The organism is Rhodococcus sp. NPDC003348, assembly GCF_053589375.1.
The window spans coordinates 113,965-209,575 of the sequence record NZ_JBSFRT010000004.1; the positions used below are offsets into that span (position 1 = coordinate 113,965).

Below are 95,611 nucleotides of genomic sequence, written 5' to 3' on the forward strand. Positions count from 1 at the left end.
CCACTCGAGCGGACCCGCGAGTACATCGCGATCATGCGGGCGGTGTGGGCCCGGGACGAGCCGGTGACCTTCGAGGGCAGGCACTACCAGCTGCCGTACCAGGGCGGCACCGGCCTGGGGAAGCCGCTGAAGTCGATCGTGCACCCGCTGCGCCGCGAGATCCCGGTCTACATGGGCGCGGAGGGACCGAAGAACGTGGCCCTCGCCGCCGAGATCGCAGACGGATGGACGCCGCTCTGGTTCTCCCCGAAGACCGACGACTTCTACCGCGCTGCCCTCGCCGAGGGTTTCGCCCGCGAGGGTGCCCGCCGCACCGCGGACGACTTCGAGGTGGCCAACGTGTGCTGGCTGGTCGAGGACGACGACGTCGAGCGGGCGGCCTCCCGGCTCAAGCCGGTCGTGGCGCTGTACGCGGGCGGCATGGGCGCCAAGGACGCGAACTTCCACAACGACGTGTTCGTGCGGATGGGCTGGGGTGACGCGTGCGCCGAGATCCAGGAGCTGTACCTCAGCGGCAGAGCGGATCTGGCCGCGCAGGCGGTGCCGACGGCGATGGTCGAGGACGTCGCCCTCGTCGGTCCCGCGGACAAGATCTGCGAGGACATCGAGAGGCGTTGGAAGAAGACCTGTCTGACCACCCTGATCCTCGGGGGATGGCCACGTCCGGGGAGTAGGGAGCGGATTCTCGACGCCATTCGCTCCTGACCGCAGTTCCGCGCCGGCGTCGTTCCATCCCGTGGCCCGCGCACCGAGATTCGTGATCTCGGTGCGCGGGCTTTGTCGTTCCACCAGAAGCCCTTCCGCTGTTGACTTCAAATACTAATGGCTCTAGTTTATTGCATGACGCAGGTCACAGTCGAGCGTTTCGGTGCGGGCGACCTGCGGTGTCATCGGTTTCGCGCGGAAAGTGAGGTCGACGTGACAGTCGACGTGGACATCAAGAGCATTCGCGATCACGCCCTTCGGGACCTGCTGGGCCATCTCGCCGGCTCCGTCACCGATCAGTGGGAGCGGATCGAACCGTTCGACGCGGGCGACTACCGCGACCCGATGCGAGCGGAGCTGGAGCGGGACAGGATCTTCGGCGAGGTCCCGTTCATCGTTGCGCACTCGTCGGAGCTGGCAGCCCGGCACGACTTCGTGTCGGTCGAGTTGCCGCGCAACAACGTTGTGGTGGTGCGGCAGAAGGACGGCACGGTGAAGGCGTTCGTCAACGCATGCCGCCACCGGGGAGCGCAACTGGTCACCGAGGAGTCCGGCAAGTGCCGCCTCTTCTCCTGTCCGTACCACCGTTGGTCCTACGATCCGGACGGTCAGCTGCGGACGGTCACGCTGGACGCGACGTTCGGCGAGTTCGACCGATCGAAGTACGGGTTGGTGGAACTCCCGGTGGAGGAACGCCACGGCTTCGTCTGGGTGATCGACAATCCGGCGCGCCGGATCGACGTCGCCTCCTGGCTCGGTCCCGAGGTCGACACGATCATGGCCGACTACCGCCTCGGCGACCTGGTCAGCGTCGATCCACACACCTATCGCCGCCCCGTCAACTGGAAGATCATGCAGGACGGCTTCCTCGACAACTACCACGTCAAGTATGCGCACCCGAACACCGCTGGAAAGATGTTGCACACCAACGCCGTCACACTCCGCGACTTCGGCAGCTCGTTCTGGTTCCTCACGGCGCGTAAGAGCATCGACCAGTTCATCGGGACCGAGGTCGAATGGGACGAGTCGATGGAGGGCCACACCATCGAGAGTTGCTTCCTCGCGCCGAACGCGATGTTGCTCAAGCACGCCACGCATTTCGAGTTGCTGACGTTCCGTCCGGTCGGCGCCGACCCGAACGAGTCGATCATGCAGATGCGGATCATGGCACCGACGGTCGAGGCGAGCGGGCTGACCGAGGAGCACTGGTCGAAGCGGTGGGCCAAGAACTGGAACATCCTGATCTCCATCCTCCACGACGAGGACTTTCCGATTCTCGACAGCTCCCAGCGCTCCATGAACAGCCTTGACGCCGGCGAGATGTTGTTGGGTCGCAACGAGATAGCGAGCCATCTGTTCCGCCGGCGCATCGACGAGCTGATCCGCTGCGAGCCGCGGTCGTGATCGCCGATCACACGGAACCTCCCCCGGCGCCTCCCGACATCGAGATCCGCTGGCAACGGGGCCTTCCCACGGGGGAGCCCGCGGCACTGCGGTCCGCGGCGATCGCCGCCGACGACGAGATGGGGTACTCGGCCGCGCTGGCGGGAGAGGTCTGGCGGTCCGACTCGGCCGCGACCGCTTCGGTCTACACACACCTGCGCCGCCACGACATCCCGGCGGCGCCCCGCGGGCATCTGGCCGCGGTGCTGACGGTTGCGCCGCTGGGCGACGGCGTCGGTGCCGCCGATCTCCTCGTCGCACCGGCCTTCCGCTCGATGGGCGTGGCGACATCGGTGGTCGAGTCGCTCCTCCGAGACGCCGCGACCGCAGCGCCGTTCGAGCGGGTGCTGCTGTGCGCGTACGGCTCCCATCCGGCGACGTCGCGAATTGCCGCACGGTTCGGCGTGATGCCCGCGGGCAGCCGGACCCACCTGATCCTTCCCTCTCGGTCGGACTTGGACGCGTCGCGAGCGGTCGGGATGCCGCGGCCCGGGGCCGTGAGAACACGCCTCGTGCGGCAGGGGGCCCGCCCCACGCCGGACGAGTGGTCGGTCTTCGGCGAACCGGTCCGCGATCGAATCCGGATCGAGGTCGCGGGCGCCGACGACCAGGCGATCGGATATGCCGACGTGAGCCGCACCGGCGAGATCGGTGCCGTTCACGACGTGCGCGGTCCTGACGGTGATCCGGCCGCCTTCGACACCGCCGTACAGGTCGTGTGCCAGGCGGTTCGGTATCTCGCGGACGGCGGCGCCGCCGCCGTGCACACCAGCGTGCGCTCCGCGTCAGGTGCGGAGTTCGACGCCTTCCGGGCGGCCGCCTTCCAGCGGGACCGCACCGACTTGCTCTTCAGCGGCGCACCGCAGGCGATGCGCCGCCGACTCCGTGCACACGACGTGCCGGAGTGACAGACCGAACGAAAGGCACAGAAGTGGAATCGAACATCCTTCGCCCGCTTGCCGCATGGACGTCCCGGATGCCCGACGAACCGGCGGTCGAGTGCGAGGGCCAGGTGCTGACGTGGCGGGAACTCGATCGCCGTGCCGGCACCGCCGCCGCCCGCCTGATCGGACAGGGGATCGGCGCGGGCGACCGCGTTGCCGTCGTTGGCCGTCCCTCGCTGACCTGGGCCGCCGCCGCGATCGGAATCCTCCGCGTCGGCGCGGTCGTGTGCCCGCTCAACGAGCGGAACAGTGCGACCGAACTCGGGGAGGCGCTCGCTCGCCTCGAGGTGGCCGCGATCGTCACCTCGGCCGCGTGCCGCGCGAACCTGGAAGCCGCCGCACCGGCGACCACCGTCCTGGACCTCGAGGACGTGGCCGCCGACGGCGGCCCGCAGGCACCCCCCATCGGGACCGCGCGGGAGACCGACGCCGTCTGCATCCTGTCGACCTCGGGGTCGACGGGGCTGCCGAAGGGAGTCGTCTACACCCATCGCACGCTCTCCGCAGCCTTCTTCGAGTGGTGCCTGCAGGAGCCGGGCTTCCTGCGCGCTCGATCACTGAACGTCAGCTCGATGTCGTTCGCGGCCGGCCTGCTCAACGGTTTCCTCGGGCCACTCGTGCTCGGGGGAAGTGTGGTGTTCCTCCCGGAGTGGGAGCCGCGCGCAGCGCTCGCACTCATCCGGGACAAGAAGATCAATCAACTGGGTGCGACGACCATCTTCTACGAACAGATGGCGGCGGTCCCGGAGTTCGCCGAGGCGGACCTCTCGTCGTTGACCGTCGCGTTCACCGGGGGAAACCCCGTCACGGCCAACCTCATCCGTTCGTGGTCCGACAAGGGTGTCGGTCTTCGGCAGGTGTACGGGATGACCGAGTCGCAGTCGAACGTCTCGGTCCCGAGCGTTCAGGCGTCGATGGACAACCCGGATTGCGTGGGCAGGGGCGGTGTCACCAGCGAGATTCGGGTCGTCGCGCCCGACGGCACGCCCTGCCCGACCGGGGAGCGGGGCGAGGTCGTGATCTCGGGGCCCGGTCTCGCGGCGGGCTACTGGAACGATCCCGCGTTGACGTCGGAGTACTTCACGCCCGACGGGTTCCACACCGGTGACGTCGGACAGTGGGAGCCGGACGGGTCGCTGCGCATCGTCGGGCGGACGAAGGACGTCATCATCTCGGGCGGGATCAACATCTACGCCGCGGAACTCGAGCGCGCGATCATGGAGCTTCCCGGCGTGCTCGAGGTGGCGGTCATCGGCGTGCCCGATGTCGAGTTCGGGGAATCGCCCGCCGTGCTGATCCGGGGAACGGATCACGTCGGTCCCGAGGCGGTGGTCGAGCACTGCCGGATGCGCCTCGCACGCTACAAGTCGCCTCGATACGTTGAAATGCTGGCGGAGCCGCTGCCCCGGACCGCCGGGATGAAGGTGGACAAGGCCGCGCTTCGTCGGCAGTTCGGCAGTCTGCCGGACTGGGGTACCCGGCTCGGTGGAACGGTCCCACGCCCCGCAGTGGGCGAGTGACCGCGGCCGCCGGGCGGCGGCGGTGCCGGTGGCCCGTCCAACTAGGGTTTTCCTGACCGGCGCGCCGCGGCGGGATGGGCACCGGGGAGGCACCGATGGGCAGAAGGCCACTGATCCAGCGGGACGCAGTGGTCCGCACGGCGATCGAGATCGTGGATGCCGAAGGCCCGGGGGCACTCAGTGTGGAGAAGATCGCGTCCAGGATGGGGGTGCGCGGCCCGTCCCTGTACAACCACTTCGCGGACAAGGCGGAGATACTCGCCGAGACGGCCCGCGCGATCATCCTGGACACGCCGCGTCTGCCCGATCCGGTCGATCCGGGGGAGGGACGATGGAAGGACTGGCTGATCGAGTCGTCGGTCCGGTTCCGGGCGACGCTGCTCGCTCATTCCCGGGCAGTGCCCCTCGTTGTCGAGTACTTCCCCCGTGCCCTCCTGGAGACGCTGTACGCGCAGCACTGCAAGGTCCTCGACGCGGGCGGAGTTCCGATCGACCGACAGATGTTCGTTCTGGAATCGGTGCACCGCATGACGGTGGGGTCGGCGATGTGCGTGGCGACGGGACGTCCGGCGATGGCTCCGTTCCTGGAGCCCGCACGGTTCGACCCTCGGCTGAACGATGCGCTCGAGTCGGGTGGCTGGTCCGACGAGCGCCTGTTCGTCGAGATGCTCAGGGTGTTCCTCGACAACGTCGGGTGACCGCAGCACCGGGCTGCGTCCGGTCGGCGTTCACGACCGCTGATCCGAGCGAACGCGCGGGGGCTCTCGACAACCACCACGGCCCACCTTAACCTAAAGGCATTAGCTACTGGGTCGATCGCTCCGGCGACGTCCCGACGAAGAGATCCTGGATGGTGCCCCTGTGTCTGCCCACTCTGCCTCGCTCGACCCGCGAACCCCTGTCCTCGTCGGTGGTGGTCAGATCAACGACCGGGACGGCGGCCGCGAGCCGGTGGACCTGATCGCCGGCGCCGCCCGCCGGGCCGCCGACGAGGCGGGCAGCGCACGGCTGCTCGAACTCGTCGACTCCGTCCGGATCGTCGGCCTGCTGTCGTGGAAGTACCGCGACCCCGGCGCGCTCGTAGGTGAACAGATCGGGGCCGCGCCGCGACACACGGCCTACACCGGCAGTGGCGGCAGTACACCGCAGGTGCTCGTGAATGCCGCGTCCGAGGACATCGCGGCCGGCCGGTCCGACGTCGTGCTGATCGGCGGGGCCGAGTCGTGGCGCACCCGGATGAAGCTGCGCGGTCAGGGAATTCGTCCCGACTGGACGGTGCAGGACGAGTCGGTGCCGAAGGCGCCGCTGGTCGTGGACGAGGTGCCGATGCAGTCGGCCACCGAGATGCGCGCCGGACTGGACCGCCCCGCGTACATCTACCCGCTGTTCGAGCAGGCGCTCCGCATCACCGCCGGCCGATCCGTGGCCGAGCACCGGGATGCGATCGGCGCCCTGTGGTCCGGGTTCAGCAAGGTCGCCGCGACCAACCCGCACGCCTGGACGCAGCGCGAGTACACCGCGGACGAGATCGTCACCCCCTCGGCGGACAACCGCTGGATCGTGTCGCCGTACACCAAGCTGCTGAACTCGAACAACATGGTGGAGCAGGGCGCCGCACTGCTGCTCTGCTCGGTGGAGGTCGCGACCCGGCTCGGGATCCCGCGCGAGAACTGGGTGTTCCCGCAGTCCGGCACCGAGTCGCACGACACCTACGACATCGCCGAGCGCGGCGCGCTGGACCGCTCGCCGGCGATCCGCATCGCCGGTGCCCGGGCGCTGGAACTCGCCGGCATCGGGGTGGACGACGTCGCGCACGTCGACGTGTACTCCTGCTTCCCGTCCGCGGTCCAGGTCGCGGCGCGGGAACTGGGGCTGCCGCTGGATGATCCGGGGCGACCCCTGACCCTCACCGGTGGGCTCACCTTCGCCGGCGGGCCGTGGAACAACTACAGCACCCACGCGATCGCCACCCTGGCCACCCGGCTGCGGGAGTCGCCGGGCAGCTACGGGCTGGTGACCGCGAACAGCGGGTACCTCACCAAACACGCCTTCGGGGTGTATCGGACCGAACCGCCCGCCGCCGGGTTCCGTCGCGAGGACGTGCAGGCGGCGGTGGACCGCGAGCCGACGACGAAGGCGCATCCCACGTACGAGGGCCCGGCGACGGCCGAATCGTGGGCGGTGCTGCACGACCGGTCGGGTGCGCCGGAGCGCGGCTTCCTCGCGGCTCGCACCCCGGACGGGGGCCGCACGCTCGCGTCCACGACGGAGCCCGCGGCGCTGGAACGTCTGCTTGCCGACGAGGAGGCGGGGGCGGGTGTCGTCGTCGCCGAGGACGGTGGGTTCGGGTTCGCCTGAGCCCGGCCGGCGTCTCGGATGTGCCCGCCACCGTTGACGGGCCAATACCTAAAGGCATAAGGTAAAACGCATACCCGGCGCGCTGCGCCGAGCCGGCGCCGACGGCGCCCGTGGATCAAGGAGAATCGAATGTCGGCAGAGGACTTTCGGACGCTGTACGAGCGTCACGTGGGCTACGTCGTGTCCGGGAACATGAAGGCGGCCATCGCCGACATGGTGCAGGAGAACATCCCCGCCGTCTTCGACGGAGTCTCCGTTCCGCGCGGCGCAGTCAACGCCTTCGAGATCAAGGACGTGCGCCTCGAGGGCGACCGGCAGATCGGTGAGACCGTCTACGACACCCCTGACGGCGTGATCGGGCTGCGGTCGATCTGGGAGCTGCGTGACGGGCAGTGGAAGGCCGCGGCGCTGGAGAACTTCGCGGTTCCCGGAGCCCCGGCATGAGCGGTGACATCGCAGTCGAATTCCCCTGGGGCCCGGCCGCGGACGGACTCGACCTGCCCTACTGGGACGGACTGCGCGAGGGCGAACTGCGACTGCAGCGCTGCGGCAACTGTGCCGAGTGGATCTGGGGTCCGCAGTGGATCTGCGGGCGCTGCCACACCTTCGACCCCGGCTGGGAGACGGTCGAGCCGGTCGGCACCGTCTACAGCTGGGCGCGCAGCCACTACCCGTTCATCACCGAGCTCGCGGACCGGGTTCCCTACGTCACGGTCCTGGTTGAACTTCCCGGCGCCGGAAACCGCAGGGTCCTGGGCATTCTCACGGGCGACGACACCGACGTCCGGATCGGCGACCCGGTGGTCGGACACATCGAACTGGACGAGGGCGCGACCTGGCCGTTGCTGCGGTGGCGTCGACGTGAAGGAGCACAGGCATGAGCGGGGCAGCAACACGCGGCTCGACCGCGATCGTGATGCGCGGAGCCGCGGCTGTCGTCGGCGTGTCCGAGCTGCACTACAAGCGTGGTGAGGCGCCGCACGGCGAGCTGCGGATGACGCTCGAGGCGATTGTCGCGGCCTGCGCCGACGCAGGCATCTCCCCACGCGAACTCGACGGCTTCGTCTCCTACGCGGGCGGCGGGTACGACGGCGCGACCATCGGCGGCGCCCTCGGCGTCGACGACGTGCGCTGGTCCAACATGATGTGGGGCGGGGGAGGCGGCACCGTCGCCGCCGCCGTCAACAACGCCGCCGTCGCCATCGCGGCGGGCCAGGCCGAGTGCGTGGTCGTGTACCGCTCGATGGCGCAGGAGGACACCGGACGCCTCGGGTACGCCAAGTACTTCTACGGACCGCACTATCTCGCGCACGGTGTCGGCTCGCCCGCCCAGGTGTGCGCGCTGCGCACCCAGCGGCTGCTCGAACACGACGGCGTGCCCCGCGAGGCGATGCGGGCGCTGGTTCTGGCCGCGTACCGGCACGCCCAGAACAACCCCACCGCTGCCGGTTACGGCCGGCCGCTCGACGAGGCGACCTACGACGCGTCCCGGATGATCACCGAACCGTTCCACCTGTTCGACTGCTCCCGGGAAAGCGACGGCGCGGTGGCGCTGGTGCTGGTCTCGGGCGAGCGCGCGAAGCGCATGCGGCCCGACGCCGCCTACGTGCTGGCCGGTGCGCAGGGCGCACCCGGCGGCTACTCGTCGATCATCGACAACGACGATCTGTACACGAGTGCGGGATTCGCCGGCCGCCCGGGCCGACCCGGGGTCGCGGAGAGGCTGTGGACCGCAGCGGGTCTCGGCCCCGACGACGTCGACGTGGTGCAGGTGTACGAGAACTTCAGCGGGCCCGCCGTGGCTGCGCTGATCGACCACGGGCTGGCCCCGACCGGTCCCGCCGCCGGCGAGGTGCTCACCGTGGACAACCTCACCGCGGGGATCGGCAAGCTGCCGGTCAACACCAGCGGCGGCAACATCGCCGACTCGTTCGTCAACGGCATGGGCCTGGCCGTCGAGGCCGTCCGGCAGATTCGCGGCACCTCGACCAATCCCGTTGCCGGAGCACGCACCTCACTGTTCATCGGCGGACCGATGGCGCCGCTGGTCAGCTCGACGCTGTTCGGCCACGAAGAAACCCTCTGACCGAGACATCTGCCCGGCTCGGGCGAGAAACCTGCCCGACCCGGGCGCGACCGCACTACCGGAGGATCCTCAATGGACACCACCCTGGACCGGCGCACGTTCTTCATCGACGGCGAGTGGGCCGCACCGCACTCGAACGCGACCTACGACGTGATCGAGGCCGCCACCGAGAAGGTGCTGGGCATCACCGCGCTGGCCGACAACTCGGACGTCGACGCGGCGGTGGCGGCCGCCCGCCGGGCGTTGACGCCCTGGCGCGCCCTGACGGCCGAGCAGCGCGCCGACCACCTCGACCGGTTCGCCGCGGCGCTCAAGAGCAGGGCGAAGCAGACTGCCGTGTTGAGCAGCCGCGAGAACGGCATGCCGATCTCGCTGTCGATCGGTGCCAACGGTTATGCCCCGGGCCTGATGGTCGGCTACTACGCGGACCTGATCCGCCGCGCGGAACGCGAGGACGTGCGCCCCAGCGCGTTCGGGGGACGCACGGTGGTCCGCCGGGATCCGGTCGGCGTGGTCGCGGCGATCACCCCGTGGAACTACCCGCAGTCGCTCGCGGCGATGAAGATTGCCCCCGCCCTCGCCGCCGGCTGCACCGTGGTGCTCAAGCCGGCACCCGAGACGGCGCTCGACGCCTTCGCCTTCGCCGACGCCGCCGTGGAGGCCGGGCTGCCCGCCGGCGTGCTGAACGTCGTGCCCGCCGGCCGGGAGGTCAGCGCGTACCTGGTCGAGCACCCGGGCGTCGACAAGGTCGCGTTCACCGGTTCGACTCCCGCGGGACGGGCCATCGGCGAGGTCTGTGGTCGGCTCCTGCGTCCGGTGACCCTGGAACTCGGCGGCAAGTCGGCCGCGATCGTCACGGCCGACGCCGACCTCGACGTGTTCACCGCGAACCTGCTCGAGGTCTCGCTGGTCAACAACGGGCAGACCTGCCACGCCAGCACCCGCATCCTCGCGCCACGCGGCCGGTACTCCGAGGTCGTCGACGCGGTGACCGAGACCGTGCGGGCGTTGCGGATCGGCGACCCGCTGGACAAGGCGACCCAGATCGGCCCCCTGGTCAGTGCCGCCCAGCGCGACCGGGTGCTCGGCTACATCGAGGCCGGCCGCGCGGACGGGTACCGCATCACCGCCGGTGGCGGAACGCCCGCCGACCAGTCCGTCGGGTGGTACGTCGAGCCGACCGTCTTCGAAGGCGTGGACAACGCGGCGCGGATCGCGCAGGAGGAGATCTTCGGCCCCGTCCTGACCGTCACCCCGTACGGCGACGAGGAGGAGGCGATCGCGATCGCCAACGACTCCGAGTACGGTCTCGGCGGCACGGTGTGGACCACCGACGAGGAGCACGGTCTGGCGATCGCGGACCGGATCCACAGCGGCACCGTCGGTGTGAACCACTACGCGCTGGACCTGGCGGCCCCGTTCGGCGGCGTCAAGGCGTCGGGCCTCGGCCGCGAACTGGGCCCGGAGGGCCTCGCCCCGTACTACAGCGCGAAGTCCGTCTATTTCGGCAGCCGCTGAACCACAGGCAATCACCGATCGAACGGAGCCAACGATGACCCTTCCGCTGGACAGCGTCCGGGTGCTGGACCTCACCGACGGTCTCGGCGAATCCTGTGGCCGCTACCTCGCCGACCTCGGTGCCGAGGTGATCCGGATCGAGATGCCCGGCGGATCACGTTCGCGTGCCGCCGAACCCGTCGTCGACGGCGTGAGCATTCCGTTCGCGCTGCGCAATGCCAACAAGCTCGGGATCACGCTCGACCTGGACACCGACGCCGGCCGGGGGCGACTGCGGGAACTCGCCACGAGCGCGGACATCCTGATCGAGTCGCTGCGCCCGGGCCGGCTGTCCGAGTGCGGTGTCGGCGCGAACGAGATTCGGGCCCTCGTACCGGGACTGGTGTGGGTGTCGGTCAGCGGATTCGGCCAGACCGGACCGTACCGGGACTGGGTGGCGACCGAGCAGGTGCTCTACGGACTGTCCGGAGTCCTGTCCCGCTCCGGTGCCCCGGGCGCGGAACCGCTGCTGCCGCCGGGCGGACTGGTCGAGGAGACCGTCGGCGCGCACGCCGCCTGGGCCGCACTGCTCGCGTACCACCGCCGATTGGGTACCGGTCGCGGCGAAACCGTCGACGTGTCCGCGTTCGAGGCGATCGTGCACGGATTCGACCCCGGATTCGGCACCCAGGGGTCCGCGGCCGCGGCGCGGTCCGAGGATTTCCCGCGGGGCAGGCCGAACGCCGCCAACTTCTATCCGGTGTTCCCCTGCAAGGACGGTCACGTCCGGATCTGCCTGCTCGCCAAACGGCAGTGGCGGGGCATGTTCGAATGGCTCGGTGAGCCAGAGGAGTTCGCGGATCCGAAGTACGACACCATCCCTGCGCGATTCGTCGCCGCGGACACCCTGCACCCCCTGATCGAGCAGCTGTTCTCCGCATACACCCAGGCGGAGTTGGTGGCGGAGGGGGCGCGCCGCGGCGTGCCGGTCGGTGGTGTGCACACCCTCAGCGAGGTGCTCACCACCGAGCACTTCGCGGCGTCCGGTTCCCTCGTCGACGCGGAGATCGCGCCCGGGCTCCGGGCCCGCGTGCCGTCGGGCTATGTCCGTGTCGGGGGAGATCGTGCCGGGATCCGAACGCGGGCACCGCAACTCGGCGAGCACAACGACCTGACCTTCGCGGCGCGGGACATCATTGCCGGTACGGGTGACCCGTCGGCCGCGCCGCTGGCCGGGCTGCGCGTCCTCGACCTAGGGGTGATCGTGTTCGGCGCCGAGTTGAGCCGGCAGTTCGCCGACTACGGCGCCGACGTCATCAAGATCGAGAACGCGAACTTCCCCGACGGGCTGCGCCAGTCCAAGCGCGGCGCGGCGCTGGCCGCATCCGTCGCCTGGGGGCACCGCAACAAGCGCAGTCTCGGGATCGACCTGCGCAGCCCCGAGGGCGTCGACCTCTTCCGGCGACTGGTCGCCGATGCGGACGTGGTGCTGGCCAACTTCAAACCCGGCACCCTGGCGTCGATGGGCTTCTCGTACGAGACCCTCGCCGAGATCAATCCCCGTGTCGTGGTGTCGGAGTCGAGCGCATTCGGCAGCACCGGACCGTGGAGCACCCGGCTCGGCTACGGCCCGCTGGTTCGGGCCTCGTGCGGCGTATCCGCCCTGTGGCGGTACCCGGACGACGAGGAACTGCTCTGCGACGGGCAGACCGTGTACCCCGACCACATCGCCGCGCACGTCGCCGCCATCGCGGTGCTCGCCGCGCTGATCGACCGGCGTCGGACGGGACGGGGAACGAACCTCGAGGTGGCCCAGGCGGACACGGCATTAGTGCAGCTCGGCACCCAGCTGGTCACCGAGGGACTCCGGCCCGGGACGATCACCGCGCCCGGCAACGTCGATCCGTACGCCGCGCCGAGTGGCGTGTACGCGTGCGCCGGTGACGACGAGTGGTGCGTGGTCACCGTCCGCGACGACGACGAGTGGGCGGCGCTGTGCGGTGTGGTCGATCGTCCGGACCTGGTGGGGGACAGGCGGTTCGCCACCAACCCGCAGCGGATCGCGAACCGCGTCGAGGTGGACGGCATCATCGCGGCCTGGCTTCGGGACCGGGACCCCCAGGAGGCGACGGCGGTGCTGCAGGCCGCGGGAGTCCCCGCGGGGGCGATGCTGCGGCTGCCGCAACTGCTCACCGACCCGCAGCTGACCGCTCGTGCCACCTACACGGCGGTCGAGCACGAGCTGCTGCCGACACCCCTATCCGCCACCGCCCGGGTCGCCGTGTTCGGCGAGATCGCCGACCCGCCCACCCGTCAGGCTCCGCTGGCCGGCGAGCAGACCCGGCAGATCTGCGCCGAACTGCTCGGCCTGGAGGACGCCGAGATCGATGCGCTGGTGCGGTCCGGGGTTTTGCAGCCTCCGGCGACCGACCCTGCCCTCGTGCGGGAGGTGGCGACCGGCTAGCCCGGACAGCACCGGCCGGAACGCCTTGAAATTGCGACGACAGCAGGTCATCTCGGGTGACGTGCTGTCGTCGCAGTTTGCTTCCGGATGGACGCAGTATTGTGGAACCGGCAGACCTGCAACGGTATTCACGTGCTGGTGACGGAACTTCGAACCTTGCCTCCCCGCTGCGGGCACGATCATGCCGCCGTCACCTGCGCGGCCGGAGTTCCGATTCGACCCGAACAAGCGGGCCTGCGACCAGGCCCGCACGTCGTGCGTCACGCATACGAGTCCGTCCTGGGCTCGCCGGATGTCGAATGGAGTTCAACTTCCGATCGAAATAGATGGTGGTTGCATACATTTGGCGCCAAGTCGAGCGCAAGAATCTTCCGTAGACAAATCTAATGACTATTGGTTAATGTGTTGCGCATCACAGGACATTCCGGGTGATCGCCCGGCCTTACACACATCGAGGTGTGCATGACCGAGACCAGAACCGAAGTCACCGAAAACCTCACGGACTCGAGCCGGGCGCGCTCCACCGCGGACTCGCGCCGGGCCAGCCGCGCCGCCTTCGTCGGAACCCTGCTCGAATACTACGATTTCAGCCTCTACGCTTCTGCGGCCTCGGTGGTCTTCGCGAGCGTGTTCTTCTCCGGATCGAGCCCGTTCCTGGGGACCCTGCAGGCGGTCGGCACCTTTGCGGTCGGCTTCCTGGTCCGCCCGATCGGCGGGGTGGTCCTCGGAAGTCTCGGAGACCGTATCGGGCGCAAGCGAATTCTCGTGCTGACCCTTGTGCTGATGGGCGCGGCCACCATGCTTGTCGGCGTGCTGCCGGGATACGCCCAGATCGGATGGCTCGCACCCGTCCTGCTGGTGTTCCTCCGGATCCTCCAGGGCATCGGCGCGAGCGCCGAGTACGGCGGTGCCACGCTGGTTGCGGTGGAGTTCGCGCCGGAACGCAAGCGGGGACTGCTCGGTTCACTCCCCGGTATGGGTTCGGCGCTCGGTGGCGTCCTGGGTACCAGTGCACTGCTGCTGGTGTCGACCCTGCTGTCGAAGGAGGACTTTCTCGACTGGGGGTGGCGGATTCCGTTCCTGCTCAGTGGTTTGATCCTCGCCTACGGGCTGTGGCTGCGGCGGTCGCTGCCGGAGACACCGGAGTTCCGGCGAATCGAGAACGCGGATGACACGGCTCGGACTCCGGTCCGCGACGTGATTCGCCAGCAGCCGCGGGCACTGCTCGCCGTGATGGTGATGGCCATCGGCATGACGGGCATCGGCTACTTCTTCATCGTGTTCATGGGCACTTTCGGCGCCAACCAGCTCGGGCTGGGCAAGACCGACATCCTCATCGGCCTGATTCTTGCCCAGGTCGCCAACGCACTGCTGATCCCGCTGTTCGGTGGCCTCTCGGATCGGATGGGCCGACGGCCGGTGATCATCTTTGGCTTCGTCTACAGCGCCGTCTTCGCGTGGCCCGCGTTCTGGCTGCTCTCGAACCACGGCTCCGCAACCGTGTTCTGGCTCGTCCTCGCTCTGGGCAACGGCATCGGGGTCGCGTCGATCTTCGGCCCGATGGGCGCCTACGTCACCGAACTGTTCGAGACCCGGCACGCCTACAGCGGACTCGGTCTGGGCCGGGAGACCGGTAACGCCCTCGGCGCGGCCATCGTGCCGGTGGTCGCGGTGCCACTGGCCTTCCATGACACCACCGCCTGGCTGAGCCTGCTGCTCTGCGGCATCGCGATCCTCGGCCTGGTCGCGGCGGCACTCTCGCGGACGCGATCGGAATCGCTCGAGGCGGGCGGAGACGTCGAGACTCTGCCGGTGTAGCCGCACCCGGACGTCACGGCACGGGTTCCGATCGCGGGGATCGGAACCCGTGCCGTTCTCGGTCGGGACGATACTCTGGCCTAAAGGAACTAGATCTTCGACGCGCGACGGCCGGTGCTGCCGTGGCGTAGGATTGGAGCACTCCGATGTCCACCGTCCCCCTGCTCGTCGACGCCGACTGGCTCGTCGCCCACCGTTCGGATCAGAACATCCGGATCTACGACGTCAGCATCTCGCACGGGAAGACCCAGGCGGGCGAACCGTTCACCACGTCCGGGCGGGAGACTTACGAGGCGGAGCACATCCCCGGCGCCGCGCACGCCGACGTGTTCGGCGACCTCGCCGACACGCAGTCACCGTATGCCTTCACCAGCCTCGACCACGACACCTTCGCGCAGCGGGCCGGTGCCCTCGGCATCGGACCGGACACCCATGTCGTTCTCTACGACCAGGGCGGGAACCTGTGGGCGACCCGGCTGTGGTGGAACCTGCGGCTGGAGGGCTTCGACCGGGTATCGGTCCTCGACGGCGGTCTCGGTGCCTGGAAGGCCGCAGGGCACGAGATCGAGCAGGGCGGGAGCAACACCTACCCGGCAGCAGCCTTCTCCGGTGAGCGCCGGCCCGAACTGCTCGCGACGAAGGAGAGCATCCTCGCCGGGATCGGTAACCCGGCCGGCGTCCTGGTGAACTCGCTGGAGCCGCAGACGTTCCGGGGCGAGGTGGACACCTACGGGTACGGGCGTCCGGGCCGGATCCCGGACAGCGTCAACGTCTTCTTCGGCGACCTGGTCACCGAGGGCGGCAGGGTCGGCGGGCTGGAGCTGGTCCGGCCGCTGTTCGCCGAGGCGGGTGCGCTCGACGAGGACAAGTCGGTGGTCACCTACTGCGGTGGCGGCATTGCCGCGACCTTCCTCGCCTTCCAGCTCGCCCGGCTCGGCCGCGAGGACGTCGCCGTCTACGACGGGTCGATGAACGAGTGGGTGTCCGACGAGTCGCTGCCCCTCGAGGTCGGTGAGCCGACCGCCTGAATCGGCGAAGGGCGCGGACAGCAGTGGGGCGGACCGTCACGGTCCGCCCCACTGCCGTATTCGCAGGGCACGGACACAATGCGAGGAGCTCCCCGGGATGCGGTGCACACCCGGGGAGCTCAGTGCTGTCTCCGGCGTCCCCGCGAGAGCTGCTGACAAAAATCGATTGACGTCAGCTGTCATTCGCTGTAACGTCAGTCACAGGCCGCGAGAAGAACACCTCCGGTCAGAGTCTTCAGGTCGCCCGGGTTCGGGCGACATCTCTCCACGGCAACGACCGCTGTGGCTCACCATGCACTCCCTTTCACACAAGGAGCTCGTATGAAACTCAACGGTAAGGTCGCTCTCATCACCGGCGCGGGGTCCGGGCTCGGACGGCGGTCTTCGCAGCTGTTCGCCTCCGAGGGCGCCACGATCGCCGTCGTCGACATCGATGCCGAACGGGCCAAGGGCACGGTCGCGCTCGTCGAGGAACAGGGCGGTACCGCGATCGCGATCACGGCGGACGTCCGGAGCGAGAAGCAGGTCGCCGACGCCGTCGCGACGACCGTCGACGCTTTCGGTACCGTCGACATCGCATTTGCCAACGCCGGCATCGTTTCTCGCGGCGGAGTGCCGTCCGTGGCCGGAGGAGAGCAGGTCGACTTCGAGGACCTCACCGACGCCGACTGGCAGGATGTGGTCGGCGTGAACCTCTCCGGTGTCTTCTACACCGCGAAGGCCGTCGTTCCCACGATGCGCAAGCAGGGTGGCGGCGTCATCCTCGCGACCTCGTCGGCCGCGTCCCTGGTGGCCTACCACAGCATCGCGATGTATTCGGCGACGAAAGCCGGCGTGAACGGGCTCGTTCGCGGGCTGAGCCTGGACCTGGGCAAGTACGGCATTCGCGTCAATGCCATCGCGCCCACCCACGGCATGTCGCCGAACTTCCTCGCGCCGGAGGGCACTCCGGTCGTCGGGAAGTCCTACGAGGAGGTCGCCGGCCCCTGGGATCCGGGAGTCTCGCCGATCCCGCTCAAGCTTGGCCGTCCGCCGTCACTCGACGACAACGCCCGAGCGGCCCTGTTCATGGTGTCGGACGACTCTGCCTACATGTCGGGTGTCGTGCTGCCGACCACCGACGGCGGAACACTGTCCCGCGTCGGCATGTGGTTCCCGGAGGATCTGGAACCCTCGACAGACGGCCACGGCGCATGACCGCAACGACCGCCGCCTCGTCCGGCCACAGCAGCGAAAGCGGGACAGGATTACGCCTGAACGTCGATCGTTCCGCCTGCGCCGGTCACGGCCTGTGTTACGGCGGGTATCCCGAGGTGCTCGATTGCGACGATCAGGGTGATCCCGTGATTCTGCGCGATCCGCTCGACACCGCAGCCGAGATCGACGCCGCCCGGGCCGCCGTGCAGGTGTGTCCGGAACGCGCCCTCACCGTCGAATCCGTCTGATCAGAAACAGTTCCGAGGAAGGAACGACATGACCACCACCACTCTGGACGACGCGCCCAGCGATCTCGTCGTCGACTTCGACATCTACGACCCGGCCCTGACCGCGCCGGTCGACACGATCCAGGATCGCGTCGCCGAGCTTGCAGGCAAGGGCCCGGTCGTGTACTCCACCGCTCACGGTGGGCACTGGATCGTCACGCACTACAAGGAGATTCACGAGGTCCTGCGCGATCCGGAGACCTTCTCGAGCTACCCGAACAACCTCGTCACCGGGCCGGGCGGCATGGGCAAGTTCATTCCGATCGAGCTCGACCCGCCGGAGCACACCGGCTACCGACTCGCCCTGCAGCCGCTGTTCTCCCCCAACCGGATGAAGGCGCTGACCGAGCAGATCCGGGATCTGGTCAACGAGCTGATCGACGGCTTCGCCGCGAAGGGTGAAGCGGAGTTCATCAGCGAGTTCGCGCACGAGCTGCCCACCCGCGTGTTCCTGGCGCTGATGGACTGGCCGGTCGAGGACGCCCCGATGTTCACCGCGGCAACGGACACCATCCTCGTCGGCAAACCCGGTGGAACCGAGGAAGAGTCGCAGCAGGCTCGGGCCATGGCCGGCTTCGAGATGCTGGGCTACTTCCAGAAGATCGTCGACGAGCGGCGGAAGAATCCGGGTGACGACGTCACCTCGGCGCTGATCCACACTGAGGTCGAGCTCGAGGACGGCAAGCGGCTGCTGACCGACGAGGAACTCAACCGGATGTTCTTCCTGCTCCTCATTGCCGGGCTGCACACGGTGCAGGGCTCTCTCGCCTGGGCCGTCATCCATCTCTACAACAACCCGGAGCAGCGCGCGGAGCTGATCGAGAACGACGATCTGATCGCGAGTGCGGTCGAGGAGATCCTCCGAATCGAGGCGGCGGTCGTGCCGGGGCGGTGTGCCACCCGCGACGTCGAACTCGGCGGCGTCCAGATCAAGGCGGGTGACCAGCTCATCCTGATGCTGTGCTCCGCCAATCGGGACGAGGGCGAGTTCGATGACCCGAACGACCTTCAGCTGGAACGGCATCCGAATCGGCACCTCTCTTTCGGCTCGGGCGCGCACCGCTGCCTCGGATCGCACCTCGCGCGGATCGAACTGTCCATCGCTCTCGAGGAACTGCACCGGCGGATCCCGGACTACCGCCTCGTGGAGGCGGATCCGCCGATCCTCCACGGCAGCCAGGTGCGTGGCTGCGCGCGCCTTCCGATCCAGTTCACACCGGCGGTGTGAGCGAGCCTGCCCGGCAGGAGAAGACCAGCATCGCAGGGTAGGGGTCGGCAGAGGGGGCCGGACGCCACCCGGGTGTCCCGGTGCGGCCGCAAGGGGGCGGCCACGCCGGGACACTCCTATGGGGTGGATGCGGCCGAGATACGCTGCGCCCGTGCCTCCTACGGCGCCGAGGGTGCAGTTGTCCCTGGTACCCTTTCCAGAGCCGCATGGCAGTGTCGAACCGGTGAAGTGGAGGGTCGAATGGCGCGCAGGCGCGTCGGCGTCCTGGGTGAGAGCGTGGACGATGCGCGTGCCCAGATCTTCACCGCGGCCGAGTCCGTCTTCCAGCGCTACGGAATCGTCAAGGCCACGATGGGCGACGTCGCCAAGGAGGTGGGCGTGTCGAGGCCGACGGTCTACCGCTACTTCCGGGACCGGGACACGCTGATCTCGGCCATCGTGGAGGCGCGGTCGCGCCGGCTGTTCGACACGGCGCGTGCGTTTCTCCGCGAGCGGCCGACGTTCGGCGAGCAGGTCGTGGACGGAATCGTGCACCTCGTGGACCGTGGCCGGCGCGACCCGATCATGCGGTTGCTGGTCACCCCCGAACACATGGACACCGCCACCGCCCTCCTCGGCACGTCGGGTCTCGCGACCCGGCTGAACACCGAGATGTGGTCACCGCTCATCGACGAGGCCCGCGACCGGGGCGAGATCCGACCCGGAACGACGGACGAGGAGATCTGCGACTGGATCACGATGGTGCAGCTGATCCTGATGGGGCGTAATGACTTCGGTGACAGTGACGATCCGGAGCATCGGCGCATGCTCACCCGGTTCCTGCTGCCCGCGATCGTCCGTGAGCCGGCACGCACGAGTGCCGGCCCGGCTGCGGTGTGCGGTTGAGGGCACCGTGGAATCGGTCGCCGCTCCCCGGCTCCGGCCGGTCGCCGTTTCGGTGACGACTCGTCTCGACCGGAGGTGACGGAGATGGCACGACGACGGGCGGTGAGCGTCCTCGGCACGGACGCGGACGAAGCGCGCACACGGATTCTCGATGCCGCCGAGGCGGCATTCGAGCGGTACGGCGTGGTCAAGTCGACGATGGACGACATCGCCAAGGAGGCGGGCGTCTCCCGCCCCGCCCTCTATCGATACTTTCGTGACCGTGACGCCCTCGTCTCGGCGCTCATCGCGGCCCGGTCCCGGCGCCTGTTCGCGGAGACGCACGCCTTCCTCGCCGGCTGCGACGGCCTCTCCGAGCAACTCGTCGAGGGGCTCGCCCAACTCGTCGACCGCGGGCGCAGGGACCCGCTCATCCGCCTGATCGTCGGCCCGGAACAACTGGGCTGGGACACCGCGTTGACCGGCAGCTCGGGACTGGCGGCGCAACTGACACACGAAATGTGGGCGCCGGTACTCGATGCCGCCCGTGAGCGCGGCGAGATCCGTCCCGGCCTGACCAACCGCGAGATCACCGAGTGGATCGTCGTCGTCGAACTGATCCTGGTGGGGCGCATGGATTTCGGTGCCGCGAGTGACCCCGACCATCGACGCATGCTGGCCAAGCTGCTGCTCCCCGGCATCGTGGCAGATCCGGCACCTCGGGGGCCGGAACCGGGCGCGTGACGGTCGGCCGGGCCGACCCGCGTGCCCGGCGATGTGCTTGTTGCGTGTCCCGCATCACATGCCGTAACGTATGACACAGATTGTTATTTGTAAACCTGTTGTCGGGGCAGGTTCGGGGCCGTGAACGGCTCCGCAAAGACACGCATGTCCACCAGATTCTCCGAGTGCACACCGAGTTCTCCCCGCGGCGTTCAGCCGGCGAATACGAGATCCGGGCAACAACGTCAGGAGCGACCATGGCGCACGTGATCACCCAACCGTGCTGCAACGACGCGAGTTGCGTCGCGGTATGTCCCGTCGACTGCATCCATCCGTCCCCGCGCGAGCGTGCATTCGTCCGGACAGAGATGCTGTTCATCGACCCGGACGCGTGCATCGACTGTGGCGCATGCGTGGACGAGTGCCCCGTGGACGCGATCGTGCCGCCCGAGGACGTCACGCCCGCACTCGAACCCTTCGTCGCGATCAACGCGGCCTACTACTCGGATCGGCCCGGGTCGGCCGCACCGGATGTCGTCGAACCCGTGACCGTGGCCGCGACGAGTGGCCCGCTCCGGGTCGCTGTCGTGGGAAGCGGCCCGTCGGCCTGCTATGTCGTGGACGCTCTGAACACGATTCGAGGACTCGACGTCGAGATCACCGTCCTCGAACGGTTGCCCGCGCCCGGAGGGCTCGTCCGCTACGGAGTCGCACCCGACCACGCCGCCACCAAGAGCATCGCGACGTTGTTCGGCCGTACCCTCGGCAAGCGCGGATGCACCGTGCACCTGAACACCGAAGTGGGCGTGCACGTCACGCATGACGAGGTGTTGCGTCATCATCACGCCGTTGTGTACGCATCGGGTGCGAACGGAGATCGCCCGCTCGGTGTTCCGGGGGAAGGCCTTCCCGGCAGCGTCTCCGCGCGCGACTTCGTTCTCTGGTACAACGGCCATCCCGATCATGCCGATGCCACCTTCGATCTGTCCGGGGAGCGCGCGGTGGTGGTGGGCAACGGCAACGTCGCCCTGGACGTCGCGCGGGTGCTCGCCGGTGACGTGGCCAGGCTGATCGGCACGGACATCGCCGCCCACGCCCTCGAGGCCCTTGCGGCGAGCCGCATCCGGGAAGTGGTCGTGCTGGGCCGGCGAGGTCCCGAGCACGCGGCCTTCAGCACTCCCGAGTTGCTGGGCCTGGGCAACCTCGCCGGGGTCGATGTCACGGCCTCGCACTCGTTCGAGTCCGCTCACGCGAACGACGAGCTCACCAGGATCCGCGCGTCCGTCCTGAACCGCTACGCGGCGGCACAGCCGACTCCAGGCAACCGCCGGATTCACTTGCAGTTCTTCGGATCACCGACCGGGATTCTCGGCGACATCCGTACGGAGGGCCTCCGCATCGATGTCAACGAACGAACCGCCGAGGGCGGGATCTCGGCGTCCGGCCGCAGCGAGACCGTTCCCGCCGATCTGGTGATCAGGTCCGTGGGATTCATGGGCAGGCCCGTCGAGGGATTGCCCTTCGACCACGCTCGTGGGGTGCTGCCCAACCGCAACGGAGCCGTCGTCGATCCCGACTCCGGCGTACAGGTGCGTGGGGTGTACACGGCCGGCTGGCTCAAGCGTGGGCCGAGTGGTGTGATCGGATCGAATCGCGCCTGCTCGGAAGCCACCGCGGTGCAGATCGTGGCTGACTTCGCATCCGGCAAACTGGCTGTGCCGGAAGGAACTTCCGAACAGTTCGCCGACCTGGTGGAGCAACGGCAACCCGAGAGGCTGGACCTCGCCGGCTGGAAGCGTCTGGATTCCCACGAGCGGAAAGCGGGACGGAAGGTGGGACGCCCTCGCCTCAAGGCCGTCGATCGCTCGGAGATGGTCGACATCGCTCTCGGTCGACAGGCTTCACCGATCGGCTGAGGCTGCCGGCGCCCCAGTGCGCCGCGCGTGATGAACGGGCGACTTCGTGTTGCCCGACAACGTCCTCGGGGGGACGAACGGTGACGGAGAGGCCGTGAGACGGCGTCCGTGACCGTGCTGGTGCATGTCACAGGGACCGTTTCGCTCGAGGCTCTGCTGGCGTGCACGTATGTCCACATGAATCGAATGTGTTGTGCACAAGGGTTGACGGGGTGGGAAGGAGCTTTTGAGTGGGTATCGAAGTTGCTGTGGAGGGTCTGACCAAGTCATTCGGCTCCCAGCAGATCTGGCGAGACGTGACGATGACGTTGCCCGCTGGTGAGGTGAGTGCGCTCCTCGGACCATCGGGCACGGGAAAGTCGGTCTTCCTCAAGTCGCTGATCGGCCTGCTCCGACCAGAGCAGGGATCCATCGTGATCGACGGCGTGGACATCATGACGTGTTCGGCCAAGGAACTGTACGAGATTCGCAAGTTGTTCGGGGTGCTGTTCCAGGACGGCGCGCTGTTCGGATCGATGAACCTGTACGACAACGTGGCATTCCCGTTGCGGGAGCACACGCGCAAGTCCGAGTCCGAGGTCCGGAAGATCGTGATGGAGAAGCTCGAACTCGTCGGTCTCCTCGGGGCGGAGGACAAGCTTCCCGGTGAGATCTCCGGCGGCATGCGCAAGCGCGCCGGGCTGGCGCGGGCACTGGTCCTCGAGCCGCAGATCATTCTGGTGGACGAGCCCGACTCGGGCCTCGATCCCGTTCGTACGACCTATATCTCGCAGACATTGATCGATATCAACGCCGAGATCGACGCGACGATCCTCATCGTCTCGCACAACATCAACCTGGCCCGGACGGTGCCGGACAACATCGGAATGCTGTTCCGGCGTGAGCTGGTGATGTTCGGACCCCGTGAGGTGCTGCTGACGTCGGACGAGCCGGTGGTCAAGCAGTTCCTGGGCGGAGCGATGATCGGTCCGATCGGGATGTCCGAGGAGAAGGACGAGGCGCAGATGGCGCACGAGCAGGCGCTGGTCGATGCCGGTCACCACGCGGGCGGCGTCGACGGACTGGACGGAATCGTGCCGCAGATGAGGGCGACTCCGGGTATGCCGGAGCGTCGCGCGGTAGCCCGGCGGCGGATGCGGGTTCGGCGAATTCTGCACACCCTTCCAGCTCGAGCACAGCGCGCAATCCGTGACGACCTCGAGGACGACATGCCCACGCAACGCCTGGAGGTGGTGGCCCGATGAGGATCCAGTTGACGTCACCCGCCCCGGCCACCGTGCCGGAGGAGCCGCGGAGGCAGAGCGGTGTCCGGCAGCGGGCCGGGGCGGTACTCGCCTGGCTGAGCGCGTACCTCCGGGTCAGGCCGGCACAGAGCCTCGCCACGATCGGGCGGTCCGCTCGACTCGCCGGCAACGTGATCCGGTACTGCGTGACCGATACCGTCACCGGTCGTCTGCCGGTGGGGGAGGTCGTCGAGCAGATGTGGAAGTTGCTCAAGGTGACCGCCCTGCCTGCACTGCTGATGGCGGTGCCGATCGGTGCCGAGGTGTCCGTCCAGGTCGGCGGCATCATGAACCAGGTCGGTGCGAACTCGCTCGCGGGCGCCGCGAGTGGTCTCGGTGTCGTGGGGCAGGGTGCGCCGATGGCGGCAGGCCTGCTGATGAGTGGCGCCGCGGCCTCGGCCATCGCGTCGGACCTGGGTGCCCGCTCCATCCGCGAGGAGATCGAGGCGATCCGCGTGATGGGTATCGACCCGGTTCAGCGGCTCGTCGTGCCCCGCTTCATCGCGATGATCCTCATAGCACCGATGCTGTGCATCATCATCATCGCGGCCGGTGTCGCTGCGGGCCTGCTGATCTCGGCCAACGTCAACGACGTCGTGCCCGGTAGCTTCTGGCAGTCGTTCGGCGCCTTCGCCACCCCGACCGATCTCGCGTTCTCGGTGCTCAAGTCCCTGCTGTTTGCGGCGACCGTGGTGATCATCGCGAGTCTGCGTGGCCTCGAGGCCAAGGGAGGCCCGACCGGTGTGGCCAACGCGGTCAACGCCTCCGTGGTGCTCAGCGTCTTCTGCATCTTCGCCACGAACCTGCTCGTGAGCCAGCTGCAGATGATGTTCTTCCCGGCGAGGCTGGCGTGATGGCGACCCGGACACCCGCGCACCGCGGGTCGCCGGTGGCGTCACTGGTCACCACGGTGACCGGCCCGCTCCGGAACGTGGCCGCGGAACTCGGCCAGATCACTCTCTTCGTCGGCAAGACGATCGGCCTGCTGCCCAAGACCGTTCGGCACTACCGGAAGCAGACCGTCACGACCATGAACAACATGGCCTGGGGCAACGGCTCGCTCGTCGTCGACGGCGGCGTGATCAGCCTGATGTTCTTCCTGGGCATCGCGGTCGGCGCGGTGGTGGCGATCCAGGCGTTCATGGCGTTCGACCTGCTCGGCTTCGGCGCGCTGACCGGCATCATCGGATCCTTCGGCAACGTCCGGGTCATCGCGCCCATCATCACCGGTATCGGGTTCGCCGCGCAGGCGGGCTGCCGAATGACGGCGGAGATCGGTGCGATGCGGATCTCCGAGGAGATCGACGCCACCGAATCGATCGGCCTGCAGGCCATTCCGTTCGTCGTCGGCACTCGGCTGATCGGCAGCATGCTGGTGGTGCTGCCCGGATACCTGATGGCGCTGATGGTGAGCTTCGTGACCGGCGGAATCGTCGTCAAAACCTTCCACGATCAGCCGTCCGGCACATACGACCACTACTTCGGGCAGTTCCTGACGATTCCCGACCTGGTGGCATCGGTGGCGAAGGTGCTGATCTTCTGTGGTGTCGTCACGCTGATCCACTGCTACTACGGGTATTTCGCCTCTGGCGGCCCGGCCGGCGTCGGTTCGGCGTCGGGCCGCGCGATCCGAGCCAGTCTCGTCGCCATCGTCGTGATGAATTTCGTGATGACGGTCGTGATCTGGGGGCTGAGCCCGGAACTGGTGTTCAAGGGATGAGGGCATGAGCATTTCGAGGAGTCAAGACTTTATCCGCGGTTCCGCCGAGCATCAGTCACGTCTGCTGAGCGGAACCGGTGTGGGAGTGTTCGCGCTCGCGTGCGCGGCTGCGATCGCCGGGGTCACGCTGTATCCCCGCCTGACGGCGCCGGAGGGCGTCGAGGTCGGTCTCGAGGTTCCGTACGTGGGGCCCGGTGTCGCGGCAGGGACGAAGGTCGTCCTGCACGGGCAGACGGTGGGCCGTGTCATCGAGCTCGACCGCACCGCCTCCGATTCGGTCCGGATGCAGCTGGTCCTGGATGAGGGCCAGATCGACGGACTGACCGATACATTCGAGGTCGACTACCGTCCCGAGAACTACTTCGGCACCTCCGCGGTGAACCTCGTCGCGATGAACGGGGGCAACGAACTCGAGTCGGGTCTGGAGCTGCAGCGGACGCCGCGCGGTGACTTCACGATGTCGACCATGATCGAGCAGGGATCCTCCACGATCGACGGCACGCTCACCAGCGACATGATCAGGTCGCTGGACAAGTCGGTGCACTACCTCGGCGGGGTCACACCGTGGGTGGAAACCGGTGTACTGCTCGCCGACCGCGTTGCCAAGACCCAGTACGCACTGCCGACCGACCTGCTGGCCAGGTTCGACGACATACTCGAAGCCGCACCGGAATTCAGTGACCAGGCAATCCGATCGCTGATGAACATCTATGACAGCCCGTCCTACAATCGCCTGCCCGACGGCTCCGTCGGCGTCGACGAGGGCGTCTTCGACGAGTCCGACGCCGGCCTCGCGCTCGCGGGCGACCAGCTGTTCGGCCAGGCCGGCGCCCTACTGGCGTCACACGGTGACGATCTCACCCCGCTCATCCAGTCGGTCACCGAACTCTCGGACGTCTTCCCGCATCTGAGCAGCGGAGGATTGACCCCGGAGTCGGCGCGCGACGTGGTCCGCGCACTGGACTCGGCCTTCGTCGACGTCCCGGGCGGGAAGCGTCTGCGTCTGCGCGTCGTGCTCGACGCCTTTCCCTCGATGAACGCCGCGCTCGGTCTCGGGCCCGCGGTGTCCGCGGAAGGAGGTGTGCGATGACCTCGCGTGGGGCGCTTGTCGCAACGGTCGTGAAACTTGCGGTGGCCGTGGTGGTCTCGGTCTTCCTGTTCGTCCTGGTGATCGCCGCGATGCGTAGCCCGGTCTCCGGGGAGACCCGGAGTTACACGGCGGAGTTCTCCGACGTCTCGGGTCTGGGGGACAATGGCGACATCCGCACCCGTGGTGTCCGGATCGGCAAGGTCGAGTCGATCGAGCTCGTGCGCCGCGACACCGGGACGATCGCCGAAGTTCGGTTCTCCATGGAGAAGCCCTACGAGCTGACCGGGGACACGGTGCTGTCGGTCAAGTACCAGAACCTCACCGGTGTCCGGTACATCGACGCCGACTTCGGTGACGGGTCCGCGCCGGCCACCTCGCGCCTCGGTCTCGACGGCACCAGGCCGTCCTTCGACATCACCGAGCTGTTCAACGGGCTGCAGCCGGTGCTCGCGACGATGAGCACCGAGGACATCAACCGGTTCTCGGAGAACGCGATCGCCGTCCTCCAGGGCGACGGCGGGGGACTGGAACCGATGCTCGCCGACGCCAAGAAGCTGGCCGACCTCGCCTCCAGCCGGGAACAGGTGATCTCGACGCTCACCGCCAACCTGGCACGCATCTCCGACACGATGGGCGGCCGCTCCGGCGCGGTGGTCGAGTTCATCCGCTCGGTCGACTACCCGATATCCAGCGCCATGACCGTGATCGACGAGTTCGCGAAGACCGCGAGTTACGGCCCGTACTTCCTCACGCCCATCAAGAGGCTGCTCGACGCGTATCACCTCGAACCGGGCGTGAACGTGGAGGACCAGGTCGCTCAGGTGTTCGGCTCGATCGAGGAGGCCGCGCAGGCGTTCCGTCTGCTCCCGGCGTCCATCGCGGGTATGCAGATGCCGGCGAGCGAGGGGGCGCACGGGTGTGCGAACGGTGTCGCCCAACTCCCCACCGACGTCGAGGTTCTACTCAATGGCAGTGAGGTGGTCGTATGCAGCGCCCGATGAACACCCGCACTCCACGCGGCCGGTTCGGTCGGCTGTTCTCCTGGTTCGACAACGATCTTCGGATCGGTGCCGCGGTCGCCGTTCTCGTCGCCGCGGCGCTCGTCGCCACCGCGGTGCTGTACCTGCGTCCGCCGGGACGGACCAAGGTCTCGTTCGAGACCACGGACGTGTCCGCGATATCCGTGGGCCAGGACGTCCGGGTCGCGGGAATCTCGGTCGGCTCGGTGTCGGACATGACGCTCGGCGCGGACTCGGTGCGCGTGACGATGGACATCGAGAAGGACGTCGTGGTCGGAGCGGACTCCCGCATCGACGTGCGCATGCACACCCCGGTCGGGGGATACGCGATCACCATCGTCCCGGTCGGTGACACCCCCGTGGGGGACCGGCCGATTCCGGCGGGACAGGTGTCGGTGCCCTACTCGATCGGGGACGTCCTGCAGGCCGCTCCGAACGTCACCGACAACGTCGACGGCGGTACCGTCGACGCGAACCTCGCGCAGGTTGCCCAGGCGTTGCAGTCGAATCCGGACTCGGTCGGCTCGGTCATCTCCGGAATGTCCTCCATCGCACGGGTGATGGACCAGCAGCGCGAGCAGGTCCGGACCATCACCGCACTCGCGTCGGAGTACCTGAACACCTTCGACGCCAACCGCGACATGATCTTCGACGTCGTCCGGAAGATGGACATCGTCTTGTCCACCTACAACACCAATCACGCCGGCTTCAACGAGGCGTACCGGTTGCTCGGATATGTGCTGATGACCGTGTCGCCGTACGCGGAGTACTACCTCGACCACAGCGAGGATCTGGCCGGCGGGATCGCGCAGGTGCGGGCGACCATCGAGGAGTTCAACGCGACGATGGGCCCGTCGATCGACGCACTGACCGCGGCGCGGGACCAATTGGCCAACTGGCTCACCCCGGAGGGGATGGCCACGATCGGCGGAGGAACGCTCATGGCATCCGACATCTGCATGCCCGTCCCCGGACGGAGCTGCTGACGTGACCAACGTGAAGAAGTGGACGGCCGTCTCGGTGGTGACCGTCGCCGCCCTCGGCATCGGCACCGGCGTCACCACGGCCTCGGCCGACTCGGGGGCCGAGCCCGCGACGTACTGCGCGCAGTTGCCCGATTCGGTCGGTCTCTACACCGGTAACCCGGTGACCCAGATGGGGTTCGAGGTCGGAACGATCGACACGATCGTGGAGAAGGGTGACCACGTGGAGATCACTTTCACCACGAAGGTCGGCCGGAAGTTTCCGGCGGACGTGAAGGCGGTGACGCGGTCGAAGTCGATTCTGGCGGACCGGAGCCTGGAACTGGTCGGAAATTACACCAGCGGGCCCGTGCTCGAACCCGGGTCGTGCATTCCCCTCGAACAGGGGTACACGCCGAAGACCATCTCCGAGGTGGTCGGGTCCGCGGCGGACTTCCTCAAGGCGTTGTCCCCAGACGGCAGCGACACCGTCGCAGGTGCGATCGCGGGAGTCTCGGAGGCACTTCGATGGCAGGGCGAGCCGGCCAGGGAGATGATGCGGAGTGCGGCCGGCGCAATGGAGGACCCCGACACGCTGATCGCGAACATCGGGTCCGCGATCGGTGCCATGGCCCCGTTGAACGAGCAGGCGCTCGCCGACTGGGGTGCCATCACCTCGATCGCGAGCCAGCTGCCGGACATCGCCACCGCAGGCATCGACCTGTTCCCCGGCACCATCGACGTCTGTGTCGGCATCGGCTGGGTCGTTGCACTGCTCTACGACATCCAGACGCGCTATGGAGGCGACATCTGGCCGTTTGTACACGGACAGGTGGCCGACGCGATCGCTCTCGCGGCCGGACGTGCGGGCGACCTGTCCGGCCTGGCCGGATCGATTCCGTCGTTCACCGCCGCGCTCGACGAGCAGGCGAGCGGGACGAACGGCCTGACGATTCGGTACACGCCGCCGACGGTCGAGATCGGTGACGGGGCCCGGATCGATCCGGCGAACCTGCTGGGTGAGGTCCTCGGGACGGGAGCGGGACGGTGACCAGGAGACGTGAAGTGGCCCGGAGAGTGCAGCTGGCGGCGGCACTGATGCTCGTTCTGACTGCATCGGCATGTTCGCTCCGCCCCGAGGACCTTCCCTCGGTTCGCGGCGGAATCGGCAGCGGCTACGAGATCTCGCTCGAGTTCGAGAGCGCGCTGAACCTGCCCGCCGGCGCGGACGTGATCATGGACGGACTCCGGGTCGGAGAGGTTCGTGACGTCGCCGTCGAGGGCAACGGAGTCGCCGTCACGGCAGGCATCCGGGACGACACCCGGATCCCGGTGAGCATCCACGCGATCGTCCGGCAGAACACCCTCCTGGGCGACACATACGTCGCGTTGGTCCGTGATCCCGCCTCCCAGGTGACGGCCCATCTGTCCGACGGCGATTCGGTGCCGCTGGAGCGCACCGTCTCGCCGCCGCAGATCGAGGACACCATGGCGGTGCTGGCGACGTTCGTGAACGGCGGCAGCATCGCGCGCATCGAGGACGTGATGGCCAGGGTCAACGCCGTGATGCCTGCGGTGCCGGAGATCAGGAGCCTGGCCACGGTGGTCTCGACGGACCTTCGCGACCTCGGTGCCCGCACCGCCGAGATCGATCGCATGCTCGACGGAATGAACGCCACCGCGGTGACTCTGGGCGAGAACTCCGAGTCGCTGGCGACGATCTTCGACGGCTCCACCGTCCAGTACTGGCGGCGGCTGGCCGTCGACGTGGTCTCGCACATCGGGCAGATCCTGCCGTCCGTCGGCAGTCTCTACGCCGGCGGCCTCTGGCTCGTCCCCATGTTCGAGTCCCTGGCCGACACGACGGACACCTCCCTGAGCGGTGCCCCGTCGGCGGCCACACAACTGTCCGAGTTCCTTCGAACGACGCTGGTGCCGTTCGCGAGCAATCCGTCCGTCGACGTCGTCTCGGTCGAGACCTCGGACGGCGGCCGGTCGCTGGCCGACGCGGAGAACATCCTGCGCATGTTGGGAGCTGTGAAATGAGCAGGAAGACGGTTCTGTCCGTCCTCGGGATGGTCGCGATCGGCGCGCTGTCCTTCACGTACATGTTCCAGTCGGGCCTGCGCACCGGCGTGGCGGAGAAGGTGAACACCGCCACCGTGGGGATTCCCGACACCAACGGTCTCGTGGTCGGCGCCCGGGTCCTGCTGCGGGGAGTGGAGATCGGCGAGATCACCGACATCACCTCATCGGCGAACTCCGTCGACGTGGCGTGGAAGTACGACCGCGACCATCCCATTCCGGTGGACAGCACATTCCGGGTCGACAACCTCTCCGCACTCGGCGAACCCGTGCTCGGGGTCTGGCCGAGGTCGGCGGGTGCCCCGTACCTCCCGGACGCCGCGGTGGTCGCACCCGACCGGGTGGTGGTCCCGACGACCTTCGAGGAACTCTCGGAGCGCCTGACGAACCTGCTCACCCAGGTGGAGCCGGAGGCGGTCGGCCAGATCTTCCGCACCCTCGACGTGGCTCTGCCCGACGACCCGCGTGTGTACAGCGACATCAACGGGGCGGGGCAGAAGCTGGCCGACACCCTCACCCAGCGCTCCGACAGCCTCACCACGGTTCTGCGGACACTGCAGCCCCTGCTGCTCGAGAGCGGCCCGATCCCGCAGGGCATGCTCGAGGCGGCACCGCACCTCGCCGCTTTCGGGTCCGGATTCCAGGATCTGCTCACCGGCATCAGGTTCGCGGCCGATCGCGGTCCGCTCAACGCGGGCATCGCTCACGGCGCCAGCCCGTTCATCGGTGAACTCCAGACGTTCCTCGACGAAACCGCGTCCGATCTCAACCTCCTCGGAGTGAACCTGCTCCCGGCGGTGACCGAGGCGGCGAACGCCATCCGCTCGGTCGACATCGGACGGCTCCTCCAGAACGTCCTCGCCTCGACGGAATCCGGCGACGCGCTGACCGTGCACGTCACACCGGACGGCAACTGACCCCGCCGCACGGACACCGTGCGCGCAGACCCCACGACAACGGAAGGAAACGAGGCCACCATGTCGAACACCTCGCTGCTGCAGGACCAGGACCGGATCGACGAGGACGGCTCGGGCTCGCGGCCGTCCGCCGACGATCACGCACGCAACAACCGGTACCCGATACGGGCGATCGCAACGGGCGTCCTCGGCGCCGTCGCCGTGGCGGCGATCGGTTTCGGAGGCTGGAAGCTCTACGACACCTCCACCGAGCTCGACGCGATGCGCGCCGACGCGGACGCGCGCGCACACGCCGAACAGGTGGCGCTCGACTACGCGACAGGGGCGGCCCGGATGGACTTCCAGGACCTCGCCGGCTGGAAGCAGCGGCTCACCGCGGGCACGGCTCCCGAGCTGGAACAGCGGCTCACGCAGGCGTCGACGTCGATGGAGCAGATCATCGTTCCCCTGCAGTGGAACTCCGCCGCGCAGCCGATCACGGCCAAGGCCGAGGCGACCGGCGACGGCATCTACACCGTCGACTGCTTCGTCAGCGTGTTCACGTCGAACGCGCAGGCGCCCGAGGGGATCCAGTCGACGGCGACCTATCAGCTGACCATCGACAGCACGCAAGACTGGAAGATCACCGAGATCAGCGGTGTCGGACCCGATCTGGGCACGACCGGCGCGACACCGAAATGACGGGCGGTACACCCGCTCCCTGAGGGACGGACCGCGACAAGCGGCGGGGTGGACCGTGATGGTCCACCCCGCCGCTGTCGTTCGCCATGTTCGTCCTTCGGGAGCCGCTCAGCTCTTCATGAGATCGCGGTGGATGATCTCCTTCATGATCTCGTTGGTGCCGCCGTAGATTCGCTGGATGCGGTGGTCGAGATAGGCCTTCGCGACCGGGTATTCCATCATGTAGCCGTAACCGCCGTGGTACTGGACGCCGGCGTCGACGACCTGGCCCTGCAGTTCGGTCGCCCACAGCTTCGCCTTGGAGGCGTCCACCGCGGTCAGGGCACCCTTGTTGTATTCACGGATGCAGCGGTCGATGTAGCTCCGCGAGACCTCGATCGCGGTGCGCAGCTTCGCGAGATCGAAACCCATTCCCTGGAACTCGCCGATCCGCTTACCGAAGGCGGTCCGCTCCTTCACGTAGTCCATCGTCCACCCGAACACGGCCTCCGCCGAGACCTGCGCTGCGATACCGATGCCGAGACGCTCCAGCGGCAGCGACTGCATCAGGTACGCGAACCCGGCTCCTCGTTCGCCGAGGAGGTTCGCGGCCGGCACCCGCACGTTGTCGAAGAAGAGTTCAGCGGTGTCCTGCGCGTGCAGGCCCACCTTGTCCAGCTTGCGGCCGCGGCTGAAGCCCTCGGCCCCTTCCTCCACGACGAAGAGGCTGAAGCCCTTCGAACCGTCGTCGGGATCGGTCTTGGCGAAGACGATCACCAGGTCGGCGAGGATGCCGCTGGTGATGAAGGTCTTGGCGCCGTTCACAATCCACTCGTCACCGTCGAGAACCGCGGTGGTGGTGATCGCCCGCAGGTCGCTGCCCGCCCCGGGCTCGCTCATCGCGATCGCGCCGATCGTCCGGCCGGTCACGAACCCCGGCAGCCAGCGGCGCCGCTGCTCGTCGTTCGCATGGCGCAGAAGGTAGTTCAGCACGATGTCGTCGTTGGTGGAGAACCCGGACTGCAGCGCGGACGCACCGACCCGGGCGATCTCCTCCTGGATGACGACCCGGTAGCGGTAGTCCGTCTCACCGGGGCCGCCGAACTCCTCCGGCACGGTCAGCCCGAGCAGCCCCAGGCTGCCTGCGGCGAGCCAGGTGTCGCGATCGATCAGCCGATCGGCGTCCCACTTCTCGAGGTTGGGGACGACGTGCTTGTCGACGAAACCCCGGACCGAGTCGCGGAACAGTTCGTGGTCGTTTTCGAAGAGATCGCTCTCCACGTGAGCCTCCTACGGGCGGGACGCTCGAAGGCGCCCCGCCTTGGTGTTCGGTGTCAGTTCTCGCTGACGAGCTTCTGGATTTCCCGGCGGAAGACCTGGTTGGCGACCTCGTTGCGACCCAGGAGCATGTTGCCGGCGTTGGCGCTGGCCATGGCTCGTTGCGAGTCGCGCAGGATGGGGAAGTCCTCGTTGTGCAGGACCGCGACCAGAATCTCGACGTTCTTGTCCCAGAGCCGGTTCCAGCGCTCCTCGGCCAATCCGCTCTCCTCGACCGTCGGGCAGATCAGGCGGATCTCCATGCGGCACTGCTGCGGGTCGCTGGGATGCGGACGGAAGGTGAGCAACTGGAAGTGATCGGGCTGGCGGAGCAGGGTGCTGTTGGGCCCGATGAAGTAGGTTTCGGTGGTGTGCTCGGCCAGGCTGCGGTCGCCGGGGTCCTCCTCGATCCACCGGTCGATCGTCTTGCGCAGGTTCATGAACCGGCAGTGGTGTCCGAAGTCCTCGAAGGACATCACGTTGGTGTGAATGTGCTTGGCGGCGGTGTTCGGGTGCGCGTACTGGATGTGGTAGCCGTCGAGGAACGCGTCCTGCATCAGCTTCCAGTTGACCGGCTCCTCGAACACCTTGACACGGGTGGTCACCTTCGAGCCGAGCTCCTGCGAGGCCAGGATGGCGTCCATGTCCGGGCCGAGCCAGTCGGCGACGTCGATGGTCGCGGAGGCATCGTCGACGACCCAGATGAATCCGTGCCGTTCCTCGGTGGGCAGCTGCACGAGGTTGCGCTCGGAGCGGTCGGCCTCACCGAACGTGTTGTCACGGGTGATCGTGCGCAGCGTTCCGTCGGTGTCGTACGACCATCGGTGGTACGGGCAGGAGAACAGGCGGCACCGACCCTTCTCCTCCTTCTCGACCATGGCGCCGCGGTGGCGGCACTGATTCACCAGGGTCTTGACGCTGCCGTCACGCTGGCGGACGACGATGACGTTGTTCCGCGGCAGCTGGAGTGTGAAGAAGTCGCCCGCGCGGGGGATCTCGGAGCCGTGGGCGACGATGGTCGGAACCCGGCCGAAGACGCGATCACGCTCGCGCTTGGCGATCTCCGGATCGGTGAACTCGACGGGTTCGAACCAGGTGATGTGCTCGAACTCGTCGGTGGTGTCGTTGCGCAGGTGCTCCAGTGCCCGCCGAATGCGTTCCTCACGGGGTGCTCCGACCTCGGTCATCGCTTCGCCTCCTGTCGTTGGTCGCCGGCCCGGGTGGAGTCCAGGGGGCGTGCCCATCGTGTCGATGACGCTAAATCTAATTTATGTAGGTTTAGGTGTAAAGCCTCGGCTGCCGGTTCACCCTTGCGGCATTAACCGACAGTCATTAGATTGACACCAATCCGCTCGACGAGGAGTGAGGATGATCGCTTATCAGTGGTGCGAGGCGCTGAGCCCGGACGATCGGGGCGAGGTGCTCGAGCTCGTCCGGGTCGCGGCCGAGTACGACGACGAGGCCGGATTCTCGGCGATCGCCGAGTCGGACGTCGTCGACGGGGATGGTCGGAGCGCGGAGTCGGATTCGTCTTCTGCCGACGGTGCTCGCGTGCTGCACCTTCCGATCAAGGCTCGGCGCGGCCTCGCCACCGGGCCGGACGTGCCATGGATGCTGGTTGCCTACCTGCACCTCGCCGTCGGGTCCGACGGTCTCGGCGTGGCGCAGTTCGTCGTCCACCCGGACTACCGGTCCCGGGGAATCGCGACCCAGCTCGTCGAGGAGCTCGGCCTCGACGTCGACGCGGAGGGCGGGTGGGCCGGCACCGGCGCCCGGGCGCTGCGGGCATGGGCCTACGGCAGCCATCCGGCGACCGAACGGTTGACCGCGAGGTTCGGGGTGCCCGCGGTGAGCCGGCTGTGGACTCTGCTGCGCCACCTGTCCGGGCCGTGGGCCGAGCCGCTCCCGGAAGTGGAATCGCCGGAGGCGTACCGGATCGTCCCGTCCCGCCCGGTCGCCGACCCCGACGTCACGTCCGCGGTCGATGCGATCCTGGTGGATGCGTCGCTTCCGGCGCAACATCGCGAAAATCTCTCTGTTGCAGCGACTTCGGGTCAGGCGATGACCGCCATCGACGAGGCGGGACGACCCGTGGGCGTCGCGTGCTACGACCCCACCCTCCGTATCCGGGAGGAGCTGCGCGCTGCCTGGATCGGGGCGCTGGTCGTCACGACGGCCGCGCGCGGCTCGGGGCTCGGCTCCGTCCTGCTCGTGCGGGCACTCGAGGCCCTGCGCGAGGCCGGCGCGCATGTCGCCTTGCTGCGCATCGACCCCGACGACGAACGGGCCCTGCGCATGTGCCGGCTGCTGTCGTTCGAGCAGGACGAGGCGCACGCGTGTTTCCAGGTGGGTCGCTGGTCGCAGCCGGTCGAGTTCCATCGTTGATACGTAGAACAAAATACGATCTTTGTCTTGACGTCACCACCTGCTGTCGGTAGCGTGCTGTGTCGGGGGTCACACATAGGGCGCAGGTTCGCCCGCCCCGCCTGTCGGGCGCAGTTTCGCCCACCACTCGACAATCCGCCCGCAGATCCTCGTCCGCCGGCGTCAGATACCCGAATTACCCAGTGAGAGAGGGATACACATGAAGAGGCTCGAGGGTAAGGTCGCATTCATCACCGGCGTGGCGCGCGGGCAGGGTCGTGCGCACGCGGTCCGGCTCGCGGAGGAGGGTGCCGCGATCATCGGGATGGACATCTGCGCGCAGATCCCGACCGTGTTCTACCCGATGGCCACCGAGGAGGATCTCGCCGAGACCGAGCGGCTGGTCAAGGAGGCCGGCGGCCGGATCGTCACCACCGTCGGTGACGTGCGCAAGCGTGAGGACGTGCAGCGCGCGTACCACGCCGGCGTCGAACAGTTCGGGTTCGTCGACATCGTGGTCCCGAACGCCGGCATCATGCCGGTCATCGACCAGGGCGCCGAGCCCCAGGCGTGGCACGATGCCGTCGACACGATGCTCACGGGCGTCTGGCACGTGCTCGAGGTGACCGTGCCCGGCATGATCGAGCGCGGCGAGGGTGGATCCGTCGCGATCACGAGCTCTGCCGCCGGTCTGACGAGCATCGGCCTCAACACCTTCCCCGGTCAGGCCGGTTACTCGGCGGCGAAGCACGGTGTCGTCGGTCTGATGCGGCTGTACTCGAAGCAGCTGGCCAAGCACTTCATCAGGGTCAACACGATCCACCCGACCGGCGTGAACACCCCGATGGTCGCCAATGCGGAGTACGGCGCGTTCGTGAACTCGCACCCCGAGGTGGCGAACGACGACGCCTACAAGAACCCGATGCCGGTCGAGCTGATCGAGGCGGTCGACATCAGCAACGCGATCGTCTTCCTCGCCTCCGACGAGGCCCGCTACATCACCGGAGTCACCCTGCCCGTCGACGCCGGCTACAACAACCGCTGAGAGGCAACAGATGACCATCACCGACACCACCCCCTCGGCGCCCACGGTCGCCGACCGCGAGCAGGTCTTCATCGGCGGCCGCTGGGTCGATTCGACCGGCGACGAGTGGATCGACCTGATCGACCCCTGGAGCGAGCAGCGTGCCGCCCGGATCCGCAGTGCCACAACAGAAGACGTCGCCCGTGCCGTTGGCGCCGCGCGCACGTCCTTCGACGACGGCGCGTGGGCGGGCAGGTCGATGGCCGAGCGTGCCGACGTGATCGACGAGATCGCCACCCGGCTCGAGCGCCGCCTCGAGGAGCTGACCGCGATCGGCGTCATCGAGGTCGGGATCCCGGTCAGCGTCAGTGCCGGTACCCAGCAGATGACCGCAGGCCTGTTCCAGGCGGTCGCGAACGAGGCACGCGCGTTCGAGGTCCGGGAAGACCGGACCCGGGCGGACGGGGGAATCTCACGAATCCTCAAGGAGCCCACCGGAGTCGTCGCCGCGATCATTCCGTGGAACGGACCGATCGGCACCATCGCGTTCAAGGTCGCCCCGGCGCTCGCGGCCGGTTGTTCGGTGATCCTCAAGGGTGCACCCGACGCCCCGCTGTCGCCGGCCGTGTTCGCCGACGTGATCGCCGAACTGGTCGACGAGGGCCGCATTCCGGAGGGGGTGGTCAGCGTCCTGATCGCCGACCGCGAGGTGTCCGAGACGTTGGTGACCAACCCCGACGTCGACCACATCACCTTCACCGGTTCCACCGTCGCCGGCCGCCGCATCGCGGAGCTCGCGAGCCAGCGCATCGCACGAGTCTCCCTGGAGCTCGGCGGCAAGTCGGCCGCGATCATCCTCGACGACGCCGACCTGAACCACGTGCTGCAGTCGCTGCCCATGGGCGGCTGCATGCAGTCCGGGCAGGCCTGCATCGCGCTGACCCGCGTGCTCGTCTCCCGCAAGCGGCACGACGAGGTGGTCGAGGCTCTCAAGGCGGCGTACGGCTCGCTGCCGATCGGCAATCCCTGGGAGCCGACGAACTTCCTCGGCCCCCTGGCGGGGGAGCGGCACCGCGACCGCGTGCAGGGCTACATCGCCACGGCCGAGGCCGAGGGTGCGACGGTCGTGCTGGGCGGCGGCGCCCCCGAAGGCGTCGACCAGGGGTTCTTCGTCGCTCCGACCCTGATCGACGGGGTGCGCAACGACATGAGGATCGCGCAGGAAGAGGTGTTCGGTCCGGTCATCGCGCTGATCACCTACGAGGACGAGGACGAGGCGGTCGCGATCGCGAACGACTCGATCTACGGGCTTTCCGGTGCGGTGTACACGGAGGATCTGGACCGCGGGTACGCCCTGGCGCAGCGGATCCGGACCGGGACGATCAGCGTCAACGGCGCCGTCATCGACTTCACCGTTCCGTTCGGCGGATACAAGCAGTCCGGCGTCGGCCGTGAGGGCGGCGTCGAGGGTCTCGAGGAGTTCTTCGAGACCAAGACCGTGCACATGCCGGCTTAGGGCATGTCTCCCAATCCCCGTTTCGGCACACCTGGCGCCCAATCGCCGCCCAGCTGCGTTGTCGTCGGCGCCGATACAACAGCGGTATCGGCTTCTCCTCCGCCTTGCCGGACGACGATTGTTTCGCCGGGTGCATCCGAGAGGGATTAGGAGACACGCCCTGGCCGGCCGGCGATCGAAACAGGCGGTGCCCCGGAACATTTGGTTCCGGGGCACCGCTTGTGGCCGTTCCGCTGCTATTTTGAGGGGGTCGCACGGCGTGGACGTGCGCGGGAGCCTAGGCGGGAACAGTGAACAACACCGATGGCGTCGAAGCGGTCGACACCGGTGACGGCGTGGCCGAACGTGGTGTCGCGAACGTGACGACCACGATCGTGCGGCGGATTCGGGCGGGCCGCGACGACGAGTTCGCCGACTGGATCCAGAGCGGCCTCGGCCTCGCTCGGATCTTCCCCGGCTTCCTCGGCGGAGGGTGGCTCAAGGAGAGCAGCGTCTCGGATGTGTGCGTGATCGTGCTTCGATTCGAAACGCAAGATGCCCTTGACAACTGGCTCCGCTCGGCGCTGCGCGGCGGGTGGCTCCGCACCGGCGAGAACATTGCCGAGGAACTGCCGAACGACCGCGCCACGACGGCCGTCGACCTCTTCGAGCGCCCCTAGGCCGATCGGGTGCCGGCGTCGGTTTCGTTCCGCATGACGCCGTACAGGAAGCTGCGGACCATCTCCTCGTACAGCTTCTTCGACGTCAACTCGTTCTCGGCCAGTGCGTGCGCCAGGGTGGGCTGCGATTCGGGGTCGACGTTCGGGAAGATCGTCGTCCGCGTGCTGGGTCCGCGTACGGCCTCCGTGAGCGCCGCGCCGAGGGAGAGGCGTTCCATCCCGTCGAGGATCTGTACGTGCAGCCGGGCGGGGACTCCCGAGGCTTCCAGGAACCGGGCCGTCTCCTCGTAGCTGCCGATGAGCAGGTCGCGGGGCAGGTACTGCAGCAGGATCGGCGCCGCATTTCGGTGCTTGAGGATCGACTGCCGGAAGTTCAGTGCGAGAGACACGAAGAACTCCGGCCAGTCCGGACCTGGCTTGCGGCGCGGGATCGAGCCGGCGCCGGCGATCTGCCGGGCCACGGCCGAGAGGATCTCCGACTTGTCGGAGAAGTGGTGGTAGAGGGACGGTGCCCGGACGCCGAGGTGCTTGGCCAAACGCGGCAGGCTGAACGCCTCGAGCCCCTCCGTGTCGATGATCTCGATGGATGCTGCGACCGCGGAGGCGCGACTGATCAGCGGTTTCGACGGTCGTGGCATCTCGGGCTTTCCGCTCGGTGTCGCCGGGTCGGGCACCCGGCTCGGGTGGACCGATCGTAACGGGTGGTCGGCCTGCCACCGGTCCGGTCGATCACCGGGGCGGCACCGACCCGTCGAGGAAATCGATCAGACCCTCACCGAGCACGTCGTTGTCGTCGCCGCTGACCATGTGCCCCGCGCCGCCGACATCGATGTGCCGGGCGCCGGGAATCAGATCCAGGAGGTCGCGCGCGCCGTCGGGGCTGACCACGTCGGACTGGGCGCCTCGGATCAGCAGTGTGGGCACGGTGATCGCGCGTGCCGCCGACCGTGCCTGCTCCTCGCGGACCCCGGCCTGCTCCGGGCCGTTCTCCCGGTGGGTGAGCATCCGCGGATCCCAGTGCCAGTACCAGCGGCCGTCGCGCAGGCGAAGGTTCTTGCGCAGGCCGTCGGCGCGCGGGGGCCTGCGGCGGTGCGGGTTGTATGCGGCCACGGCGGCGGCGGCGTCCTCGAGGGTGTCGAACCCGGCGAGGCCGTCGTGCATGAAGGCGCTGATCTTGGCGAGGCCCTCCGGTTCGGCGCGCGGGGTGATGTCGACCAGGACGAGCGCGCGGCCCAGGCCCGGATGCGAGCCCTGCGCGATCAGCGAGGCCATGCCGCCCATCGAGGCACCGACCAGGACCGGGGGCTCGTCGAGTGCGCCCGCGACGGCGACCAGGTCGCGGGCGTGCGCCGCGATGGCGTAGTCGCCGTCGTCCGCCCAGTCGCTGTCTCCGTGACCACGCGCGTCCAAGGCGAGCGCGCTCCAGCCGTTCCCGGCGAGACGCTCCCCGGTGCGCTGCCACGAGTGCCGGGTCTGCCCGCCGCCGTGCAGGAGCAGCACCGTGCCCCGCACGGGTTCGTGGACCGGATCCCAGCGGTCCGCGACGAGGGTGAGGCCGTCGCCCGTCAGGCGTACTGCGGTGGTGGTGTCCGTCATGGTGCTCGTGCTCCTGTGGTGGTGTTCAGTGGCCCGACGTGCCGCCGTCGACGGCAAGCGTCGACCCGGTCACGTATCCCGATGCCGGGCTGGCCAGGAACACCACCGCGGCGTCGATCTCGCGCTGGGTGGCGGTGCGGCCGAGGGGACAGTCGCGCAGGAACTCGGCGAGGGTCTCCGGGGACATCTCACCGGTCATGTCGGTGTCGACGAAACCGGGGGCGATCGCGTTGACGCGAATTCCCTTTCGCCCAGACCACTGATTCGACAGATCGCGGGTCAGGCCGATCATCCCGGCCTTGCTGGACGCGTAGGCCGCCTGCGGCAGCACCGACTTGACCAGCCCGAGCATGCTCGCGACGTTGACGATGCTCGACCCGGGTCGCATCACCCGGGCGCAGGACTGGGCGGTCCAGTAGGCGCCGAAGAGGTTGACCTCGAGCACGTTCCGGTAGTCCTCGGGCCGTTCGCGGGTGGCGGGGGCGGCATGGGTCACGCCGGCGTTGTTGACCAGGACGTCGAGGCGGCCGAACTCCTCGATCGTCGCGCTCGCCAAGGCGTCGCACTGGTCGGGGTCGGTGACGTCGGTCGGCACGACCAGGCAGCGGCGGCCGAGATCGGTGACCGTCTCGGCGACCTGCTCGAGCTTGTCGCGACGGCGGGCGGCGACGACCACGTCGGCGCCCGCCTCGGCCAGTGCGCGGGCGAATCCGGCGCCGAGTCCGCTGCCTGCGCCGGTCACGACTGCGACGGCCCCGGACAGGCGGAACAGGTCGACGACCGATCCGGTGTCGGGAAGGGGGGTGTCCATGCTGTCACGGCTCCTGTCGAACATCGGCTAATGACTATAGGTTTAGACCTGGGAAGGGATGGAAGGCAAGCCCTCCTACGTCGCTCTTGCGTTCCATAAAACTAATCACTTAAGATTTAGGCAAGTTCAGTCCGAGTGGAACGGGTAGCCCGATGACCGACAACCAGACGTTCCGGCAGATGCGGGTGACGAGCAAGGAGCCGGCTGCGGCCGGGGTCGTGGCGGTGACCCTGGCGGACCCCGACGGTGCCGAACTCCCGACCTGGGAGCCCGGTGCCCACCTCGACCTCGTGTTCGGAGACATCACCCGCCAGTACTCGCTGTGCGGCGACGTCACCGACGAGACCTCGCTGACCGTAGCGGTGCTGCGGGAACCGAACGGCCGCGGCGGGTCGGCATATGTGCACGACAAGCTGGAGATCGGCGACGTGATCGGCGTCGGCGGACCCCGCAACAACTTCACGCTGACCGCCGCGTCGTCCTATCTGTTCGTCGCCGGCGGCATCGGCATCACCCCGCTGCGGCCGATGCTCCGGTCGGTCGACGCACAGGGCCTCCCGTGGCGGTTGCTGTACGGCGGACGCACCCGCGAGAGCATGGCCTTCGGGGACGAACTGGTGGCCGCGCATCCCGACCGGGTGGAACTGCGGCCGCAGGACGAGTACGGCGTCCTCGACCTCGCCGCCGCCCTGGACGCCGCGCCGGCGGGCACTGCGGTGTACTGCTGCGGACCCGAACCCCTGCTTCAGGCCATCGAGTCCGCATGCCGGGAGCGAGATCACGTGACCCTGCATGTCGAACGGTTCGCCGCCAAACAGATCGACGCTCGCGAGGACGGCGCGTTCGAGGTCGAACTCGGCAGCAGCGGTTCCGTCGTGGAGGTCGGCGCATCGGAATCCGTGCTCGACGCGTTGCAGCGCAGTGGGGTGGCCGTCGACTTCTCCTGCCGGGAGGGCACCTGCGGGACCTGCGAGGTCGCGGTTCTCGCCGGACGGCCCGATCACCGCGACTCGATCCTCACTGAGGACGAGCAGGCCGCGAACGACGCGATGATGATCTGCGTCTCCCGTAGCTGCACGCCACGGCTCGTCCTCGACCTCTGACCCACCCTTCGAGCGATCGACCCACCAGGAGACCCGCGTGAACCGGACCGAGCCCGCCGCCCTCTACGAGGTGCGCGACCACGTCGCGATCGTGACGCTGAACCGTCCCGACGCCCGCAACTCCGTCAACGCCGCGCTGTCGGCGGCGTGCAGCGCACGCACCCGGGTCGTGATGACCGGCGAGGACGCGAAGGAGGGGCCGCGCGCCTTCGCGGCCAAACGGACGCCGCAGTGGACCGGTCACTGACGGCGGCGGCTCGCGACGCCGCCCCGGCCTCCGCCGAAGCAGGCGTCTCGGGCGTTCGTGTCGTTGCTGCACTGTGCTTCTCGGTCATGACCCTGTCGATTCTGCAGGCCGCCGTGGTGCCGGTGATCCCGACGATGGCGCGGCAACTCGGGATCGGGCCGACGGCGGTCGGCTGGGTGTTGACCGCCAACCTGCTCGCCGCCGCGGTGACCACCCCGGTGCTCGGCAGGCTCGCCGATCAGCGCGGGGGGCGCCCGGTGCTGATCGGCGTGCTCACCGTGGTCGTCGTGGGGTCGGTGCTCTGCGTCGTGGCGCCCTCCCTGCCGCTGCTGATCGTCGGACGGGCACTGCAGGGCACCGCGTTCGCCCTGTTCCCGATCGGGGTGGCGGTGCTGCGCGCGGTGCTCGACGAGCGCCGGCTCGCCCATGCCATCGGCATCATGTCCGGAATCATGGCGGCGGGAGCCGGATTCGGGATGGTCGCGGCCGGCCTGCTGGTCGCAGGCGACGGAGGCTACCGCCCGGTTTTCGGGATGTTGTTGGCCCTGAGTCTGATTGCGCTCGTGATCTCCTGGATGTCGATCCCCCGCATCGGAGCCCCGCAACGACGCGGAGGCCTCGACGTCGCGGGTGCGGCCCTGCTCGCGGTCGGGCTGTCCGCCCTCCTGCTCGCGATCGCGGAGGGCGGCCGGTGGGGGATCGGACCGGCCCTTGTCCTGGCGGCCGGCGGCCTGTCGGTCCTGCTGTGGTGGTTCCGTCACGAAAAGCGTTGTACGGAACCACTGGTTTCGCCCCGGGTGCTCGTCGGACGTGCGGTGGCACCGGCGCATGTGGCAGCGCTGCTCGTCGGTGCGGCGATGTACGTCCAGTTCCTCGGCATCGCGCAGTTCGTCCAGGCCGGTCCCGACGTCGCCGGCTACGGGTTCGGTGCCTCCGTGCTGGAGGCCAGTCTGGTGTTCCTGCTGCCCGGCTCCGTCGCGGGAGCGCTGACCGCCGCCGTCAGCGGCAGGCTGGTCCATCGGTTCCGCGCGGACCGGGTCCTCGTCGCGATGTGCGCGGTGGGGGTGGCCGGATTTGCCGTCCTGATCTTCGCGCACGAGCGGCCGTGGCAGATGGTCGTGGCCGTGGTGGTGGTCAACGTGTTCGTGAGCGGTGCCTACGCGGCCCTCCCCGCCCTGCTCGTGGACGCGGTGCCTGCCTCCGAGACCGCAGTGGTGAACGGGGTGAACGCGATCGCACGCATCTTCGGCAGCTCGCTGGCGAGCGCCCTGGTCGCTGCCCTCCTCGCGGCGATGACGGTGCCGCGCACGGGCGCGGCGACCGAGTCGGCCTACGTGCTCGCCTTCGGCATCGGTGCGGCGGCCGCGGCCGCCGCCGGAGTGGCGGCGCTGTCGGCTGGATATCAAAGGACAAATTTTGATTGACGTCTCACAGTGTGGGGCGTAGCCTGGGTCACAAGCGCCGGAGGTCGTCATCGCCCCGGAATGCACTCTTCCGCACCGTGTTCCGAATCCGGTGCACGCCAACTTTATTCACGGTCAGATTTACGGACGCCGGTTGCCCGGCGATCCCTCCCGTCGGGCACAAGGAGCTCTCACATGAAACTCAACGACAAGGTCGCGATCATCACCGGAGGTGGCTCGGGTCTCGGGCGGCAGGCCTCCCAGCTGTTCGCTTCCGAGGGCGCCCGCGTCGCCGTCGTCGACATCGACCCGGAGCGCGCGGCGGGCACCGTGAAGCTCGTGCAGGAGCAGGGCGGCACGGCCATCGACATCGTCGCGGACGTCAGCAAGAAGGCGCAGATGGTCGACGCCGTCGCCCGCACCGTCGACGAGTTCGGCAAGCTCGACATCATGTTCGCCAATGCGGGCGTCGTCTCGCGCGGCGGCGTGCCGTCGGTCGCCGGCGGTGAGCAGGTCGCCTTCGAGGACCTCACCGAAGAGGACTGGCAGCACGTCTGCGGCGTCAACCTCAGCGGTGTCATCTACTCCGCCCAGGCTGCGGTGCCCGCGCTCAAGGCCAACGGTGGTGGCGTCATCCTCGCCACCTCGTCCGCGTCCTCGATCGTGTCCTACCACGGCATCGCGCTGTACCAGGCGACGAAGGCGGGCATCAACGGGCTGGTCCGCGGACTGAGCCTCGACCTCGGCAAGTTCGGCATCCGCGTCAACGCGATCGCACCCACCCACGGCATGTCCCCGAACTTCCTCGCCCCGGCGGGCACCCCGGTCGTCGGTCAGTCCTACGAGGAGACCGCCGGCCCGTGGGATCCGATCGTCTCGCCGATCCCGCTCAAGCTGAACCGTCCGCCGTCACTGGTCGACAACGCGAAGGCGGCACTGTTCCTCGTCTCCGACGACTCGGCCTACATGTCGGGTGTCACGATGCCGACCACCGACGGCGGCACCCTCTCGCGAGTCGGGATGTGGTTCGAGGAGGACCTGAACCCGACCGCGGCCTCCTGACCGAACACACCCTCACGAATCTCGACTGGAGAAGGACGACATGGCAGCCACGATCGGATCTGCACTGCACTGGTGGGCCGACACCAAGGGAGATCAGCGGGCGCTGATCGTCGACGACGAGGCGCTGACCTACCGGCAGCTGCAGGACTGGTCGAGCCGGGTGGCACGCCGGATCGCCGACGCCGGGATCGCGCCCGGCGATCGGGTGGGCGTCCTCGGACCGAACACGCTGACCTGGCCGGTACTCGCGCTCGGCGTGATCAAGGCCGGCGCCGTCCTGGTGCCGCTCAACCCGCGGCTCAAGCCGGCGGAACTGCGCAAGGTACTCGACGATTCGGGTGCGGCGATGACGATCGCGCCCAGCGAGTTCGCCGAGCAGATCGAGCAGACCCGGGCACTGGGAGGCGACTTCCAGGCCCTGTCGTTCGACGACTTCACCGGACTGCGCGACAGCGACCGCGACGACTTCCGCATCGACCGCGGGTACGACGAACCGGTCGCCATCCTCTTCACCAGCGGCTCGACCGGGCTGTCCAAGGGCGTCGTCTGCACCAACAAGACGCTGCTCAACATCGTCTTCGAGGCCACCCTCACCGAAGAGGGATTCCGTCCCGGCGGAACGTCGTTGCTGCTGCTTCCGCTCGTGTTCACACCCGGCCTCGTGTGGGGCCTGGTGATGTCGGTGGTGCTCGGAAACACCCTGGTGATCGAGAAGGAACTCAACCCCGGGCGTGCGGCGAAGCTGCTGGGTGAGCATCGGGTGAACGCCCTGTTCGGCGTGCCCCTGGTGTTCGAGGCGATCTCGCGCACGCCGGAGTTCGACGCCGCCGACATGTCGTCGCTGCGCACCGCGATCGTCGGCGGCGCCGCCGTCGCACCCGCGCTCCTGAAGTCGTGGGCGGACAAGGGTGTTCAGCTGCGTCAGATCTACGGCATGACCGAAGCCGGTGGCGTCGCGACCGCCACCACCCGGGAAGAGGCGTTCACGCATCCCGACACATGCGGGACGGGCTCGATCTTCACCGAGCTCAAGGTGGTTCGGCCCGACGGCACCCCCGCCGACCCGGGGGAGGAGGGCGAGATCGTGCTCCGCGGCCCCGGCGTGACTCCCGGGTACTGGAACGACGACGAGTCCACCGCGCAGGCCCTGCGCGACGGCTGGCTGCACAGCGGCGACCTCGGCACGCTCGACGACGGTGGCCGCGTGAAGTTCGTCGATCGGATGAAGGACCTCATCATCACCGGAGGCATCAACATCTCGCCGGTCGAGATCGAACGGGTGATCGGTGGCATCGACGGTGTCGAGGAGGTCGCGGTGATCGCCGCGGCCGACGAGCGGTTCGGCGAGACCCCGGCCGCCATCGTCACCGTCAGCGGCGACGTCGACGCCGCCGCGATCGTGGCCCACTGCGACGAGGTGGTGGCCGACTACAAGGTGCCCCGGTACGTCGTGATCCGGGACGAACCGCTGCCCCGGCTGCCCAGCGGGAAGCTGTCCAAGACCGCGATCCGTTCCGAATACCGTGACGTGGCGGAGCGATTCAGCAAGGTGCGTTGAGACGATGAGTGACGAAGGCGCGGTGACCGGCGGCCCGGTGGTGGTCGAGCGGGACGGGGAGATCGCGATCGTGCGGTTGCACCGGCCCGATCGACTCAACGCCTTCACCGACGAGATGTGCGAGCGCATCCTCGCGGTGATGGACGAGTGCGACGCGGACGACACCGTGCGCGCGGTGGTGCTCACCGGCACCGGGCGGGCGTTCTGCGCCGGCGCCGATCTCGCGTCCGGTGGCGACACCTTCGTCCTCGGCGACGACCCGGAGACCGGGGGCGCTCCCGCCGACCAGGGCGGGCGCGTCGCCCTGCGGCTCTATCGGTCCGCCAAGCCGGTGATCGCGGCGATCAACGGCCCCGCCGCGGGCGTCGGCGTCACGATGACGCTGCCCGCCGACGTCCGGATCGCCTCGGACACCGCACGCTTCGGGTTCGTGTTCACCCGGCGCGGCATCGTCCCGGAGGCGTGCTCGTCCTGGTTCCTGCCGCGGGTCGTCGGGATCTCCGCCGCGCTGCGGTGGACGCTCGGCGGCAAGATGGTGCCGGCTGCGGAGGCTCTCGAGCACGGCCTGGTCAGCGAGATCGTGCCCGCCGACCGGGTGCTCTCGCGCGCGATCGAGGTCGCGCGCGAGATGGTCGGTGGCACCGCGCCGGTGTCGGTCGCCCTGACCCGTCAGTTGATGTGGCGGATGCTCGGGGCGGACGGCCCGGAGTCCGCGCACCGGGCCGACTCGCTCGCGGTGTACCTGCGGGGGACCTCGGACGATGCGCGCGAGGGCGTCGAGTCCTTTCTGGAGAAGCGCGAGCCGGACTTTCCCGACCGGATTTCGACCGGATTGCCCGATCTCTTCGGCGAGTCCAGTTAGCCGTCGCCCACTCCCGCGGCGGTAACATCGTCGCGGGAGTAGGGCGCGGGGCCGTACACCTGGAGAAGGGTGACATGGCTCGACGGCGAACCGGCAGTGTCCTGAGTGAGAATCCGGAGGAGGCGCGGGGGCAGATCCTCGAGGCCGCGGAACGGACCTTCGAGCGTTACGGCGCGGCGAAAACCACGATGGACGACATCGCAAAGGAAGCCGGCGTATCCCGACCGACCGTGTACCGCTACTTCAGCGATCGCGACACCCTGATCACCGCGCTCATCGAGGTGCGCTCGCGGCGGATGTTCGGCAAGGCCCGCACCTTCCTGCGCAAGCGGAAGACGTTCGCCGACCAGATCGTCGACGGGCTGATCTATCTGGTGGACATGGGCCGCAAGGACCCGGTGGTGCGACTGATCGTCAGTCCCGAGCACATGGATCTGGCGACCGCCCTGGTCGGCAGCTCGGGCCTGGCGGCGCGCCTGACCGAGGAGATGTGGGCGCCGGTGATCGACGAGGCCCGCGATCGCGGCGAGGTGCGGGCGGACCGCACGAACGCGGAGATCTGCCAGTGGATCGCACTGGTCGAACTGATCCTCGTGGGACGGATGGACTTCGGTTCCGACGAGGACCCGGAGCATCGCCGGATGCTGACCAACTTCCTGGTCCCGGGCATTCTCACGCCCGAGGCGGCCGCCGCGGCCGGCATCTGAGCCGATCACGTGAACCTCGGTGGCCCCCTCGGCGCAAGATCGTCCTAGCGATCGCTAGGTAGCCATGGGATGCTGTGGCGACGGCAATCTTGCGCAAGGAGAGTTACATGGCACTGCCCTCGATCCTCAAGGACCGGCTGCGTCTGCCCGTGGTGGCGTCGCCGATGTTCATCGTGTCGAACCCGGACCTCGTCATCGCCCAGTGCACGTCGGGCATCGTCGGATCGTTCCCGTCGCTCAACGCCCGCCCGCAGTCGCAGTTGCGTGAGTGGCTGACGCAGATCGGCGAGGTGCTGGCGAAGCACGACGCGAACAACCCCGAGGCCCCGTCGGCGCCATACGCGGTGAACCTGATCGTGCACCGGTCCAACGACCGGCTCGACGAGGATCTCGCCACCATCGTCGAGTTCCAGGTGCCGATCGTGATCACCTCGCTCGGCGCCCGCGAGGACGTCAACGAGGCGATCCACTCGTACGGCGGAATCGTGCTGCACGACATCATCAACGACAAGTTCGCCCACAAGGCGGTCGAGAAGTGTGCGGACGGCCTGATCGCCGTCTCCGCGGGCGCGGGCGGGCACGCCGGCACCCAGTCGCCGTTCGCGTTGGTCCAGGAGATCCGGCAGTGGTTCGACGGACCGCTGCTGCTGTCGGGATCGATCGCGCACGGCCGCTCGATCCTCGCCGCCCAGGCCGCGGGTGCGGACCTCGCGTACATCGGTTCGGCGTTCATCGCCACCGAGGAGGCCAACGCGGTCGACGCCTACAAGCAGATGATCGTCGACTCCGGCGCGTCGGACATCGTGTATTCCAACCTGTTCACCGGCGTGCACGGAAACTACCTGCGCGGCAGCATCTCCGCGGCGGGCATGGACCCCGACAACCTCGCGACCTCCGACCCGTCCGCGATGGACTTCGGCACCGGCGAGTCCGACGGGACCGAGGCCGCGAAGAGCGATGCGAAGGCGTGGCGCGACATCTGGGGCGCCGGCCACGGCGTCGGCGCGGTGCAGGCCGTCGTGCCCGCCGCCGAGCTCGTCGAGCGGCTCAAGGCCGAGTACGCCGCCGCGAGGACCGCGCTCCTCGACGCCTGACCCCCTCCCTGGGTTCCCAAATGTCACATCGGCTCACTCGTGGGACACCCGATGTGACATTTGGGAACCGGCGCGGGCGGGGACTGCCTACTTGAACTCGGCGGCGATGTCGCGGCCGATGATCTCCTTCATCACCTCGGTGGTGCCGCCGTAGATCGTCTGGATCCGGGTGTCCACGTAGGCGCGGCCGATCGGGTACTCCATCATGAAGCCGTAGCCGCCGTGCAGCTGCACTCCGCGGTCCACGACACGCTTCTGCAGCTCGGTGGCCCACCACTTGGCCTTGGACGCGTCGACGGCGGTGAGTTCGCCCGCGTTGAGGGCGAGCACGCAGCGGTCGATGTGCGACTCGGTGACCTCGATCTCGGTGAGCATCTCGGCGAGCACGAAGCGGCTGTTCTGCAGGTCGCCGATCGGCTTGCCGAACGCCTTGCGCTCGAAGGCGTAGTTCTTGGTCCACTCGTAGGCGGCGCGGGCCGCGGTGACGGCGCCCACGGCGATCCCGATCCGCTCCAGCGGCAGGTTCTCCATCAGATGGATGAAACCGCGCCCCTCGGTGCCGAGCAGGTTCTCCGCCGGCACCCGCACGTTCTCGAAGACGAGTTCGGCGGTGTCCTGCGCGGCGAGGCCGACCTTGTGCAGCTTGCGGCCACGGCTGAAGCCGGGGGTGTCGCGTTCGACCACGATCAGCGAGAAGCCCTTCGACCCGGCGTTCGGATCGGTGCGGCACACGACGATCACCAGGTCGGAGTGGATGCCGTTGGTGATGAAAGTCTTCTGGCCGTTGATGACCCACTCGTCACCGTCCCGGACCGCGGTCGTCTTGACGCCCTGCAGGTCCGAGCCCGCGCCGGGCTCGGTCATCGCGATGGCGCCGATCAGCTCACCGGCGGCCATCCGCGGCAGCCAGCGATCCTTCTGTGCCGCGGTGCCGAGGTGCAGGATGTAGGGGATCGCGATGTCGTCCTGCAGGGCGAGGCTCGACCCGAACGACGTGGTCCCGGTGCGGGCGATCTCCTCGGACACGACATGCCGGAATCGGTAGTCGGTGACCCCCGAGCCGCCGAACTCCTCGGGGACGCCGAGGCCGAGGATGCCGGACTTGCCCGCGGCGACGTAGGCGGTCCGGTCGATCAACCGGTCCTCCTCCCACTGCAGGTAGTGGGGTTCGACCTCGCGGGCCAGGAACTCGCGGACGGTGCCCCGGTAGTCCTCGTGGTCGGATTCGAAGTGCTTGCGCTGCATGGTTCTTTGCTCCTCGATGGCTCAGGCGTTGACGGTGCGGGTGCCCCGGTCGCTGCCGAGCAGCCCGGCCAGGCGCTCGGAGATCAGGGACTCCGCGTCGGCGACGATCCGTTCGACGAGCTCGCCCGCGGTCGGGATGTCGTGGATGATGCCCTGCACGGTGCCGACGGTCCAGATGCCCGCCTCCGGGTCGCCGTTCTCGTACACGAGCCGGCCTCGGGCCCCGGCGACGAGTTCGCGCACGTCCTCGAACTGCCCACCGCGGCTGAGGATCTCGACCACCTCGCGGCTGACGGTGTTGCTGGCCACCCGGGCGGTGTTGCGCAGCGGACGGAAGATCAGTTCGGTGTCCGTCTCCTTCGCGGCGACGATCGCCTCCTTGATGGTGCGATGGATCGGGGACTCCTCGGTGCACATGAAGCGGGTGCCCATGTTGATGCCGTCGGCACCGAGTGCCAGCGCGGCGACCAGGCCGCGGCCGTCGCCGAAGCCGCCGGAGGCGACCATCGGGATGGTGATCTGCTCGGCCGCGGCGGCGATCAGCACCAGTCCGGGGATGTCGTCCTCGCCGGGGTGTCCCGCGCACTCGAACCCGTCGATGCTGATGCCGTCCACGCCGATGTCCTGAGCCTTCACCGCGTGCCGGACGCTGGTGCACTTGTGCAACACCTTGACGCCGGCGGCGTGGAAGTCGGGCAGGTGCGGGGCGGGGTTGGAGCCGGCGGTCTCGACGATCTTGACGCCGGACTCGATGATGACCTGCCGGTACTCGTCGTACGGGGGCGGGGTGATCGCGGGCAGGATGGTCAGGTTCACGCCGAACGGCTGGTCGGTCAGCTCGCGGGTGCGGGCGATCTCCTTCGCGAGATCGTCCGGGGTGGGCTGGGTGAGCGCGGTGATCATGCCGAGTGCGCCGGCGTTCGCCACGGCGGCAACGAGTTCGGCGCGACCGACCCACTGCATGCCGCCCTGCACGATGGGGTGGCGGACGCCGAAGGTCTCGGTGAATGCGGTGGTCAGCACGTAATTCTCCTCGCGGTGCGGGTTGTCAGGAAGCGGTGGGATGGCCGACCACGCGCAGGGCGATGGCGGTGTACCGGTCGGCGACTTCGTCCGGGGTGAGCGGTCCGTCGATCTGGAACCAGCGGGCGATGGACTGGCCCATGCCGAGGAGGGCGCGGACGGTCTCGGGGACGTCGTCGACAACGAAGACCTTCCGGCCGACACCGTCCGTCACCAGATCGAGAGCCATGAGTTCGAGCCTCTTGCGGGTCGCGGCGTAGTTGCGGCGGTTGTCCGGCGAGACGTGCCGCAGTTCGGAGTCGAGGGCGGACTGCCGGGCGCGGTGCGTCATGTTCAGCACCACTGCCTCGAAGAAGTACGTGAAGCGCAGGACCGGATCGTCACCGCCGTCGGTGACCGCGGCCACGCAGCGGTCGATCAGGTCGCGGACGGCGGTGTCGAGCAAGGCCACGAGAACCGCTTCCTTGTTCTCGTGGTGGTAGTACAGGGCGGGCACCGTCACCCCGACCCGGCGGGCCAGATCGCGGACCGTGGTGCCGTGGAAGCCGTTTTCGTGGAAAGCCTCCAGCGCGTGCTCGAGGATGGGGCCGAGCTGCATCGGCTCGAATTCCCGCCATTTGGTGGTGGTTTCGGGCGATGCAGACATCGGCCCCTCCTCTCGTCGCGTGTGGGTCAGCGCGGGGCCATGCGGATGGCGCCGTCGAGACGGATGGTCTCGCCGTTGAGCATCGGGTTCGACACGATGTGTGCGGCCAGCGCGCCGTACTCGGACGGATCGCCGAGGCGCGACGGGTGCGGCACCTGCCCGCCGAGGGACTTCTGGGCCTCCTCGGGCAGCGAGCCGAGCAGCGGGGTCTTGAACAGGCCCGGTGCGATGGTGACGACGCGGATCAGCAGCGATGCGAGGTCGCGGGCGATCGGCAGGGTCATGCCGACGACGCCGCCCTTGGAGGCGGAGTATGCGGCCTGGCCGATCTGACCGTCGAACGCGGCGACGGAGGCGGTGTTGATGATGACGCCGCGCTCGCCCTCGATGGGCTCGGTCTTCGCGATCCGCTCGGCGGCGAGGCGGAGCACGTTGAAGGTGCCGAACAGGTTGACGTCGACGACCTTCTTGAAGGCGTCGAGCGGGAACGCGCCCTGCTTGTTCACCGTCTTGATGGCGTTGCCGATGCCGGCGCAGTTCACCGCGACGCGCAGCGGGCCGAGGGACTCGGCCACGTCGAGGGCCTCGGCGACCGCGGTCTCGTCGGTGACGTCGGCGGCGACGAAGCGGACCCGGTCGCCGAGCTCCTTGGCGACGGTCTCGCCGTTGGAGGACGGCAGGTCGATGATGACGACCTGGGCGCCGTCGGCGAGCAGGGCCTTGGTGGTGGCCAGGCCGAGGCCCGAGGCGCCACCGGTGACGACGGCGACGCTGTCGTTGATGATCATGCGTGTTCCTTTCGAGACGTGTTGTGGATCAGAGACGTTCGATGATGGTGGCGTTGGCCATGCCCGCGCCCTCGCACATCGTCTGGAGACCGTAGCGGCCGCCGGTGTTCTCGAGGTGGTGCAGCAGGGTGGTCAGCAGCCGGGTGCCGGACGACCCGAGCGCATGACCGAGGGCGATCGCGCCGCCGAGCGGGTTCAGCTTGGCCGGGTCGGCGCCGAACTCGTGGGCCCACGCCAGCGGCACCGGGGCGAAGGCCTCGTTGACCTCGTAGGCGTCGATGTCGTCGATGCCGAGTCCGGCCTTCGCGAGGACCTTGTGGGTGGCCGGGATCGGCGCGGTCAGCATGAACATCGGGTCGTCGCCGGCGACCGAGAACGAGTGGAAGCGCGCCCGCGGGGTCAGGCCCAGCTTGGTCGCGGCCTCCTCGCTCATGATCAGCACCGCGGAGGCGCCGTCGGTCAGCGGAGAGGAGTTGCCGGGGGTGATCTGCCAGGGGGCCTCGGGGAAGCGCTCGGCGAAGGCGTCGGTGCGGAAGGACGGCTTGAGCCCGCCAAGGCCCTCGGCGGTGGTCGACGCGCGGACCGTCTCGTCGACGGTGTGCGAGACGGTCTCGCCGGCGGCGTTGGTCACGTCGATCGGCAGGATCTCGCGGTCGAAGGCTCCGGAGGCGATCGCGGCCGCCGCACGCTGGTGCGACTGCGCGGAGAAGGCGTCGAGCGTGTCCCGGTCGAACTTCCACTTGGCGGAGATCAGCTCCGCCGAGATGCCCTGGTGGACGAGGCCTTCCGGGTACCGGGCGGCGATGGACGGGCCGTGGATGTCCTGACCCATCGGGGAGGTACCCATCGGGATGCGGCTCATCGACTCGACACCGCACGCGATGACGATGTCGTAGGCGCCGGCGATGACGCCCTGCGCGGCGAAGTGCGCGGCCTGCTGGCTCGACCCGCACTGCCGGTCGATGGTGGTGGCGGGCACCGAGTCCGGGAACCCGGCCGCGAGCAGCGCGGTCCGGGAGATGTTCAGCGCCTGCTCGCCGACCTGCTGTACGCAGCCGCCGATCACGTCGTCGACGAGGGCGGGGTCGAGGTTGTTGCGTTCGGTGATCGCGCGGAGCACGTGCGCGAGCAGCTCGACGGGATGCGTGCCGGACAGCGCGCCGCCCATCTTGCCCTTGCCGGAGGCGAGGCGGACGGCGTCGACGATGACTGCGTTCGTCATGGTGTTGGTGCCTTTCGTGGGGGTTTGGCGGTCCGGCGCCCCGGAGGGGGTCGACAGGGCACCGGACCGTGATCGTGGGGTTAGCGGCCCTGCCAGACCGGGGCGCGCTTCTCGGCGAAGGCCTTCGGGCCTTCCTGCGCGTCGGCGCTGGTGAAGACGACCTTGAGGGCCTTGAGGTTCTCCTGCCAGACACCGGCTTCCCAGTCGGCGCCGGTCGCGGTGTTGTGGATCATGGCCTTCGACTCGCGGACTGCCAGCGGCGCGTTACCCGCGATCGTCTCGGCCAGCTCGAGGGCGAGGTCCAGCGCGGTGCCGGCCGGGGCGACCCGGTTGACCAGCCCGAGTTCCTTGCCCTGCGCGGCGGTGATCGGTTCGCCGGTCAGCGCCAGCTCGAGGGCAACCTTCTTCGGGATCTGCTGCTGCAGGCGGATGACGCCACCGGCCGCGGCGAACAGGCCGCGCTTGACCTCGGGCAGGCCCAGCTGCGCGTTCTCGTCGACCACGGCCAGATCGCTGGCGAGGACGAGTTCGGTGCCGCCACCGAGGGCGAAACCGTTCACCGCCGCGATGGTCGGCTTGCTCACCCAGTGCTGGGCGTAGCCGGCGAAACCCCACTCCGGGTGGCCGTCGGCGTCGAGGGACTGGCCGGAGCCGAGCGCCTTCAGGTCCGCGCCCGCGCAGAAGGCGCGGCCCGAACCGGTGATCACGATGACCCGCACCTCGTCGTCGGCCTCGGCCTGCTCGAGCAGGGTGCCGACCGCCGTGGACAGTGCCGCGTTGACCGCGTTCATCGCGCGCGGGCGGTTCAGCGTGATGAGCGCGACGTTGCCGCGCCGCTCGTACAGCGCCGCGGGCTCGGGCGCAGTGGTCGACTCGTCGGCCATGGGTTGCTCCTCGGTTGGATCGAACGGGATTACTGAACGCTCGCTAAGACACCTATCACGGGACCCTCGGGCCGGTCAATGGGTCCCGTTAGCTAGCGACCGCTCAGTGAGGTCTGGTACTGATGAAAACGGCCGCGGCGTGCGGCCGAACCGAGCAACCAGGGAGACGGCATGCGGGCAGTGCAGGTGGTCGAGGCGATCGGACCGGACGGCCTCCGCGTCGTCGACATCCCCGAACCGGATCCGGCCGGCCTGGTCGTCGTCGACCTCGAAGCCGCCGGCGTCTCCTTCCCCGACCTGCTGCAGACGTCGGGCGGCTACCAGGTGGTCCGCCCGACCCCGTTCGTCCCCGGCGTCGAAGGCGCGGGAATCGTGCGGGAAGCCCCCGCCGACAGCGGATTTCACGTCGGTGAACGCGTGGTCGCGCTGGCGCTGGGTGGCGCGTGGCAGGGGACCGTCGCCGTCCCGGCGTCGATCGTGTTCCGGTTGCCGGACACCGTGTCGCTGACCGCGGGCGCCGGGTTCCTGATGAACTACCTCACCGCACACTTCGCCCTCACCGAACGCGCCCGGTACCGGGCCGGCGAGACGGTCCTCGTGCACGGCGCCGCCGGCGGCCTCGGGACGGCGTGCCTGCAGGTCGCGGCCGCCCTCGGCCTGGACACCATCGCGGTCGTGAGCACCGAGGAGAAGGCGCGGGTCGCCGCCGCCAACCGCGCCACCCACACCGTGCTCGCCGACGGATTCAAGGACTCGGTCGCCGAGATCACCGCAGGCCGCGGCGTCGACATCGTCCTCGACCCGGTCGGCGGCGATCGCTTCCTCGACAGCCTGCGCAGCCTGGCCACGAACGGCAGGCACGTCGTCCTCGGCTTCACCGGCGGCGAGATCCCCACCGTCAAGGTGAACCGGTTGCTGCTCAAGAACATCGCGGTGCTCGGCGCCGGATGGGGCGAGTACGTCCGCGAGGACTTCGGCTACCCGGCCCGCCAGTGGGCCGAACTCGAACCCCTCCTGGAGTCCGGCGCCCTGCAGGTCGCCGAACCGACCGTCCACCCCCTCGAGCACGCGGGCGACGCGCTGCGCAGCCTCGAATCCCGCAGCGCCACCGGCAAAGTGGCGCTCACATTCCGATCCTGACTCCCCGAGAAGGACAGATCATGAGCACCGACACCCCCGATGTCCTCGTCGACCTGACCGACGGCGTCCTGCGCATCACCATCAACCGGCCGTCCCGGATGAACGCCGTCGCCACCGAGACCCTCGCCGCCGCAGCCGACGCCCTCGAGAAGCACGCCGGTGACCGCGCGGTCCGCGTCGTCGTCCTCACCGGCGCCGGCCGGGCGTTCTGCACCGGAGCCGACCTGTCCACCATCGACGACCTGACCGGCCCGCCCGACAGCGCCACCATCGACGCCGCCAACCGGCTCGTCGCCGCGCTGCGCGCGTTCCCGCGCCCGGTCGTCGCCGCCGTCAACGGCCCGGCCGCCGGGGTCGGGGTCTCGCTCGCCCTCGGCGCGGACCTCACCGTCGCCACCGAGTCGAGCTACCTGCTGCTCGCATTCACCAAGATCGGCCTGATGCCCGACGGTGGTGCGACCGCTCTCGTCGCGGCGTCCATCGGGCGGGCCCGCGCACTGAAGATGGCGCTGCTCGCCGAGCGGCTGCCCGCGACCGACGCGCTCGACGCGGGCCTGATCGCCCGGGTGTATCCCGATGCCACGTTCGCCGCCGACGTCGAGGCGCTCGTCCGGGGCCTCGTCGACGGACCGTCGGATGCCTTCGCGGCCACCAAGACCGCGATCAACGACGCCACCCTCGGCCAGCTCGACCCGGCGTTCGCCCGCGAGCGCAGCGGTCAGCTCGAACTGCTCGCCGCCGCCGACTTCGCGGAGGGCGTCGACGCGTTCCTGAACAAGCGGCCTGCGGTCTTCGGCCAAGGCTGACCGTCTTCGTCCGCTCGCTCCACCGCCACACCGTCGCGGGTGGAGGTGCCCCTCGTCCGGTTGGGCCGAGCGAAGGTGCCCTTCATCCACACGGGGTGGGGCGGTGTGGCGTGGGAACGTTCACCTCGGCTTTGCCCCAACGGTTTTCATCGCGATCGCCACGTACTTCTTCGCGACCTCTTCGGGGGACAGGGTGCCTTCCGCGTGGTACCAGCGGGGGATGGACTGGCACATGCCGAGCAGCGCGCGGGTGGTCTCGGCGGGGTCCTCGACGTCGAAATCCCCACTGGCCGTACCGTCCTGGACGATCCCGAGCACGACCTCCTCGATGCCCTTGCGCACCGCGCGGTACCGCTGCCGGTTCTCCGTGCTCAGGTACCGCACCTCGCCCTCGAGCGACGCGAGCCGCGAACGCGTCGTCATCCGCAACACGATCGCCTCGATGACGTTCGCGAGCCGCTGCACCGGATCGTCGCCGCCGTCGGCGTCCGCGGCGTGCGCCCGCGCCAGCACGTCCGCCGTCGACAACTCGAGCAGGGCGATCAGCAGCCCCTCCTTGCTGTCGTGGTGGTAGTACAGCGCGGGCACCGTCACCCCGACCCGGCGGGCCACCTCGCGCACCGTCGTCCCGTGGTAGCCGAGTTCGTAGAACGCGTCGAGCGACGCCGACAGGATCGGGGTCAGCTCGACGTCCTTCAGTCGACGCCAGTCGCCGGCCGTCTCGTCTGGAGCCGGTTCCTCGACGGGTTCACCCATTGCCCTACCAAACGTCTCGATCGCCAGAATGTCACTGCAAAGGGTACCGGTCACCCGACAGCGCCCCGTCGAACACAGTGGCCCGTCAGACCGATTCGGCAGCACCCGCCGCGTCGAGCAGTTCCCGCACCGCCTGCCGGACCCGCGCATCCCCGCCCGGGCCGAGCGTGCACCACGCGGCTCCGTCCGCGGCCGCGCTCGTGGTGCCGACGATCCGGCCGTCGCCGGTGTCGAACACCGTCACCGGGCCGGACGTGCCCGTCCGGCCCTCCCGGTGCGTGAGCGCGACGATCTCCGCGTGCGCCCGGCACGAGCCGAGCGCGTGCGCGAGCCGGTCGGCGTCCCGCTCCGCCACGCCGAGGGACATCAACCGGCGCGCGACCGCGGGAGGGTCGGTGACATCGTGCAGGGCCGCCGCCAGCGGTTCGGTCGGCGCGCTGACCGAACCGACGTCGAGCCCGCCGCCGCGGCCGATCACGTCGAGCACCAGGTCTGGTTCGGCGGTACCGACGTCCGCCAGCACGTAGGTGTCCGCCGCTCGCAGCGCCAGCACCACCCCGGCAGGGCCCTGGGCCAGACACATCCGGGACACGGCGCCGTCGCCGGGGTACCAGCGCAGGGCGAGCTCGACGGTCGGGCGGGCGAGCACCGCCAGTCGATCGACGATCCCCGGGTGCGGATAGTCACCGCGCAGCAGCCCCCGCGCCTGCAAGGACTCACGAGCCGCGGCGAACGCCACATCGCGGGCCGCGACCGTGTCGAACCGGGACGCCGCGGCGAGCACCACCGGCAGTTCGTCGACCCCGAGCAGGTGCAGCAGCAGGTCGATTTCGTCGCCGCTCAGCGTCACCGACCCCAGCCGGCCGCCGATCAAGGGCGTGGTCACCGGTCGCCGCCGATCACCGACGGGATCACCACCCGGCCGTCCTCGAAGTGCTCGAAGCTCTTCAGGTATCCCGGCGTCCGGTGCTCCTCGTCCTCGGCGCCCTGCGACGCACCCGCACCGAGCGGGGCACCGAGGTGCCCGGGCCGGGCCGCGGCCGCGGCCTCCACCCGGGCGACGGGCGCCGGTTCGAGCCCGGGGACTGCGCCCATCGCGGCCCCGCGGCCCGCGATTCCCGAGCCGCCGGTGCCGGTGGCGCCGCCCCAGCCCTCCGGCAGGGTGATCCGCGGGGCACCCGCAGGCCCGCCGCGTCCGGGACCGCCGGAGTACCCCGCCGCGCCGACGGTCCGGGCGGATCCGCCGGCTCGAGCCTCCGGGGCGGCACCCGTCACCGTCGGGGCGCCCGCATCGCCGAACCGGCTGCCACCGATCGCAGCCGCCGCCGGGGCCAGCGCCGACGCCGCCCCCGCGACCGTGCTCACCCCGGTCCCGGCGATCGCCCCGACCTGTGATGCCGCGGCCACCACCGTCGGGCTCTGCGCCTGCGCGAGCACCGTGCCGAGCGCGGCCTGCGCGGCCTGCGCCGGGTTGACCGCGAAGTCGGACAGCAGGGTGTTCTGGGGAACGGGAGCAACGGGCGCGTCCGGCGGCGCCGCGCCGCCCGCGTTCGCCAGCGGCGGTGGGGGACTGAAGCCCTGCTGCACCGAGACGATGCTCGACGCCGACTCGTACGCCTCCATCACCAGCGCCGCCCGCAGGTCCATCGCCTTGTCTGCGGCCTCGGCGGCCGCGCCGGCGCCGGCCAGCGAACCACCGACGGTGTGGGCGGCGACGGTCGCGGCCTTGACCGCGGCGATCTCGGCGAGGCTCGGCATCGTGGCCCGCGCGATGGTGTGCGCGGCGGCCTCGACGCCTGCCTTCGCGGCGGTCGCGGTGGCCACCGCGGCGGCCTGCTCCGTCCACGTCAGGAACGGGGCGAGCTTCGCGAGCGCCGCGTCGGATGCGACCCCCTCCCAGCCGACCCGCAGTTCCGTCATCACCTTCGTGACGGTGGCGGTGGCGTCGGTCAGGCCGGTCGCGACGGCGGACCAAGCGGTGCCCGCGGCCGCGAACCCGGCCGGTCCGATGCCCGCGTTCAGCGCGGTCGAGTTCCAGGTGGCACCCCGGGGGAACCAGACGACGCCGGTGAAGCCCAGTGTCATTTCGTGCTCCTTCCTACGGTCGGATCGGCTCGGATCACATGCCCGCGGCGAGCGCGGCGCCGAACGAATGGTCCAGGCCCTCGTACTCGGCGGCCTGCTTGCGCAGCGTCGCGGCCGCCGCCCACAGTTCCGCGATGCCCGTCGCCGCCGCAGGCAGGAAGCTGTCGGCGACCGAGTTGAAGTACGACGCGGCCAGCACCGACACCTCCTCCGTGCCGGCGGGCGCCATGTGCAGTGCGGGCGCGTTGGCGTCGACGGTTGCCTGGAGTCGCTGCGCGAGGGCCTCGAGTTGGGTGGCCGCGGAGATCAGGGCGTCGGGTGAGACGAACACGTGTCCGGTCATGGGCGGTCTCCTGGCTGGCTCGATCGAAATGATCCGTCAGGGGGTTGGACGCGCCCGTCGGTCGAACGGTTCCCGCAGATTCCACCCGCCGGCCACCCGCCGAGGGAGGGTGGGCGGCGGTGCGGTGGGGCTCAGCCCCAGCCGAGTTCGTGCAGCCGGTCCTCTTCGATACCGAAGTAGTGCGCGATCTCGTGGATGACGGTGATCGCCACCTCGTCGACCACGTGCTCCTCGTCGTCGCAGATGTCGAGGATCGCCTCGCGGTAGATCGTGATGGTGTCGGGCAGCGAACCGCCGTAGTGGCTGTCGCGTTCGGTCAGCGCGATGCCGTGGTAGAGCCCGAGCAGGCCCGGGTCCTCCTCGTCGCGGTCGTCGACGAGGACGACGACGTTGTCGATGGCCGCCGCCAACTCCGGCGGGATCAGGTCTAGGGCTTCGGAGACCAGTTCGTCGAACCTGGCCTCGGACATCTGCACCGCCATCAGTTCCCCAGCGGAGCGGCGCCCGGCAGCGGCGTCGGGATGGACCGGCCCTCGGGCAGCGGCGGCGGCGCGACCGGGGGCGCTCCGTTGATCAGGATGTCGCCCTTGGCCGAACCCACGATCGGCGCGAAGCCGCCGCCGTCGATCTCCTTGCCGACCGAGCAGTTCACCTTCCGGCTGCCGGCGAGCCAGCTGCTCAGGTCGAGGTTGTCCCAGAACAGGGTCAGGGTCTTGTTCCGCAGCGCGTCCGGCGATCCGAGGTACTCGTTCGCCGCCTGCGTGCACGTCTCCTCCAGGTACTTGTCCTGGTCGGCGACGGCGGGGAAACCGCCCGGGAACTTCGCGCCCAGGTCCACCACCGAGATGACCTCGAAGGCGTGCGCCTGCGAGCAGTCCACCGGGTCGGCGGGCACGTTCTGGTTGATACCGATGCAGGTGCCTGCCTCCCACACCTTCGACTGGTCCTGACCCTGGACCGCACCGGTGACCGCGAGCACGGTTCCGGTGGTGCTCGACCGCTGCAGCCCGCAGCGGATGGTCCGCTCGCCGGCCGCCCAGCCGGCTTCACCGGGGTTGATCAGGCCGACGCTGTACTTGCCGTGCGGGTCGAAGTGCGCGCCGAGGTACTCGGTGACGGCGGGGGTGCAGTGTTCGTCGCGCAGTTGCGAGAACCGGAGCACGCTCGGGAAGCGGGAGCCCGGGCCGAACTCGGCGCCGGGGAAGACGCTCAGGTCCACCTCGGAGGCCACCTCGAACAGGTGCTCCTCGGCGCAGTCGACCTTCGACAGGTCGCTGGCGTCCGCTTCCGTCCACGTCAGGCAGTCGCCGGCGGCGGCGGTGCCGAACGCCTTCCCGGCCACCGCGCCGGTCGCCATCGGTCCGCCGCTGTTCGCGTCGGGTTTCAATTCGTCGCCGCCCTTGAACCCGCCGGAGATGACGACGGTGGCGATCGCCGCGATCACCGCGCCGAGCGCGACCGCGATCAAGGCCCGGCGGGTGACCTTCGCGGACAGTTGCCTGCCGCCGGTCCAGCGCTCGGCCGCGGACCAGCCGCCAGTGGGTGCGGCGTCGTCCCGTCCCCCCTGCGGGCCGTCTGCCGGGGCCGGGGTCGGGTCGTCGTGAGCTGAGCTGTGTTCGTCGGACATCGCCCTCCATCATGCCTGCCGCGCGCGTCCCGATCGCCGACACACCGAAACGGAAATGAGGCGTTCCCGACACCCGGCCACTGGGCAGGCTCCGCGCCAAACGGCGACCAAGTAGGGTTTCGGTCGTGATTGACCTCAAGTTCCTGCGGGAAAACCCCGACGTCGTCCGCCAGTCGCAGCGCACTCGGGGAGAGGATCCCGCGCTGGTCGACGCACTGCTCGCGGCCGACGAGTCCCGCCGCGCCGCGGTGCTGGCCGGGGACAACCTGCGGGCCGAGCAGAAGGCCCTCGGGAAGAAGGTCGGGCAGGCATCGCCGGAGGAGCGGCCCGCGCTGCTGGCCGGTGCGAAGGAACTTGCGCAGCAGGTCAAGGACGCGGAGGCCGCGCAGCACGAGGCCGACGCCGCCCTGGAGGCCGCGCAGCGCGCCATCTCCAACATCGTCCAGGACGGCGCCCCCGCCGGCGGTGAGGACGACTTCATCACCCTCGACACGGTCGGCGAACTGCCGACGTTCGACTTCGAGCCGAAGGACCACCTCGAGCTCTGCGAGTCGCTCGGGCTGCTCGACATGGAACGCGGCGCGAAGGTCTCCGGCGCGCGCTTCTACTTCCTCACCGGGTTCGGTGCGCTCCTGCAGCTGGGCATGCTGCAGCTGGCCGCGCAGAAGGCCACCGCCAACGGGTTCACGATGATGATCCCGCCGGTGCTGGTGCGCCCCGAGATCATGCAGGGCACCGGCTTCCTCGGCCAGCATTCCGAGGAGGTCTACCACCTCGAACAGGACGACCTGTACCTCGTCGGCACCTCCGAGGTTCCGCTCGCCGGCTACCACTCCGGGGAGATCCTAGACCTGTCCGCCGGCCCGAAGCGGTACGCCGGCTGGTCGTCGTGCTTCCGTCGCGAGGCGGGCAGCTACGGCAAGGACACCCGCGGCATCATCCGCGTCCACCAGTTCGACAAGGTGGAGATGTTCACCTACTGCAAGCCGGAGGACGCGGACGCCGAGCACCAGCGCCTGCTCGGCTGGGAGCGGGAGATGCTCGCCGCGATCGAGGTGCCGTACCGCGTCATCGACGTCGCCGGCGGCGACCTCGGCTCCTCGGCGGCCCGCAAGTTCGACTGCGAGGCGTGGGTGCCGACCCAGCAGCGCTACCGCGAGCTGTCGTCGACGTCGAACTGCACCACCTTCCAGGCGCGCCGCCTCGGCGTCCGGTACCGCGACGAGAACGGCAAGCCGCAGATCGCCGCGACCCTCAACGGCACTCTCGCCACCACCCGCTGGATCGTCGCGATCCTCGAGAACCACCAGCAGGCCGACGGCTCCGTGACGGTGCCCGCCGCGCTGCAGCCGTTCGTCGGCACGGACGTGCTGCGCGCGCCGTAAACCCCCCACCATTTTCGACCGAATGTGGCCTTCGTTCAATCCGACTGAACGAAGGCCACATTCGGTCGTACAGGCGATTGGGTAGCGTCGGACGGTATGACCGACGAACCGATCGATCCGCGGTTGCAGGAGATCGCGCAGCGCGTGTTCGACGCCGCCCGGGCCGGTGACGCCGACACCCTCGCCGCGTACCTCGATGCCGGGGTCCCGGTGAACCTGACCACCGGCACCGGCGACACCCTCGTGATGCTCGCCGCGTACCACGGGCACGCCGCCGCGGTGCAGCTGCTGGCCGACCACGGCGCGGACGTGAACCGGCTCAACGCCCGCGGCCAGTCGCCGGTCGCCGGCGCGATCTTCAAGGGCGAGGAGGCCGTGGTGCGGGTGCTCGCCGCCGCCGGCGCCGACCCCCGGGCCGGGCATCCCACCGCCGTCGACGCCGCGACGATGTTCGGCCGCGAGGACTACCTCGCGCTGTGGGACCGCGCATAGTCGACGCCGCCCGCCGCGGTCACCCGGGAACGCCGGAGAGGCCGAACGGGTTGTCGCCCGTTCGACCTCTCGGTGGATCGGCACGCTCAGTCGAGGTCGCCGAAGAGCCCCTCGACCGCGGCCGTGCGAATCGACGTCCGCATCGCCTCGCAGCCTCGTGTCAGTGACGCGGTGTCACCGCGGGCGGCGAGGGGTGCCAGCGCGGGGCACGCCGCGACCGCGTCCTCGGTCCACTGCACACCGGTGTGTTCCCAGCTGAACTTCTCCACGAGCACGGACACCCCGCACTCGCGGCACTGCACGGATTGCATCGGCTCAGCCCTGCGCGGCCGAGCGAGCGGCGAGGTTCTCCTCGACCTCCTGCCGCCACGACTCGACCGGCCTGGTGGTGTCGAGTTCGAACTCGAAGCGGTCGGTCATGTCCGGCGTGATGTCGGCGACGTCGACGTAGAACTGCTCGTACCAGCGGCGCAGCTGGTAGACCGGGCCGTCCTGCTCACACAGCAGCGGGTTGTCGATCCGGGTTTTGTTGCGCCAGATCTCCACGTCCTGCTCGAAGCCCTTGTTGATGAACGTGCTCATGCCCTCGGCGAGCTTCTCCGCGGCATCGGGGGCGAGGTGCTCGGAGTACTTCACGATCACGCCGTAGGTGAGCACGAAGGTGTTCGCGTCGATCGGGTAGTGGCAGTTGAGCAGGATCGCCTCGGAGTCGAATCCCTCGTAGTGGTACGTCAACTCGTCGATCATGAAGGCCGGACCGTAGTAGGCGGCGGACGACGAGTTGCCGAGCACGCGCGGCTCACCGGGCTTCGCCGGAGGGCGGATGTCGTCGCGGGCGACGCCGTTCATGTACTGCGCGGCGACATGGCCTTCGAACACGTTGCGGAAGAACGTCGGGAACGAGCCGTGCACGTAGAAGAAGTGCGCCATGTCGACGTTGTTGTCGATGAGCTCGCGGACGTTCGTGTGGACGATCGTCTGCTTGAAGCCCTTCCAGTCGGTCCAGTCGTCGGCCAGGGCACCCGGGATGCGCGGCGGCCGCACCTCTTCCGGTGGCGGGTTGCCCTCGGGGTCGTTGTAGACGAACAGCAGGCCGTCCTGGTCGAGGACGTGCCAGGCGCGGGTGCGGGCCAGCGGTGGCACCCGGCGGGCGTAGGGGATGCCGGTGCACTTGCCGTTGCCGCCCCAACGCCAGTCGTGGAACGGGCAGGCGACCGAGTCGCCCTTGACCTCACCCTGGCTCAGGTCGCCGCCCATGTGCCTGCAGTACGCGTCGAGGACCTTGATCGCGCCGGTGCTGTCGGCGAACACCACCAGCTTGGTGCCGAAGGCGTTGAGCGAGTGCGGCTTCCCGTCGTTGAAGTCCCGGGACAGGCCGACGCAGTGCCAGCCGCGGGCAAACCGCTGCGGCACCGCACCGCCCTCGATCTCGCGGATCTCGTCGTTCGTTGCAGTGGTCATCGGCTGATCTCCTCTCGTGGTCAGGCGGTGACGCGGGCGGCGTTGCCGGCGTCGACGGGCAGGACGGTGCCGCTGACATGCGCGGCCGCCTCGGCGGTGAAAAACAGCACCGCCCGGGTGATCTCGGCGGGATCGAGCCACGCGACCGGCTGGACGTGCAGGCCGCGCAGGATGTCCTCGACGTCGTCGGGGCCCGGGTTGTCGAGATCGGGCCGTAGGTGCCGGTACAGGGCGTCGTTGTGCAGCATCCCGGTGGCGATGTTGCCGGGGGCGATCGCGTTCACCGTGATCCCGTGCGCGGCCAGGTCGAGTGCGGCGCTCTTGGTCAATCCGATCACACCCCACTTGGATGCGCAGTAGGCGGCCTGGTTGGTGTTCCCGGTGCGGCCGAGCATCGAGGAGATCGTCACGATCCGGCCGTAGCCACGTTCGATCATGCCCGGGGAGACGGCGGCGAGGGTGTTGAACACGCCGGTCAGGTTGGTGCCGACCACCTCGTCCCACATCGCGGTGCTGGTGGACTGCACCGGGGCCGCCGCCGACACCCCCGCGTTCGCGACGGCGATGTCGATCCCGCCGAACTCGGCCGTCGCCCGGGCGACCACCTCGTCCAGGGCGGACCGGTCCGCGACGTCGGCCCGGGTTGCCAGGCAACGGCCTCCGGCGGCCTCGACGAGGCGCACCGTCTCGGCCAGGTCCTCCTTCGTCGCCATCGGATGACCGATCACCTCGCGGTCCTCGCACCGGTCGACCAGCACCACGTTCGCGCCGCGCTCCGCGAATGCGAGCGCGTGGGAGCGGCCCTGACCTCGGGCGCCGCCGGTGATCAGTGCGACCCTGCCGGTGAAATCGTCCATTTGTCGCGTGACCCTCTCGTCGTTGTTGCGACCAAGTGAGCCAAAAGACTTGTGTGACCGTGCGTACTCGTCCCGTTGGGTGAGACCGTGGTCACACATTGCTCCGGGCGCTCGATCGCGGCGTGGACGCGTGCGGCGGGTCGTCGGTGGGTTTTCAGCTCCCGGGAAGCTCGACGCCTCGCCGCTGCGCCAGTTCGCGGAGCTTCTCGGCGTCGTTGATGCCGACCGCGACGTAGGCGCGCAACCCCTCGGGATCGCGACGCAGCAGGTACTCGTAGTCGCTGTCGGTGAGCTCGGCCCCCGCGTCGTCGAGGAAATGCCAGCGCACCCGGATTCGGACCAGCGCGTCGGTCAACGGCGCGTACTCGAGCAGCGTGTGCGTGACCCCGCCCAGTCCGAGGGCCCGGTACACCGGATGGCCCTGAGACAGCCCGAGCATCATCTCCTCGCGGGTGGTCAGCGCGCCCACGAACGCGTCGGTGACCAGCGTTCCGGGCAGGCCCCACAGTTGCGTGGTCGCGACCGCGTCGAAGGTGGCCAGTGCCCGGCCGTAGCTGGTGAGGAATTCCTCGACGGACTCCCGACTCGGTGCCATCACCCCACCCTAGGGGTGGTCAGCCGTGCTCGCCGCGAACCGACTGCCACACCCGTTCGATCTACGAGGTCACCGCCCCCGCGTGATGTTCCGTAATGTCACATTGGGGATCGTCAAGTGAGCCAATGTCACATTACGGAACCTTCGGGGGTGGGGTCAGAGCTTGGTCGAGCGGAGCTCGTGGCCCTTCGAGGTCTTGCAGCGGCCGGTCTCGAGGTCCCACTGCCAGCCGTGCAGGTTGCAGGTCAGGTTGGTGCCGTCGACGACACCGAACTTGGACAGGTCCGCCTTCAGGTGCGGGCAGCGGCGCTGGATCTCGTAGCCGCCCACCTCGATCGACGCCGAGTCGTCGTGCGCCTCGGCGAACCAACCGTCCGCGTACGCGATCCGCTCGTCGGTCAGGCACTTGAAGAACGTGTAGAGGAACTCGTTGTAGCCGCCGACCCGCCACGCCTGGAAGCGGGTGGACAGGAAGATGGTGTTCACCCAGTCCGGCTCGTCGTCACGCAGGACGGTGCGCACCAGCTCGGGTGCGATGCGGAAGCCGTAGCGGTACTTGCCGTCGTCCTCCTTCGGCTCGCGCACCACCCGGTTGGGGAAGTCCAGTACGACCGTCTCGTCGCCCATCTCCAGGCCGACGGGGTAGCCGATGCCGTCGCAGATCAGCGTCGACTGCGCCATGATCGGCTCGAACTTCGCCTGCAGCGGCCCGAGCAGCGGCTCGCCCTCGGCGGGTGCCCATGCGGCCTTCTCCGCGGCGATGACCGGGGCCATCCGCTGCGCCATGTCCTCGATGTACGCGGCCTTGTCGGAGAAGATCTTGTCGACCTCGGCGTCCGGAATCGGGTGCGTGAGCGCCGCCTGCGAGCCGTGGATGTCGACGACCGAACCGGGGATCATCAGCAGTCCGCCGTCGTTGCCGTGGATGCGCATCTGCTCCAGGAAGACGATCTGGTCGGGGAAGATGTTGCCCGGATCGTCGTGGTCGTCGTTCAGATCGCGCAGCGCCTCGTCCAGGAACACCGGCGGGCCGGCGGACGGCACCACCCAGGTTGCCCCGACCTGGTCGATGTAGCTGCGGCAGCGGTCCATGCCACGCTGACGCTTCTGCTTGCCGAAGTTGCGCTTGGTGCCTGCCGGGATGTCGTAGACCATCGGGTACCAGATCGCCCCCGAGTACTGCAGCAGGTGGATGTCGACCTTGCCGAACTGCTCGCCGAGCACGTCCATGTCCACCGGGCGGGCGTCGTTCATGTTGAAGCAGGTGGTCTCGCCGTCGGAGACGACCAGACCGGAGTCGCCGATCGGGCCGTCCGCGGGCGCCCTCAGCGCGATGATCATGACGTCCAGGTCGCCCTTGGGGCCGCTCACCGTGTGCTTGACCGAGTCCTGGGTCTCGAAGAACTTGGTGAAGCCCAGCTTCTCCAGCTCGCGGCGCAGGTCCGGGACCGGGTAGTCCGGCAGCAGCACCGTCGCGTCCTTGTTGACGTGGTCGACGAGGGTCTGCGGGTCGAAATGGTCCTTGTGCAGGTGCGAGACGTACAGGTAGTCGACGTCACCGAGGGCGTCCCAGTCCAGGCCGGTGTTGTCGGGGAACGGGAACCACGACGCGAAGTAGGCCGGGTTGACCCACGGGTCGCAGAGGATGGACCCCGCTTCGGTCTGGATGTGGAATCCGGCGTGTCCGACGCTCGTGACCTGCACTTCGACTGCCTCCTACGGTGGTGCGACGCCTACCAGGGTAGGTGGTGCGGCAAACCGAACCCTGCACACGCGGGTCCGCCGCCCGGATTGGGGCGCACGTCACCCCTCCCACTCCGGAGGACCTGTGGGCGGGCACACACTAGGCTGGCGGCCGTGGAACCCTTCTACAGAACGATCATCGGTGTCGCCCGCACGCTGTTCTTCGCGGAGGGGCTGAGGTTCACCATCAGTGGTGCCGAGCACATTCCCGCCTCGGGTGGCGCGGTGATCGCGATCAACCACACCGGCTACATGGACTTCACCTATGCGGGTATTCCGGTGCGCGAGGTGAAGCGATACGTGCGCTTCATGGCGAAGAAGGAGGTCTTCGACAACAAGATCTCCGGGCCGATGATGCGCACGATGCGGCACATCCCGGTGGACCGGTCGGCGGGTGCCGATTCGTACCGGGCCGCGGTCGACGCGCTGCGCGCCGGCGAACTGATCGGGGTGTTCCCGGAGGCCACGATCAGCCGCAGCTTCGAGATCAAGGACTTCAAGTCCGGTGCCGCCCGGATGGCGATCGAGGCCGGCGTTCCGATCATCCCGTTGGTGATCTGGGGGTCGCAGCGGGTGTGGACGAAGGGGCATCCGAAGCGACTCGGCCGCACGAACACGCCGATCTCGATGGCCGTCGGTGAGCCGATCGCCCCGTTCGAGCCGGCCGACGAGTTGACGGCGAAGGTGCACGCGACGATGGAGTCGATGCTGCACGCGCTGCAGGAGAGCTACGAGCACCCCGCCGGGGAGTACTGGGTTCCTGCCCGTCTGGGGGGCGGTGCGCCGACCCTCGAGGAGGCCAACCGGATGGACGCCGAGGAGGCCGCGGCGAAGGCCGCCCGGCGGGCCTCGTCGGGCGGTGACGGGGCCTGAGGTGCGGGGCGATCGGCCGCGGCGGACGCTTCGCCGACGGCTGGCCCTCGCGGGCGCGGGTGTCGTCGCGGTGGGTGCGGTGGCGGCCGTCGGCTCGATGGCGGTGATCGCGTCCGCGGCGTCGGGACACGTCCACGACCTCGCCGACGCCCCGGAGGCGCCGGTGGTGATCGTCCTCGGCGCGAAGGTGCAGGACGGCAGGCCGATGTCGTTCCTCGCCGGCCGCCTCGACGTCGCGGCCGCGTTGCTGCGCGACGGGAAGGCGCGGGCGGTGCTGGTGTCCGGGGACGCGAACGGCACCTCCGGGAACGAGATCGCCGCGATGACAGGGTATCTCGTGGAACGCGGGGTCGACCCCGCGCTGATCGTCGGCGACGATCACGGCCTCGACACGTACGACACCTGCGCACGGGCCGCCCAGACCTTCGGGGTTCGACGGGCGTTGATCGTCAGCCAGGACCCGCACGTGACCCGGGCGGTCGCGTTGTGCCGCCACGCGGGTATCGACGCCGACGGGGTCCGCGGCGACTGCGACTGCCGCACGATCACCGTCGCCCGCAACACCGCCCGCGAGTGGCTGGCCCGGCCGAAGGCCGTCGCCGACATGCTCTCGGATCGGCCGCCGAAGGTCACGACGCCACCGACGGACGCCCTGGATCGGGCGCTGGCGGTGGCGGCCGGATAGCTCTCTCCCGCAAGGGAAACCGGCGCGGGTTCGCAGGTCCGGCCTGCCCGACCGGTGGCCCGGCCCGCGTCCTGTGAGCCGGTTGAGATACTCGCCCGACCTCGATCCACGCAGCAGCCGACCGAACAGGCCGGTCCGTCACGCGGACCGGCCTGTTCCATCGGAGACGAGGTCAGGAGCCGAAGATCTCTGTCACGGAGCCGAAGTCGACGGAGCCGGTGCCCGTTCCGGGGTCGGTGCCCGGATCCGGGTCGGGGCCGGGATCGACGGTGCCCGCTCCGACGGTGATCGTCGCGAGGCCCTGGCCGCCCTTGTTGACCGGGACGTCGTTTGCAGGCCGGGTGCCGTCCTTGGGGGTGCAGAAGGTCGGGGCGTTCTGGGTGCTGCCGAGCGCGTTGGCGCGGGCCAGGAAGGTGTCGTAGTTCTTGTCGCTGTTGTAGTTCGCCGAGTCCCCGGAGACCCGGACCGTCGGGGCGATGACGCCCTCGGCGAGCGCCGTGACGGTCACCTCGACTGCGGGGAGCTGGAACTTGGTGGAACCGTCGGCGGTGGGATTGCCGTCGAGATCGGTCTTGGTCTTCTCGACCGCGATGCCACCGGGCGTGTTCGTGCTGGACTTCGGTCCGTTGGCGACCGTCTCGTTGTCCCCGGAGAGCCGGAGGATGGTGCCCGCTGCGTCCGGCTCACCTGCGTCGTTGACCCGGATCACGGTGGGGGCGACACCGGAGATGCCCTTCCCGGTTCCGGGAACGACTGTTGCGGAGACGAATTCGGCATTCGACGGGAGGTCCCAGTCGATCTTCAGCCGCTGGATGTCGATGGTGGTGGCGATCGACTCCTTGTCCGGCAGTGAGCTCACGGTCGGCTGCAGCGTGTAGCTGAAGGTCTCGCCGACCTTCGCCGAATCCGGTGCGGTGATGCCCATGCCCAGCGGTTGCGACATGTGCTGGGTGAGGATCGCGCGCGCCTGGCAGGCGCCGGCGAATTCGACGGTGTTGGTCGCCGCAGAGGCGGGGGAGGCGCAGAGCAGTGCGCTGGCGGCGACGGCTGCGGCAACACCGGCGGGGACGGCGGCGCGGCGCAGGGGGGTGAACTGCATTGGACTCCTCAAGGTCGGGTCGTTGCTTGCCCAAGGAAACGTGTTTGCGATGTGGACCATAAACGAGAACGTGTTCTGTGGTCAGGGAATCGGCCCAAATCGGATAAACCGCAGGCGGGCAGCTAAAAGTCAGCAAAAGTTAGTCTAAGCAATCACACGTGTTGCAGATTCAGATTTGGCCTGGTGCGGCACGAACTCGGCCCGGATTCTCACGTCCGTGAACTGCATTGCGGCGCCGTCTCCGCCTCGGCATGGGCGGCCGGTTCCCGCGGGCGCCGCGCTCACGCAGAGTGGCCCCGAGGCGGCGTTCGGCGCGGCCGGCGTCGGTGTGTCCGATGTCGCCTCCTCGGGTCGCGGCTCGACCGGCGAGCCCTCGTACCGTGAAAATGGCTAAGCCGCAACCACAGTGGAGTCACCGACCGCCGGGTGGAGTCGGCCGTCCCCGGCGCGTCTGCGGCACGCCGGTGCCCCGTGCGGCAAGATGGGTGCAGTGCAGGATCACCGCCACACCAAGCCCGAACTGATCGCCAGCGACGTCGACGGCACCCTGATCGACGACGACGAGCGGATCAGCGACCGCACCCGCGCCGCCGTGCACGCCGCCGTCGCCGACGGGGTGCCGTTCGTGCTGGCCACCGGCCGCCCGCCCCGCTGGATCGGCCCGGTCGTCGACGGCCTCGGCTACGCCCCGCTCGCGGTCTGCGCCAACGGGGCGGTCATCTACGACAGCGACACCGACCGGGTGCTGAGCGCGCAGACCCTCTCCACCGACACCCTGACCTGGGTCGCCGAGCTGGCCGAGGCGGCGTTGCCCGGCGCGGGGGTCGCGGCCGAGCGCGTCGGGGCCAGTGCCCACGACGCGGCCACCCCGCAGTTCGTCAGTTCGCCCGGGTACGAGCACGCCTGGCTGAACCCGGACAACACCGAGATGTCCGCGGAGGACGTGCTGGCGCACCCGGCGGTCAAGTTGCTGATCCGGTTGCCGGGCATCGCCAGCGCCCACATGATCTCCCGGCTCGCACCGCTCGTCGGCGACCGCGTCGACCTGACCTACTCGACGAACAACGGGCTGATCGAGGTCGCCGCACCGGGTGTGACGAAGGCATCCGGGCTGGCGGTGCTCGCCGAGCACCTGGGCATCACGGATTCGGCGATCCTCGCCTTCGGTGACATGCCGAACGACGTGCCGATGCTGAGCATGGCCCGGCACGGCGTCGCCGTCGCGAACGCCCACGACGACGCGATCGCCGCCGCCGACGAGGTGACCGCGTCGAACTCCAACCACGGCGTCGCCCGGGTGCTCGAGCGCTGGTGGGTGGGCTGACCGGGGACGGCTTCCGGCCGTCGGTTGATCGGGGGGCGGGGACCCCGAGTCCTTCGATCCGGACCGGTTTCTGCCCGAGCGGCCGCGGACCCGCCCGGCAGGCATCTACAAGCCGTTCGGCACCGGCGCGCGGGCATGCATCGGACGCCAGCTGGCCCTGCACGAATCGGTGCTCGCACTGGCGTTGATCCTGCACCGCTACGACCTCGAGCCGGTGCCCGGCTACGAACTCGAGGTGGCCGAGGAGTTCACCCTCAAGCCCGCCGCGCTGCGGCTCGGGCTGCACCGGCGGTGAAACGGATGAAGGTGCCCCTCGTGCGGTCGAGGGGCACCTTCATTCCGGTACTGGGCCTGCGTCAGCCTGCCGGTGCGGGCGCCGGGACCAGCGCTTCGGCCGGTGCGGGTGCCGGGACCGGTGCCTCCGCGACCGGCGCGGCGACATCGGCGGGCGCATTCTCCGTCAGAGCCTGCGCGTACGTCTCGTTGTACGCCTTGAGCACTGTCGTCACGACCCCGGTGACCTCGTTGAAGATCAGCGAGCCCTGCTCGAAGTCGGCGCGCTTGCCGTCCGGCACCGAGTACTCGTCGCTGATCGGCAGGCCGAGCGATCCGGCGTCCAGCCCGCTCTGCTGCCAGGTCTCGTAGATCTTGCCGAGCACGGTCCACACGCCACCGTTCGGTGACGTCGAGATCACGCCGTTCGCGAACTTGACCAGCAGGTTCCCCGCCTTCGCGGGCAATTCGCCGGTCAGGGCCGCACCGAGCCTGCCGGTGTCGCCGCCCTCGGCGATCCACTTCTGCGCGATCGGGGACTGGTCGGTGAGCTTGAGGATCTCGGTGACCAGCGCCCCCACCGAGCCGGTGTCGAGCAGCCCGCCGCCGGTGCCGGTCTCGTTCGTGGTGGCGGGAACGGGTGCCGTGGCCGCCGCGTCGGTCGCCGGCTTGGCCGGTGCCGCCGCGAGGATGCCGGAGCCGGCGGAGCCGCCGTCCGGGTTGGCCTTCGCGATGGCGCGGATCTGGTCCATCTTCGAGTAGGCCGCGTCGCCCGGGCAGCTGGTGTTGCCGACGTCGCGGTGCGCGAAGATCACCGGCAGGTCGATCGCCTGACCCTGCGGGACCGGCGTGAACTCGGTGCCCTCGGACCACATCGTGGTGTGACCCTGCGGGTCGAGGCCTGCCTTCGCCAGCCGCCAGCCGAGGAACCGGCCGACGGAGTCGATCGTGGCCTGTGGCGGGGCGGTGGTCGAGAAGTCGCCCATCATCGCGATGCCGAAGGTGTTCTCGTTGAACCCGCCGGCGTGCGCGCCCTGCACGTTGCGGTCCAGGCCGCCGGCCCGGCCCTCGAAGATCTGTCCGTACCTGTCGACCAGCACGTTGTAGCCGACGTCGCACCAGCCCAGCGTCTGCGCGTGGTACGCGTAGATCGACCGGACGATCTCCGCGGACTCGGCGCGGGTGTAGTCGTTGCTGCCCGCGGTGTGGTGCACGGTTGCGCCGCCGAGCATGTCGTCGTAGGTCGGTTCCTCGCAGCGCAGCGACTCGTCGGCGCCCCACTGGGCGCGGGTGATCACGCTCGGCCCGTTACCTCCGAGCGGGGTCGCGATGTCGGACAGCGAGGCGTCGACGTTCCCGGAACCGGGCGCGATCAGTACCGCGGTGACGGCGTCGGCGAGCTGCTGGGCCGGGTCCTGGCCACGCAGGGGTGTGCTGACGGCGGCGGGCGCGAACGCGACCGGATCCTTCGTCGGGTCCGTGGGGGTCAGCACGTTGGGCAGCGTCTGGTCGGCGGAGCCGGTCGGCAGCGCGGCGACGGCCTGGGCGGCCTTCGTCACCAGCACCTGCACGGCGGTGGTGTTGCCGACGTACACGGGCTCGGTGCCGGTCTTGCCCGCCGGCGCCTGGTCGGTCTTGCCGGTGTCGAGCTGCTCGGTCGCGAACCACGGCCCCCACGAGCCGTCGGCCAGCTTCGCGCGCACCTTCGCCGCCGTCGTTCCCAGCTCGGACGTCAACGCGATCATGCTGAACGGGGTGTCGCGGACGATCTCCTTGACCGCGGTCCCGAGATCCTGCTCGGGGACGGCCGCCGGCGGTGCCGGGGTGACCGGCTCGGCGACGTCCGCGGGCGCCGACGGCAGCAGCTCGGTCGGAATCTTGATGGTCTCCGGGAGGGTGATCCCCTCGGGCAGGGGCAGGCCCTGCGGGATGGCGATCTCGGTCGGCAGCGGCAGCTTCTTCAGATCCGACAGGCGCAGATCGGGCAGGTCGAGCCCGGTCAGTTCCTTGATCGGGATGACGACGTCGGGGATCTGGGCGAGGCCGATCTCGGCGATCTGGGTTGGGATCGCGACCGGAGAGGAGTCGGCGGTCGAACGGATCCCGGAAGTGCTGGTCACGCCCCAAACCGCGAACGGGGCTGCGATGGCCACGGCGGCGACCGTCCCCAGGACGATCGACGACTTCGGTCGACGGTGCGGCAAAACGGCTCCCTCGGTTGCTACTGGCGTGTGCGGTCTGCGCCGGCCGTCAAGACGTTACGTCCGACTGTCTGATGTTGCTGGTGTTACCAATGTGACAGATGTTGCCAATGCCGAGCACTCTTGCAACACTAGCCACAGATTACCTAAGCCTCAACTTTAGATTGAGACTTTGCTCGAGCCCGGCCGACGACCACTTCACGGTTCCGCGACCGGGTGATGACGCCGCCGACGAGGAGAGCAGAAGATGGCGAAGCTCCGTCGCACAGTGACCCTGCGAGGACGAAACCGAGGGGGCAGCATGTCCCCGTTGCGGCGGGCACTCGCCCTCGGGGCCGTACCGGCGCTCGTCGCGGCCGGCGCGATCGGCGTCGTCACGGTCGGCTCCGGCGACCCCGAGGTGACCCCGGCGGTCGCGGCCGACACCCCGTTCACCCTGTCCGGCCACGGCCACGGCCACGGGCGCGGGATGGGGCAGTGGGGCGCCTACGGCTACGCCAGGAACGAGGGCTGGTCCGCCGAACGTATCGTCGGCCACTACTACGGCGGCACCGAACTCGGCGACGTCACGGACACGCGGATCGGTGTCCGGCTGGTCGGTCTCGACGGCCGGGTGCTCAGCGCGTTCTCCGACGCAGGCGCGCGGGTGGCCGGACAGAACGTGGAGCCCGGCCAGGCGGTGCACCTGACCGCGACCCCGGGCGGCGGCGCAGCGGTCGTCGTCACCCAAGGCTGCGACGGCGCCGTGGTGTGGCAGGCGGCCACCGACCACCCGTGGGTCGATCCGATCGACCTCGGCACCGACCGTCCCCCGAACGAGCATCTGAAACTGTGTGGCGGAGAAGCCTTCCGCGGATCGCTCGGCGTCGCGCTCGACGGTGCCGAGGGTCGGGTCCTCAACCACGTGGACCTCGAGGACTATCTGCTCGGCGTCGTGCCCGTCGAGTCGAAGGCCGAGTGGGCCGACACCGGCGGCAAGGAGGCACTGCGCGCGCAGGCGATTGCCGCCCGGTCCTACGCCGCCGCCGAACACCGGTACCCCTACGCGGAGACCTGCGACACCCAGGACTGCCAGGTGTACGGCGGGTCGAGCAAGGAGGACCCCCGCACCACCGAGGCCGTCCGGACCACCGCGGGCAAGGTCGTCACGAAGAACGGCCAGCCGGTGTCGGCCGAATTCTCCTCCTCCACAGGTGGATACACCGCCGGTGGTGAGTTCGCCTCGGTCGAGGACATCGGCGACGCCCTCTCGCCCACCCACGACTGGACGCAGACCCTGACCGCCGGTGAGATCGGCAAGGCGTTCGGTGTCGGCGACCTGCACTCGATCGCAGTGGTCGGCCGCAACAACCTCGGCGCCGACGGCGGCCGGGTCACCGAACTGGAGGTCGTCGGGTCGGGTGGCACCGCTCGGGTGTCCGGCAAGGACGCGCGGACCAGGCTCGGCATCAAGTCCGACTGGTTCACCGTCACGGAGGGACTGGTCCCCGGTGCCGGACCGAGCCCCGCCCCCGGCCCGGAGTTGCAGGCCGAGCCCGCGCCGCAGGACGCGCCGGTCGCACCCACCGAGATCGAGAAGAAGTACGCCGAAATCGGCGGTGCGGCAGGACCTCTGGGCAAGCCGATCGGACCTGAAATGTCCATGCCGGATGAGAGCGGACGCTTCCGGATGTTCGAGGGCGGCGCCATCGTGTGGACCCAGACCCTCGGCGCGCAGGTCATCGACGCCAGTGTGGTGCTCTCGGAACTGCCCGGCACCGGTAGCGCCGGCTGACACGCGTGCCGGCGAGAGCCAGTACGGCCGAGGGTTTCCCTGCGCGGTCGGTCCCGCTAGCCTCGGGGGCATGCTGTCGGGACTCGACCCCCGCACCGCGGCGGAACGTGCCGTGGCGCCCATCGGCGACTGGGACGAGATCCGCCATTTCACCGACGCCGCGTACATGCCCTTCACGGTCCGGCCGACCGGGCGGGCGACGCCCGCTTCGCTGATGTACTCGGCGCAGGTGGGGGACATCACCCTCACTCACTTCAGCTACGGCGTCCCCGTGGATCTCGGGAACTTCGCGCCCGAGGCTGGGCGCATCCTCGTCCTGACCACGTTGCGTGGAGGCACACGGCACTGGGTGGACCGACGCAACTCGGTGGAAATCGGTGCGGGACAGTCGTTCGTCGCGGACTGCAGTCGCACCCGGTACCGGCTCGAGGCCGACGACGACCACCTGCAACTGAACCTCACCATTCCGCACGATCTGGTCGCCGACTTCGTGGTCCGCTGGTCGGGCCGGCCGGCCGACGATCGGTTGTGGACCCACAAGTGCGAGATCGGCGGCCCGACAAGTCCGTGGCCCTCGCTCATGCGGTACATGGTGGCGACACTCGCGTCCGCGCCGAGTCCGGTGCCGACCGGCCCGTTGGCGAAGAACCTGCAGGAACTGATCGTGACCCAACTCGTCACCGACTGGACCCGCGGCGCAGGAGTCTCACTCGCCGCGGATTCCGCGCGGTGCGGCCCCGGCTACGTGCGGCGTGCCGCGGCGTACATCGACGCGAACGCGCAATCGCTTCCGACGGTGGCCGACGTCGCGCGCGCGGCGGGCGTCGGCGTGCGCACTCTGTCCGGCGGATTTCGCGAGTATCTCGGCACCACACCGCGGGAGATGCTCCGAGACCGCCGCCTCGACGGGGTGCGCCGGGCACTGCTCGCCGATCCGCCGGCGACAGTGGTGTCGGCGGCCGGCGCGTGGGGCTACGTGAACATGGGCGTGTTCGCAGCCGCCTATCGGCACCGGTTCGGCGAGAACCCGTCGGACACCCTGCGCCGAGCGCACTGAGCCGGGGTGCGCCGGGCGGAGAGGATTCCGCCGCTCGCAGACGGGCGCTGCCGATCGCAGACGTGACCGCGGGCACAGCGGTTCTAGCGTGAGCCGGACATCACGGTCACGTCCGGACAAGGACGTTCCGACGAAGGGACAGACATGCTCACGTGCGATTCGCTCGACGCCGCCCTGCCGCCCCTCCTGGACGCGGTCACCAGTGGCGACATCACCGGCCGTGTACCGGGAGTCGTTGCCGCGGTCACCGATCGGGAGTCGACGCGGTTCACCTCCGCGGCCGGAGTGCAGTCATTATCCACCGGTACCCCGATGACGGCGGACACGGTGCTCGCGATGTTCTCGACCACGAAGGCGGTGGCGGGCACCAGTGTGCTCCAGTGCGTCGAGGAGGGGCTCGTCGATCTCGACGCCCCCGCGTCCACGTACGTGCCTGAGCTCGGCGCGGTCGAGGTGATCGACGGCTTCGACCACGAGGGACAGCCCGTCCTGAGGGCGCCGAAGCGCCCGATCACCACCCGAATGCTGTTGCTGCACACCGCCGGATTCGGCTACTCGTTCTTCGATGAGACCTATCACCGGCTGGCCGCCGAACACGGCCTGGTCAGTCCGATCGCCGCGACTCGGGCCGCGCTGCAGACCCCGCTGCTGTTCGATCCGGGCGACGGCTGGAGCTACGGAACCAACATCGACTGGGCGGGCAGGGTGGTCGAGGCGGTACGCGGCAAGCGGCTCGGTGAGGTGATGGCCGAGCGGATCTTCGCCCCACTCGGAATGCACGACACCGCATTCACCATGACCGCGGCGATGACCGGACGGCGTGCCTCGATCCACCAGCGAGGCTCGGACGGCGCACTCGAGCCGCTCGACGACATGGTGCTCCCACAGGATCCGGAGCAGCACATGGGCGGGCACGGCCTGTACTCGACGGTGGGCGACTACGCGAAGTTCCTGCGCATGTGGCTCAACGACGGCGACGGGCCCGGCGGCCGGGTGCTCCGGCCGGAGACGGTGCAGGCAGCGGTCCTGGACGGTCTGGGCGGCCGGAAGATCACCGCGTTCCGCGCGGTCGAGCCGGAGTACACCAATCCCGCGGAATTCTTTCCGGGGCAGTCGAAGTCGTGGTCCTACACATTCATGGTCAACGACGAGCAGGCGCCCACCGGGCGTCCCGCGGGCGCACTCGGTTGGGCCGGGCTGGCCAATCTGTACTACTGGATCGATCGGACGAACGGTGTGGCCGGGATCTGGGGGACACAGATCCTGCCGTTCGCCGACGCGGTGTCCTTCGGCGGGTACCTCGACTTCGAGACGGCGGTCTACCGCACGCTGGTCGGGTGAACGTTCCGCCTGAGACGGTCTAGGCTCGCCTGGTGCATGCCGCGGACTCGAGTCGGAACTATGCCGGCCGGTCGCTCACCGAGCGCCGCGCCGAGCGGCGGGCCCGGTTCCTCGACGCGGCAATGACGGTGTTCGCCGAAAAGTCCTACGCGCACAGCACGATCAGCGACGTCTGCGCCGAGGCAGGGCTGTCCCGGCGGCAGTTCTACGAGGAGTTCTCCGGTCGCGAGGACGTCCTGGTCGCGCTGTACGACCAGATCCAGGCGGAGGCGGGCGCCGCGATCGCGGCCGCGTACGAGTCCGTCGAGTCGACGGATCTGTGGCAGGCCGCGTCGACGGTGATGACCGCGTACGTGACCACCATCGGGACCGACGCCCGCCGGGCCAAGATCGCGTTCGTCGAAGTGGTGGGAGTCAGCGAGCAGGTCGAGCGGCACCGGCTGGCCCAACGGCGGGCGTGGGCGGCGATGTTCGAGACGCTGATCGGCGCGCTCGTCGGTTCCGAGGTCAGTCCGCCCGGCGGCTACGAGATGTCGGCAACCGCGTTCATCGGCGCGGTCAACGGCCTGGTGCACCAGTGGAGCATCACCGAGCCGCGGCCGCCGGTCACGGACCTCGTCGGCGTGCTGAGCACGATCCTGGTGGCGCTCGTCGGCGAACGCCACCGGGACCGGTGACCGTCAGCCCCCTGCTCCGACCGGCCTGCTCGGGGAATCGGCGCCGACGGGCTTTCCGAACAGCCCGGCGACGACCTCGCCGACCGCGGCGGTGAAGTTCGGCCACGCGGCCCGGTCGAGGGCCATGGACCCGACGTCGGTGGTCCGGCAGCCCGGCTCCACCGGCGCCCCGGCGAGGCGGTCGCGCATCCACAGCAGTGCGCTCGGCGCGGCGGTCGCCTCCAGCGAGAGGTGCTCGCTGAAGTGGTCGCGCGTGTACTGCACGCGCGCGGCCGGGTCCCGGCAGTAGTCGTCGACGAGGGTGTTCACCTGACCCACCGGGACGATCCAGTCGGGATTGGACTGGTAGACGTACATCGGCGCGGTCGGAACCGATCCGCCCATCCGGGTGCGGTCGATGACCGAGCGCACCACCGGCTCGTCGAGCGGGTCGCCGGGAACGTCGAGCATGCCCTTGTTGTTCGCGAACGGAACCAGCGCGGCGTGGTACGCCACGCACAGCGGATTCTTGGCGGCGGTCAACGCACGGCCGAGGGGGTTCATCCGCTCGTCGAGGAACTGCTGGAAGTCGGGGTACTCCCGGCCCAGGCCGAGCACCGCACCGAGGATCAGGCCGGCCGGCGCCGCGTTGTCGGCGTTGTTCAGCAGGGCCGACAGGTCGGCGGGGACACCACCCATGGCGACCCCGACGACGTTCAACTCGGGGGCGTAGCTCGGGTGAAGCTCGGCGGCGTGGCCGGTGGCGATCGCACCACCCGAGTAGCCCCACAGCCCGACCCGGGTGTCGTTACCGGGGAGCTCGAGCGGGGCGAACCGCTGCGCGGCCCGGACACCGTCGAGGGTCAGGCGGGCGCCGAGCGGGCCCGCGGCGTAGGCCGAGTTGGGTCCCTGGTAGTCGGGCACTGCCACGGTCCAGCCCTGCGCGAGCGCGGCTTGGGCGGAGAGGAACTCCGCCGGGATCACGGCAGACCCGGTGATCGGGGCCGGTACCGAACCCAGTTGCAGCGCATACGACGGTGCGCAGTATTGGGCGGTCGAGTCCTCGGCCATCTGGAAGGACACCAGCCTTCCACCGTCCCGCGCCGGGCCGCGCGGTTTCAGCACGGTGGTGACGGCGGCGACCGGCTCACCCCGGGTGTCGGTCGAGCGGTACGACAGCTGCCAGGCGTCGACGTTGACCGGAACAACACTGAGGTTCGCGACGGTCACCGGTCGAACCGCGATGACCTCGCCCGGGGCGAGAGCCTCGTACGCGGCCCGCGGCGGCGCGTAGAAGCCGGGGTCGAGCTCCGGCGGGACCGGGAGTCCGGGGATCGGTGGCCACGCGGGCTCGGCGACCGCCGCCCCGGTGCTGAGAGCGACGGCGAGACCGGCCGCCGCCACCACCGCACACACCCGACCGAACCGTCTCCACCGCGTTTGCGCCACCGTTACCCCCACGTCTCAATGTGAGACCCATTCGTCTCACATAATGCTCGCAGAGGCTACCGATGTGACTCGGGCTGCACAATCCCCCTGTGCGGGCTTGACACATCCTTAAATGTGTCTCACTCTCGACACATGACGACGACTATGTCCGGCAAGGCGGCGTACGTACCGCCCTCGGGGGAGACCTGGCGCGACCCGTTCGGCATGTACGCGGCGCTGCGCGACCACGACCCGGTGCACCACGTGGTGCCCGCGTCGGCGCCGCACGACGACTACTGGGTGCTCACCCGGCACGCCGACGTGTTCGCCGCGGCCCGCGACCACGAGACCTTCTCGTCGGCGGACGGCCTGACCACCAGCTACGGCGAGCTCGACAAGATCGGCCTGCGCGACAATCCACCGCTGGTGATGCAGGATCCGCCGCAGCACACCGACTTCCGCAAACTCGTCGCCCGCGGCTTCACGCCGCGGCAGGTCGAGGCGGTCGAGCCGGCGGTGCGCGAGTTCGTCGTCGAGCGCCTCGAGGGATTGCGTGCGGCCGGTGAGGGCGACATCGTCACCGAACTGTTCAAGCCGCTGCCGAGCATGGTGGTCGCGCACTATCTCGGTGTGCCGGAGGCGGACCGGGGCCGGTTCGACGGCTGGACCGAGGCGATCGTCGCGGCCAATGCCACCGGCGATCCGCTCGAAGCGGCCAACGCGGTCGGCGAGCTGATGGCGTACTTCGGGGAGTTGATCGCCCGCAGGCACGCGGACGCAGCCGCAGGGGACCTCGGCGACGACACCATCTCGCACCTGGTGTCCGCCGGGATGGGCGCCGACGGCGACATGTCCGGGCTGCTGTCGATCCTGGGCTTCGCGTTCACCATGGTCACCGGCGGCAACGACACCACCACCGGCATGCTCGGCGGCTCGTCGGCGCTGCTCACCCTGCACCGCGACCAGCGGGCGCTGCTGCTCGAGGACCCGTCCCGAATCCCGGACGCCGTCGATGAACTGCTGCGGCTGACCTCGCCGGTGCAGGGGCTCGCCCGTACCACCACCCGCGACGTCGACCTGCACGGCGTCACCATCCCGGCCGGACGAAAGACCTTGCTGGTCTACGGTTCCGCGAACCGCGACCAGCGGATGTACGGGGACGACGCGGAGGAACTGAACGTGCTGCGTGCGCCGCGGCAGATCATGACCTTCAGCCACGGTGGGCACCACTGCCTCGGCGCCGCGGCCGCCCGGATGCAGGCCCGCGTCGCGCTCGAGGAACTCCTCGCCCGGTGCCCCGACTTCGAGGTCGACGTCGACGGAATCGTCTACGCCCCGGGCAATTACGTCCGCCGCCCGATGCACGTGCCGTTCCGGGTGCGCTCGTGACCTGGTTGCGGGACGAGAGGTCCGAGGCCGCCGCCGAGAAGATCCTCGACGCGGCCGCGGACCTGTTCGTGCAGCGCGGGGTCGCGACCACCGGGATGGGGGAGATCGCCAAGGCGGCGGGCTGCTCCCGGGCCACGCTGTACCGCTACTTCGACGGCCGGCAGGCCCTGCACCGGGCATTCGTGCACCGGGAGGCCCGGCGGGTCGGTGAGCGGGTCGTCGCCGACGTCGCGTCGATCGTCGACCCCGCGCAGCGAATCACCGAGGCGATCCTCGCCGCGGTCCGGAGGGTTCGCGAAACACCCACGCTCGCAGTGTGGTTCGCGGTCGGGGATGCCGGTATCGCCTCGGAGCTGGCGAGCACCTCCGAGGTGATCGAGGTGCTCGGGGTGACGTTCCTCGCCGACGCCGCACGCGGCGGTGTCGGCGAGCTGCCTCGGCAGGCGCGCTGGGTGGTGCGGGTGATCGTCTCGCTGCTCACCGTTCCCGGCCTCGACGCCGAGGACGAACGGGCGATGGTCGAACAGTTCGTGGTGCCGGCGCTCGTGCCGCGTCAGGCGAACGTGCCGAACGCCTGACCGATGGCGTAGGTCACGATCATCGCGAGGGCGCCGCCGATCACCACCCGCAGCACCGCCCGTCCGCGCCGCGCTCCGCCGAGCCGGGCGCTGAGGCTTCCGGTCAGCGCCAGGGCGACCAGGACCGCCGCGAACGTGACCGGAATGCGCACGGTCGCCGGGGTCGCGAGGATGGCGATCAGCGGCAGCAGCGCACCGATCGTGAACGACACCGCCGACGAACCCGCCGCCTGCCACGGATTGGTCAGCTCGTCCGGGTCGATGCCCAGCTCGGCGTCCGCGTGCGCGGCGAACGCGTCGTGCGCGGTCAGCTCCTCGGCGACCGTCCGCGCGGTGGCGGGGGACAGGCCCTTCGCCTCGTACAGGACCGTCAGCTCCTGCAGTTCGGCGTCGGGAACCTCACGCAGCTCGGCGCGCTCCTTCGCGAGCAGCGCCCGTTCGGTGTCACGCTGGGTGCTCACCGACACGTACTCGCCGAGTGCCATCGACACCGCACCCGCGGCCAGGCCGGCCATGCCTGCCGTGAAGATCGCGCCGCGGTCCACGGTCGCGGCCGCGACGCCGACCACGAGACCCGCTGTCGAGACGATGCCGTCGTTCGCGCCGAGCACGCCCGCCCGCAGCCAGTTCAGCTTCGCGTTCAGGCCCTGGCCGTGCGGTTCGGACGGGTGGCTCGGATCGGAGGGGTCGCCGTCGTTCGGTGTGTGCACTGAGGCGCTCATACCGGAAACGCTATCGGCCTCAACCGAATCCGGCCAGCAATGTAAGGCTGGCCTACGGCAGTCGGTCGAACGCGGCGTCCAGCCCCGACAGCCTGGACGTGTCGATCAGCAGGTCCCGCTCGAGGACCTCGCGGAACTCCCCGGCGTCGGCGATCACTCGCCGCTCCGTCGCGCCGTCCGCGTGATGGACCGTCAGCCGACGGCCCGCGAGCGCGAACCGGCGGTCGGGGGTGGCGCGGGCTGCCATCAGCCCGGTGACGAACCGGGACTGCGGCCACGTCGACAGGTACCAGTTGGTCGGCTCGTAGTCGATCGGGTGCTGGGGGTGCAGGTCGAACCGGTAGGTGGTGCGCCACTCGTCTTCGACGCGTGCCTGCATCGCCCAGTCGCCGTCCAGGTCGACCAGCCGGAACGGCTCCAGTGGCGTCGGCTGCACGGTGTCCTGCTCGAGACAGAGCGTCCCGGTCAGGGTCATGCCGCCGAACCCGGTGTCGATCACCCGCCGCTCGTCACCCAGATCCACGAGCAGGAGCATGTGGGTGCGGCCGGTGATCGCGTCGATGTCCGACCCCCACAGCACCCGCGCGGCGAGCGCAGTGACCGTGAAACCGAGATCGAGCAGCGCCGCCCGCAGTAGCAGGCCGTGCTCGAAGCAGTAGCCGCCGCGGCCACCGTCGACGAGCTTGGCCTGCAACGACGCCAGGTCCAACCGGTTCGGGGTGCCGAGGAACGGGTCGAGGTTCTCGAACGGGATCGTGCGGGTGTGGTGGGCCGCGATCGCGTCGAGCGTCGGGCGAGTGGGCGTCCGGGCGCCGTCGTAGCCGATCCGGGACAGGTACGCGTCGAGGTCGAAGGTCACGGCGGCCACGCTATGCGGCCCTGCGGCCGCGCGGGTGACGCAGCCGCCTTGACATTGACGCAGCGTCAACCTGCACGCTTGTCGACATGAACGAATGGTCGATCCAGGAGCTGGCCAAGGCGGCCGGCACCACCAGCCGCACCCTGCGGCATTACGGCGACCGCGGACTGCTGACGCCGAGCCGCATCGGTGCCAACGGGTACCGCTACTACGACCAGGACGCCCTGGTCCGGCTGCAACGGATCCTGCTGCTCCGGGAACTCGGGCTCGGGCTGGACGCGATCGGGGAGGTCCTCGCCGGGCAGCGGGACACCGCCGCCGCCCTGCGCACCCACCTGGAACTGCTCGAACGCGAACGCGAGCGACTCGGCCGCCAGATCGATTCGGTGCGCACCACCCTGCGCAAGACACGGAACGGAGAACCACTGATGGCGAACGAGATGTTCGACGGCTTCGACCACACGCAGTACAAGGAGGAGGTCGAGCAGCGGTGGGGCCGGCAGGCCTACGCCGACAGCGACCGCTGGTGGACGTCGATGTCTCCAGGGGAGCGCGGCGACTGGAAGGCCCTCGCCGAACGCCTCGGCGCGGACTGGACGGCGGCCGCCGCGTCGGGCGTCGCCCCCGACGGCCCGCAGGCGCAGGACCTGGCCCGCAGGCACGTCGAATGGCTGGCCGCGGTGCCCGGCACGCCCGGGTACGGCGGTGCCCCGGTCCGCGAGTACGTCCTCGGCCTCGCGGACATGTATGTCGAGGACGAGCGGTTCGCCGCCAACTACGGCGGCCGCGCCGGTGCCGAATTCGTCCGAAATGCCCTTCACGCATACATGCAGTAGGCGGATCGCCGTGCCGACGGCGCGTGACGCCCTGCGCCCGGTGCGTTTCTGGTGGTCCCGGCCACCAGAGGCACGCACGGGCGGCGCCGCGGCCGCACGCACGTGCGGCGCCGCCGCCGCACACACAGGCGGCGCCGCCGCCGGGTCCGATACCCTGGTTGCCCGTGACCTCCGTATCCCCAGGCTCCGCGACCCCCGGCCAATACGACCTGATCATCGTCGGGTCCGGATTCTTCGGACTCACCATCGCCGAACGGGCGGCGACACAGCTCGGCAAGCGTGTGCTCGTCCTCGATCGTCGGCACCACATCGGCGGCAACGCCTACTCGGAGGCCGAGCCGGAGACGGGTATCGAGGTCCACCAGTACGGGGCGCACCTGTTCCACACCTCGAACAAGCGGGTCTGGGACTACGTCAACCAGTTCACCGACTTCACCGGCTACCAGCACCGCGTCTTCGCGATGCACAAGGGGCAGGCATACCAGTTCCCGATGGGCCTGGGCCTGGTGTCGCAGTTCTTCGGGAAGTACTTCACCCCGGACGAGGCGCGCGCGCTGATTGCCGAACAGTCCGCCGAGATCGACACGAAGGACGCGAACAACCTCGAGGAGAAGGCGATCTCGCTGATCGGCCGCCCCCTGTACGAGGCGTTCGTCCGGGACTACACCGCCAAGCAGTGGCAGACCGATCCGAAGAACCTGCCCGCGGGCAACATCACGCGGCTGCCGGTGCGGTACACCTTCGACAACCGGTACTTCAACGACACCTACGAGGGCCTGCCCGTCGACGGCTACACCGCGTGGCTGGAGAACATGGCGAAGGACTCGAACATCGAGGTGCGCCTGAACACGGACTGGTTCGACGTCCGTGACGAGCTGCGCGCCGCGAGCCCCGACGCCCCGGTCGTCTACACCGGCCCGCTGGACCGGTACTTCGACTACGCGGACGGCGAGCTGGGCTGGCGCACCCTCGACTTCGAGACCGAGGTGTTGCCGACCGGCGACTTCCAGGGCACCCCGGTGATGAACTACAACGACGCGGACGTCCCGTACACCCGCATCCACGAGTTCCGGCACTTCCACCCGGAGCGCACCACCTACCCGGCCGACAAGACGGTCATCATGCGCGAGTTCTCCCGGTTCGCCGAGTCCACCGACGAGCCGTACTACCCGATCAACACCCCCGAGGACCGGTCCAAGCTCGAGGCGTACCGGCTGCGGGCGAAGGCGGAGACCGAGAACTCGAAGGTGCTGTTCGGCGGCCGCCTCGGCACCTACCAGTACCTGGACATGCACATGGCCATCGCGAGCGCGCTGAGCATGTTCGACAACACGCTGCGCCCGCACCTCGAGTCGGGCGCGCCGCTCGCGGGCGGGACCGGCGAATGAGCTCGAAGAACCTGGTCGAACAGGACACCCTGTTCGACGACCACGGCCTGCTCGGCAAGGCGCTGCTGCAGCGGGTGATCCTCCCGCGTGCCGGGGAGCCGCTCGACGTGCGCACCCTCTACCTGGAGGAGTCGCCGACCAATGCCGGGCGGGCGCACTCGCTCTCGCGCACCGCACTGGCACTGGGCGCCGAGTCCGAGGTGTCGATGTGCAGTTACTTCAACGCGTTCCCGGCCAGCTACTGGCGCCGGTGGAGCGTGCTGACGTCGGTGGTGCTGCGACTGGAACTGTCCGGGCACGGCCGCGTCGACGTCTACCGCTCCAAGGCAGATTCCTCGCGTATCCACGTGCAAGGCAAGGAGTTCCGCGGTGACGCGCAGTCGGCGACCGTGGAGTTCGAGGTGGAGCTCGCGCCGTTCGAGGACGGCGGCTGGATCTGGTTCGACATCACCACCGACACCGAGGTCGAGCTCGTCGCCGCCGGCTGGTACGCCCCGATCGAGGCGCCCGGCGCCGGCCGCGTCGCCGTCGGCATCCCGACCTTCAACCGGCCCACCGACTGCGTCAAGGCGCTCACCGCGCTCGGTTCGGACCCGCTGGTGCTCGGTGTGATCGACGCCGTCATCATCCCGGACCAGGGCACCCGCAAGGTCCGCGACGAGCCCGGGTTCACCGAGGCCGCCGCCGTCCTGGGCGACCGCCTCGCGATCCACGACCAGGCCAACCTCGGCGGTTCCGGCGGCTACAGCCGCGTCATGTACGAGGCGCTGAAGACCACCGACTGCGAACACATCCTGTTCATGGACGACGACATCGAGATCGAGCCCGACTCGATCCTGCGGGCGCTGGCGATGTCCCGGTTCGCGAAGTCCCCGATGCTCGTCGGCGGGCAGATGCTCAACCTGCAGGAACGCAGTCACCTGCACACGATGGGCGAGGTCGTCGACCGCTCGATCTTCATGTGGTCCGCCGCCCCGAACGTCGAGTACGACCACGACTTCTCCAAGTACCCGCTCAGTGACCGGGAGAACTCGAAGCTGCTGCACCGGCGCATCGACGTCGACTTCAACGGCTGGTGGATGTGCATGATCCCGCGCGTCGTCGCGGAGGAGATCGGCCAGCCGCTGCCGCTGTTCATCAAGTGGGACGACGCCGAGTACGGCTTGCGGGCCCGCGCCGCCGGCTATCCGACGGTGACCATGCCCGGCGCCGCGATCTGGCACATGGCCTGGTCCGACAAGGACGACGCGATCGACTGGCAGGCGTACTTCCACCTGCGCAACCGGCTCGTGGTCGCCTCCCTGCACATGCCCGGCAACGGCCGCGGTCTGGTCGTGAACACGGTCAAGGCGACGCTCAAGCACCTGCTGTGCCTCGAGTACTCCACCGTCGCGATCCAGAACCAGGCGATCCGCGACTTCCTCGGCGGTCCGGAGCACATCTTCGACCTGCTGCCCACCGCCCTCGGCGAGGTCCACGCGATGCGCCGGGAGTACCCGGACGCCGTGGTGCTGCCGTCGTCGACGGATCTGCCGCTGCCGTCCGGTGCCGGCGTCGGCGCCGTCGGTGAGCCCGGCAACCCGCTCGCCAAGCTGGTTCGGCTCGGGAAGGGGCTGGTGCACAATGCGACTCCCGCGAACGACGAGCACCACGAGCGCCCACAGCTGAACGTGCCGACGCTCGACGCCCGCTGGTTCCTGCTCTCGCAGGTCGACGGCGTCACCGTCACCACCGCGGACGGGCGCGGCGTCGTCTACCGCAAGCGTGACCCCCGGCAGGCGTGGGGGCTGCTCAAGGAGGCCATGCGACTGCGTCGCGAACTGGCCCGCCGGTTCCCCGATCTCAAGCGCGAGTACGCCGCGGCGGTGCCGTCGCTGACCAGTAAGGAGAGGTGGGAGCGTGTCTTCGGCATCTGAGGTCAAGGTCCTCAACCAGGTGCAGTCCACGATCGGCGCGAACCCCGCCGTGATCAAGGCCGCGCGCGGGATGTCCCACTTCGGTGAGCACGCCCTCGGCTGGGTCGCGGTCGCCGGTGTCGGTGCCGCGCTCGACCGGCCCCGCCGCCGGCAGTGGGCGGGGGTCGCCGTCGGTGCGGTTGGCGCACACGCCGCGTCCATCGTGATCAAGCGGGTGGTCCGCCGGCCCCGGCCGAACGACCCGTCCGTGCAGGTCAACGTATCGACGCCGAGCAAGCTGAGCTTCCCGTCCTCCCACGCCACCTCGACGACCGCCGCCGCCGTGCTGCTCGGTCGGCTGACCGGGCTACCCTTGCCCGCGGTGCTCGTGCCCCCGATGCTGCTGTCGCGGCTCGTGCTGGGCGTGCACTACCCGACCGACGTGCTTGCCGGGTCCGCCCTGGGAGCAGCCTCGGCCGCAGCGCTGCTGCGCGCCGAGCGGAAGTTTGGAGAGAGATGAGCGAGCACCCGACCGAGGTCACTGCCGCCCCGAAGTCGCTGGCCGCGGGAATCGTCAAGGCGGTCCGCCCGCGCCAGTGGGTGAAGAACGTTCTGGTCCTCGCCGCACCACTGGCCGCGGGCTCGGTCACCGAGGCCGACGTCCTGCTGCCGGTCGCGCTGGCGTTCGTGGTGTTCTGCATGGCCGCATCGGGCATCTACCTCGTCAACGACGCGATGGACGTCGAGGCCGACCGCCAGCACCCCACCAAGCGGTTCCGGCCCATCGCGGCCGGGGTGCTGCCCGTCAACATGGCCTACGGCATGGCGGTCGTCCTGCTGGCCGGCTCGATCCTGCTGTCGTTCGTCGCCAACTGGCAGCTGGCGCTGGTCATGGCGGTCTACATCGTCATCCAGCTGGCCTACTGCTTCGGGCTCAAGCACCAGGCCGTGCTCGACATCTGCATCGTGTCCTCGGGCTTCCTGATCCGCGCGATCGCAGGTGGCGTGGCCGCCGAGATCCCGCTGTCGCAGTGGTTCCTGCTGATCATGGCGTTCGGCTCGCTGTTCATGGCCGCGGGCAAGCGATACGCCGAACTGCAGCTCGCCGAACGCACCGGCGCGAAGATCCGCAAGTCCCTCGAGTACTACACCGCCACCTACCTGCGGTTCGTCTGGACGCTCGCCGCGACCGCGGTGGTGATCTGCTACGGGCTGTGGGCCTTCGAGCGCGACCAGGCCACCGGGTCGAACTGGTTCGCCATCTCGATGATCCCGTTCACCGTCGCGATCCTGCGGTACGCCGTCGACATCGACGGCGGCGAGGCCGGTGAGCCGGAGGAGATCGCGCTGCACGACCGGGTACTGCAGTTCCTCGCGCTCGCGTGGATCGGAGTGGTGGGTGTCGCTGTCTACATCGCCTGACATCGGCCGCGCCGAGGAGCACGCGCCACCCGCCCACGACGAGTCGGAGACCGTCTCGGCGCCGGTGGCGCGGCTCGTCTATCTCGGCGGGGTCGTGATCACCGGTGCCCTGTTCTTCTGGGGTGCGTGGCAGCGCCGCTGGATCGCCGACGACGGGCTGATCGTGCTGCGCACCGTGCGCAACCTCCTTGCGGGCAACGGGCCGGTGTTCAACGCGGGTGAACGGGTCGAGGCGAACACCAGCACCCTGTGGACGTATCTGATCTACGCGTTCGGCTGGCTCACCCACATCCGGCTCGAATACGTCGTGCTGACGCTGGCGCTGGTGCTCTCGGTCGCGGCAGTGGTGCTGGCGATGGTCGGGACCGCCGCGCTGTGGCGGGGGCGGGGCCCGGCGAGCACCGCCGGGACGCTGCTGCTGCCCGCCGGGGCGCTCGCCTACATCGCGGTGCCTCCGGCCCGCGACTTCGCGACCTCCGGTCTGGAGAGCTGCCTGGTCATCTGCTGGATCGCGGTGCTGTGGCTGCTGATGGTGCAGTGGTCCCAGCGCGACCCGTCCCCCGGCCGGGTGCTGGTGCTCGCGTTCATCGCCGGGCTCGGGCCGCTGGTCCGACCCGAGATGGTCGTCCTGGCCGCCCTGGTGCTGCTGATGCTGTTCCTGACGCCCGGTACCTGGCGGATGCGCGCGTCGATCGTCGTGGTCGCCGGCGCGGTCCCGGTCGGGTACCAGATCTGGCGGATGGGCTACTACGGCCTGCCCTATCCGAACACCGCGGTGTCCAAGGACGCGGGCGGCGCCAAGTGGGCGCAGGGCCTGACCTACCTGTGGAACCTCGTCGGGCCGTACTGGCTGTGGTTGCCGCTGGCGATCGTCGGCGGCTACCTCGGGTGGCTTGCGTACCGGCGTTTCGGGCTCGGTCTGCCCGGCGACCGGGTCGGCGCGACCGGTCTCGCCCGCCTGCACACACCGTCGGCGGTGGTGCTGCTTTTCGTCGGGACGGGCCTGCTGCTCGGCATCTACTCGGTGCGGGTCGGTGGCGACTTCATGCACGGCCGGGTGCTGCTGCCGGTGCTGTTCTGTCTCATCCTGCCGATCGCCGTGCTGCCGGTGCGGGTGCCGCGGCGCGACCAGTGGGGCCGCACCCCGGCCACCGCACTGTTCGCGGCGGGTTCGCTGGCCTGGCTCGCGACGGTGGTGTGGGCGGTCGTTGCCTCGACCGCGCAGGGCATGCCGAACGGCACGGTCGTCGGAAAGTCGGGCATCGTCGACGAACGCAACTTCTATGTCCTCAACACCGGGCACGCTCACCCGATCCGGGCCGAGGACTACCTCGACTACCCGCGGATGCGGGCGATGGTCGAGACGATCAACAACACCCCCGACGGCGGACTGCTGCTGCCTGCCGCCTACTACACCTACTGGGATCTCGTCCCGCCGCCGGCGCCGATCCCCGAGGGAGGGGCCGGTCACACGGTGTTCTTCCTCAACCTCGGCATGACGAGCATGAACGTCGGGCTGGACGTGAAGGTCATCGACCAGATGGGTCTGGCGTACCCGCTGGCCGCGCACACCGAGCGCCTCGGGGACGGCCGGATCGGGCACGACAAGGCCCTCTATCCGGACTGGGTGGTCGCCGACACCGGCATGGTGGACGTCCACCCGTGGCTGCCCTGGTACCTCGACGAGAACTGGGTGGCACAGGCCCAGGTGGCGCTCACCTGTCCGGACACCCAGGAGTTGCTGGCGTCGTCGCGGGGCGAGCTGAACCGGCCGCTTTTCATCCGAAACTTCAAACGGGCGTTCCACTACGCCGGGTACCGCATCGACCGGGTTCCCGCCTACGAGATCCAGCGGTGCGGGCTGACCATGCCGCCGGAGCGGTAGGACAGCTCACATGGTGGCTACATCACGTTTGTGTAACGCTGGGCGACGGTCAGCGATGTTACTGACGTGTTCGCCTCGGTACCGAGCCTCGGATCAGACAGAAGATCGGGGGCCGAGGCACCGGTTGTCAGGCCACACGCGTTCGCATACAGTCCAGCGAGCGCAGTGTGACCTTGATCAGTTCCACTGTCGGTTCCGCGTGCGCGGGACCGACAGAGCCGTGGCCTAAGTGCCAGACTTCCGGGCCGCTTCGGCGGGCACCGCAGGAGAGAAAGAGAGCAGTATTCATGCGTATTGGCAGGTCGAGGTTCCAGAACCTCAAGCGACGCCTCCTCGGCCTTTCGGCCGCAGCGCTCGTGCTGCCCGTCACCGCTGGTATTGCGGGGACCGCCGTCGCCGGCGCCGCACCGATCACGCATCGCGCGCCGTCGGGTGGCTTCGAAGAGGTGATGGTTCCCTCCTCCATGGGCCCGATCAAGGTGCAGATTCAGTGGGCGGCCCGCGGTGGTGACGCCGCGCTGTACCTGCTCGACGGACTTCGGGCGCGTGACGACCGCAACGCGTGGACCTTCGAGACCAACGCTCTGCAGCAGTACGCCGGCGACAACGTCACCCTGGTGATGCCGGTCGGTGGCCAGTCCTCCTTCTACAGCGACTGGATCGCGCCGTCGAACTTCAACGGCCAGAAGAGCACCTACAAGTGGGAGACCTTCCTCACCGAGGAGCTCCCGGCCTACCTCGAGACCCGCGGCGTCTCGCGCTCCAACAACGGCGTGCTCGGCCTGTCGATGGGCGGCTCCGCGGCCCTGACGCTGGCGGCCTACCACCGTGACCAGTTCAAGTTCGCAGGCTCGCTGTCCGGGTACCTGAACATCTCGGCGCCCGGCATGCGCGAGGCGATCCGCGTCGCGATGCTCGACGCCGGCCGCTTCAACGTCGACTCGATGTGGGGCCCGCCGTGGAGCAAGGCGTGGCTGCGCAACGACCCGTTCGTGTTCGCCCCGCAGCTCAAGGGCCTGTCGCTGTACATCTCGTCGGCCAGCGGACTGCCCGGTGAGTACGACAACCCGCGCAAGCCGATCGACTACTACAACACCGCCAACGGCATGGGCCTCGAGGCCCTGGCCCTGGTCAACACCCGTGCCTTCCAGGCCCGGATGGCGACCCTCGGCATCCCGGCGACCTACAGCTTCCCGTCGAACGGCACCCACTCGTGGCCGTACTGGTCGGCGGAGCTCTTCAACGCCCGCACGCAGATCCTCGACACCTTGAACGCCTGGTGACCGGATCGCCCAGGCGATGACGACCCGGATGCCGCCCTGCGCGCCTTCTCGACGCTGCAGGGCGGCATCCGTCATTTGAAGGGCATGTAACAAACGGCACACGCCACCGCGCGTCACAGGCTTCACACCAGCCCAACGTGTACAAATGGGCACACGAGTGTTCAGGTGTCACATGGGCACGGGTGAGTCGGGGCAGGCCGACAGCCGCCGGGTTCCGCGGGACCGGGCCGACAGCAGAAAGAGAGTCACCGTCACATGCGACCAACATCGAGAAAGTTGGGGGTGCGTTTCGGGGGAAGTACCGGATCGCACGAGCGACGCCGCCGCGCGTTGGCGCTCGTGGCGGCGGCGCTCGTCCTCCCGACCGCAGCGGGCCTGACGACGGCCGCGGTCGCCTCCGCGGCACCGTCGACGACCACCCCGACCGCGACCACGACCACGCCTGCGGTCACCCCGGCCGCCGAGACGTTGGAGCCGGTCGAGAAGACGACCGCGGCGCCGACGACGACTTCGAAGGCGGTGGCCCCGACCACCACCACGGTCGCCCCGACCACCACGACGGTTGCGCCCACGACGACCACCACGACGGTGGCCCCGACGACCACGATTGCGCCCGCGCCGCGGGTGATCTCCGCCCGGTCCGCGGCGGCGCCGTCCCGGTCGATCCCGGGTGTGTCGAAGGTCCAGTGGATCACCGACCGCCGCGTCGCGCTGTGGGTGGACTCCGCGGCGATGGGTGCACCGTTCCAGGTGCAGATCCTGCTGGCGCGGGACTGGAACGCAAAGCCCGACGCCACGTTCCCCGCGCTGTACCTGCTCGACGGTCTGCGTGCCCGCGATGACGAGAGCGGCTGGACCATCGAGACCGACGCCGCCAGCTTCTACGCCGACAAGAACGTCAACGTCGTCATGCCGGTCGGCGGCCAGTCCAGCTTCTACTCCGACTGGCTCGAGCCCGACAACGGCAAGTTCTACCAACTCGAGACGTTCCTGACCAAGGAACTGCCGTCGGTGCTGCAGAACAGCTTGCGCACCACCGAGACCCGCGGCGTCATCGGCCTGTCGATGGGCGGCACGTCGGCGATGTTCCTCACTGCCCGCAATCCCGGGTTCTTCAAGTTCGCGGGCTCGTTCTCCGGCTACCTGAGCACCACCTCACTCGGCATGCCGCAGGCGCTGCAGTACGCGATGAACGACGCGGGCGGCTACAACGTCAACAAGATGTGGGGCCTGCCGACCAACCCGCTGTGGGCCGCGCACGACCCGTACATCCAGGCGGAGAAGCTCAAGGGCACCAGCCTGTACATCTCCAGCGGCAGTGGCATGGCCGGTCCGTACGACCAGCCGTCGGGCATCCCCGGGGTGTCCACGAACTACGCCGGCATGGGGCTCGAGATCCTGTCCCGGCTGACGTCGCAGTCGTTCGCCACCAAGCTGAACAAGCTGGGCATCCCTGCGCAGGTCAACTACCGGCCGTCCGGCACCCACTCGTGGCCGTACTGGCAGTTCGAGATGCACCAGGCGTGGCCGCAGGTGGCGAGCGCCCTCGGCGTCGACGCCAGCGCCCCGGCCTGCGGGGTCGGCGGGGCGATCGCGCCCGTCGCGAACGCGAACCCGTGGCTGAGCGGTTGCGTCACCGGTGAGTATCCCGTCGCAGGTGGAGTGGCCCAGGACTTCCGCAATGGCCGGATCTTCTTCTCCGGCAGCACCGGTGCACAGGTCGTGACCGGCATGATCGGTGGCGAGTACCAGGCGATGGGCGGTCCGTCCGGTCCGCTCGGCCTGCCGACGACCAGCGAGTTCGGTACCCCGGACGGTCGCGGTCGCGGCAACCACTTCCAGGCCGGTTCGATCTACTGGACCCCGCAGACCGGCGCGCACGCCGTCCGCGGCGCCATTCGGGACCTGTGGTCCTCGCAGGGCTGGGAGACCGGTCCGCTCGGCTACCCGGTCGGTGACGAGATCAACACGCCGAACAAGGACGGCGCGGTCCAGGGCTTCGAGATCGGAGCCATCTACTGGAGCCCGACCACCGGCGCCAACGGCGTCCAGGGCCTGATCATGAAGAAGTACGGCGAACTGGGCTACGAGAACAGCTGGCTCGGCTTCCCGAAGACCAGCGAACAGGGTCCGATTCGCGACGGCGGCCGCTACAACGTGTTCGAGAACGGCAACATCTACTGGAGTCCGCTCAGCGGGGCCTGGTCGGTGAAGAACGGACCGATCTTCGACGCGTGGGGCAGCCAGGGCTGGGAGGGCGGCAGGCTCGGCTACCCGGTCGGTGACGAACGTCCCATCCCGGGCGGCACCCAGCAGGACTTCCAGTTCGGCAACATCACGCTGATCGGCGGAAAGGCCGAGATCCACTAGTGGGACGGCCGCGGGCGGGCCGGGTTCGCGCGGCGAAC

Annotated in this window: 90 protein-coding genes and 1 pseudogene (1 of these 91 cut by a window edge); 63 read left to right on the forward strand and 28 right to left on the reverse strand. The window is 69.2% G+C overall.

Translation table 11 applies throughout. The annotated features are described in order from the left end of the window. The 29 genes from ACWDU4_RS04030 to ACWDU4_RS04170 all read left to right on the forward strand — a co-directional run. A protein-coding gene (locus ACWDU4_RS04030; protein ID WP_450112561.1) for an LLM class F420-dependent oxidoreductase crosses the window boundary here: on the forward strand, nt 1-705 show its 3' portion. The gene continues 333 nt to the left of window position 1, outside the view; the window shows 705 of its 1,038 coding nt (coding positions 334-1,038); its start codon lies beyond the left edge, outside the window; the stop codon is at nt 703-705. A gap of 135 nt (nt 706-840) precedes the next feature. Next, nucleotides 841-2,109 carry an aromatic ring-hydroxylating oxygenase subunit alpha gene (locus ACWDU4_RS04035; protein WP_450112562.1) on the forward strand — a complete coding sequence of 423 codons (1,269 nt, stop codon included), beginning with the start codon at nt 841-843 and terminating at the stop codon, nt 2,107-2,109. After that, on the forward strand, nt 2,106-3,056 hold the full coding sequence (locus ACWDU4_RS04040) for a hypothetical protein (protein WP_450112563.1): 951 nt from the start codon (nt 2,106-2,108) through the stop codon (nt 3,054-3,056). Before ACWDU4_RS04035 ends, ACWDU4_RS04040 begins: the two co-directional genes overlap by 4 nt. 23 nt (nt 3,057-3,079) lie before the next feature. Beyond that, on the forward strand, nt 3,080-4,612 hold the full coding sequence (locus ACWDU4_RS04045; protein ID WP_450112564.1) for a class I adenylate-forming enzyme family protein: 1,533 nt from the start codon (nt 3,080-3,082) through the stop codon (nt 4,610-4,612). A gap of 95 nt (nt 4,613-4,707) precedes the next feature. Next, nucleotides 4,708-5,310, forward strand: a complete 603-nt coding sequence (locus ACWDU4_RS04050; RefSeq protein ID WP_450112565.1) for a TetR/AcrR family transcriptional regulator — start codon at nt 4,708-4,710, stop codon at nt 5,308-5,310. 163 nt (nt 5,311-5,473) lie between these two features. Beyond that, nucleotides 5,474-6,970 carry an acetyl-CoA acetyltransferase gene (locus tag ACWDU4_RS04055; protein ID WP_450112566.1) on the forward strand — a complete coding sequence of 499 codons (1,497 nt, stop codon included), beginning with the start codon at nt 5,474-5,476 and terminating at the stop codon, nt 6,968-6,970. Nucleotides 6,971-7,099: 129 nt separating this feature from the next. Further along, nucleotides 7,100-7,414, forward strand: coding sequence for a hypothetical protein (locus ACWDU4_RS04060; protein WP_450112567.1), 315 nt, complete (start codon nt 7,100-7,102; stop codon nt 7,412-7,414). Next, nucleotides 7,411-7,851, forward strand: a complete 441-nt coding sequence (locus ACWDU4_RS04065) for a Zn-ribbon domain-containing OB-fold protein (protein ID WP_450112568.1) — start codon at nt 7,411-7,413, stop codon at nt 7,849-7,851. Before ACWDU4_RS04060 ends, ACWDU4_RS04065 begins: the two co-directional genes overlap by 4 nt. Continuing rightward, complete coding sequence (locus ACWDU4_RS04070) at nt 7,848-9,056, forward strand: thiolase C-terminal domain-containing protein (protein WP_450112569.1); 1,209 nt, start codon at nt 7,848-7,850, stop codon at nt 9,054-9,056. The genes ACWDU4_RS04065 and ACWDU4_RS04070 overlap by 4 nt, the downstream gene beginning before the upstream one ends. A 72-nt stretch (nt 9,057-9,128) precedes the next feature. Further along, nucleotides 9,129-10,574 (forward strand): aldehyde dehydrogenase, encoded by a 1,446-nt coding sequence (locus ACWDU4_RS04075; protein ID WP_450112570.1) that lies wholly within the window; start codon nt 9,129-9,131, stop codon nt 10,572-10,574. Nucleotides 10,575-10,608: 34 nt separating this feature from the next. Then, nucleotides 10,609-13,017, forward strand: a complete 2,409-nt coding sequence (locus ACWDU4_RS04080) for a CaiB/BaiF CoA transferase family protein (RefSeq protein ID WP_450112571.1) — start codon at nt 10,609-10,611, stop codon at nt 13,015-13,017. A 462-nt stretch (nt 13,018-13,479) separates the two neighbouring features. Then, complete coding sequence (locus ACWDU4_RS04085; RefSeq protein WP_450112572.1) at nt 13,480-14,835, forward strand: MFS transporter; 1,356 nt, start codon at nt 13,480-13,482, stop codon at nt 14,833-14,835. Between the two features lie 146 nt (nt 14,836-14,981). Beyond that, nucleotides 14,982-15,863 carry a sulfurtransferase gene (locus ACWDU4_RS04090; protein WP_450112573.1) on the forward strand — a complete coding sequence of 294 codons (882 nt, stop codon included), beginning with the start codon at nt 14,982-14,984 and terminating at the stop codon, nt 15,861-15,863. A gap of 321 nt (nt 15,864-16,184) precedes the next feature. Beyond that, nucleotides 16,185-17,060, forward strand: a complete 876-nt coding sequence (locus ACWDU4_RS04095) for an SDR family NAD(P)-dependent oxidoreductase (protein ID WP_450112574.1) — start codon at nt 16,185-16,187, stop codon at nt 17,058-17,060. Then, entirely contained in the window at nt 17,057-17,308 is a 252-nt protein-coding gene (locus tag ACWDU4_RS04100) for a ferredoxin (protein WP_450112575.1), read from the forward strand. Before ACWDU4_RS04095 ends, ACWDU4_RS04100 begins: the two co-directional genes overlap by 4 nt. Before the next feature lie 28 nt (nt 17,309-17,336). Then, entirely contained in the window at nt 17,337-18,575 is a 1,239-nt protein-coding gene (locus ACWDU4_RS04105) for a cytochrome P450 (protein ID WP_345348481.1), read from the forward strand. Nucleotides 18,576-18,815: 240 nt separating this feature from the next. Beyond that, nucleotides 18,816-19,460: a TetR/AcrR family transcriptional regulator gene (locus ACWDU4_RS04110; protein WP_450112576.1), complete on the forward strand. Its 645-nt coding sequence runs from the start codon at nt 18,816-18,818 to the stop codon at nt 19,458-19,460. Nucleotides 19,461-19,544: 84 nt separating this feature from the next. Beyond that, the gene (locus ACWDU4_RS04115) at nt 19,545-20,183 is read left to right on the forward strand and encodes a TetR/AcrR family transcriptional regulator (RefSeq protein ID WP_450112577.1); all 639 of its coding nucleotides are present in this window, start codon (nt 19,545-19,547) and stop codon (nt 20,181-20,183) included. Nucleotides 20,184-20,419: 236 nt separating this feature from the next. Further along, a complete protein-coding gene (locus ACWDU4_RS04120) occupies nt 20,420-22,078 on the forward strand; it encodes an FAD-dependent oxidoreductase (protein ID WP_450112578.1) in 1,659 nt (552 codons plus the stop codon). A 230-nt stretch (nt 22,079-22,308) separates the two neighbouring features. Further along, nucleotides 22,309-23,322, forward strand: coding sequence for an ABC transporter ATP-binding protein (locus ACWDU4_RS04125; protein WP_450112579.1), 1,014 nt, complete (start codon nt 22,309-22,311; stop codon nt 23,320-23,322). Further along, nucleotides 23,319-24,215: an ABC transporter permease gene (locus tag ACWDU4_RS04130; RefSeq protein WP_450112580.1), complete on the forward strand. Its 897-nt coding sequence runs from the start codon at nt 23,319-23,321 to the stop codon at nt 24,213-24,215. Before ACWDU4_RS04125 ends, ACWDU4_RS04130 begins: the two co-directional genes overlap by 4 nt. Beyond that, entirely contained in the window at nt 24,215-25,081 is an 867-nt protein-coding gene (locus ACWDU4_RS04135; RefSeq protein ID WP_450112581.1) for an MlaE family ABC transporter permease, read from the forward strand. The genes ACWDU4_RS04130 and ACWDU4_RS04135 overlap by 1 nt, the downstream gene beginning before the upstream one ends. 79 nt (nt 25,082-25,160) lie before the next feature. Beyond that, a complete protein-coding gene (locus ACWDU4_RS04140) occupies nt 25,161-26,171 on the forward strand; it encodes an Mce family protein (RefSeq protein ID WP_450112582.1) in 1,011 nt (336 codons plus the stop codon). Beyond that, nucleotides 26,168-27,172, forward strand: coding sequence for an MlaD family protein (locus ACWDU4_RS04145; protein ID WP_450112583.1), 1,005 nt, complete (start codon nt 26,168-26,170; stop codon nt 27,170-27,172). The genes ACWDU4_RS04140 and ACWDU4_RS04145 overlap by 4 nt, the downstream gene beginning before the upstream one ends. Beyond that, nucleotides 27,169-28,176: an MlaD family protein gene (locus ACWDU4_RS04150; RefSeq protein ID WP_450112584.1), complete on the forward strand. Its 1,008-nt coding sequence runs from the start codon at nt 27,169-27,171 to the stop codon at nt 28,174-28,176. The genes ACWDU4_RS04145 and ACWDU4_RS04150 overlap by 4 nt, the downstream gene beginning before the upstream one ends. 1 nt (nt 28,177) lies before the next feature. Next, a complete protein-coding gene (locus tag ACWDU4_RS04155) occupies nt 28,178-29,203 on the forward strand; it encodes an MlaD family protein (protein WP_450112585.1) in 1,026 nt (341 codons plus the stop codon). 14 nt (nt 29,204-29,217) lie between these two features. Then, nucleotides 29,218-30,198, forward strand: a complete 981-nt coding sequence (locus ACWDU4_RS04160; protein ID WP_450112586.1) for an MlaD family protein — start codon at nt 29,218-29,220, stop codon at nt 30,196-30,198. Continuing rightward, nucleotides 30,195-31,154: an MlaD family protein gene (locus tag ACWDU4_RS04165; protein WP_450112587.1), complete on the forward strand. Its 960-nt coding sequence runs from the start codon at nt 30,195-30,197 to the stop codon at nt 31,152-31,154. Before ACWDU4_RS04160 ends, ACWDU4_RS04165 begins: the two co-directional genes overlap by 4 nt. A gap of 60 nt (nt 31,155-31,214) precedes the next feature. Further along, a complete protein-coding gene (locus ACWDU4_RS04170) occupies nt 31,215-31,835 on the forward strand; it encodes a hypothetical protein (RefSeq protein ID WP_450112588.1) in 621 nt (206 codons plus the stop codon). A 108-nt stretch (nt 31,836-31,943) separates the two neighbouring features. Here the strand turns inward: ACWDU4_RS04170 and ACWDU4_RS04175 are convergent, their stop codons facing one another. Further along, the gene (locus ACWDU4_RS04175; RefSeq protein ID WP_450112589.1) at nt 31,944-33,095 is read right to left on the reverse strand and encodes an acyl-CoA dehydrogenase family protein; all 1,152 of its coding nucleotides are present in this window, start codon (nt 33,093-33,095) and stop codon (nt 31,944-31,946) included. A 53-nt stretch (nt 33,096-33,148) separates the two neighbouring features. Continuing rightward, complete coding sequence (locus ACWDU4_RS04180) at nt 33,149-34,318, reverse strand: aromatic ring-hydroxylating oxygenase subunit alpha (RefSeq protein ID WP_450112590.1); 1,170 nt, start codon at nt 34,316-34,318, stop codon at nt 33,149-33,151. 181 nt (nt 34,319-34,499) lie between these two features. Here ACWDU4_RS04180 and ACWDU4_RS04185 point away from each other — a divergent pair, with 181 nt between their 5' ends. The 4 genes from ACWDU4_RS04185 (at nt 34,500) to ACWDU4_RS04200 (ending at nt 38,694) form a co-directional block, all read left to right on the forward strand. Next, a complete protein-coding gene (locus ACWDU4_RS04185; protein ID WP_450112591.1) occupies nt 34,500-35,516 on the forward strand; it encodes a GNAT family N-acetyltransferase in 1,017 nt (338 codons plus the stop codon). Nucleotides 35,517-35,715: 199 nt separating this feature from the next. Beyond that, on the forward strand, nt 35,716-36,540 hold the full coding sequence (locus tag ACWDU4_RS04190; RefSeq protein WP_450112592.1) for a mycofactocin-coupled SDR family oxidoreductase: 825 nt from the start codon (nt 35,716-35,718) through the stop codon (nt 36,538-36,540). Between the two features lie 10 nt (nt 36,541-36,550). Then, nucleotides 36,551-38,035: an aldehyde dehydrogenase gene (locus tag ACWDU4_RS04195; protein WP_450112593.1), complete on the forward strand. Its 1,485-nt coding sequence runs from the start codon at nt 36,551-36,553 to the stop codon at nt 38,033-38,035. A gap of 290 nt (nt 38,036-38,325) precedes the next feature. After that, nucleotides 38,326-38,694, forward strand: a complete 369-nt coding sequence (locus ACWDU4_RS04200) for an antibiotic biosynthesis monooxygenase (RefSeq protein ID WP_450112594.1) — start codon at nt 38,326-38,328, stop codon at nt 38,692-38,694. On the opposite strand, the gene ACWDU4_RS04205 is transcribed toward ACWDU4_RS04200, so the two are convergent. From ACWDU4_RS04205 to ACWDU4_RS04215, 3 genes are all read right to left on the reverse strand, one after another. After that, the gene (locus ACWDU4_RS04205) at nt 38,691-39,332 is read right to left on the reverse strand and encodes a TetR family transcriptional regulator (protein ID WP_450112595.1); all 642 of its coding nucleotides are present in this window, start codon (nt 39,330-39,332) and stop codon (nt 38,691-38,693) included. The two genes, ACWDU4_RS04200 and ACWDU4_RS04205, sit on opposite strands and share 4 nt — an antisense overlap. 91 nt (nt 39,333-39,423) lie before the next feature. Then, the gene (locus ACWDU4_RS04210) at nt 39,424-40,290 is read right to left on the reverse strand and encodes an alpha/beta fold hydrolase (RefSeq protein ID WP_450112596.1); all 867 of its coding nucleotides are present in this window, start codon (nt 40,288-40,290) and stop codon (nt 39,424-39,426) included. Nucleotides 40,291-40,315: 25 nt separating this feature from the next. After that, on the reverse strand, nt 40,316-41,101 hold the full coding sequence (locus ACWDU4_RS04215; RefSeq protein ID WP_450112597.1) for an SDR family NAD(P)-dependent oxidoreductase: 786 nt from the start codon (nt 41,099-41,101) through the stop codon (nt 40,316-40,318). Nucleotides 41,102-41,253: 152 nt separating this feature from the next. Here ACWDU4_RS04215 and ACWDU4_RS04220 point away from each other — a divergent pair, with 152 nt between their 5' ends. The 8 genes from ACWDU4_RS04220 to ACWDU4_RS04255 all read left to right on the forward strand — a co-directional run bounded on the left by ACWDU4_RS04220 (nt 41,254) and on the right by ACWDU4_RS04255 (nt 49,137). Beyond that, a complete protein-coding gene (locus tag ACWDU4_RS04220) occupies nt 41,254-42,204 on the forward strand; it encodes a PDR/VanB family oxidoreductase (protein WP_450112598.1) in 951 nt (316 codons plus the stop codon). Nucleotides 42,205-42,241: 37 nt separating this feature from the next. Beyond that, entirely contained in the window at nt 42,242-42,451 is a 210-nt protein-coding gene (locus ACWDU4_RS04225; protein ID WP_450112599.1) for a hypothetical protein, read from the forward strand. Then, nucleotides 42,436-43,875, forward strand: coding sequence for an MFS transporter (locus ACWDU4_RS04230; RefSeq protein WP_450112600.1), 1,440 nt, complete (start codon nt 42,436-42,438; stop codon nt 43,873-43,875). The genes ACWDU4_RS04225 and ACWDU4_RS04230 overlap by 16 nt, the downstream gene beginning before the upstream one ends. Before the next feature lie 174 nt (nt 43,876-44,049). Then, complete coding sequence (locus ACWDU4_RS04235; protein WP_450112601.1) at nt 44,050-44,916, forward strand: SDR family NAD(P)-dependent oxidoreductase; 867 nt, start codon at nt 44,050-44,052, stop codon at nt 44,914-44,916. A 40-nt stretch (nt 44,917-44,956) separates the two neighbouring features. Then, nucleotides 44,957-46,474 (forward strand): class I adenylate-forming enzyme family protein, encoded by a 1,518-nt coding sequence (locus tag ACWDU4_RS04240; RefSeq protein WP_450112602.1) that lies wholly within the window; start codon nt 44,957-44,959, stop codon nt 46,472-46,474. A gap of 4 nt (nt 46,475-46,478) precedes the next feature. Beyond that, on the forward strand, nt 46,479-47,336 hold the full coding sequence (locus ACWDU4_RS04245; protein ID WP_450112603.1) for an enoyl-CoA hydratase-related protein: 858 nt from the start codon (nt 46,479-46,481) through the stop codon (nt 47,334-47,336). Nucleotides 47,337-47,410: 74 nt separating this feature from the next. Beyond that, nucleotides 47,411-48,043: a TetR/AcrR family transcriptional regulator gene (locus ACWDU4_RS04250; RefSeq protein WP_450112604.1), complete on the forward strand. Its 633-nt coding sequence runs from the start codon at nt 47,411-47,413 to the stop codon at nt 48,041-48,043. A 107-nt stretch (nt 48,044-48,150) separates the two neighbouring features. Then, nucleotides 48,151-49,137, forward strand: coding sequence for an NAD(P)H-dependent flavin oxidoreductase (locus ACWDU4_RS04255; RefSeq protein WP_450112605.1), 987 nt, complete (start codon nt 48,151-48,153; stop codon nt 49,135-49,137). A gap of 87 nt (nt 49,138-49,224) precedes the next feature. On the opposite strand, the gene ACWDU4_RS04260 is transcribed toward ACWDU4_RS04255, so the two are convergent. From ACWDU4_RS04260 to ACWDU4_RS04285, 6 genes are all read right to left on the reverse strand, one after another. Beyond that, entirely contained in the window at nt 49,225-50,382 is a 1,158-nt protein-coding gene (locus ACWDU4_RS04260; RefSeq protein WP_450112606.1) for an acyl-CoA dehydrogenase family protein, read from the reverse strand. Between the two features lie 21 nt (nt 50,383-50,403). Continuing rightward, the gene (locus tag ACWDU4_RS04265) at nt 50,404-51,405 is read right to left on the reverse strand and encodes an NAD(P)H-dependent flavin oxidoreductase (RefSeq protein WP_450112607.1); all 1,002 of its coding nucleotides are present in this window, start codon (nt 51,403-51,405) and stop codon (nt 50,404-50,406) included. 25 nt (nt 51,406-51,430) lie between these two features. Further along, entirely contained in the window at nt 51,431-52,051 is a 621-nt protein-coding gene (locus tag ACWDU4_RS04270; protein ID WP_450112608.1) for a TetR/AcrR family transcriptional regulator, read from the reverse strand. Nucleotides 52,052-52,077: 26 nt separating this feature from the next. Next, a complete protein-coding gene (locus ACWDU4_RS04275) occupies nt 52,078-52,839 on the reverse strand; it encodes a 3-hydroxyacyl-CoA dehydrogenase (RefSeq protein WP_450112609.1) in 762 nt (253 codons plus the stop codon). A 28-nt stretch (nt 52,840-52,867) separates the two neighbouring features. Further along, nucleotides 52,868-54,061, reverse strand: a complete 1,194-nt coding sequence (locus ACWDU4_RS04280; RefSeq protein ID WP_450112610.1) for a thiolase family protein — start codon at nt 54,059-54,061, stop codon at nt 52,868-52,870. Nucleotides 54,062-54,141: 80 nt separating this feature from the next. Next, nucleotides 54,142-54,945 (reverse strand): crotonase/enoyl-CoA hydratase family protein, encoded by an 804-nt coding sequence (locus ACWDU4_RS04285; protein WP_450112611.1) that lies wholly within the window; start codon nt 54,943-54,945, stop codon nt 54,142-54,144. 171 nt (nt 54,946-55,116) lie between these two features. On the opposite strand from ACWDU4_RS04285, the gene ACWDU4_RS04290 reads away from it, so the two are divergent. Together ACWDU4_RS04290 and ACWDU4_RS04295 are read left to right on the forward strand one after the other, a co-directional pair. Next, entirely contained in the window at nt 55,117-56,085 is a 969-nt protein-coding gene (locus tag ACWDU4_RS04290; protein ID WP_450112612.1) for an NADPH:quinone oxidoreductase family protein, read from the forward strand. A 20-nt stretch (nt 56,086-56,105) separates the two neighbouring features. Next, nucleotides 56,106-56,891, forward strand: a complete 786-nt coding sequence (locus ACWDU4_RS04295) for an enoyl-CoA hydratase (RefSeq protein ID WP_450112613.1) — start codon at nt 56,106-56,108, stop codon at nt 56,889-56,891. 120 nt (nt 56,892-57,011) lie between these two features. On the opposite strand, the gene ACWDU4_RS04300 is transcribed toward ACWDU4_RS04295, so the two are convergent. From ACWDU4_RS04300 to ACWDU4_RS04325, 6 genes are all read right to left on the reverse strand, one after another. Beyond that, a complete protein-coding gene (locus ACWDU4_RS04300; protein ID WP_450112614.1) occupies nt 57,012-57,647 on the reverse strand; it encodes a TetR/AcrR family transcriptional regulator in 636 nt (211 codons plus the stop codon). A gap of 85 nt (nt 57,648-57,732) precedes the next feature. Beyond that, nucleotides 57,733-58,533, reverse strand: coding sequence for an ESX secretion-associated protein EspG (locus ACWDU4_RS04305; RefSeq protein WP_450112615.1), 801 nt, complete (start codon nt 58,531-58,533; stop codon nt 57,733-57,735). Further along, nucleotides 58,530-59,732, reverse strand: coding sequence for a PPE domain-containing protein (locus ACWDU4_RS04310; RefSeq protein ID WP_450112616.1), 1,203 nt, complete (start codon nt 59,730-59,732; stop codon nt 58,530-58,532). The genes ACWDU4_RS04305 and ACWDU4_RS04310 overlap by 4 nt, the downstream gene beginning before the upstream one ends. 34 nt (nt 59,733-59,766) lie before the next feature. Then, nucleotides 59,767-60,075 carry a PE family protein gene (locus ACWDU4_RS04315; protein ID WP_450112617.1) on the reverse strand — a complete coding sequence of 103 codons (309 nt, stop codon included), beginning with the start codon at nt 60,073-60,075 and terminating at the stop codon, nt 59,767-59,769. 131 nt (nt 60,076-60,206) lie between these two features. Beyond that, complete coding sequence (locus tag ACWDU4_RS04320; protein ID WP_450112618.1) at nt 60,207-60,557, reverse strand: metallopeptidase family protein; 351 nt, start codon at nt 60,555-60,557, stop codon at nt 60,207-60,209. Next, complete coding sequence (locus ACWDU4_RS04325) at nt 60,557-61,702, reverse strand: septum formation family protein (protein WP_450112619.1); 1,146 nt, start codon at nt 61,700-61,702, stop codon at nt 60,557-60,559. The genes ACWDU4_RS04320 and ACWDU4_RS04325 overlap by 1 nt, the downstream gene beginning before the upstream one ends. 125 nt (nt 61,703-61,827) lie before the next feature. On the opposite strand from ACWDU4_RS04325, the gene serS reads away from it, so the two are divergent. After that, complete coding sequence (gene serS, locus ACWDU4_RS04330) at nt 61,828-63,087, forward strand: serine--tRNA ligase (RefSeq protein ID WP_450112620.1); 1,260 nt, start codon at nt 61,828-61,830, stop codon at nt 63,085-63,087. Nucleotides 63,088-63,183: 96 nt separating this feature from the next. Further along, nucleotides 63,184-63,579, forward strand: a complete 396-nt coding sequence (locus tag ACWDU4_RS04335) for an ankyrin repeat domain-containing protein (protein WP_450112621.1) — start codon at nt 63,184-63,186, stop codon at nt 63,577-63,579. 86 nt (nt 63,580-63,665) lie between these two features. Here ACWDU4_RS04335 and ACWDU4_RS04340 read toward each other — a convergent pair whose 3' ends face one another. From ACWDU4_RS04340 to ACWDU4_RS04360, 5 genes are all read right to left on the reverse strand, one after another. Further along, nucleotides 63,666-63,890: a hypothetical protein gene (locus ACWDU4_RS04340; RefSeq protein ID WP_450112622.1), complete on the reverse strand. Its 225-nt coding sequence runs from the start codon at nt 63,888-63,890 to the stop codon at nt 63,666-63,668. A gap of 4 nt (nt 63,891-63,894) precedes the next feature. Beyond that, nucleotides 63,895-65,040, reverse strand: coding sequence for a Rieske 2Fe-2S domain-containing protein (locus ACWDU4_RS04345; protein WP_450112623.1), 1,146 nt, complete (start codon nt 65,038-65,040; stop codon nt 63,895-63,897). Nucleotides 65,041-65,060: 20 nt separating this feature from the next. Further along, the gene (locus tag ACWDU4_RS04350) at nt 65,061-65,897 is read right to left on the reverse strand and encodes a mycofactocin-coupled SDR family oxidoreductase (RefSeq protein WP_450112624.1); all 837 of its coding nucleotides are present in this window, start codon (nt 65,895-65,897) and stop codon (nt 65,061-65,063) included. A 154-nt stretch (nt 65,898-66,051) separates the two neighbouring features. Further along, on the reverse strand, nt 66,052-66,492 hold the full coding sequence (locus ACWDU4_RS04355; protein ID WP_450112625.1) for a hypothetical protein: 441 nt from the start codon (nt 66,490-66,492) through the stop codon (nt 66,052-66,054). 156 nt (nt 66,493-66,648) lie between these two features. Further along, on the reverse strand, nt 66,649-68,196 hold the full coding sequence (locus ACWDU4_RS04360; protein ID WP_450112626.1) for a Rieske 2Fe-2S domain-containing protein: 1,548 nt from the start codon (nt 68,194-68,196) through the stop codon (nt 66,649-66,651). Nucleotides 68,197-68,349: 153 nt separating this feature from the next. Between ACWDU4_RS04360 and ACWDU4_RS04365 the strand changes: the two genes are divergently transcribed. Together ACWDU4_RS04365 and ACWDU4_RS04370 are read left to right on the forward strand one after the other, a co-directional pair. After that, complete coding sequence (locus ACWDU4_RS04365) at nt 68,350-69,108, forward strand: lysophospholipid acyltransferase family protein (RefSeq protein WP_450112627.1); 759 nt, start codon at nt 68,350-68,352, stop codon at nt 69,106-69,108. Nucleotides 69,109-69,205: 97 nt separating this feature from the next. Then, nucleotides 69,206-69,793 (forward strand): SanA/YdcF family protein, encoded by a 588-nt coding sequence (locus tag ACWDU4_RS04370; RefSeq protein WP_450112652.1) that lies wholly within the window; start codon nt 69,206-69,208, stop codon nt 69,791-69,793. A 172-nt stretch (nt 69,794-69,965) separates the two neighbouring features. Here ACWDU4_RS04370 and ACWDU4_RS04375 read toward each other — a convergent pair whose 3' ends face one another. Then, entirely contained in the window at nt 69,966-70,892 is a 927-nt protein-coding gene (locus tag ACWDU4_RS04375) for an Ig-like domain-containing protein (RefSeq protein WP_450112628.1), read from the reverse strand. Nucleotides 70,893-71,373: 481 nt separating this feature from the next. Between ACWDU4_RS04375 and ACWDU4_RS04380 the strand changes: the two genes are divergently transcribed. Continuing rightward, the gene (locus tag ACWDU4_RS04380; RefSeq protein ID WP_450112629.1) at nt 71,374-72,216 is read left to right on the forward strand and encodes an HAD family hydrolase; all 843 of its coding nucleotides are present in this window, start codon (nt 71,374-71,376) and stop codon (nt 72,214-72,216) included. 34 nt (nt 72,217-72,250) lie between these two features. Further along, nucleotides 72,251-72,511, forward strand: a pseudogene (locus ACWDU4_RS04385) (cytochrome P450); the annotation flags it as partial. A gap of 61 nt (nt 72,512-72,572) precedes the next feature. Here ACWDU4_RS04385 and ACWDU4_RS04390 read toward each other — a convergent pair. Further along, nucleotides 72,573-74,693 (reverse strand): N-acetylmuramoyl-L-alanine amidase, encoded by a 2,121-nt coding sequence (locus ACWDU4_RS04390; RefSeq protein WP_450112630.1) that lies wholly within the window; start codon nt 74,691-74,693, stop codon nt 72,573-72,575. Between the two features lie 244 nt (nt 74,694-74,937). Between ACWDU4_RS04390 and ACWDU4_RS04395 the strand changes: the two genes are divergently transcribed. The 4 genes from ACWDU4_RS04395 to ACWDU4_RS04410 all read left to right on the forward strand — a co-directional run bounded on the left by ACWDU4_RS04395 (nt 74,938) and on the right by ACWDU4_RS04410 (nt 79,539). Further along, nucleotides 74,938-76,464 carry a SpoIID/LytB domain-containing protein gene (locus tag ACWDU4_RS04395; protein ID WP_450112631.1) on the forward strand — a complete coding sequence of 509 codons (1,527 nt, stop codon included), beginning with the start codon at nt 74,938-74,940 and terminating at the stop codon, nt 76,462-76,464. Nucleotides 76,465-76,534: 70 nt separating this feature from the next. Then, nucleotides 76,535-77,521: an AraC family transcriptional regulator gene (locus ACWDU4_RS04400; RefSeq protein WP_450112632.1), complete on the forward strand. Its 987-nt coding sequence runs from the start codon at nt 76,535-76,537 to the stop codon at nt 77,519-77,521. A 144-nt stretch (nt 77,522-77,665) separates the two neighbouring features. Next, nucleotides 77,666-78,862, forward strand: coding sequence for a serine hydrolase domain-containing protein (locus ACWDU4_RS04405; RefSeq protein WP_450112633.1), 1,197 nt, complete (start codon nt 77,666-77,668; stop codon nt 78,860-78,862). Between the two features lie 32 nt (nt 78,863-78,894). After that, entirely contained in the window at nt 78,895-79,539 is a 645-nt protein-coding gene (locus tag ACWDU4_RS04410) for a TetR/AcrR family transcriptional regulator (RefSeq protein WP_450112634.1), read from the forward strand. Nucleotides 79,540-79,542: 3 nt separating this feature from the next. On the opposite strand, the gene ACWDU4_RS04415 is transcribed toward ACWDU4_RS04410, so the two are convergent. Beyond that, complete coding sequence (locus tag ACWDU4_RS04415; protein ID WP_450112635.1) at nt 79,543-80,934, reverse strand: lipase family protein; 1,392 nt, start codon at nt 80,932-80,934, stop codon at nt 79,543-79,545. A gap of 165 nt (nt 80,935-81,099) precedes the next feature. On the opposite strand from ACWDU4_RS04415, the gene ACWDU4_RS04420 reads away from it, so the two are divergent. After that, nucleotides 81,100-82,335 carry a cytochrome P450 gene (locus ACWDU4_RS04420; RefSeq protein ID WP_450112636.1) on the forward strand — a complete coding sequence of 412 codons (1,236 nt, stop codon included), beginning with the start codon at nt 81,100-81,102 and terminating at the stop codon, nt 82,333-82,335. After that, the gene (locus tag ACWDU4_RS04425; RefSeq protein WP_450112637.1) at nt 82,332-82,913 is read left to right on the forward strand and encodes a TetR/AcrR family transcriptional regulator; all 582 of its coding nucleotides are present in this window, start codon (nt 82,332-82,334) and stop codon (nt 82,911-82,913) included. Before ACWDU4_RS04420 ends, ACWDU4_RS04425 begins: the two co-directional genes overlap by 4 nt. Here ACWDU4_RS04425 and ACWDU4_RS04430 read toward each other — a convergent pair. Together ACWDU4_RS04430 and ACWDU4_RS04435 are read right to left on the reverse strand one after the other, a co-directional pair. Then, on the reverse strand, nt 82,889-83,635 hold the full coding sequence (locus ACWDU4_RS04430; RefSeq protein ID WP_450112638.1) for a VIT1/CCC1 transporter family protein: 747 nt from the start codon (nt 83,633-83,635) through the stop codon (nt 82,889-82,891). The two genes, ACWDU4_RS04425 and ACWDU4_RS04430, sit on opposite strands and share 25 nt — an antisense overlap. A gap of 52 nt (nt 83,636-83,687) precedes the next feature. Next, entirely contained in the window at nt 83,688-84,494 is an 807-nt protein-coding gene (locus tag ACWDU4_RS04435) for an arylamine N-acetyltransferase family protein (protein WP_450112639.1), read from the reverse strand. Nucleotides 84,495-84,580: 86 nt separating this feature from the next. Here ACWDU4_RS04435 and ACWDU4_RS04440 point away from each other — a divergent pair, with 86 nt between their 5' ends. The 7 genes from ACWDU4_RS04440 (at nt 84,581) to ACWDU4_RS04470 (ending at nt 93,203) form a co-directional block, all read left to right on the forward strand. After that, entirely contained in the window at nt 84,581-85,330 is a 750-nt protein-coding gene (locus tag ACWDU4_RS04440) for a TipAS antibiotic-recognition domain-containing protein (RefSeq protein WP_450112640.1), read from the forward strand. 164 nt (nt 85,331-85,494) lie between these two features. After that, nucleotides 85,495-86,718 carry a UDP-galactopyranose mutase gene (gene glf / locus ACWDU4_RS04445; protein ID WP_450112641.1) on the forward strand — a complete coding sequence of 408 codons (1,224 nt, stop codon included), beginning with the start codon at nt 85,495-85,497 and terminating at the stop codon, nt 86,716-86,718. Further along, nucleotides 86,715-88,634, forward strand: coding sequence for a glycosyltransferase (locus tag ACWDU4_RS04450; protein WP_450112642.1), 1,920 nt, complete (start codon nt 86,715-86,717; stop codon nt 88,632-88,634). Before glf ends, ACWDU4_RS04450 begins: the two co-directional genes overlap by 4 nt. Then, nucleotides 88,618-89,133: a phosphatase PAP2 family protein gene (locus ACWDU4_RS04455; RefSeq protein ID WP_450112643.1), complete on the forward strand. Its 516-nt coding sequence runs from the start codon at nt 88,618-88,620 to the stop codon at nt 89,131-89,133. Before ACWDU4_RS04450 ends, ACWDU4_RS04455 begins: the two co-directional genes overlap by 17 nt. Beyond that, nucleotides 89,130-90,035 carry a decaprenyl-phosphate phosphoribosyltransferase gene (locus ACWDU4_RS04460; protein ID WP_450112644.1) on the forward strand — a complete coding sequence of 302 codons (906 nt, stop codon included), beginning with the start codon at nt 89,130-89,132 and terminating at the stop codon, nt 90,033-90,035. Before ACWDU4_RS04455 ends, ACWDU4_RS04460 begins: the two co-directional genes overlap by 4 nt. Next, entirely contained in the window at nt 90,013-91,920 is a 1,908-nt protein-coding gene (gene zomB / locus ACWDU4_RS04465) for a flagellar motor control protein ZomB (RefSeq protein ID WP_450112645.1), read from the forward strand. The genes ACWDU4_RS04460 and zomB overlap by 23 nt, the downstream gene beginning before the upstream one ends. A 287-nt stretch (nt 91,921-92,207) precedes the next feature. Then, nucleotides 92,208-93,203: an alpha/beta hydrolase gene (locus tag ACWDU4_RS04470; RefSeq protein ID WP_450112646.1), complete on the forward strand. Its 996-nt coding sequence runs from the start codon at nt 92,208-92,210 to the stop codon at nt 93,201-93,203. A gap of 251 nt (nt 93,204-93,454) precedes the next feature. Here ACWDU4_RS04470 and ACWDU4_RS04475 read toward each other — a convergent pair whose 3' ends face one another. Next, nucleotides 93,455-93,898, reverse strand: a complete 444-nt coding sequence (locus ACWDU4_RS04475) for a hypothetical protein (RefSeq protein ID WP_450112654.1) — start codon at nt 93,896-93,898, stop codon at nt 93,455-93,457. Between ACWDU4_RS04475 and ACWDU4_RS04480 the strand changes: the two genes are divergently transcribed. Beyond that, a complete protein-coding gene (locus ACWDU4_RS04480) occupies nt 93,810-95,573 on the forward strand; it encodes an alpha/beta hydrolase-fold protein (protein ID WP_450112653.1) in 1,764 nt (587 codons plus the stop codon). The two genes, ACWDU4_RS04475 and ACWDU4_RS04480, sit on opposite strands and share 89 nt — an antisense overlap. Nucleotides 95,574-95,611 lie beyond the last annotated feature (38 nt).

Coding starts and splice junctions, on each gene's coding strand:
- ACWDU4_RS04035 (WP_450112562.1), top strand. CDS start 841: ATGACGCAGGTCACAGTCGAGCGTTTCGGTGCGGGCGACCTGCGGTGT.
- ACWDU4_RS04050 (WP_450112565.1), top strand. CDS start 4,708: ATGGGCAGAAGGCCACTGATCCAGCGGGACGCAGTGGTCCGCACGGCG.
- ACWDU4_RS04060 (WP_450112567.1), top strand. CDS start 7,100: ATGTCGGCAGAGGACTTTCGGACGCTGTACGAGCGTCACGTGGGCTAC.
- ACWDU4_RS04065 (WP_450112568.1), top strand. CDS start 7,411: ATGAGCGGTGACATCGCAGTCGAATTCCCCTGGGGCCCGGCCGCGGAC.
- ACWDU4_RS04070 (WP_450112569.1), top strand. CDS start 7,848: ATGAGCGGGGCAGCAACACGCGGCTCGACCGCGATCGTGATGCGCGGA.
- ACWDU4_RS04075 (WP_450112570.1), top strand. CDS start 9,129: ATGGACACCACCCTGGACCGGCGCACGTTCTTCATCGACGGCGAGTGG.
- ACWDU4_RS04080 (WP_450112571.1), top strand. CDS start 10,609: ATGACCCTTCCGCTGGACAGCGTCCGGGTGCTGGACCTCACCGACGGT.
- ACWDU4_RS04085 (WP_450112572.1), top strand. CDS start 13,480: ATGACCGAGACCAGAACCGAAGTCACCGAAAACCTCACGGACTCGAGC.
- ACWDU4_RS04090 (WP_450112573.1), top strand. CDS start 14,982: ATGTCCACCGTCCCCCTGCTCGTCGACGCCGACTGGCTCGTCGCCCAC.
- ACWDU4_RS04095 (WP_450112574.1), top strand. CDS start 16,185: ATGAAACTCAACGGTAAGGTCGCTCTCATCACCGGCGCGGGGTCCGGG.
- ACWDU4_RS04100 (WP_450112575.1), top strand. CDS start 17,057: ATGACCGCAACGACCGCCGCCTCGTCCGGCCACAGCAGCGAAAGCGGG.
- ACWDU4_RS04105 (WP_345348481.1), top strand. CDS start 17,337: ATGACCACCACCACTCTGGACGACGCGCCCAGCGATCTCGTCGTCGAC.
- ACWDU4_RS04110 (WP_450112576.1), top strand. CDS start 18,816: ATGGCGCGCAGGCGCGTCGGCGTCCTGGGTGAGAGCGTGGACGATGCG.
- ACWDU4_RS04115 (WP_450112577.1), top strand. CDS start 19,545: ATGGCACGACGACGGGCGGTGAGCGTCCTCGGCACGGACGCGGACGAA.
- ACWDU4_RS04120 (WP_450112578.1), top strand. CDS start 20,420: ATGGCGCACGTGATCACCCAACCGTGCTGCAACGACGCGAGTTGCGTC.
- ACWDU4_RS04130 (WP_450112580.1), top strand. CDS start 23,319: ATGAGGATCCAGTTGACGTCACCCGCCCCGGCCACCGTGCCGGAGGAG.
- ACWDU4_RS04135 (WP_450112581.1), top strand. CDS start 24,215: ATGGCGACCCGGACACCCGCGCACCGCGGGTCGCCGGTGGCGTCACTG.
- ACWDU4_RS04145 (WP_450112583.1), top strand. CDS start 26,168: ATGACCTCGCGTGGGGCGCTTGTCGCAACGGTCGTGAAACTTGCGGTG.
- ACWDU4_RS04150 (WP_450112584.1), top strand. CDS start 27,169: ATGAACACCCGCACTCCACGCGGCCGGTTCGGTCGGCTGTTCTCCTGG.
- ACWDU4_RS04165 (WP_450112587.1), top strand. CDS start 30,195: ATGAGCAGGAAGACGGTTCTGTCCGTCCTCGGGATGGTCGCGATCGGC.
- ACWDU4_RS04170 (WP_450112588.1), top strand. CDS start 31,215: ATGTCGAACACCTCGCTGCTGCAGGACCAGGACCGGATCGACGAGGAC.
- ACWDU4_RS04180 (WP_450112590.1), bottom strand. CDS start 34,318: ATGACCGAGGTCGGAGCACCCCGTGAGGAACGCATTCGGCGGGCACTG.
- ACWDU4_RS04185 (WP_450112591.1), top strand. CDS start 34,500: ATGATCGCTTATCAGTGGTGCGAGGCGCTGAGCCCGGACGATCGGGGC.
- ACWDU4_RS04190 (WP_450112592.1), top strand. CDS start 35,716: ATGAAGAGGCTCGAGGGTAAGGTCGCATTCATCACCGGCGTGGCGCGC.
- ACWDU4_RS04195 (WP_450112593.1), top strand. CDS start 36,551: ATGACCATCACCGACACCACCCCCTCGGCGCCCACGGTCGCCGACCGC.
- ACWDU4_RS04205 (WP_450112595.1), bottom strand. CDS start 39,332: ATGCCACGACCGTCGAAACCGCTGATCAGTCGCGCCTCCGCGGTCGCA.
- ACWDU4_RS04210 (WP_450112596.1), bottom strand. CDS start 40,290: ATGACGGACACCACCACCGCAGTACGCCTGACGGGCGACGGCCTCACC.
- ACWDU4_RS04215 (WP_450112597.1), bottom strand. CDS start 41,101: ATGGACACCCCCCTTCCCGACACCGGATCGGTCGTCGACCTGTTCCGC.
- ACWDU4_RS04220 (WP_450112598.1), top strand. CDS start 41,254: ATGACCGACAACCAGACGTTCCGGCAGATGCGGGTGACGAGCAAGGAG.
- ACWDU4_RS04235 (WP_450112601.1), top strand. CDS start 44,050: ATGAAACTCAACGACAAGGTCGCGATCATCACCGGAGGTGGCTCGGGT.
- ACWDU4_RS04240 (WP_450112602.1), top strand. CDS start 44,957: ATGGCAGCCACGATCGGATCTGCACTGCACTGGTGGGCCGACACCAAG.
- ACWDU4_RS04245 (WP_450112603.1), top strand. CDS start 46,479: ATGAGTGACGAAGGCGCGGTGACCGGCGGCCCGGTGGTGGTCGAGCGG.
- ACWDU4_RS04250 (WP_450112604.1), top strand. CDS start 47,411: ATGGCTCGACGGCGAACCGGCAGTGTCCTGAGTGAGAATCCGGAGGAG.
- ACWDU4_RS04255 (WP_450112605.1), top strand. CDS start 48,151: ATGGCACTGCCCTCGATCCTCAAGGACCGGCTGCGTCTGCCCGTGGTG.
- ACWDU4_RS04260 (WP_450112606.1), bottom strand. CDS start 50,382: ATGCAGCGCAAGCACTTCGAATCCGACCACGAGGACTACCGGGGCACC.
- ACWDU4_RS04270 (WP_450112608.1), bottom strand. CDS start 52,051: ATGTCTGCATCGCCCGAAACCACCACCAAATGGCGGGAATTCGAGCCG.
- ACWDU4_RS04275 (WP_450112609.1), bottom strand. CDS start 52,839: ATGATCATCAACGACAGCGTCGCCGTCGTCACCGGTGGCGCCTCGGGC.
- ACWDU4_RS04280 (WP_450112610.1), bottom strand. CDS start 54,061: ATGACGAACGCAGTCATCGTCGACGCCGTCCGCCTCGCCTCCGGCAAG.
- ACWDU4_RS04285 (WP_450112611.1), bottom strand. CDS start 54,945: ATGGCCGACGAGTCGACCACTGCGCCCGAGCCCGCGGCGCTGTACGAG.
- ACWDU4_RS04290 (WP_450112612.1), top strand. CDS start 55,117: ATGCGGGCAGTGCAGGTGGTCGAGGCGATCGGACCGGACGGCCTCCGC.
- ACWDU4_RS04295 (WP_450112613.1), top strand. CDS start 56,106: ATGAGCACCGACACCCCCGATGTCCTCGTCGACCTGACCGACGGCGTC.
- ACWDU4_RS04300 (WP_450112614.1), bottom strand. CDS start 57,647: ATGGGTGAACCCGTCGAGGAACCGGCTCCAGACGAGACGGCCGGCGAC.
- ACWDU4_RS04310 (WP_450112616.1), bottom strand. CDS start 59,732: ATGACACTGGGCTTCACCGGCGTCGTCTGGTTCCCCCGGGGTGCCACC.
- ACWDU4_RS04315 (WP_450112617.1), bottom strand. CDS start 60,075: ATGACCGGACACGTGTTCGTCTCACCCGACGCCCTGATCTCCGCGGCC.
- ACWDU4_RS04320 (WP_450112618.1), bottom strand. CDS start 60,557: ATGGCGGTGCAGATGTCCGAGGCCAGGTTCGACGAACTGGTCTCCGAA.
- ACWDU4_RS04325 (WP_450112619.1), bottom strand. CDS start 61,702: ATGTCCGACGAACACAGCTCAGCTCACGACGACCCGACCCCGGCCCCG.
- ACWDU4_RS04335 (WP_450112621.1), top strand. CDS start 63,184: ATGACCGACGAACCGATCGATCCGCGGTTGCAGGAGATCGCGCAGCGC.
- ACWDU4_RS04340 (WP_450112622.1), bottom strand. CDS start 63,890: ATGCAATCCGTGCAGTGCCGCGAGTGCGGGGTGTCCGTGCTCGTGGAG.
- ACWDU4_RS04345 (WP_450112623.1), bottom strand. CDS start 65,040: ATGACCACTGCAACGAACGACGAGATCCGCGAGATCGAGGGCGGTGCG.
- ACWDU4_RS04350 (WP_450112624.1), bottom strand. CDS start 65,897: ATGGACGATTTCACCGGCAGGGTCGCACTGATCACCGGCGGCGCCCGA.
- ACWDU4_RS04355 (WP_450112625.1), bottom strand. CDS start 66,492: ATGGCACCGAGTCGGGAGTCCGTCGAGGAATTCCTCACCAGCTACGGC.
- ACWDU4_RS04370 (WP_450112652.1), top strand. CDS start 69,206: ATGGCGGTGATCGCGTCCGCGGCGTCGGGACACGTCCACGACCTCGCC.
- ACWDU4_RS04375 (WP_450112628.1), bottom strand. CDS start 70,892: ATGCAGTTCACCCCCCTGCGCCGCGCCGCCGTCCCCGCCGGTGTTGCC.
- ACWDU4_RS04380 (WP_450112629.1), top strand. CDS start 71,374: ATGGGTGCAGTGCAGGATCACCGCCACACCAAGCCCGAACTGATCGCC.
- ACWDU4_RS04395 (WP_450112631.1), top strand. CDS start 74,938: ATGGCGAAGCTCCGTCGCACAGTGACCCTGCGAGGACGAAACCGAGGG.
- ACWDU4_RS04400 (WP_450112632.1), top strand. CDS start 76,535: ATGCTGTCGGGACTCGACCCCCGCACCGCGGCGGAACGTGCCGTGGCG.
- ACWDU4_RS04405 (WP_450112633.1), top strand. CDS start 77,666: ATGCTCACGTGCGATTCGCTCGACGCCGCCCTGCCGCCCCTCCTGGAC.
- ACWDU4_RS04420 (WP_450112636.1), top strand. CDS start 81,100: ATGACGACGACTATGTCCGGCAAGGCGGCGTACGTACCGCCCTCGGGG.
- ACWDU4_RS04430 (WP_450112638.1), bottom strand. CDS start 83,635: ATGAGCGCCTCAGTGCACACACCGAACGACGGCGACCCCTCCGATCCG.
- ACWDU4_RS04440 (WP_450112640.1), top strand. CDS start 84,581: ATGAACGAATGGTCGATCCAGGAGCTGGCCAAGGCGGCCGGCACCACC.
- ACWDU4_RS04450 (WP_450112642.1), top strand. CDS start 86,715: ATGAGCTCGAAGAACCTGGTCGAACAGGACACCCTGTTCGACGACCAC.
- ACWDU4_RS04460 (WP_450112644.1), top strand. CDS start 89,130: ATGAGCGAGCACCCGACCGAGGTCACTGCCGCCCCGAAGTCGCTGGCC.
- ACWDU4_RS04470 (WP_450112646.1), top strand. CDS start 92,208: ATGCGTATTGGCAGGTCGAGGTTCCAGAACCTCAAGCGACGCCTCCTC.